This window comes from Pseudochelatococcus lubricantis, from assembly GCF_042432495.1.
In the GTDB taxonomy this organism is placed as follows: domain Bacteria; phylum Pseudomonadota; class Alphaproteobacteria; order Rhizobiales; family Beijerinckiaceae; genus Pseudochelatococcus; species Pseudochelatococcus lubricantis.
In genome coordinates, this window is sequence record NZ_JBHLXC010000001.1 from 575,331 (window position 1) to 682,488 (window position 107,158).

General features: G+C 66.6%; 99 protein-coding genes and 3 tRNA genes (1 of these 102 running past the window's edge). 65 read left to right on the forward strand and 37 right to left on the reverse strand.

Features of this window, described 5'->3' with window-relative positions:
- The 8 genes from ACFFJ7_RS02420 to acnA form a co-directional block, all read right to left on the reverse strand.
- Positions 1 to 238, reverse strand: the 5' portion of a protein-coding gene (locus ACFFJ7_RS02420) for a hypothetical protein (protein ID WP_377590649.1). Its footprint begins 92 nt before the window's first position; only the first 238 of its 330 coding nucleotides appear in the window; it begins with the start codon at positions 236 to 238; its stop codon lies off the left edge, out of view.
- 120 nt (positions 239 to 358) lie between these two features.
- Complete coding sequence (locus tag ACFFJ7_RS02425; RefSeq protein ID WP_377590650.1) at positions 359 to 1,381, reverse strand: zinc-binding dehydrogenase; 1,023 nt, start codon at positions 1,379 to 1,381, stop codon at positions 359 to 361.
- A gap of 37 nt (positions 1,382 to 1,418) precedes the next feature.
- On the reverse strand, positions 1,419 to 2,174 hold the full coding sequence (locus ACFFJ7_RS02430) for an SDR family oxidoreductase (RefSeq protein WP_377590651.1): 756 nt from the start codon (positions 2,172 to 2,174) through the stop codon (positions 1,419 to 1,421).
- Positions 2,171 to 3,481, reverse strand: coding sequence for a beta-ketoacyl-ACP synthase (locus ACFFJ7_RS02435; protein ID WP_166949650.1), 1,311 nt, complete (start codon positions 3,479 to 3,481; stop codon positions 2,171 to 2,173). The genes ACFFJ7_RS02430 and ACFFJ7_RS02435 overlap by 4 nt, the downstream gene beginning before the upstream one ends.
- A 2-nt stretch (positions 3,482 to 3,483) precedes the next feature.
- A complete protein-coding gene (locus tag ACFFJ7_RS02440) occupies positions 3,484 to 4,659 on the reverse strand; it encodes a beta-ketoacyl-ACP synthase (protein WP_377590652.1) in 1,176 nt (391 codons plus the stop codon).
- A gap of 15 nt (positions 4,660 to 4,674) precedes the next feature.
- Complete coding sequence (locus ACFFJ7_RS02445; protein WP_166949652.1) at positions 4,675 to 5,136, reverse strand: 3-hydroxyacyl-ACP dehydratase FabZ family protein; 462 nt, start codon at positions 5,134 to 5,136, stop codon at positions 4,675 to 4,677.
- Between the two features lie 249 nt (positions 5,137 to 5,385).
- A complete protein-coding gene (locus tag ACFFJ7_RS02450) occupies positions 5,386 to 5,664 on the reverse strand; it encodes an acyl carrier protein (protein ID WP_166949653.1) in 279 nt (92 codons plus the stop codon).
- A gap of 192 nt (positions 5,665 to 5,856) precedes the next feature.
- Complete coding sequence (gene acnA / locus ACFFJ7_RS02455; RefSeq protein WP_377590653.1) at positions 5,857 to 8,559, reverse strand: aconitate hydratase AcnA; 2,703 nt, start codon at positions 8,557 to 8,559, stop codon at positions 5,857 to 5,859.
- Between the two features lie 216 nt (positions 8,560 to 8,775).
- Here acnA and ccmA point away from each other — a divergent pair, with 216 nt between their 5' ends.
- From ccmA to ACFFJ7_RS02480, 5 genes are all read left to right on the forward strand, one after another.
- Positions 8,776 to 9,405: a heme ABC exporter ATP-binding protein CcmA gene (gene ccmA / locus ACFFJ7_RS02460; RefSeq protein WP_166949655.1), complete on the forward strand. Its 630-nt coding sequence runs from the start codon at positions 8,776 to 8,778 to the stop codon at positions 9,403 to 9,405.
- Positions 9,402 to 10,070 carry a heme exporter protein CcmB gene (ccmB, locus tag ACFFJ7_RS02465; RefSeq protein WP_166950232.1) on the forward strand — a complete coding sequence of 223 codons (669 nt, stop codon included), beginning with the start codon at positions 9,402 to 9,404 and terminating at the stop codon, positions 10,068 to 10,070. Before ccmA ends, ccmB begins: the two co-directional genes overlap by 4 nt.
- Before the next feature lie 227 nt (positions 10,071 to 10,297).
- Entirely contained in the window at positions 10,298 to 11,086 is a 789-nt protein-coding gene (locus tag ACFFJ7_RS02470; protein ID WP_166949656.1) for a heme ABC transporter permease, read from the forward strand.
- Complete coding sequence (gene ccmD / locus ACFFJ7_RS02475; protein ID WP_166949658.1) at positions 11,083 to 11,256, forward strand: heme exporter protein CcmD; 174 nt, start codon at positions 11,083 to 11,085, stop codon at positions 11,254 to 11,256. The genes ACFFJ7_RS02470 and ccmD overlap by 4 nt, the downstream gene beginning before the upstream one ends.
- Entirely contained in the window at positions 11,253 to 11,888 is a 636-nt protein-coding gene (locus ACFFJ7_RS02480) for a DsbE family thiol:disulfide interchange protein (protein ID WP_377590654.1), read from the forward strand. The genes ccmD and ACFFJ7_RS02480 overlap by 4 nt, the downstream gene beginning before the upstream one ends.
- A 9-nt stretch (positions 11,889 to 11,897) precedes the next feature.
- Here the strand turns inward: ACFFJ7_RS02480 and ACFFJ7_RS02485 are convergent, their stop codons facing one another.
- Positions 11,898 to 12,548 carry a septation protein A gene (locus tag ACFFJ7_RS02485; RefSeq protein ID WP_166949662.1) on the reverse strand — a complete coding sequence of 217 codons (651 nt, stop codon included), beginning with the start codon at positions 12,546 to 12,548 and terminating at the stop codon, positions 11,898 to 11,900.
- Positions 12,545 to 13,798: a signal recognition particle-docking protein FtsY gene (ftsY, locus tag ACFFJ7_RS02490; RefSeq protein ID WP_377590655.1), complete on the reverse strand. Its 1,254-nt coding sequence runs from the start codon at positions 13,796 to 13,798 to the stop codon at positions 12,545 to 12,547. The genes ACFFJ7_RS02485 and ftsY overlap by 4 nt, the downstream gene beginning before the upstream one ends.
- Before the next feature lie 110 nt (positions 13,799 to 13,908).
- Between ftsY and ACFFJ7_RS02495 the strand changes: the two genes are divergently transcribed.
- Positions 13,909 to 14,676 carry an RluA family pseudouridine synthase gene (locus ACFFJ7_RS02495; RefSeq protein WP_377590656.1) on the forward strand — a complete coding sequence of 256 codons (768 nt, stop codon included), beginning with the start codon at positions 13,909 to 13,911 and terminating at the stop codon, positions 14,674 to 14,676.
- Here the strand turns inward: ACFFJ7_RS02495 and mtaB are convergent.
- Together mtaB and dapF are read right to left on the reverse strand one after the other, a co-directional pair.
- Positions 14,605 to 15,837 carry a tRNA (N(6)-L-threonylcarbamoyladenosine(37)-C(2))-methylthiotransferase MtaB gene (mtaB, locus tag ACFFJ7_RS02500; protein WP_377590657.1) on the reverse strand — a complete coding sequence of 411 codons (1,233 nt, stop codon included), beginning with the start codon at positions 15,835 to 15,837 and terminating at the stop codon, positions 14,605 to 14,607. The two genes, ACFFJ7_RS02495 and mtaB, sit on opposite strands and share 72 nt — an antisense overlap.
- A complete protein-coding gene (dapF, locus tag ACFFJ7_RS02505) occupies positions 15,837 to 16,706 on the reverse strand; it encodes a diaminopimelate epimerase (protein ID WP_377590658.1) in 870 nt (289 codons plus the stop codon). The genes mtaB and dapF overlap by 1 nt, the downstream gene beginning before the upstream one ends.
- A 305-nt stretch (positions 16,707 to 17,011) precedes the next feature.
- On the opposite strand from dapF, the gene ACFFJ7_RS02510 reads away from it, so the two are divergent.
- From ACFFJ7_RS02510 to leuB, 12 genes are all read left to right on the forward strand, one after another.
- A complete protein-coding gene (locus tag ACFFJ7_RS02510; RefSeq protein ID WP_377590659.1) occupies positions 17,012 to 18,028 on the forward strand; it encodes a GyrI-like domain-containing protein in 1,017 nt (338 codons plus the stop codon).
- Positions 18,029 to 18,261: 233 nt separating this feature from the next.
- Positions 18,262 to 18,387, forward strand: coding sequence for a hypothetical protein (locus ACFFJ7_RS02515; protein ID WP_281351076.1), 126 nt, complete (start codon positions 18,262 to 18,264; stop codon positions 18,385 to 18,387).
- A 12-nt stretch (positions 18,388 to 18,399) separates the two neighbouring features.
- A complete protein-coding gene (gene ffh / locus ACFFJ7_RS02520) occupies positions 18,400 to 20,019 on the forward strand; it encodes a signal recognition particle protein (protein ID WP_377590660.1) in 1,620 nt (539 codons plus the stop codon).
- A gap of 43 nt (positions 20,020 to 20,062) precedes the next feature.
- Positions 20,063 to 20,443 (forward strand): 30S ribosomal protein S16, encoded by a 381-nt coding sequence (gene rpsP, locus ACFFJ7_RS02525; protein ID WP_377590661.1) that lies wholly within the window; start codon positions 20,063 to 20,065, stop codon positions 20,441 to 20,443.
- A 36-nt stretch (positions 20,444 to 20,479) separates the two neighbouring features.
- On the forward strand, positions 20,480 to 21,040 hold the full coding sequence (gene rimM / locus ACFFJ7_RS02530; RefSeq protein ID WP_166949676.1) for a ribosome maturation factor RimM: 561 nt from the start codon (positions 20,480 to 20,482) through the stop codon (positions 21,038 to 21,040).
- Positions 21,015 to 21,749 carry a tRNA (guanosine(37)-N1)-methyltransferase TrmD gene (trmD, locus tag ACFFJ7_RS02535; protein WP_377590662.1) on the forward strand — a complete coding sequence of 245 codons (735 nt, stop codon included), beginning with the start codon at positions 21,015 to 21,017 and terminating at the stop codon, positions 21,747 to 21,749. The genes rimM and trmD overlap by 26 nt, the downstream gene beginning before the upstream one ends.
- A 256-nt stretch (positions 21,750 to 22,005) precedes the next feature.
- On the forward strand, positions 22,006 to 22,419 hold the full coding sequence (gene rplS / locus ACFFJ7_RS02540; RefSeq protein ID WP_166949680.1) for a 50S ribosomal protein L19: 414 nt from the start codon (positions 22,006 to 22,008) through the stop codon (positions 22,417 to 22,419).
- Positions 22,420 to 22,868: 449 nt separating this feature from the next.
- The gene (gene leuC / locus ACFFJ7_RS02545; RefSeq protein WP_377590663.1) at positions 22,869 to 24,308 is read left to right on the forward strand and encodes a 3-isopropylmalate dehydratase large subunit; all 1,440 of its coding nucleotides are present in this window, start codon (positions 22,869 to 22,871) and stop codon (positions 24,306 to 24,308) included.
- A 3-nt stretch (positions 24,309 to 24,311) separates the two neighbouring features.
- Positions 24,312 to 24,434 (forward strand): hypothetical protein, encoded by a 123-nt coding sequence (locus tag ACFFJ7_RS02550; RefSeq protein WP_377590664.1) that lies wholly within the window; start codon positions 24,312 to 24,314, stop codon positions 24,432 to 24,434.
- A 29-nt stretch (positions 24,435 to 24,463) separates the two neighbouring features.
- On the forward strand, positions 24,464 to 24,868 hold the full coding sequence (locus ACFFJ7_RS02555) for a metallopeptidase family protein (RefSeq protein ID WP_208394127.1): 405 nt from the start codon (positions 24,464 to 24,466) through the stop codon (positions 24,866 to 24,868).
- A 32-nt stretch (positions 24,869 to 24,900) separates the two neighbouring features.
- The gene (gene leuD / locus ACFFJ7_RS02560; protein WP_377590665.1) at positions 24,901 to 25,506 is read left to right on the forward strand and encodes a 3-isopropylmalate dehydratase small subunit; all 606 of its coding nucleotides are present in this window, start codon (positions 24,901 to 24,903) and stop codon (positions 25,504 to 25,506) included.
- Positions 25,507 to 25,619: 113 nt separating this feature from the next.
- Positions 25,620 to 26,729 (forward strand): 3-isopropylmalate dehydrogenase, encoded by a 1,110-nt coding sequence (gene leuB, locus ACFFJ7_RS02565; protein WP_377590666.1) that lies wholly within the window; start codon positions 25,620 to 25,622, stop codon positions 26,727 to 26,729.
- Positions 26,730 to 26,747: 18 nt separating this feature from the next.
- On the opposite strand, the gene ACFFJ7_RS02570 is transcribed toward leuB, so the two are convergent.
- Entirely contained in the window at positions 26,748 to 27,599 is an 852-nt protein-coding gene (locus ACFFJ7_RS02570; protein WP_377590667.1) for a hypothetical protein, read from the reverse strand.
- Between the two features lie 240 nt (positions 27,600 to 27,839).
- Positions 27,840 to 29,228 carry an RsmB/NOP family class I SAM-dependent RNA methyltransferase gene (locus ACFFJ7_RS02575; RefSeq protein ID WP_377590668.1) on the reverse strand — a complete coding sequence of 463 codons (1,389 nt, stop codon included), beginning with the start codon at positions 29,226 to 29,228 and terminating at the stop codon, positions 27,840 to 27,842.
- Between the two features lie 73 nt (positions 29,229 to 29,301).
- On the opposite strand from ACFFJ7_RS02575, the gene ACFFJ7_RS02580 reads away from it, so the two are divergent.
- Together ACFFJ7_RS02580 and ACFFJ7_RS02585 are read left to right on the forward strand one after the other, a co-directional pair.
- On the forward strand, positions 29,302 to 29,538 hold the full coding sequence (locus tag ACFFJ7_RS02580) for a DUF1674 domain-containing protein (RefSeq protein WP_166949695.1): 237 nt from the start codon (positions 29,302 to 29,304) through the stop codon (positions 29,536 to 29,538).
- Positions 29,539 to 29,637: 99 nt separating this feature from the next.
- Positions 29,638 to 30,942, forward strand: a complete 1,305-nt coding sequence (locus tag ACFFJ7_RS02585) for a class I SAM-dependent methyltransferase (RefSeq protein ID WP_377590669.1) — start codon at positions 29,638 to 29,640, stop codon at positions 30,940 to 30,942.
- Between the two features lie 69 nt (positions 30,943 to 31,011).
- Here ACFFJ7_RS02585 and acs read toward each other — a convergent pair whose 3' ends face one another.
- From acs to tsaD, 4 genes are all read right to left on the reverse strand, one after another.
- Positions 31,012 to 32,955, reverse strand: coding sequence for an acetate--CoA ligase (gene acs, locus ACFFJ7_RS02590; RefSeq protein ID WP_377590670.1), 1,944 nt, complete (start codon positions 32,953 to 32,955; stop codon positions 31,012 to 31,014).
- Between the two features lie 213 nt (positions 32,956 to 33,168).
- Positions 33,169 to 33,594 (reverse strand): EVE domain-containing protein, encoded by a 426-nt coding sequence (locus ACFFJ7_RS02595; protein WP_166949703.1) that lies wholly within the window; start codon positions 33,592 to 33,594, stop codon positions 33,169 to 33,171.
- A 5-nt stretch (positions 33,595 to 33,599) separates the two neighbouring features.
- Positions 33,600 to 34,595, reverse strand: a complete 996-nt coding sequence (locus ACFFJ7_RS02600; RefSeq protein WP_377590671.1) for an NAD(P)H-dependent glycerol-3-phosphate dehydrogenase — start codon at positions 34,593 to 34,595, stop codon at positions 33,600 to 33,602.
- A complete protein-coding gene (tsaD, locus tag ACFFJ7_RS02605) occupies positions 34,592 to 35,731 on the reverse strand; it encodes a tRNA (adenosine(37)-N6)-threonylcarbamoyltransferase complex transferase subunit TsaD (RefSeq protein ID WP_377590672.1) in 1,140 nt (379 codons plus the stop codon). The genes ACFFJ7_RS02600 and tsaD overlap by 4 nt, the downstream gene beginning before the upstream one ends.
- A gap of 251 nt (positions 35,732 to 35,982) precedes the next feature.
- Here tsaD and hemC point away from each other — a divergent pair, with 251 nt between their 5' ends.
- From hemC to ACFFJ7_RS02645, 8 genes are all read left to right on the forward strand, one after another.
- Entirely contained in the window at positions 35,983 to 36,960 is a 978-nt protein-coding gene (hemC, locus tag ACFFJ7_RS02610) for a hydroxymethylbilane synthase (RefSeq protein WP_377590673.1), read from the forward strand.
- The gene (locus ACFFJ7_RS02615) at positions 36,954 to 37,718 is read left to right on the forward strand and encodes a uroporphyrinogen-III synthase (protein WP_377590674.1); all 765 of its coding nucleotides are present in this window, start codon (positions 36,954 to 36,956) and stop codon (positions 37,716 to 37,718) included. The genes hemC and ACFFJ7_RS02615 overlap by 7 nt, the downstream gene beginning before the upstream one ends.
- 145 nt (positions 37,719 to 37,863) lie before the next feature.
- Positions 37,864 to 39,534, forward strand: coding sequence for a COG4223 family protein (locus ACFFJ7_RS02620; protein ID WP_377590675.1), 1,671 nt, complete (start codon positions 37,864 to 37,866; stop codon positions 39,532 to 39,534).
- A 4-nt stretch (positions 39,535 to 39,538) separates the two neighbouring features.
- A complete protein-coding gene (locus ACFFJ7_RS02625) occupies positions 39,539 to 41,287 on the forward strand; it encodes a heme biosynthesis protein HemY (RefSeq protein ID WP_377590676.1) in 1,749 nt (582 codons plus the stop codon).
- Positions 41,288 to 41,414: 127 nt separating this feature from the next.
- Positions 41,415 to 42,818, forward strand: coding sequence for a threonine synthase (thrC, locus tag ACFFJ7_RS02630; protein ID WP_377590677.1), 1,404 nt, complete (start codon positions 41,415 to 41,417; stop codon positions 42,816 to 42,818).
- Positions 42,819 to 42,824: 6 nt separating this feature from the next.
- On the forward strand, positions 42,825 to 44,105 hold the full coding sequence (locus ACFFJ7_RS02635; RefSeq protein ID WP_377590678.1) for a M16 family metallopeptidase: 1,281 nt from the start codon (positions 42,825 to 42,827) through the stop codon (positions 44,103 to 44,105).
- Between the two features lie 71 nt (positions 44,106 to 44,176).
- Positions 44,177 to 44,797, forward strand: a complete 621-nt coding sequence (locus ACFFJ7_RS02640) for a GNAT family N-acetyltransferase (protein WP_246225097.1) — start codon at positions 44,177 to 44,179, stop codon at positions 44,795 to 44,797.
- Positions 44,798 to 44,983: 186 nt separating this feature from the next.
- Positions 44,984 to 47,833 carry an EAL domain-containing protein gene (locus ACFFJ7_RS02645; RefSeq protein ID WP_377590679.1) on the forward strand — a complete coding sequence of 950 codons (2,850 nt, stop codon included), beginning with the start codon at positions 44,984 to 44,986 and terminating at the stop codon, positions 47,831 to 47,833.
- 123 nt (positions 47,834 to 47,956) lie between these two features.
- On the opposite strand, the gene ACFFJ7_RS02650 is transcribed toward ACFFJ7_RS02645, so the two are convergent.
- Positions 47,957 to 48,565 carry a YqgE/AlgH family protein gene (locus ACFFJ7_RS02650; protein ID WP_377590680.1) on the reverse strand — a complete coding sequence of 203 codons (609 nt, stop codon included), beginning with the start codon at positions 48,563 to 48,565 and terminating at the stop codon, positions 47,957 to 47,959.
- A 131-nt stretch (positions 48,566 to 48,696) separates the two neighbouring features.
- Between ACFFJ7_RS02650 and ACFFJ7_RS02655 the strand changes: the two genes are divergently transcribed.
- The 3 genes from ACFFJ7_RS02655 to ACFFJ7_RS02665 all read left to right on the forward strand — a co-directional run bounded on the left by ACFFJ7_RS02655 (position 48,697) and on the right by ACFFJ7_RS02665 (position 50,518).
- The gene (locus ACFFJ7_RS02655) at positions 48,697 to 49,566 is read left to right on the forward strand and encodes a protein-disulfide reductase DsbD domain-containing protein (RefSeq protein ID WP_377590681.1); all 870 of its coding nucleotides are present in this window, start codon (positions 48,697 to 48,699) and stop codon (positions 49,564 to 49,566) included.
- Positions 49,566 to 50,150, forward strand: a complete 585-nt coding sequence (locus ACFFJ7_RS02660; RefSeq protein WP_166949735.1) for an IMPACT family protein — start codon at positions 49,566 to 49,568, stop codon at positions 50,148 to 50,150. The genes ACFFJ7_RS02655 and ACFFJ7_RS02660 overlap by 1 nt, the downstream gene beginning before the upstream one ends.
- Before the next feature lie 65 nt (positions 50,151 to 50,215).
- Complete coding sequence (locus tag ACFFJ7_RS02665) at positions 50,216 to 50,518, forward strand: hypothetical protein (RefSeq protein ID WP_166949737.1); 303 nt, start codon at positions 50,216 to 50,218, stop codon at positions 50,516 to 50,518.
- Here ACFFJ7_RS02665 and ACFFJ7_RS02670 read toward each other — a convergent pair.
- The 3 genes from ACFFJ7_RS02670 to ACFFJ7_RS02680 form a co-directional block, all read right to left on the reverse strand.
- Positions 50,515 to 51,414, reverse strand: coding sequence for a carbon-nitrogen hydrolase family protein (locus ACFFJ7_RS02670; protein WP_377590682.1), 900 nt, complete (start codon positions 51,412 to 51,414; stop codon positions 50,515 to 50,517). The genes ACFFJ7_RS02665 and ACFFJ7_RS02670 overlap by 4 nt on opposite strands.
- Positions 51,415 to 51,466: 52 nt before the next feature.
- Positions 51,467 to 51,748 (reverse strand): glutaredoxin 3, encoded by a 282-nt coding sequence (gene grxC, locus ACFFJ7_RS02675; RefSeq protein WP_166949739.1) that lies wholly within the window; start codon positions 51,746 to 51,748, stop codon positions 51,467 to 51,469.
- A 219-nt stretch (positions 51,749 to 51,967) separates the two neighbouring features.
- On the reverse strand, positions 51,968 to 52,801 hold the full coding sequence (locus ACFFJ7_RS02680; RefSeq protein ID WP_377590683.1) for a ComF family protein: 834 nt from the start codon (positions 52,799 to 52,801) through the stop codon (positions 51,968 to 51,970).
- Between the two features lie 225 nt (positions 52,802 to 53,026).
- Here ACFFJ7_RS02680 and ACFFJ7_RS02685 point away from each other — a divergent pair, with 225 nt between their 5' ends.
- Positions 53,027 to 53,905 (forward strand): methyltransferase domain-containing protein, encoded by an 879-nt coding sequence (locus tag ACFFJ7_RS02685; RefSeq protein ID WP_377590684.1) that lies wholly within the window; start codon positions 53,027 to 53,029, stop codon positions 53,903 to 53,905.
- Between the two features lie 354 nt (positions 53,906 to 54,259).
- On the opposite strand, the gene ACFFJ7_RS02690 is transcribed toward ACFFJ7_RS02685, so the two are convergent.
- Both ACFFJ7_RS02690 and ACFFJ7_RS02695 read right to left on the reverse strand, forming a co-directional pair.
- Positions 54,260 to 54,345: transfer RNA gene (locus ACFFJ7_RS02690), tRNA-Leu, on the reverse strand.
- Between the two features lie 158 nt (positions 54,346 to 54,503).
- Entirely contained in the window at positions 54,504 to 55,175 is a 672-nt protein-coding gene (locus ACFFJ7_RS02695; protein ID WP_166949745.1) for an alpha/beta hydrolase, read from the reverse strand.
- Between the two features lie 409 nt (positions 55,176 to 55,584).
- Between ACFFJ7_RS02695 and ACFFJ7_RS02700 the strand changes: the two genes are divergently transcribed.
- The 7 genes from ACFFJ7_RS02700 to ACFFJ7_RS02730 all read left to right on the forward strand — a co-directional run bounded on the left by ACFFJ7_RS02700 (position 55,585) and on the right by ACFFJ7_RS02730 (position 62,723).
- Positions 55,585 to 56,805, forward strand: a complete 1,221-nt coding sequence (locus tag ACFFJ7_RS02700; protein WP_377590685.1) for a cysteine desulfurase family protein — start codon at positions 55,585 to 55,587, stop codon at positions 56,803 to 56,805.
- A gap of 69 nt (positions 56,806 to 56,874) precedes the next feature.
- On the forward strand, positions 56,875 to 58,347 hold the full coding sequence (gene sufB / locus ACFFJ7_RS02705) for a Fe-S cluster assembly protein SufB (RefSeq protein ID WP_166949749.1): 1,473 nt from the start codon (positions 56,875 to 56,877) through the stop codon (positions 58,345 to 58,347).
- Between the two features lie 103 nt (positions 58,348 to 58,450).
- Positions 58,451 to 59,200 carry a Fe-S cluster assembly ATPase SufC gene (sufC, locus tag ACFFJ7_RS02710; RefSeq protein ID WP_166949751.1) on the forward strand — a complete coding sequence of 250 codons (750 nt, stop codon included), beginning with the start codon at positions 58,451 to 58,453 and terminating at the stop codon, positions 59,198 to 59,200.
- Between the two features lie 7 nt (positions 59,201 to 59,207).
- A complete protein-coding gene (gene sufD, locus ACFFJ7_RS02715; protein ID WP_377590686.1) occupies positions 59,208 to 60,518 on the forward strand; it encodes a Fe-S cluster assembly protein SufD in 1,311 nt (436 codons plus the stop codon).
- Between the two features lie 62 nt (positions 60,519 to 60,580).
- The gene (locus tag ACFFJ7_RS02720) at positions 60,581 to 61,822 is read left to right on the forward strand and encodes a cysteine desulfurase (protein ID WP_377590687.1); all 1,242 of its coding nucleotides are present in this window, start codon (positions 60,581 to 60,583) and stop codon (positions 61,820 to 61,822) included.
- 68 nt (positions 61,823 to 61,890) lie between these two features.
- Positions 61,891 to 62,211, forward strand: a complete 321-nt coding sequence (locus tag ACFFJ7_RS02725; RefSeq protein WP_246225151.1) for an SUF system Fe-S cluster assembly protein — start codon at positions 61,891 to 61,893, stop codon at positions 62,209 to 62,211.
- A gap of 83 nt (positions 62,212 to 62,294) precedes the next feature.
- Positions 62,295 to 62,723, forward strand: coding sequence for a HesB/IscA family protein (locus ACFFJ7_RS02730; protein WP_377590688.1), 429 nt, complete (start codon positions 62,295 to 62,297; stop codon positions 62,721 to 62,723).
- Positions 62,724 to 62,877: 154 nt separating this feature from the next.
- Here ACFFJ7_RS02730 and ACFFJ7_RS02735 read toward each other — a convergent pair whose 3' ends face one another.
- The 5 genes from ACFFJ7_RS02735 to ACFFJ7_RS02755 form a co-directional block, all read right to left on the reverse strand.
- Positions 62,878 to 63,705, reverse strand: coding sequence for a DUF1223 domain-containing protein (locus ACFFJ7_RS02735; protein WP_377590689.1), 828 nt, complete (start codon positions 63,703 to 63,705; stop codon positions 62,878 to 62,880).
- A gap of 107 nt (positions 63,706 to 63,812) precedes the next feature.
- Positions 63,813 to 64,781 (reverse strand): lipid A biosynthesis lauroyl acyltransferase, encoded by a 969-nt coding sequence (locus ACFFJ7_RS02740; protein ID WP_377590711.1) that lies wholly within the window; start codon positions 64,779 to 64,781, stop codon positions 63,813 to 63,815.
- 241 nt (positions 64,782 to 65,022) lie between these two features.
- Positions 65,023 to 65,703, reverse strand: a complete 681-nt coding sequence (locus ACFFJ7_RS02745; RefSeq protein WP_166949763.1) for a methionine ABC transporter permease — start codon at positions 65,701 to 65,703, stop codon at positions 65,023 to 65,025.
- Positions 65,678 to 66,802: a methionine ABC transporter ATP-binding protein gene (locus ACFFJ7_RS02750; RefSeq protein WP_166949765.1), complete on the reverse strand. Its 1,125-nt coding sequence runs from the start codon at positions 66,800 to 66,802 to the stop codon at positions 65,678 to 65,680. The genes ACFFJ7_RS02745 and ACFFJ7_RS02750 overlap by 26 nt, the downstream gene beginning before the upstream one ends.
- 111 nt (positions 66,803 to 66,913) lie before the next feature.
- Complete coding sequence (locus ACFFJ7_RS02755; protein WP_166949000.1) at positions 66,914 to 67,153, reverse strand: DUF6894 family protein; 240 nt, start codon at positions 67,151 to 67,153, stop codon at positions 66,914 to 66,916.
- A gap of 698 nt (positions 67,154 to 67,851) precedes the next feature.
- Here ACFFJ7_RS02755 and ACFFJ7_RS02760 point away from each other — a divergent pair.
- The 19 genes from ACFFJ7_RS02760 to gmk all read left to right on the forward strand — a co-directional run bounded on the left by ACFFJ7_RS02760 (position 67,852) and on the right by gmk (position 90,342).
- On the forward strand, positions 67,852 to 68,856 hold the full coding sequence (locus ACFFJ7_RS02760) for a sulfate ABC transporter substrate-binding protein (RefSeq protein ID WP_377590690.1): 1,005 nt from the start codon (positions 67,852 to 67,854) through the stop codon (positions 68,854 to 68,856).
- Positions 68,857 to 68,973: 117 nt separating this feature from the next.
- Positions 68,974 to 69,840, forward strand: a complete 867-nt coding sequence (gene cysT, locus ACFFJ7_RS02765) for a sulfate ABC transporter permease subunit CysT (RefSeq protein ID WP_166949769.1) — start codon at positions 68,974 to 68,976, stop codon at positions 69,838 to 69,840.
- Positions 69,833 to 70,741 carry a sulfate ABC transporter permease subunit CysW gene (gene cysW, locus ACFFJ7_RS02770; protein WP_377590691.1) on the forward strand — a complete coding sequence of 303 codons (909 nt, stop codon included), beginning with the start codon at positions 69,833 to 69,835 and terminating at the stop codon, positions 70,739 to 70,741. Before cysT ends, cysW begins: the two co-directional genes overlap by 8 nt.
- 31 nt (positions 70,742 to 70,772) lie before the next feature.
- A complete protein-coding gene (locus tag ACFFJ7_RS02775; RefSeq protein ID WP_377590712.1) occupies positions 70,773 to 71,804 on the forward strand; it encodes a sulfate/molybdate ABC transporter ATP-binding protein in 1,032 nt (343 codons plus the stop codon).
- 245 nt (positions 71,805 to 72,049) lie between these two features.
- A complete protein-coding gene (gene cysG / locus ACFFJ7_RS02780; RefSeq protein WP_166949773.1) occupies positions 72,050 to 73,483 on the forward strand; it encodes a siroheme synthase CysG in 1,434 nt (477 codons plus the stop codon).
- Positions 73,484 to 73,488: 5 nt separating this feature from the next.
- Complete coding sequence (locus ACFFJ7_RS02785; RefSeq protein WP_166949775.1) at positions 73,489 to 73,821, forward strand: DUF2849 domain-containing protein; 333 nt, start codon at positions 73,489 to 73,491, stop codon at positions 73,819 to 73,821.
- Between the two features lie 17 nt (positions 73,822 to 73,838).
- Positions 73,839 to 75,512, forward strand: a complete 1,674-nt coding sequence (locus tag ACFFJ7_RS02790; protein WP_377590692.1) for a nitrite/sulfite reductase — start codon at positions 73,839 to 73,841, stop codon at positions 75,510 to 75,512.
- Complete coding sequence (locus ACFFJ7_RS02795; RefSeq protein ID WP_377590693.1) at positions 75,487 to 76,248, forward strand: phosphoadenylyl-sulfate reductase; 762 nt, start codon at positions 75,487 to 75,489, stop codon at positions 76,246 to 76,248. Before ACFFJ7_RS02790 ends, ACFFJ7_RS02795 begins: the two co-directional genes overlap by 26 nt.
- Positions 76,248 to 76,769 carry a DUF934 domain-containing protein gene (locus ACFFJ7_RS02800; protein ID WP_377590694.1) on the forward strand — a complete coding sequence of 174 codons (522 nt, stop codon included), beginning with the start codon at positions 76,248 to 76,250 and terminating at the stop codon, positions 76,767 to 76,769. The genes ACFFJ7_RS02795 and ACFFJ7_RS02800 overlap by 1 nt, the downstream gene beginning before the upstream one ends.
- 49 nt (positions 76,770 to 76,818) lie before the next feature.
- Positions 76,819 to 77,790 (forward strand): sulfate adenylyltransferase subunit CysD, encoded by a 972-nt coding sequence (gene cysD / locus ACFFJ7_RS02805; protein WP_377590695.1) that lies wholly within the window; start codon positions 76,819 to 76,821, stop codon positions 77,788 to 77,790.
- An 18-nt stretch (positions 77,791 to 77,808) separates the two neighbouring features.
- Positions 77,809 to 79,728 carry a sulfate adenylyltransferase subunit CysN gene (gene cysN / locus ACFFJ7_RS02810; RefSeq protein WP_377590713.1) on the forward strand — a complete coding sequence of 640 codons (1,920 nt, stop codon included), beginning with the start codon at positions 77,809 to 77,811 and terminating at the stop codon, positions 79,726 to 79,728.
- A gap of 229 nt (positions 79,729 to 79,957) precedes the next feature.
- Positions 79,958 to 81,043 (forward strand): recombinase RecA, encoded by a 1,086-nt coding sequence (gene recA, locus ACFFJ7_RS02815; RefSeq protein WP_166949785.1) that lies wholly within the window; start codon positions 79,958 to 79,960, stop codon positions 81,041 to 81,043.
- Between the two features lie 250 nt (positions 81,044 to 81,293).
- Positions 81,294 to 83,945 (forward strand): alanine--tRNA ligase, encoded by a 2,652-nt coding sequence (gene alaS / locus ACFFJ7_RS02820; RefSeq protein WP_377590696.1) that lies wholly within the window; start codon positions 81,294 to 81,296, stop codon positions 83,943 to 83,945.
- Positions 83,946 to 84,092: 147 nt separating this feature from the next.
- Complete coding sequence (gene fabD / locus ACFFJ7_RS02825) at positions 84,093 to 85,046, forward strand: ACP S-malonyltransferase (RefSeq protein ID WP_377590697.1); 954 nt, start codon at positions 84,093 to 84,095, stop codon at positions 85,044 to 85,046.
- 113 nt (positions 85,047 to 85,159) lie between these two features.
- Positions 85,160 to 85,897, forward strand: coding sequence for a 3-oxoacyl-[acyl-carrier-protein] reductase (fabG, locus tag ACFFJ7_RS02830; protein ID WP_166949792.1), 738 nt, complete (start codon positions 85,160 to 85,162; stop codon positions 85,895 to 85,897).
- A gap of 527 nt (positions 85,898 to 86,424) precedes the next feature.
- Positions 86,425 to 86,664, forward strand: a complete 240-nt coding sequence (locus ACFFJ7_RS02835) for an acyl carrier protein (protein WP_166949794.1) — start codon at positions 86,425 to 86,427, stop codon at positions 86,662 to 86,664.
- Between the two features lie 82 nt (positions 86,665 to 86,746).
- Positions 86,747 to 88,012, forward strand: coding sequence for a beta-ketoacyl-ACP synthase II (fabF, locus tag ACFFJ7_RS02840; RefSeq protein WP_377590698.1), 1,266 nt, complete (start codon positions 86,747 to 86,749; stop codon positions 88,010 to 88,012).
- Positions 88,013 to 88,248: 236 nt separating this feature from the next.
- Complete coding sequence (mltG, locus tag ACFFJ7_RS02845) at positions 88,249 to 89,619, forward strand: endolytic transglycosylase MltG (protein ID WP_166949798.1); 1,371 nt, start codon at positions 88,249 to 88,251, stop codon at positions 89,617 to 89,619.
- 117 nt (positions 89,620 to 89,736) lie between these two features.
- A complete protein-coding gene (gmk, locus tag ACFFJ7_RS02850) occupies positions 89,737 to 90,342 on the forward strand; it encodes a guanylate kinase (protein WP_377590699.1) in 606 nt (201 codons plus the stop codon).
- Positions 90,343 to 90,350: 8 nt separating this feature from the next.
- On the opposite strand, the gene rsmA is transcribed toward gmk, so the two are convergent.
- The 4 genes from rsmA to lptF form a co-directional block, all read right to left on the reverse strand.
- Positions 90,351 to 91,211, reverse strand: coding sequence for a 16S rRNA (adenine(1518)-N(6)/adenine(1519)-N(6))-dimethyltransferase RsmA (gene rsmA, locus ACFFJ7_RS02855; RefSeq protein ID WP_377590700.1), 861 nt, complete (start codon positions 91,209 to 91,211; stop codon positions 90,351 to 90,353).
- A gap of 6 nt (positions 91,212 to 91,217) precedes the next feature.
- On the reverse strand, positions 91,218 to 93,722 hold the full coding sequence (locus ACFFJ7_RS02860; RefSeq protein WP_246225104.1) for an LPS-assembly protein LptD: 2,505 nt from the start codon (positions 93,720 to 93,722) through the stop codon (positions 91,218 to 91,220).
- A gap of 123 nt (positions 93,723 to 93,845) precedes the next feature.
- On the reverse strand, positions 93,846 to 94,931 hold the full coding sequence (gene lptG / locus ACFFJ7_RS02865; RefSeq protein ID WP_166949806.1) for an LPS export ABC transporter permease LptG: 1,086 nt from the start codon (positions 94,929 to 94,931) through the stop codon (positions 93,846 to 93,848).
- A gap of 2 nt (positions 94,932 to 94,933) precedes the next feature.
- Positions 94,934 to 96,088, reverse strand: a complete 1,155-nt coding sequence (lptF, locus tag ACFFJ7_RS02870) for an LPS export ABC transporter permease LptF (RefSeq protein WP_166949808.1) — start codon at positions 96,086 to 96,088, stop codon at positions 94,934 to 94,936.
- 276 nt (positions 96,089 to 96,364) lie between these two features.
- On the opposite strand from lptF, the gene ACFFJ7_RS02875 reads away from it, so the two are divergent.
- From ACFFJ7_RS02875 to ACFFJ7_RS02885, 3 genes are read left to right on the forward strand one after another with little or no spacing between them, the layout of a single operon-like run.
- Complete coding sequence (locus ACFFJ7_RS02875; RefSeq protein ID WP_166949811.1) at positions 96,365 to 97,867, forward strand: leucyl aminopeptidase; 1,503 nt, start codon at positions 96,365 to 96,367, stop codon at positions 97,865 to 97,867.
- On the forward strand, positions 97,864 to 98,316 hold the full coding sequence (locus tag ACFFJ7_RS02880; RefSeq protein ID WP_166949813.1) for a DNA polymerase III subunit chi: 453 nt from the start codon (positions 97,864 to 97,866) through the stop codon (positions 98,314 to 98,316). The genes ACFFJ7_RS02875 and ACFFJ7_RS02880 overlap by 4 nt, the downstream gene beginning before the upstream one ends.
- Before the next feature lie 19 nt (positions 98,317 to 98,335).
- Positions 98,336 to 99,862 (forward strand): S10 family peptidase, encoded by a 1,527-nt coding sequence (locus ACFFJ7_RS02885; protein WP_377590701.1) that lies wholly within the window; start codon positions 98,336 to 98,338, stop codon positions 99,860 to 99,862.
- 130 nt (positions 99,863 to 99,992) lie between these two features.
- Here the strand turns inward: ACFFJ7_RS02885 and ACFFJ7_RS02890 are convergent, their stop codons facing one another.
- Both ACFFJ7_RS02890 and tyrS read right to left on the reverse strand, forming a co-directional pair.
- The gene (locus ACFFJ7_RS02890) at positions 99,993 to 100,358 is read right to left on the reverse strand and encodes a PRC-barrel domain-containing protein (RefSeq protein ID WP_377590702.1); all 366 of its coding nucleotides are present in this window, start codon (positions 100,356 to 100,358) and stop codon (positions 99,993 to 99,995) included.
- Between the two features lie 65 nt (positions 100,359 to 100,423).
- On the reverse strand, positions 100,424 to 101,683 hold the full coding sequence (gene tyrS, locus ACFFJ7_RS02895) for a tyrosine--tRNA ligase (protein WP_166949819.1): 1,260 nt from the start codon (positions 101,681 to 101,683) through the stop codon (positions 100,424 to 100,426).
- Positions 101,684 to 101,861: 178 nt separating this feature from the next.
- On the opposite strand from tyrS, the gene ACFFJ7_RS02900 reads away from it, so the two are divergent.
- A complete protein-coding gene (locus ACFFJ7_RS02900; RefSeq protein WP_377590703.1) occupies positions 101,862 to 103,037 on the forward strand; it encodes an anhydro-N-acetylmuramic acid kinase in 1,176 nt (391 codons plus the stop codon).
- Between the two features lie 99 nt (positions 103,038 to 103,136).
- Here ACFFJ7_RS02900 and ACFFJ7_RS02905 read toward each other — a convergent pair whose 3' ends face one another.
- Both ACFFJ7_RS02905 and rlmB read right to left on the reverse strand, forming a co-directional pair.
- Positions 103,137 to 104,819 carry an MFS transporter gene (locus ACFFJ7_RS02905; protein WP_377590704.1) on the reverse strand — a complete coding sequence of 561 codons (1,683 nt, stop codon included), beginning with the start codon at positions 104,817 to 104,819 and terminating at the stop codon, positions 103,137 to 103,139.
- 291 nt (positions 104,820 to 105,110) lie between these two features.
- Complete coding sequence (rlmB, locus tag ACFFJ7_RS02910) at positions 105,111 to 105,950, reverse strand: 23S rRNA (guanosine(2251)-2'-O)-methyltransferase RlmB (RefSeq protein WP_246225108.1); 840 nt, start codon at positions 105,948 to 105,950, stop codon at positions 105,111 to 105,113.
- Positions 105,951 to 106,135: 185 nt separating this feature from the next.
- Between rlmB and ACFFJ7_RS02915 the strand changes: the two genes are divergently transcribed.
- The 3 genes from ACFFJ7_RS02915 to ACFFJ7_RS02925 all read left to right on the forward strand — a co-directional run.
- Positions 106,136 to 106,220, forward strand: a tRNA-Tyr gene (locus ACFFJ7_RS02915).
- A 19-nt stretch (positions 106,221 to 106,239) separates the two neighbouring features.
- A tRNA-Gly gene (locus tag ACFFJ7_RS02920) sits at positions 106,240 to 106,313 on the forward strand.
- Between the two features lie 177 nt (positions 106,314 to 106,490).
- Positions 106,491 to 107,158 (forward strand): GTP-binding protein (locus ACFFJ7_RS02925; protein WP_377590705.1); only part of this gene is annotated, 668 nt, incomplete at its 3' end.

Sequence of the window (107,158 nt, forward strand, 5' to 3'; positions counted from 1 at the left end):
CGCGCGGAGGCGTATCTCGCTCTTCAAGCTGCATCACCGCGATGCCCATCTGGATGCTGCCGAACGTAAGGCAGAGCAAGAAAGTCAGCGCCCCTGCGGCAACCATCCCGACCGGAGACGCCGCGACGAGGGTACGCAGACCGGCGACGTCGAGCCCGAACAACATTCCGGCAAACAGCGCGGCAATGCTGAAACCGATGAGGGCGTGGCGGGCTAGAAACCAGGTGAGCCGCGTCATGAACATCTCCCGAGACAATAATCAACATCCTATGTTGGCACGGGTTCATCAAAACGACAATTACTGAATCGGGAGTGCGGCGCCTGAGCGAAGCCCGCTCGAATACCGTGGCTGAGGATATCAGACGGTGACGATGAGCTTGCCGAACACCTTGCGGCTTTCCAGCCGGTCGAGGCCGTCCTGGAAATGATCGAGACTGTAGACCGTATCGATGACCGGGCGGATGCCCGCAGCCATCTTGTCGAGCGCCTCACCGATATTGCGGATGGTGCAGCCGAAGGAACCAAAGATACGGTACTGTTGCTGAAAAAGCTGCATCAGGTTCATGGTGGTGGAGACGCCCGACGTCGAACCGCACGTCACCAGCCGGCCGCCGCGCTTGAGGCTGAGCAGCGAGCCGTTCCACGTATCGGCGCCGACATGCTCGAAGACGACATCGACACCCTTGCGTCCCGTGAGCTTGCGCACCACACCCTCGAACCTGTCCGTGCGGTAGTTGATAACGTGGTCCGCGCCGAGGGCCTTCACCTTGGCGCCCTTTTCGTCGTCGCCCACGGTGGTGATCACGGTGCAGCCGATCGCCTTGGCCATCAGGACCGCAGCCGTGCCGATACCGGAGCCGCCGGCGTGCACCAGCACTGTCTCGCCCGCTTCCAGCTTCGCGTTGTCGAACAACATGTGCTGAACCGTGCCGAAAGCGATCGGCGCGCAGGCGGCTTCCTCGAAGGAGACGCCATCCGGAACCTTGACCAGAAGCCGCTCCGGCATGTTGACCAGTTCGCAGGTGAAGCCATCGACATGGAAACCCATGATGCCGGCGACACTCTCGCACAGGTTGTCGTGTCCCTCGCGGCAGGCCCGGCACTCGCCGCAGGTTTTCGCGCCATAGAGCGCCACGCGGTCACCCGCCGCGACCCGGCTCACACCCTCGCCGACAGCGACGATTTCACCGGACGCCTCCGCGCCGACGGTCAGCGGCAGTTTGCGCTTCGCGAAGGCCATCCCGCGAAAGCCCCATACGTCGATATGGTTGAGGCCAACGGCGCGAATGCGCACCTGCACCTCACCGGGACCGGGCGCGGGCGGCGCATCGACATCCACGAGGCGCAGGTCACGGTCACCGAAGAGTTGCAGGGCGCGCATGGCGATATTCCTTGTTGTGAAGCGGTGAGGACGGCGATCAGCGGTGGATGCCGATCTGGGCCGTCAGTCCGCCATCGATTGGCAGCACCGCACCCGTCATATAGGCGGCGGGCGGCGAAAGCAAAAAGGCGGCGAGCCCCGCGACTTCCTCGACACGCGCGAACCGGCCGGCGGGAATCTGCTTTTCCATGTTGGCGCGATGGGCGGCGTAGGGGGCCAGCATGTCGGTGTCGATAAAGCCCGGCGCGATGTAGTTGACGGTGACGCCGCGCCGCGCGGTTTCCACGGTGAGTGTGCGCAGATAGCTCAACAGCGCGCCCTTCGAGGCCGCATAGGCGGCGTTGCCGGGGTTGCCATGTAGCGCCGCGACCGAGCCGATGGCGACAATGCGCCCCTCGCGGGCGCGGATCATCGGGCGCACGAGCGCCTTGGCCAGCCGGGCGAACGACCAGAAGTTCACCTGCATCACGGCTTCGGCATTGTCCTGGGCCATGACGGCCGCAAGCGCGTCGTAGGACTGGCCGGCGTTATGGACGAAACCGTAGTAGGTGTCGTCCTCGATACCCGCGCAGAAGGCATCGAGCGCTGCACCGTCGGCGAGGTCGAGCGCGAAGGCGCGTACAGCCCGCCCTTCCGCCTTCAGGCGTGCGGCCAGCGCCACGCCGGCGTCGCCGGAGGAGCGATAAGTGAAGTCCACGTCATAGCCGGCACTTGCGAGGGCGGCGACGATGGCCGCGCCGAGCCCCTTCGCGCCGCCAGTGACGAGAACGCGCTTGTTGGCGGTCGTGCTCACGCGCCCGGCTCCGCTGTGATCACCAGACAGGTGTTCTGGCCGCCGAAGCCGAAGGAGTTGGACAACACTCTCGAAACCGTGGCGTCGCGCGCCGTGTTGGGCACGACGTCGAGCCCGATGGCGGGATCCGGCAACTCGTAGTTGATGGTGGGCGGCAGCCGCCCGTTGAGGATCGTGAGCAGCGAGAACACCGCTTCGACCGCGCCGGCGGCAGTCAGCGTATGCCCGATCATGGATTTGTTGGACGAAATGGGCAGGGAGCCGGAAGCTGCGTTCATGCGCTCGCCGAAAACCGCGAGGCAGGCGAGCGACTCCATCTTGTCGTTCTCCGGCGTGCTGGTGCCATGGGCGTTGATATAGTCGATGTCGTCGGGCGTGAGGCCCGCATCCGAGACGGCTTCGCGGATCGCGGCGATGGCAGGGCCGCCGTCAGGGCTGGTGCGCGTGCGGTGGAAGCCGTCTCCGCGTTCACCGCAGCCGGCGACAATGCCGAGAATGGTCGCGCCGCGCGCCCGCGCGGCGTCGTAATCCTCCAGAACGAAGGCGCCCGCACCCTCACCCATGACGAAACCGTCGCGGTTCTTCGAGAAGGGGCGGGACGCGCCGGCCGGATCGTCGTTGTGAGTGGACAGCGCCGAGAGAAGCGAGAAACGGATCAGCGCCTCCGCATGCACCGAGCCGTCGGTGCCGATGGCGAGCGCCGCCTGCGTCTCGCCCCGGCGAATGGCCTCGACGCCGAGCTGGATCGCCGTCGCGCCGGACGAGCACGCGGTTGAGAGCGAGATGGGCGAGCCGCGCGTGCCGAAACGCTCCGCGATGTGCTCGGCGACCGTGCCGAACAGGAACAGGTCGTGCCAGGCGGAAAACGCGCCGCTGCCGGCTGCGCGCAGCAGATCGGCATAGGTGATGTCGTCCGTCCTGCCGCTGGCGCGCGCGAGCGCGATACGCTGCGGCCATTCCATCTCGACCGGCGGCACGGCGATGAACAGCGCGCCGGGAAAGTCGCCGGGCGTGCCGATGCCGGACTGCGCAATGGCTTCGCCGGCCGCGAGCACCGCGAGCTTCTCCGACAGGAAGGGGGCGCTTGACACCGCGCCCTCCACGTAGTCGACCGTGGCCGCGATCGTGGTGCGCAGGTTGTCGGTGCTGAAGCGGGTGATGCGATGCACGCCCGAGCGCCCTTGCGTCAAGGCCGACCAGTTGTCGGCCTTGCCCTGGCCGAGGGATGTGACCACGCCCGCACCGGTGACGGCGACGAGCGGGCGGCCGAGTGCATCGCGCGTGGAAGAGGAGGGGACGGATGTCATGATCAGCCTCCGTTCGGGGCGGCTTCGACGAGGGCGAGGCCCTCGCCGCGCTTGTGGCCGACGCTGGTAACGACGGCCTGATGCAGCCGCCCGGCCTCGACGGCCGCAGTGGCGAGCGCCAGCCCGAGCGGGAACTGCGCCTCAAGCGTATGCCCGAACATGTCGCCGGTGGCGTGGACGGGAATGCCTGGCACCAGCTTCGTCAGAGAGCCGCGCTCTTCCTCGGTGACGCCGGCGACGCCGGTCGCGCCCGAGAGTACGGCGCCGCCGATGCCGCGAAATGCTTTTCCACTCTGTTCCCACAGCTTTTCCACGGAGACGCCCACAGAGCCGGGATGGCGGCGGGTATGGTCCGAGGAGACGCCGCGCAGCACGGCGAGCGCCTTCGCGCCGCGCGCCTCCGCATGGGCGCGTGCCTCGAACACGAGGAAGGCCGCGCCGCTGCCGAGAATGAAGCCGCCGCCTTCGCCGGGGCGGTCCCAGACGGAGGCGAAATGCTCTTTCCACAGATAGCCGCCGAGTTCGTATATCAGCAGCGCGTCGGGCCGCTCGGCGTTGTAGGAGCCGCCGACGAGAAAGATATCGCCCTGGCCGGCGGCGATGCGCGCATGGGCGATCCGCACCGCGTCCACGCCGGCCTGCTCCTCGCCCATGAAGGTGCGCGACGCGCCCGTGACGCCCTGCACGATGGCGATGTTGCCGGCGAGCAGGTTCGACAGTTGCGCGAGAAACAACGTTGGCCGCAGATCGCTCATGAGGCGTTCGTTGAGAAAGGCCTCGGCATTTTCCGTCTTGCCGATGCCGGACAGGATCTGCCCGTCCACCGCGTAATCGCGCTCGCCGCCGCCCGCGGCGACAATCATCTGCACCGTGCGCCGCAGTTCGGAATCGCGGGCGAGGCCCGCGTCCTCCAGCGCGAGGCCGGCTGCGTAGACGCCGAGCTTTTGCCAGTTCTCCATCTGCCGCTGGTCGGCCTTCTTGGGGATCTGTTTGCTCCAGTCCAGCGGCACGGCGGGGTGAACGGGGTAAGGCGCGAAAGTATCGGTGTCGACCTGCGCGGTGCTGTCGCCGTCGAGTGCAGCGAGGTGCGCGGAGCGCCCCTCACCGAGGCTCGACACGAGGCCGATCCCGGTGATCCAGACGTCGCGGTCGTTCCCGCTGGCAGGGCCATTGGCCATTCGGGCATTCTCCAATCAGGCAATTTCCTGGACGAGCCCGATTTCCGCCGCCTGCGCCCGCATCTGGGCGGAGAGGCCGTCGGGAAAGGGCATCAGCTTGAACATCAGCTCCGCGTTGCAGATAGCCTTGCCGTCGCTCGCGATCGTGGCGCGCGTCACCGCATAGCCGGAGCCCTGATGCGCGCGCGTGGCGACGATCTCCAGCGGCGCGCCGGGGCCGACGAACGACCGGAACTTCGCCTTCTCGACCCCCGCCAGAAATGGCATGTGCGTGAAGCGGATCAGGCCGAGAATGAGATAGCCGGAGGCCTGCGCCATCGTTTCCGTCAGCAGCACGCCGGGCATCAGCGGATGGCCGGGGAAATGCCCCTCGAAAACGGGACTGGCATCAGGCACCGTCGACCGCGCTTCGATGCGCTCCTCCGCGTCGCTGAAGGAGGCGATGCGATCGATCATCTGAAAATATTCGAGGCGCATTTATGAGTATTTACCGTACGGCCTGTCACGGGATGAACCGGAATTCCGGTTGCCGGTCGCTGCCAGAGGTCGGATTTCAAGCGGAAGCAACTTCACCGTGTCGGAAATTGCTTCCGATTGCGTTAATGACAAGTGTCGGAGAGCACATCGTGCGGGTGCATTGCGGAAACGACGACCGGACTGTCCCCGCCGATATCGTTGCGCGCGGGGAACCTGTCGTGCTGCACCGGTCGGTATTTCCGTTCACGCTCACCCCTTTGCGGCGACGAGTTCGTCGATGCGCGCGGCAAGGTTCTTCAGCACGAAATACTGCTCCGCCGGCACCTTGCCCTCGTTGACTTCCTGGGTCCACGTCTCAAGCGGCAGCTTGATGCCGAATGCCTTGTCGATGGCAAAGGCGATATCGAGGAACGCCAGGGAATCGACGCCGAGGTCATCGATCGCATGGCTGTCGGGCGTGATCTGCTCACGCGGAATGTCCGACGTTTCGGCGATGATGTCGGCGACGGTCTCGAAGGTGGATGCCATCGCGATACTCCTGATTCTGTTGCCTGCGCTGCAGCGTCACGGCAAATCAAAGGCTTGCGCGGAAAAGCTCCACGCAGAGCCGATATTGGATGATTCCATATACATGAGCACCGGCGCTTATCCAAGCGCCGGTGCCGGTGGTTGTTGCAATTGCGTGACATGTTTTGCCCCGTGGGCACAAACACGTCCGGCTCAGGCGGCGAGCTGGCGCAACACGTAGTGCAGGATGCCGCCGTTGCGGAAGTACTCCAGCTCGTCGAGCGTGTCGATGCGCGCGATAAGCGGGACGTTCTTCACCGTGCCGTCCGCGAAGGTGATCTCCACAGTGAGCTTCTGGCGCGGTTGGAGCGTGTCGCCGAGGCCGTGGATCGTCACCTTCTCGTCACCCTTGAGGCCAAGCGTCTCCCACGAGGTGCCTTCCTCGAACACGAGCGGGATGATGCCCATGCCGACGAGGTTGGAGCGGTGGATGCGCTCGAAGCTCTGCGCGATGACGGCGCGGATGCCGAGGAGCTTACTGCCCTTCGCCGCCCAGTCGCGCGACGAACCCGTGCCGTACTCGCGGCCCGCGAAGACGACGACCGGCACGCCCTCGGCCTTGTAGCGCTCGGCCGCGTCATAGATCGCCAGCCGGTCGCCGGACGGGAAGTGGACGGTGTAGCCGCCTTCGACGACGTTGCCGCTCTCATCCCGGACCATCTGGTTCTTCAGGCGGATGTTGGCGAAGGTACCGCGCATCATGACTTCATGGTTGCCGCGGCGCGTGCCGTACTGGTTGAAGTCCTGCGGGCGCACCTGATGGTCGCGCAGGTAGCGGCCGGCAGGGCTCGCCTCCTTGATCGAACCGGCGGGCGAGATGTGGTCCGTCGTGATCGAATCGAGGAACAGGCCGAGAATGCGGGCGCCGACGATATCCTCGACCGGCTCCGGCGTCTTGGTGATGCCTTCGAAGTAGGGCGGGTTCTGCACGTAGGTGGACGACGAATCCCAGTGGTAGGTGAGACCGCCGGACACCGTGATGCCCTTCCAGTTCGCGTCGCCCGTGAACACGTCCGCGTAACGGCGGCGGAACAGTTCCTGCGTGATGTTCCTGTCGATGAACTCCTGGATCTCCTGCGAGGAGGGCCAGATGTCCTTCAGGTACACCGGCTGGCCGTCCGACCCCGTGCCCAGCGGCTCGGTCGTCAGGTCGATCTGCAGCGAGCCCGCGAGCGCATAGGCCACGACGAGCGGCGGGGAAGCGAGGTAGTTGGCGCGCACGTCCGGGCTTATACGGCCCTCGAAGTTGCGGTTGCCCGACAGCACGGCGGTCGCGATGATGCCGTTGTCGTTGATCGTCTTCGAGATTTCCTCGGCCAGCGGGCCGGAGTTGCCGATGCAGGTCGTGCAGCCGTAGCCGACGATGTTGAAGCCGAGCGCGTCGAGGTCCTTCTGCAGGCCGGACTTCTCCAGATACTCGCCCGCGACCTGCGAGCCGGGCGCGACGGAGGTCTTCACCCACGGCTTCGACTTCAGGCCCTTCGCCACCGCGTTGCGGGCGAGCAGGCCGGCGCCGATCATCACGCTGGGGTTCGACGTGTTGGTGCAGGAGGTGATGGCAGCGATCACCACGTCGCCGTGGCCGAGGTCGAAGTTCTTGCCCTCCACCTTGTAGCGGCTGGCGATATCGGCGGCCTTCTTGAACTCCGTGTCCATCGCGTCGATGAAGCCCTGCCGGGTGCCGGAGAGCAGGATCCGGTCCTGCGGGCGCTTGGGGCCGGCCATCGAGGGAACGACGTCGCCGAGGTCGAGGAAGAGCGTGTCGGTGAACTCGGGATCGGGCGTGTCGGCCGTGCGGAAGGTGCCTTGCGCCTTCGCGTAGGCCTCCACCAGCGCCACGCGGTCGTCGGCGCGGCCGGTCTTGTGCAGGTAGCGGATGGTCGCGTCGTCGATGGGGAAGAAGCCGCAGGTCGCGCCGTACTCCGGCGCCATGTTGCCGATGGTGGCGCGGTCCTCGATGGTCATGGCGTCGAGGCCCGGACCGTAGAATTCCACGAATTTGCCGACCACGCCCTTCTTGCGCAGCATCTGCGTCACGGTCAGCACGAGGTCGGTGGCGGTCACGCCTTCCTTCAGCCGGCCGGTGAGCTTGAAGCCGATCACTTCCGGAATGAGCATGGAGAGCGGCTGGCCGAGCATGGCCGCCTCGGCCTCGATGCCGCCGACGCCCCAGCCGAGCACGGAGAGGCCGTTGACCATGGTGGTGTGCGAGTCGGTGCCGACGAGCGAATCGGGATAGGCGACGGTCTCGCCGTTTTCGGTGCGCGTCCACACGGTCTGCGACAGGTATTCGAGGTTCACCTGGTGGCAGATGCCGGTGCCCGGCGGCACCACGCGGAAGTTATCGAACGCATCCTGGCCCCAGCGCAGGAAGCGGTAACGCTCGCCGTTGCGCTCGTATTCCTTTTCCACGTTGTCGTGGTAGGCGCGCGGCGTGCCGAACTCGTCGACGATCACCGAGTGGTCGATGACAAGGTCGACGGGCACCAGCGGGTTGATCTTCTTCGGGTCGCCGCCGAGCTTGTTCATCGCATCGCGCATGGCGGCGAGGTCGACGACGCCGGGCACGCCCGTGAAGTCCTGCATCAGCACACGGGCGGGACGGAAGGCGATTTCCTTCTCCACCTTGCCCTTGTTGTTGAGCCAGTCGGCGATGGCGAGGATGTCGTCGCGCTTCACCGTGCGCTCGTCCTCGAAGCGCAGCAGGTTTTCGAGCAGGACGCGCGTCGAGAACGGCAGGCGGGACGCGCCCTCCAGGCCATTCTTTTCCGCTTCCGGAATCGAGAAGTATGTGTAGGACTTGTCGCCGACCTGAAGGGTGCGGCGGGAATTGAAGGTATCGTTGGAGGTCGTCATTGCGTGATCCTTGCGGGGACGTGAGACACGAATGCCAAGCCTGGAAGCGCCGAACGCGCGCGCCGCCCCGGGAGTGCCCAGGTCCCCGCGCGTCACGCGCGCGGCGCAGCCTGCGAGTTATATAGTCACTTTCGCGTCGGTGCGCTAGACCGTTGATAGTTGTTCTAAAGAGCTAGTCGCCTGAAAGCAATTGTTTAGAGAGGATTTAAACCGGCCTTGCGAATCGTCGTCGACAATCTCGCCTGCCGCCGCTCCGGGCGGCTGCTGTTTTCCGGTCTCTGCTTCACGCTCGCCGCGGGGCAGGCGCTCGTCATCACCGGCCGCAACGGTGCCGGCAAGTCGAGTCTGCTCGCCCTGCTGGGCGGCGCGCTCAAGCCCGCGGGGGGGACTTTGCAACTGATGGAAGCGGGCGAACGCACCCTGCCGGAAGTCATCAACGCGGTCGGCCACCGCGAGGGGCTCAAGGCGATGTTGACCGCCGAGGAAAATCTCGCCTTCGCCCGAGACGTGCTCGGCCATCCGGCGCTCACGCCCGTCGAGGCGCTGGAGAAGCTCGATGTCGCCCATCTGGCGCGGCTGCCGGTCGCCTACCTGTCCGCCGGCCAGCGGCGGCGGGTGGCGCTGGCGCGACTTTTTGTCACATCCCGTCCCGTCTGGCTGCTCGATGAGCCGACCTCGGCGCTCGACACGCCGTCGCAGGCGCTGGTCAATGGACTGATGCGCGAGCATCTGGCGAACGGGGGCCTGATCGTCGCCGCGACGCACCTGCCGCTGGCGCTCGACGGCGCGCTGACGCTACGCATCGAGCCGCCGCAGGAGGCCGAGGACGCCGAGGTGATGTGGTGATTCGCACGCTCGTCGCCATTGTCGGGCGCGACCTGCACATCGCCGCGCGTATCGGCGGGGCGGGCGGGCTGTCGCTGGTGTTCTTCCTGATGCTGGTGACGCTCATTCCCTTCGCCATCGGTCCTGACCTCAACCTGCTGTCGCGCATCGGCCCGGCCATCCTGTGGCTTGCTGCGGTGCTCTCCACGCTGATCGGCCTCGACCGGCTGTTCCAGGCCGATGAGGAGGACGGGTCGCTCGCTATCATGCTGGCGAGCGAGACGCCGCTCGAACTCGTGGTGATCGCCAAGGGCGCCGCGCACTGGCTCACGACGGGGTTGCCGCTGGCGCTCTGCGCGCCGCTGTTCGGGCTGCTGCTGGCGCTGACGCCGCAGGCCATGCTGGCGGTTTCCGCCACCCTGCTCGTCGGGACGCCGGCACTCACCTTCATTGGCATGGTCGGCGCGGCGCTGACCGCGCGCTTGCGGCGTGGCGGACTGATTCTCTCCATCCTCGTGATGCCGTTGATGGTGCCTACCCTCATCTTCGGCGTCTCCGCGGCGGGCGCCGCCACCGGCGGCACGGTGCCGTTCCTGACGCCCTTCCTCATCCTGTGCGCGATCAGCCTCGCGGCGCTCGTCGTCGGTGCCGTGGCGGCGGCGATGGCGCTGCGGGCGGAGGGGTAGACGCCGGCCGTGCCCCTGTTCACGGCCACGAACGGCTTCCGGGCGGCCACGTTGCGGCGCGTCATGCCTTCCTTGGGAAACCCGCGTATGATCGTCGGGCAAATTATCGCATTGCCGGGCGCTTCGGCTGTCTTTACATGGGCTGTAAACTGGGGCCTCCTCCAGAAACGCCGTGCCGCACAGCGTTGGGGAGGGCGATCGTCGAACCCTGATATCCGGAACCGGGGATGGCTGAAAACAACTCGATATTGACGGCGCTCGCCAATCCGACCCGCTTTCTGGCGCTCTCCGCGCGCGTGCTGCCGTGGATGGCCGGCCTGTCGGCGGTGCTCCTGGCGGTCGGGCTCTGGCTCGTGTTCTTTCAGGTGCCGGACGACTACCAGCAGGGCGCCACGGTGCGCATCATGTATATCCACGTTCCCGCCGCCTGGCTGTCGCTGTTTCTCTACGCCATGATGACGGGCTCGGCCATCGGCACGCTGGTATGGCGCCACCCGCTGGCGGACGTGGCGCAGAAGGCGGCCGCTCCCATCGGCGCGGCCTTCACGCTGCTGTGCCTCGTCACCGGCTCCATCTGGGGCAAGCCGATGTGGGGCACGTGGTGGGTGTGGGATGCGCGGCTGACGTCGGAACTCGTGCTGCTGCTGATCTATCTCGGCATCATCGGTCTGTGGCGGGCGATCGAGGAGCCGTCGGCGGCCGCGCGCGCCGTCGCCATCATGACGCTGGTCGGCTTCGTCAACATCCCGATCGTGAAGTTCTCCGTGGACTGGTGGAACACCCTGCACCAGCCTGCCTCCGTGTTCCGGCTGGGCGGGTCGACCATCGACGCCTCCATGCTGTGGCCGCTGCTGGTGATGGCGGCGGGCTTCACCCTGCTCGCGGTCTCGCTGCACCTGTCGGGCATGCGCACGGAGATCCTGCGCCGGCGCGTGCGCGCGCTGAGCCTGCTGGAGGCCCAGCAGCGGGAGCGCGCGCCCGTCGCGGCGGTCGTTGCGCCGGGGGTGGCCCGATGAGCGGCGGGCATATGGGTTATATCGTCGCGGCCTATGCGTTCGCCGCGATCACCGTGGGCGGGCTGATCCTGCGCGCGGTTCTCGATCACCGGGCGCAACAGCGCGCCCTTGCGGATTTCGAGGCGCGCGGTGTGCAGCGCCGGTCGCGGCGGAAGGCGGCGCAACCATGACCACGACGGCCGAACCGGACCTGCGGAAAGAACCTGCTTCGCCGACTGAACAGGAGGCGCCGGAGAAGCCGCGCCGGCGCCTTCTGGTGCTGCTGCCGCTCGTCGTTTTCGGCGCGCTCGCGACGCTGTTCCTGTCGCGGCTCATCGAAGGCGATCCGTCGCGTGTGCCGTCCGCCCTCATCGGGCGCACGGTGCCGGCGTTCGCGCTGCCGCCGCTGCCGGGACTCGTGCGCGACGGCGCGCCGGTGCCGGGGCTCGCGACGGCCGATCTGAAGGCCGGCAAGGTCACGCTCGTCAATGTCTGGGCGTCGTGGTGCGTGCCCTGCCGGCAGGAGCATCCGCTGCTCGTTCGGCTCGCGGCCGATCCGCGCGTGACCGTCGTCGGCATCAACTACAAGGACGCGCCGGAGAACGCGCGCCGCTTCCTCGGGGCGCTGGGCAACCCCTTCGCGGCCGTGGGCGCGGACGAGAACGGCCGCGTCGGCATCGACTGGGGCGTCTACGGCGTTCCGGAGACCTTCGTGGTGGCGGGCGACGGCACCATCCGCCACAAGCACATCGGCCCGCTGACGCCGGAAGCCCTCGCGACGACGCTGGAAAAGGCCATCGCCGAGGCGGCTTCCGCCCGGTAGCGGGACCGTTCAGCCCTCCTTCGGCTCCTCCTGCGGCGAGTGCTGCAGGATAAGCCGCGTCTGGGCGATCGCGAAGGCGAGCGTGATCGGCGTCATGCCGAACACCTTGAAACTCACCCAGAAATCCGTGCTTTGCGTGCGCCAGACGATCTCGTTGATCGCGGCGAGCACGAAGAAGAACGCGCCCCAGCGGAAGGTGAGCTTGCGCCAGCCCTCGTCGTCAAGCTGGAATACGCCGCCGAAGATGACGGGCAGCAGCGGCTTGTCGAACAGGAACAGGCCGCCGAGCAGGATGGAGCCGAACAGGCAGTTGACGATGGTGGGCTTGAGCTTGATGAATAGGTCGTCGTTGAGCCACAGCGTCATGGCGCCGAAACTCACCACCACGATGCCCGACACCAGCGGCATGATCGGCACGCGCCGTTCCAGCACGTAGTTGACGACGAGCGCAGCGACCGTCGCCAGCATGAAAACCGCCGTGGCAGCGAAGATGCCCGCGTGCTCGGCGCCCATGCCGGCGGGCAGCAGGGGGCCAACGAAGGGCGTGAAATAGCCGGGGCGCGCGTTCGCGGCGAAGAACAGCAGCAGCGGCCCCATCTCCAGCAGCAGCTTGGTGAGGGGCGGCAGGCCCTCTTTTCCGGTTTCGGCAGGTTGCGTCATGGTCTTTCGTGCTCGTCGAGCCCGGCGACGGCGCGGGCGAAATCCGTTGCGGCGAAGGGTTCGAGGTCGTCGACGCCTTCGCCTACGCCGATGAAATGCACCGGCAGCCCGAACTTGTCGGCGATGGCGACGAGGATGCCGCCGCGCGCCGTGCCGTCGAGCTTGGTCATGACGAGGCCGGTGACGCCCGCCATCTGGCCGAAGATATCTACCTGGCTGATGGCATTCTGCCCCGTCGTGGCGTCGAGCACCAGCAGAACCGCGTGGGGGGCGCTCTCGTCGCGCTTCCTGACGACGCGGATGATCTTTTCGAGTTCCGCCATCAGCCCCGCCTTGTTCTGCAGGCGGCCGGCGGTATCGATGAGAAGCACGTCGGTGGCGCTCTCCTGCGCTTCCTTCAGCGCGTCGAAGGCGAGGCCCGCCGCGTCGGCGCCCTGCTCGCGGCGGATAACGCGCGCGCCCGTGCGCTCGCCCCACACCGAGAGCTGTTCGATGGCGGCGGCGCGGAACGTGTCGCCGGCGGCGAGCATCACGGAGCGCCCCTCCGCCCGGAATTTTTGCGCGAGCTTGCCGATGGTGGTCGTCTTGCCCGACCCGTTGACGCCGACCATCAGGATCACGAACGGCTTTTTCGCGGTGTCGATCGCGAGGGGCCGGGCGACAGATTCGAGCACGGCCGCGATCTCGCGCGCGAGGATCGCCTTCACTTCCTCGGGCTCGATGGATTTGTCGTAGCGCCCCTTGCCCACCGCCTCGGTGACGCGCGTCGCCATGGCGACGCCGAGATCCGCCTGGATGAGGATGTCCTCCAGCTCCTCCAGCGTCGTGTCGTCGAGCTTGCGGCGCGTGAAGATGCCCGCGATGCCCGAGCCGATGGACGAGGACGTGCGTGACAGGCCGGCCTTGAGGCGCTGCCACCAGCCGCCTTTCGCCGGCGGCTCTTCCACCTCCGGCTCTTCCACCCCGGGCTCTGGCTTTTCCACCTCGGGCTCTGGCTCCTCCGGCTCCACCTCGGGTTCGGGCGCGCTGACGGGCGACGGTGCGGCGGGCTCCGTCGCGACAATCTCGGGCACGGCTGATTCGGGCAGCGGCGCTTCCTCCGCTGCCTGCGGTTCCGGGGCTTCCTGCGGCGGGACGGGGGCTTGCTCGTTCTCCGCGGGCTGCGGCGCGGGCGCGGCTTCCGGCTTCCTGCCGAAGAGGCGGGAGAACAGGCCGCGTTTCTTGCCGTCCTGCCTGTCGTCGTCGGTCATGTGCTTTTCCGTCGTTGCAGGTTCCAGATTGTTTGCGCACAGGCTTGCCATCGCGCGACATCCTCGATAGCCCGAACGGCATGAACGGGGAAGTCACAGAAGCCGAGATAATGCGCCGCGTGCTGTATCGCGATGCGCTCATGCTCGTCATCGACAAGCCGGCGGGCCTGCCGGTGCATCCGGGGCCGCGCAACAGCCTGTCGCGCAGCGGGCGCGCAGGCACGCAGACGCTGACGCAGTTTCTGCTCGCGTTGCGCTTCGGCCTGCCCCGCGTGCCGGAACTTGCCCACAGGCTCGATCGCGACACCTCCGGCTGCCTCGTCCTCGGCCGCCATCGCAAGGCGCTGGAGCGGCTGGGAAAATTGTTCAAGGGCAACCAGGCGCACAAGACCTACTGGGCCATCGTGGAAGGCGGGCCGGAGGCGGAGACGGGCGAGATCGAACTGCCGCTCGCCCCGCGCGATCCGGACAGGGGCTGGTGGATGAAGGTCGATCCGGCCGGCCAGCCGGCGCTCACCCGCTGGCGGGTGCTGGGGCGGGCCGGCGGCCGGACGTGGCTGGCGCTGGAGCCGGTGACGGGTCGCACGCACCAGCTGCGTGTGCACTGCTCCGCGAGCGGTTTTCCCATCCTCGGCGACGCCGTCTACGGCCACGCGCCGCGCTTCGGCGGTCCGGGCCTGCATCTGCATGCGCGCGCCATCACGCTGCCGCTCTATCCCAAGCGGGAGCCCGTTCATGTGGAGGCGCCCCTGCCGGCCCATATGGCGGAAACCTTCGCCGCTCTCGGCTTCGACGCGCCCGCGCCGTCAGGCAGCGACAAGCTGCCGCCCGTCGTGGGCGCGGATGATGACGGGCAGGAGCTGGCCGGGAACCGTTGAGCCGGGCAGCTTCACCGGCGTGAACGCCTCCGTGCGGCCGACGCTTCCGCGCTCCGTCAGCACGATGCGCTGCTGTCCGACCTCGCCGGCGAGGTGCATTTCCAGCAGGCGCGCGCCGAGCCCGCGCAGCCGCGCCGCGCGCTCCTTCACGATTTCGCGCGCCACCTGCGGCATGCGCGCCGCCGGCGTGCCGGGTCGGGGCGAGAACGGGAAGACGTGCAGGTGCGTCAGCCCGTAGGCGACGACGGCCTCGTATGAACGGGCGAACATCTCTTCCGTCTCGGTCGGGAAGCCGGCGATGATATCCGCGCCGAACACCATATCGGGGCGCAGGCGGCGCAACGTTTCCACGAATTTCAGCATGTCCGCGTGCGCGTGGCGGCGCTTCATGCGCTTGAGGACGAGATCGTCGCCCGACTGCAGGGAAAGATGCAGGTGCGGCATCATGCGCGCGTCGGTGGCGATCGCCTCCAGGAGATGGTCGTCCGCCTCCACCGAGTCGATGGAGGACAGTCGCAGCCGCGCGAGCCCGGGCACATGGCGCAGGATGTTCTTCACCAGCAGGCCGAGGGTCGGCTTGCCGGGCAGGTCCGCGCCATAGCTCGTGATGTCGACGCCGGTGATGACGGCCTCGCGGTAGCCGTTGTCCACCAGCCGTTTGAGGCTGTCGACCACTTCGCCCATCGGCACCGAGCGCGACGGCCCGCGCCCGTAGGGAATGACACAGAACGTGCAGCGGTGGTCGCAGCCGTTCTGCACCTGCACGAAGGCGCGCGTGTGGCCCTCGAAGGCGTCCGCCATCTGTGGCGCGGTCTCGCGCACGGCCATGATGTCGCTGACGGAAACACGTTCGGTCGCAGGCGTCGTCCATGTCTCGGGGCGCATCTTCTCCGCGTTGCCGACGACGCGCGCCACCTCCGGCATCGCGGCGAAGCGGCCGGGCTCGATCTGCGCCGCGCAGCCGGTGACGACAATCTCGGCGCCGGGACGTTCGCGCTTCAGGCGGCGGATGCTCTGGCGGGCGTGGCGAGTCGCTTCCGCCGTCACGGCGCAGGTGTTGACGATGACGATATCGCCGCCGGCGGCCTCCGCGTGGCGCCGCAACGCCTCGGATTCGGCGATGTTCAGCCGGCAGCCGAAAGTGACGATCTCGACGGCCATCAGGCGGCGGCGTCCTGGAACAGGGCCGGGGGCAGGCTATCCGCCCATTCGAGTTCGGTGGGGCCGGTCATCAGCACGTGGCCGTCGTCCCGCCATTCAATGGTGAGGGCGCCGCCGGGAAGCTGCACTTCCAGCCGCCGCCCGGCCAGCCCGCGCGCCATGGCGGCCACCGCCGCCGCGCAGGCGCCCGAACCGCAGGCGCGGGTCTCGCCCGCGCCCCGCTCCCACACGCGCAGCAGCAGATGCTCGCTGTCGAGCACCTGCGCCAGCGAGATGTTGGCGCGTTCGGGAAACAGCGGATCGTGCTCCAGCGACGGGCCGATCGCGGCCAGGTCGTAGGCTGCGGCGTCGCTGACGAAGAAGATGGCATGCGGATTGCCCATGCTCACGCCGAAGGGCTTCTCCAGCGCCGGCAGCCCCTCCGCCTCGCGGTGCAGGGGCAGCGCCGCCGTTTCCGTGACCGGATGGGCGAGGGGAATATCCTCCCAGGCGAAGCGCGGCGCGCCCATGTCGACGGTGAAGACGGTGTCGTCCTGCCGTGTGCAGGCGAGGACGCCGGCGGCGGTTTCGACGACAGCCTGCCTGCGATCGGTGCCACGCAGGATGGCCCACGCCACGCAGCGCGTGCCGTTGCCGCAGGCGCCGGCTTCCGAGCCGTCCGCATTGTAGATGCGCACGAAGGCGTCCGTGCCTTCGGAAACGGGATCGTGCAGCACCATGAGCTGCTCGAAGCGCGCCCGTTCAAACCGTCCGATGGCGCGCGCCTCCCGTTCCGTGACGATGTGCGAGCGGCCGCGCAGGTCCAGCACGATGATCTCGTTGCCGAGACCGTTCATCTTGAGAAAAGGCAGATTGGCGAGCGTATTCAAGTTTTGTGTCCGTCATGAATGGTAGCGCGGCAAGGCCACGACAGGCAGATATGGTGCAGGGGGCGAAAATAACCACTCCCGGCAGGTTCCACACTTGCCGGACGCTTCCGGGCCGATGGCCGCGCCGGCAGTATAGGGCCGAAGGGCGTCAGAAAGAAAACGCAATCGAACGGCCTGCCCTTTACCCGTAACATTCATATGATAAGCGAAGACTGCTAAGCGAAAGTTCATGGCGCGGCCCGGACAGCGGCCCGGCCGTTCTGGCGCGGTCCGGTCCTTGCGGCGCTGATCTCTGGAGCGATGTGATGATGGCGCGTGAGCGATTCGCGTTTCTGGCTTCCCTCGTGGTGGTGGCGGGCGGCGTGGCGGTGGCGCATGCGACGCCCGCCGAAACCGTCGAAACCGCCGGGCCGCCCCCGGCCGCCGTGGTTCGCGATACGCCTGCAGCACCGCCCATTCCCTATCCCGGCATCCCGGGCAGCATCCCCGGCAGCCTGGCGCCTTCGCCATACCAGGCGGGCGATACGCCGCGGGCGCCCGACGCCTCCCAGTCGACGCTCGCGCCCGCACCCGCCGACGCGGGCGGCGTGGACGAGGTCGACATCGCACCCCGCAAGACGCTGGTGCTGTCGTCGCAGGCTGAATGGGCGAAGGGATTCGAGAGCCTTTCGGCCGCCTTCAGGCTGCTCGACGAAATCGCCATCGCTGCCGGCTTCGACGTGAAGGGCAGACCGTTCGCCATCTTCACGCGGACGGACGACAACGGCTTCAGCTTCGATGCCATGCTGCCCGTGGAGCCCGACGGCGGCGATGCCGCGGCGCAGGAGGCGCTGCGGCAGGCGGCGGCGGAGCATGTCGACGGCAAGGGCGCGAAGGATGCCACCGCCGATGCGGTCAGGCTCGGCCTCAGTCCGTCCGGCAAGGCCTACCGGTTCGTGCACGCCTCGCCCTACGACGATATCGAGACCACCTACGAGGCTGTTACTGCCTGGCTCGACAGCCGCAACATCGTGGTGCGCGACGCCTTCATCGAGGAATACGTCACCGATCTGACGGACCCCACCGACGAGGCGCTGGAGGTCTATATATACGTGCAGCCTGTTGACGCGCCAGGCGGGAAAGCCCCCGCGCCGCAGCCCCAGGAAGGGGCGGGGACGCCAAAGGAACCCGAAACGCCGGCGACGCCCGCGCAGGAGCCGCCGGCGGCGCAAGAACCTGTACAAAAACCTGCGCAAGAGCCTGCTCGGCAAGAACCTGCTCGGAATGAGCCGCCGGCTGTCGTACCCGCGCCTGCTGCGCCCGCGCCGGGAAGCGGGGGCTGACGCTTCCGCTGCGTCCGCGTGCGTGTTGCTGTGCGAGAGGGCTTGACTCGTTCGTGTTTCCGATTGCATAAGGTCCGGATATATCCGCCCGAACCATTGTTCGTGAGCCGCCGACCGTGTCCGGCATGTCATGCCCGGCCGGAGGTCAACGTCCGACAGCGCGTTGCGCCCTCGGGCGCGTTCGGCTTTGCGCCCATGGGATTTTCCGGCGGATCGTTGACGGAGAGAGTGGCATGGTTGGCGAAGCGGCCCGCACGGCGGGCGTTCTGCCGGGTCTGGACATTGCGCATGCGCGCCCGCACATCCCCCTGCGGGGACGGATGGCGCGCGCCCGCGTGACGGCGGCCGCCAACGGATAACCGGAGACAGCCATGTTCGAGAGCCTTTCCGAGAAACTTTCCGGCATTTTCGATACGCTGACGCGCCGTGGCGCGCTGACCGAGGCGGACGTCAACGTGGCGCTGCGCGAGGTCCGCCGTGCGCTGCTGGAGGCCGACGTGGCGCTGGAGGTGGTGCGCAGCTTCACGGACAAGGTGAAGGCCGCCGCCGTCGGTGCCAACGTCGTCAAGTCCGTGACGCCGGGTCAGATGGTCGTCAAGATCGTGCACGACCAGCTCGTCGAGATGCTCGGCACGGAAGCGGTCCCGATCAGCCTCGACTCGCTGCCGCCCGTCGCCATCCTCATGGTCGGCCTGCAGGGCTCGGGCAAGACCACGACGACGGCCAAGATCGCACGCCGCCTCACCGACAAGGAAAAGCGCAAGGTCCTGCTGGCGTCGCTCGACACGCGCCGGCCGGCGGCCATGGAGCAGCTTGCGGTGCTGGCGAAGCAGGTCGGTGTCGATGCGCTGCCGATCGTCGCCGGCCAGTCGGCCGTGCAGATCGCGCGCCGGGCCATGGAGGCCGCGCGCCTCGGCGGCTACGACGTCGTCATGCTCGATACCGCCGGCCGCGTCACCATCGACGAGGCGCTGATGGCGGAGGTGGCGCAGGTGAAGGCTGCGACCGACCCGCACGAGGTGCTGCTCGTCGCCGACAGCCTCACCGGCCAGGACGCGGTCAACACCGCCCGCGCCTTCGATTCGCGCCTCGGCGTCACCGGCATCGTGCTCACCCGCATGGACGGTGACGGGCGCGGCGGCGCGGCGCTCTCCATGCGCGCCGTCACCGGCAAGCCGATCAAGCTCGTCGGCACCGGCGAGAAGATCGATGCGCTGGAGGATTTTCACCCCAGGCGTGTCGCGAACCGTATCCTGGGCATGGGCGACATCGTATCGCTCGTCGAGAAGGCGTCGGAAACTCTCGACGCCGAAAAGGCCCTGCGCATGGCCGAGAAGATGCGCAAGGGCTCCTTCGATCTCAATGACTTGCGCGACCAGATCAGCCAGATGGAGCGCATCGGCGGCATGAAGGGCGTGCTCGGCATGATGCCGGGCGTCGCCAAGATGAAGAACCAGCTCGATAACGCGAACCTCGACGACCGCGTGCTGAAGCGCCAGAAGGCCATCATCGATTCGATGACGCCGCAGGAACGGCGCGCGCCGGATGTCCTGAAGGCGAGCCGCAAGAAGCGCATCGCGGCCGGCTCCGGCACCCGGGTCGAGGACGTCAACAGGCTGCTCAAGATGCATCGCCAGATGGCCGATGTGATGAAGGCCATGGGCAAGGGCGGGCGCGGCGGCATCGCCGGGGCGCTCGGCAACCTCTTCGGCGTCGGTGGCGGCATGCCGAATATCGATCCCTCGAAGCTGACGCCGGAGGCGATCGAGGAAATGAAGAGGCAATTGCCGGCGGGGCTCGCTCCCGGCGGCTTGCCGGGCGGCGGCCTTCCTCCGGGCCTGCCCAATCCTGGTTTGCCGAAGCTGCCGTCCGGCGGCGGCGTTCCGAAACTTCCCGGCCTGGGCGGCGGCTCCGGCGGGGGGCTTGGCGGCGGCCTGCCGGGGCTCGGCAAACCCGGCGGATCGTTCAATCCGTTCGGCAGGAAAAAGTAAGTAAACCGGTACATTCTGATTTGTTGAAAAGGAAAGTGAAAAAATGGCTCTGAAGATTCGTCTCGCCCGCGGCGGCGCCAAGAAGCGCCCCTATTACCGTATCGTTGTCGCCGATGCGCGCTCGCCGCGCGATGGTCGCTTCATCGACCGCATCGGCTCCTACGATCCGCTGAAGGCGAAGGACGATCCGGCGCGCATCACGCTCGACGCCGAGAAGGCGAAGGAATGGATCGCCAAGGGTGCGCAGCCGACCGACCGCGTGCTGCGCTTCCTTGACGCCGCCGGCGTCGCCCCGCGCGCTGCCCGCAACAACCCCGCCAAGGGCCAGCCGGGCAAGAAGGCGCAGGAGCGCGCGGCCGAACGCGCTGCAGCCGCCGCCGCTGCTGCGGCCGCCGCTGCCGAAGCCGCCCCCGCCGATGCGTGATCCGGGCGGACGCGGACATGAGCGCGGATTGCGGACATGGCTGAGGCGAAACGCGAGCGCGTCCTCGTCGGCGAATTCGGCCGCGCCCACGGCGTTCGCGGCGAGGTGCGGCTGAAGTCCTTCACCGGCGATCCTGCGGCCATCGCGTCCTACAATCCGCTGCAGCGCGAGGATGGCAGCGCCGTCGTCCTCGCCGGGCTGCGCGCGGTGGCCGGGACGGCGGACATGTTCGTCACCCGCGTCGAGGGCGTCGCCACCCGCGAGGCGGCCGAGGCACTGACGCGCGAGCGCCTTTATGTGCCGCGCGAGCGGCTGCAGGCGGAGCTTGAGGACGACGAGTTCCTGCAGGTCGACATTATCGGCGCGCGGGTCGAGGATGCTTCGGGCACGGTCATCGGCCGGCTGATGGCGTTTCACGATTTCGGCGGCGGCGATGTCATCGAGATCGCGCCCCATTCTTCGCTCGGCCGCCGCGCGCCGGCGCTGCTGCCGTTCACGAAGGCCTTCGTGCCAGTGGTGGACGTCGCTGCCAAGCGGATCGTGGTGGCGGCAGAAGGCCTGTTCAGCGACGATGACGATGACGCACCTCGCGGATGAGGAACATGGCGGGCATGCCCAGGGTTGGCATGCGTCCGTGCTGACGCTGTTTCCGGAGATGTTTCCGGGGCCTCTCGGCTTCAGCCTGGCCGGCGAGGCGCTCAAGCGCGGCGACTGGTCGCTCGACGCCCACGACATCCGCGACCACGGCCTCGGCCGTCACCGCAGCGTCGACGACACGCCGGCGGGCGGCGGGCCGGGCATGGTGCTGCGCGCCGACGTGCTGGCGTCGGCGATCGATACCGTCTGCGCGGCCGACGCGCGGCCGCGCTTCCTGATGAGCCCGCGCGGGCGCCCGCTCGAACAGGCGCGTGTGCGCGCGCTTGCCGAAGGGCCGGGGGCGGTGATCGTCTGCGGGCGCTTCGAAGGGGTGGACGAGCGGGTGATCGCCGGGCGCGGCCTTGAGGAAGTGTCGATCGGCGATTACGTGCTCTCCGGCGGGGAACTCGCCGCCATGGTGATGATCGACGCCTGCGTGCGCCTGCTGCCGGGCGTCATGGGCCACGATTCCTCCGGCGCCGAGGAAAGCTTCGAGGCGGGGCTGCTCGAATACCCGCACTACACGCGCCCGCGCGCGTGGGAGGGGCGGGAGATTCCCGAGATCCTGCTGTCCGGCAACCACGGCGCCGTCGCCCGCTGGCGGCGCGAGGAGGCGGAACGGCTGACGCGCGCGCGACGGCCGGATCTGTGGGAGAAGAAATCCACCTAAAGCGTTTTCAAGCAAAGTGGATACCGGTTTGCGTGAAGAAAGCGCGTAATATCAAAAACTTATAGCATTTCGGCGTTTCAATGAAATGTCGAAATGCTATAGAGGCACGTGGACGCGCCGCGACGGCTCGACATCCGGGTGCGGCTCGTGTATACGCCACCATCCCCCGCGCCAGTTTGGCTGCAGGCGGGAATCAACTGAAAACAGCGCGCCGAAACGCTGGCACCGTATTGGTGCTTCGGCAGGAGTATTTGATATGAGCAACATCATCGAGCAGCTCGAAAAAGAGCAGATCGCGAAGCTTTCCGCCGTTCGCGAGACCCCCGCGTTTCAGCCCGGCGACACGGTCATCGTGAACGTCCGCGTCAAGGAAGGCGACCGCACCCGCGTTCAGGCCTACGAGGGCGTCGTGATTGCCCGCGGCGGTTCCGGCCTGCACGAGAGCTTCACCGTCCGCAAGATTTCCTATGGCGAAGGCGTGGAGCGCGTGTTCCCGCTGTTCTCGCCGATCATCGATTCCATCAAGGTCGTGCGCCGGGGCAAGGTGCGCCGCGCCAAGCTGTATTACCTGCGCGACCGTCGCGGCAAGTCCGCCCGTATCGCCGAGCGCGTGGATCGTAACCGCACCTCCGGCAAGCAGGCCGCCGCGGCCGCGCCTGCGGCGAAGTAAGGGCACCAGGCCGTTTCCGGCCCTGCCGATATCTGAGGGAAGGCGATCCGTGGCTCATGCCGGATCGCCTTTTTGTTATTTTGTGTCGTCCGGGCGCCCGCTGCAAAAAGAATTGTTCGCCACGGCCCGTTGTGTTAAGAACTATTCTTATGACGATGACGCCCGTGCCTTTGTCCGTGACGGCGCGCAGTTTTGCGCGAGGGGTCGCACGGCCCAAGTGGCCGACGACGCAGGAATTTGCGGCGTTGCACGATCATGCGCGTCTGCCGTGGCGTTTTTTCGGGCGCTTTTCCGCGTCCCTTGCCGCCGGCCTTGGCCGCTGACGCCGGAAGGACCGGCGTCAGTATCATCCGCGTAGAACCGATGCGCGGATTTTCCATTTCTTCCGTTCGTTTCTGAGGCAATGTGCAAGCTGCACGTTGCCCCGCCGATATTGAAGGTTCGGCATCATGAGTGGTATTCCGGCCGCTGGCCAACGTGACAACGCAAAACCGCGTACCCTGTATGACAAGATCTGGGACGACCATGTCGTCTCCCGGCAGGAGGACGGCACCTGCCTGCTCTACATCGACCGCCACCTCGTGCATGAGGTGACGAGCCCGCAGGCGTTCGAGGGCTTGCGGCTCGCCGGGCGCAAGGTGCGCGCCCCCGCGCGCACGCTCGCCGTCGTCGATCACAACGTGCCGACGACCGACCGCTCGAAGGGCATCGACGACCCGGAAAGCGCCCAGCAGGTCGAGACGCTGGCGGAAAACGCGCGTGACTTCGGGGTCGAGTATTTCAACGAACTGGACAAGCGCCAGGGCATCGTCCACGTCGTGGGGCCGGAGCAGGGTTTTACCTTGCCGGGCACGACCATCGTCTGTGGCGACAGCCACACCTCGACCCACGGCGCCTTTGGCGCGCTTGCGCACGGCATCGGCACCTCGGAGGTGGAGCACGTGCTCGCCACCCAGACGCTGATCCAGAAAAAGGCGCGCAACATGCGCATCACCGTCGACGGGCAGCTGCCGGAGGGGGTGAGCGCCAAGGACGTGGTGCTGGCGATCATCGGCGAGATCGGCACGGCGGGCGGCACCGGCCACGTGGTGGAGTTCGCGGGTGAGGCGATCCGTTCGCTCTCGGTCGAGGGCCGCATGACGGTCTGCAACATGACCATCGAGGGCGGCGCGCGCGCCGGCATGGTGGCGCCTGACGAGAAAATCTACGAGTACCTGAAGGACCGCCCCAAGGCGCCACGCGGCGCGGCGTGGGATGCCGCCGTGCGCTACTGGGAGAGCCTGCGCACGGACGAGGGCGCCATATTCGACCGCGAGGTGGTGCTGGACGGCGCCAACCTGCCGCCGATCGTGACCTGGGGCACGAGCCCGGAGGACGTCGTCTCGATTGCCGGCGTTGTGCCGAATCCGGATGACATTGCCGACGAAATGAAACGGCAGGCCAAGTGGCGGGCGCTCGACTACATCGGCCTGAGGCCCGGCACGAGAATCACGGATATCCCGGTCGACCGCGTGTTCATCGGCTCGTGCACGAACGGCCGCATCGAGGACATGCGGGCGGCGGCGCGCGTCGTCGCGGGCCACCGGGTGCGCGAAGGCGTCAAGGCCATGGTGGTGCCGGGCTCTGGCCTGGTGAAGCTTCAGGCGGAGGCGGAGGGCCTCGACCGCATCTTCATCGACGCCGGCATCGAATGGCGCGAGCCGGGCTGCTCGATGTGCCTTGCCATGAACGCCGACAAGCTGGAGCCCGGCGAGCGCTGCGCGTCCACCTCGAACCGCAATTTCGAGGGCCGGCAGGGTTTCAAGGGCCGCACGCATCTTGTCTCCCCGGCCATGGCGGCGGCGGCGGCGATCGCGGGACGCTTCGTCGACGTCCGCGAGTGGCGCTGAACCATGACGGACGAGACGCCGGACCGCATTGAAATCTGGGGCCGGCGTCTCGGTCGCGGCCTTGCGTATTTCGCCTTGGGCGTGCTGTTTCTGCTGTTCATTCTGAGTTTCGGAGGTGAACCGTGAGCAGACAGCCCGCTGAATGGCGCGACGCGATGGCGCCCGGCCTCGACGTCTTCGAGGAACTGGCGGAGGCGGCGTTCGCCGCGCTGCCGGAAGCGTTCCGCGAGCTCGCGCGCGACGTCGTCATCCGCATCGAGGATTTTCCCGACGACGACACGCTCGATGCGATGGAATGCGAGACGCCGTTCGATCTGCTCGGGCTGTTTCACGGCAACGGGCTGGCGCAGGGCGGCGGCATCCGCTGGACCGGGCAGATGCCCAACCTGGTGTTTCTGTATCGCCGGCCCATCCTCGACTACTGGGCCGACCACGAAGAAACGCTCGGCAGCCTGATAACCCATGTGCTGGTGCACGAGATCGGCCACCATTTCGGCCTTTCCGACGCGGACATGGAGGAAATCGAACGGCAGGCCGGGCAGGACGATGCAACGGGCTGAAACGTAACGTTATCGGCCGAGGGGTTTTCGCAATGGACAAGTTCACCCAGTTGACCAGCGTGGCGGCGCCGATGGAAATCGTCAACGTCGACACGGACATGATCATTCCCAAGCAGTATTTGAAGACCATCAAGCGCACCGGCCTCGCGCGCGGCCTGTTCGCGGAGATGCGGCTCAACGAGGACGGGACGGAGAATCCGGACTTCGTGCTCAACAAGCCCGCCTATCGCCAGGCGCAGATTCTGGTGGCGGGCGACAACTTCGGCTGCGGCTCCTCTCGCGAGCATGCGCCTTGGGCCCTGCTCGATTTCGGCATCCGCTGCGTCATCTCGACGTCGTTCGCGGACATTTTCTACAACAACTGCTTCAAGAACGGCATCCTGCCCATCCGTGTGACGCCGGAAGAACTCGAACTGCTGATGGACAACGCGCGGCGTGGCGGGAACGCACGCCTCGCCGTCGACCTGGAGGCGCAGACCATCACCGCGTCCGACGGCGAGGTGGTGTCCTTCGACATCGATCCGTTCAGGAAGCATTGCCTGCTGAATGGCCTCGACGACATCGGCCTGACGATGGAAAAGGCCGTCGAGATCGAACACTACGAGACGCAGAACGTCGACGCCCGGCCGTGGGTGTAACTGCTTGCGGATAGAAAAATCCGCCAGAGATAGTATTCAGGGAGAGCGTGATTCGGCGCTCGCGCCGCTTCATGCTTCTCCCGATAACGAAACGCGCGAAGAGGCGTCCGCCAATGACATCCCATCATCTGCTGCTCCTGCCGGGCGACGGCATCGGTCCCGAGGTCGCGGGCGAGGTCGAGAAGCTCGTGCAATGGTTCTCGAACAGGGGGCTTGCCCGGTTCGAGATCGAGAAGGATCTCGTCGGCGGCGCGGCCTATGACGCGCACGGCGTGGCGCTGGCGGACGATGCCCTGAACCGGGCGCTCGCTGCGGACGCCGTTCTCTTCGGCGCGGTCGGTGGGCCGAAGTGGAACGACGTGCCCTACAACCAGCGGCCGGAGGCCGGCCTGCTGCGGCTGCGCAAGGACCTCGGCCTCTTCGCCAACCTGCGCCCGGCAATCTGCTATCCGGCGCTGGCGGAGGCCTCCGCCCTGAAGCGCGAATATGTCGACGGCCTGAACCTCGTCATCGTGCGCGAGCTGACGGGCGGTGTCTATTTCGGCGAGCCGAAGGAGATCGTGACGCTGGAGAACGGCGAGAAACGCGCCGTCGATACGCAGATCTACACCACGCACGAAATCGAGCGCATCGCGCGCGTGGCCTTCGAGCTGGCGCGCCAGCGCCGGGGCAAGGTCGCGTCGTCCGAGAAGCGCAACGTCATGAAGACAGGCGTGCTGTGGCACCAGGTCGTCAACGAGGTGCACAAGGATTATCAGGATGTGGCGCTGGAGCACATCCTGGCGGATAACTGCGGCATGCAGCTCGTGCGCAACCCCAAGCAGTTCGATGTGATCGTGACCGACAATCTCTTCGGCGACCTGCTGTCGGACGTTGCGGCTATGCTGACCGGTTCGCTCGGCATGCTGCCGTCCGCGTCCCTGGGCGCGGAAGATCCGGCGACCGGCAAGCGGCGTGCGCTGTATGAGCCGGTGCATGGCTCGGCGCCGGACATCGCGGGGCAGGGGCTGGCGAACCCGCTCGCCATGATCGGCTCCTTCGCGATGGCGCTGCGTTATTCGTTCGATCTCGGGCAGGAAGCGGATCTGGTGGAAAAGGCCGTGGCCAACGTGCTGGCGGCGGGCATCCGCACCAAGGACATCGCCGCGCCGGGCGCCAACACGGTTTCCACGAGCGACATGGGCGACGCCGTGATTCGCGAGCTGGAGACGCTGATCCAGTAGTGCCGACCCGCCAGAAGGCTATGCGCCTTTCGGCGGGATAGGCTGCGGCACGCCGCCGCATTCGGGCCGCCGACGTTCGTTCGCCCGCGCGAAGAGGCGGGAGAGCGAGATGTCGTGCGCCGCCTCCGTCACCGAGAGATGATCGAGGAAGCAGGCGATCTCCAGTGGCGCGACGGGCGTCGCATCGCATACCCAGCCGGATATCTGCCAGGATGTCTGCTCGCTCTCGGCTGTCGTCATGAGCCTGAAGGCCTGGCAGGCGCGCTCGTCGCCGTCTAGGTTCAGGCGTGCGTCGGCGATTTCCGTGGGGCCGAATTTCGTGTCCTCGGCAACGGGCGGCCCCATGCCGGTGACGCCGACGCCGGCCTCCGCAGAGCGGCGGGCCAGATCGACGAAGAAGGTCGACGGGCGGGGCGCCTCCTTGCCCATGCGGTAGACGGACAGGCGCAGATGCAGCCCCTCGCCATGATAGTCGCCGAAGGCGAGCACGTCCTCGCGCCCGCCAAGGCCGTGCTCGCGGGCGGCGTAGCGCGCGGGAAGGTCGAGAAGTTCCTGCGTGCGCAACTGATAGAGCGGCTCGGGTGTCTCGGCATTTGTCCAGAGCGCGGGCTTGTCGTCCAGCGCATCGATGGCCGGCGTCGGGCGGGCCACATAGGCTTCGAGCGGGGCGGATGAGCCGCTGCCGGAAGTGTCGCCGGTCGGCACGACGCCGGGTATCGCCAACGCCACGATGCCGGCGAGCAGAAGCGCGCTGAGCGCGACCGATACCGGCGGCACGCGCCGGCGGCGCCGTCCGCGCGTCCGCGCGCGGGAGGCGGCCTCGCCGGGATGGCCGTCGTCGTGTCCTTCGCCTGATGCCGTAAACGTCATCGCGCTTTCCGTCTGTGATCCGCCGCGGCCCACGCAGGGGTGTCGCCGGGCGTGCCGAACCGGTCGCATCCTACACGCGGTCGGCGCGCATGGGCGGACGACGGCACGGATTCTTGCCCGCAGCGTAAATGGAAAGTTACCGGCAGAGCGTTATCCACAGGCTTTGAACAGGCGTGATTTAAAGCGCTTACCGATTAAATGGAATATCTGATCGGTAAGAAATCACTCAAAATCAATGCTCTAAGCCTTCCGGCGCACGAGACGGGCGGCGAAGAAGCCGTCGAGGCCGGCGAGCCGGGGTGTCTCGTCGGGGAGGTGATGGGGCAGGGTGCGCAGTTGCCCGTCCGCGTCGATAACATCCGCGATGCCGCCGATCTCTTCGGGCGAAACGGGCGAGCGGGCGAAATCGGCGTGGCGGGCGAGGAAGGCGGCGATCTGCGCCTCGCCCTCCTCGGGCTCCAGCGAGCAGGTGCTGTAGACGAGCCGTCCGCCCGGACGCACGAGCGCGGCCGCCCGGTCGAGCAACGCCGACTGGAGCGCGGCGAGGCTCGCGATCTCTTCCGGCTGTTTCGTCCAGGCGACATCGGGATGACGGCGGATGGTGCCGGTGGCCGAGCAGGGCGCGTCGAGCAGCACGGCATCGTAGGGCTCGTCGGTCAGGGTGCGGGCGTCTGCCGCTACCGTCCGCACGTCCAGCTTCAGGCGCGTCATGTTCTCTGCGAGACGCGCGAGGCGCTCGGGCGAACGATCGACGGCGGTGACGACGGCGCCCGCCGCGGCAAGCTGCGCTGTCTTGCCCCCGGGCGCGGCGCAAAGGTCGAGGACGCGCTCGCCCGGGGTTGCGGCGATGAGCCGCGCCGGCAGGCTTGCGGCGGCGTCCTGCACCCACCATTCGCCGTCCGCATAGCCGGGGAGGGCGGCGACATGCGCGCGCGCGTTGAGGCGGACGGAGCCGTTGGGCAGCAGCCGGCCGTCGAGCCGCTGCGCCCAGCCTGCCGCGTCGGCCTTCACCGTGATATCGATACCGGGCTCGTGGCGCAAGGCGCCGGCTATGGCGCGCGCCGTTGCCGCGCCATAGGTTCCGCGCCAGCGCTCCGTCAGCCAGTGCGGCACGTCGTCGCCGCCGGTTTCGGCCAGAATGGCCTCGCGCGATTCCGCCACGCGCCGCAGCACGGCATTGACGAGCTTCGCATAGGGAAAGGCGCGCCTGTCTGCCCGCGCGTGGTGGACGGCGAGGTCCACCGCCGCACGGTCGGGAATGTCGAGCAGCAGGATCTGCGCCGCGCCAACGATCAGGATTTCCGGCAGCAGGCCGGACTTGGCCGGAATGCCCTTCGGCATGCGCGCGTCGAGCGCGGCGTGGATGGTGCCGAGCCGCCGCAGCGCTGCCGTGACGATGGCGCGCACCAGCGCCCGGTCACGCTCGTCGAGCGCGATGCCGTCGCCGATTCCGAACTGCCGCTCCAGCGCCTCGTCGAGCGGCAGGTGCTCCTGCGTGACGTCGGCGAGCGCATAGGCGGCTACGCGCCGCGCCGCGAGGCCGCGCGGCACGGACGGGCCGGCTGAACGGCGGGGCTGTCCGGGGGAGGCGTTGCGGGGAGCGTCGTCTCCCGGCCTGTTGCGCTGCACGCTGCTGTTTCCCTAGTATATGGCGGGGCCGACCGGCGTCGCCCGTCCGTGAACGTTATGCCGAGGAGACGTGATGTCATCGCCACCCGAAAAGAACCTTGCCGACCGGCAACTCCCGCCCGTGCCGGTGACGCGCAAGACGCTGACGCCCGCCGCCGAGCGGGCGCTGGCTGAAGCCGCCGCCCGCCGCGCCGTCATCGACGGCAAGGCGAACACGCTTGCCGAACGGCGCGAGGTCAACGGCCGGGGCGGACTGGAACCGGTGCGCTATGACGATTGGGAAGTCAAGGGCATCGCCAGCGATTTCTGACACGCCGCACGGGAACGCCGCGCGGACGTGACAAACGCGCGCGCCGCGCCTATGAACCGGAACCGAGGCTATCGCAGAAGCTCGATCCGGGAGGCGCTGATGGGCGAGGCAGACAAACGGCTGACAGCAATCCGGCGCTTGCTCGCCCACGTGGCGGAAAAGGCGCCGGTCGACCTCGCCGTGCGGCTGTGGAACGGCGAGGTCGTGCCGCTCGGCGCTGGCGCGGCGGGTGACGTTGCCGTGGTCATCCGCTCGCCGGAGGCGATCAGCCGGCTGGTGCGCTCGCCCCGCCTGCCGACGCTTGTGGAACTGCTGGGCGCGGGCGACATCGACATCGAGGGCGGCACGCTGTTCGACCTCGCGGCGCGGCGCGGGACGGCGGGCAAGCGGCTGTGGAAACAGCTCGACAAGGGGCTCCTCGTGCGCTCCCTGCTGCCGTTCGTCTTCGGCGGCGGCAAGGCGGAAGGCGCCGGCAGCTTCGCCTATTCCGGCGAGCAGACGGCGAAGGACGCGCAGGGGCGCGACAACAAGGCGCTGGTGCAGTTTCACTATGACGTGTCGAATGCCTTCTACCAGCTCTTCCTCGATGCCGAGATGCAATATTCCTGCGCCTATTTCCCCACCTGGGAAACGGGAATCGAGGAGGCGCAGCAGGCCAAGCTGCACATGATCTGCCGCAAGCTGCGGCTGCAGCCCGGTGAGCGGTTCCTGGACATCGGCTGCGGCTGGGGCGGGCTCATCTGCCATGCCGCGCGGCACTATGGCGTGAAGGCCCACGGCGTCACTTTGTCGCAGGCGCAATTCGACCACGTGCGCGGGAAGATTGCGGATCTCGGCCTTCAGGACCGGGTGACGGTGGAGCTGAAGGACTATCGCGAACTCGACGGCGAATTCGACAAGATCGCCTCCATCGGCATGTTCGAGCATGTCGGGCTGGACAATCACGCGGCCTATTTCGGCAAGCTGCACAGCCTGCTGCGCCCGCGTGGCCTGCTGCTCAACCACGCCATCACCCGCCCGGCCAAGAAATCGCAACGCGCCTTCCGGCGCAAGCGGCCGGAATATGCGGCGATCATCGACTACATCTTTCCCGGGGCGGAACTCGATCACATCGGCGGCACCGTGAGCAGCATCGAGCGTCACGGCTTCGAGGTGCACGATGTCGAGGCATGGCGCGAGCACTATGCGCGCACCACGCGGCTGTGGTGTGAGCGGCTCGTGGCCAACCGCGACAAGGCCATCGCGGAGGTCGGCGAGGCGAAGACGCGGCTGTGGCTGCTCTATCTCGCCGGCGTCTCGCTCGGCTTCGAGCGCGGCACCATCGGTATCTTCCAGACGCTCGCCTCGAAGCGCGCCCGCGGCCTTTCCGGCCTGCCGCCGACGCGGGCCGATCTCTACGCATGAAAAAGCCCCGGCGTTACGCCGGGGCCAAGTTGAGTCGTCAGGCTCTCTGGATGTCAATCATGCTGAACGTCAATCATGGCGATTCTGGCGATTGTTGACCAGATCGTCGACCACGGTCGGATCCGCCAGCGTCGAGGTGTCGCCGAGGTTGCCGAACTCGTCCTCCGCGATCTTGCGCAGGATGCGGCGCATGATCTTGCCGGAGCGGGTCTTCGGCAGGCCGGGTGCGAACTGGATGAGGTCCGGCGAGGCGATGGGGCCGATCTCGCGGCGCACCCAGGCGACGAGTTCCTTGCGCAGTTCGTCGGACGGCTCCTCGCCTTCCATCAGCGTGACATAGGCGTAGATGCCCTGCCCCTTGATGTCGTGCGGATAGCCCACCACGGCCGCTTCCGACACCTTGGCATGGGCGACGAGGGCGGACTCGACTTCCGCCGTGCCCATGCGGTGGCCGGAGACGTTGATCACGTCGTCGACGCGGCCGGTGATCCAGTAATAGCCGTCGGCATCGCGCCGCGCGCCGTCGCCGGTGAAGTAACAGCCGGGATAGGTCGCGAAATAGGTTTCCTCGAAGCGCTTGTGATCGCCGTAGACGCTGCGCATCTGGCCCGGCCAGCTATCGGTGATGACGAGGTTGCCTTCCGCCGCGCCCTCCTGCGGCCTGCCCTCGTTGTCGACGATGCCGGGCTTGACGCCGAAGAAGGGCAGCGTCGCCGAGCCGGGCTTGAGGGCGGTGGCGCCGGGCAGCGGGGCGATCAGGATGCCGCCGGTCTCCGTCTGCCACCACGTATCGACCACCGGGCAGCGGCTGTCGCCGACGACGCGGTAATACCACTCCCACGCCTCCGGATTGATCGGCTCGCCCACGGAGCCGAGCAGCCGCAACGAGGCACGCGACGTCTTCTTCACCGGCTCGTCACCCGCCTGCATCAGCGAGCGGATGGCTGTCGGCGCGGTGTAGAAGATGTTGACGTTGTGCTTGTCCACGACCTGCCAGAAACGGGAGATGTCGGGATAGGTCGGCACGCCCTCGAAGATCAGCGTCGTGGCGCCGTTGGCGAGCGGGCCGTAGACGATGTAGCTGTGGCCCGTCACCCAGCCCACGTCCGCCGTGCACCAGTAGACGTCGCCCTCGTGATAGTCGAAGACGTACTGATGCGTGATCGCGGCATACACGAGATAGCCGCCCGTCGTGTGCAGCACGCCCTTCGGCTTGCCGGTGGAGCCGGACGTATACAGAATGAACAGCGGATCCTCCGCGTTCACCTCGACCGGCGGGCATTCGGACGTAACCTGCTCGATGGCCTCGTGATACCAGACGTCGCGGCCGGGTTCCATGGGAACGTCCGTATCCGTGCGGCGCACGACGACCACGTGCTCGACGCCGGAAACGCGCTTGAGGGCCGCATCGACATTCGCCTTGAGCGGCACCTTGCGCCCGCCGCGCAGGCCCTCGTTCGCGGTGATGACGAACTTCGAACCGCAGTCCTCGATACGGCTCGCGAGCGAATCGGGGGAAAAGCCGGCGAAGACGAGCGAGTGCACCGCGCCCAGCCGCGCGCAGGCCAGCATGGCGAAGGCGGCTTCGGGGATCATCGGCAGGTAGATGGTGACGCGGTCGCCCTTCTCGACGCCGCGGTTGCGCAGCACGTTGGCGAGTTCCGCCACGCGGTCGTGCAGTTCCTGATAGGTGATGTGGCGGGATTCGGACGGGTCGTCGCCTTCCCAGATGATCGCCGTCTGGTTGGCGCGGTGCGGCAGATGCCGGTCGATGCAGTTGTGGGCGACGTTCAGCGTGCCGTCCTCGAACCAGCGGATCGACACGTTGCCCGGCTCGAACGAGGTGTTCTTCACCCTGGTGTAGGGCGTGAACCAGTCGAGCCGCTTGCCGTGCTCGCCCCAGAAGGCATCCGGATCGTTGACTGACTGTGCGTACCATTCCTGGTACGTCTTCTGGTCGATGAAGGCCCGCTTCGCCCACTCGTCCGTGACGTTATGGATAATCTCTGTCATCGCTTCTCTCCCGCCTGTCCGCGTTCGGGGGCGATTCCATACCGCCCGCGCAGGTTATTCATCACGATCCTTTGTGGATCTGTGACACGAATTTAGGCGCAGGGACGGGGGGCCTGCAAGCCTTGGATCCATTCCACTTTCTGCTAATGCAGAATGCGACAGGCGTGTCATAAAAGGCAGATGATCGCGCGAAAGCTCACACGCCGCTAGACCTTATCCCTGGTCACTAACAGCCCCCAGTTCCAGCAGCACTGCCCACTCGGCATCCGTGACGGGCTGGACGGAGAGGCGCGAATTGTTGACCAGCACCATGTCCTTCAGGCGGGGCTCCTGCTTGATTTCCTGCAGCGTGACGGGGCGCTTGAGGGGCTTCACCGCCTTCAGGTCCACCATGCCGAAGCGTCCCGTCCCGTCGGTCGGGTCGGGGTAGTATTCGCGGCTGACCTCGACGATGCCAACGATCTCCTTGCCCTCGTTGGAATGGTAGAAGAAGCCCAGCTCGCCTTTCTTCATCGCCTGTAGGTGCTTGCGGGCCAGGAAATTTCGCACGCCGTTCCACGGTTCGCCGGCATCGGCTTTCGCCACCTGGTCGTCCCAGGACCAGACATTCGGTTCGGACTTGTAGAGCCAGTGCGCCATCGGATTCAGGTCTCCGGTTTGATGGGGCGGTTCATCAGCGCCTCGATGGCCTGATCGATGGTGAGGTCACCGGCGATCACGGCCTCCACGGCTTCGCACACCGGCATCTCGACGCCCACGCCGTGCGCCTTGGCGATGAGGGCGGAGGCGGTGAAAGCACCTTCCACCAGCTTGCCGCCGGCGGCCCCCGCGGGCGGCACGCCCTGGCCGAGCGCCTCGCCGAACGCGAAGTTGCGGGACTGGTTCGAGCCGCAGGTGAGCACGGTGTCGCCGAGCCCGGACAGGCCCATCAGCGTCTCGGGGCGGGCGCCGAAGGCACGGGCAAAACGCATGATTTCTGCGAAGCCGCGCGCGATCAGCGCCGCCCGTGCGCTTTCGCCGAGCCGCCGGCCGTGGACGATGCCGCAGGCGATGGCGAGCACGTTCTTCGCCGCGCCGCCGATCTCGACGCCGCGCACGTCCGATCCGTGGTAGATGCGCAGCGTCGCGCTCGACAGTTCCCCCGCCAGCGTGGCGGCGAGCCGCTGGTCGCCGCTCGCGAGGATGACGGCGGTCGGCAGCCCCCGCGCCACATCCGCCGCGAAGCTGGGGCCGGAGAGGATGGCGGGAACGGCGGCCGGCGCCTCCTCGGCCACGATCTCGCTCATGAAGCAGCCCGTGCCGTGCTCGATGCCCTTGGCGCAGACCAGCGCCGGCGTGCCGGGGCGGAACAGGCCCGCGACCGCCCGCAGCGCCTGCCGCAACTGCTGCGCGGGAACCGCCAGCAGCGCCGCGCCGGCGCCGGCGAGCGCGGAAACATCGGCGGTGATATCGACATGCGGCGACAGCGCGACGCCGGGCAGGAAGCGCTTGTTCTCCCGCGCCGCCGCCATTTCGCGGGCACGCTCGGCGTCCCGGTCGATCAGGACGACCGAAAGGCCCTTGTAGCCGAAGGAATTGGCCAGCGCCGTGCCCCATGCGCCGGCTCCCAGAATAACGATGCGGCGTCCGGGAGCGCTCATGCACTCGGCCCCGCTGCCGCGGCGTGGGGCTTTTCCGGGAGAGGCTTGTCGGCGGGCAGCGGCGTTTCGGCGTCGGCAGCCTCTGCCTCTGCCGGTACTTCTGCCTTGACGCTGTCGAGCGGCCAGCGGGCGCGGGCGGGGGCGGAAAGGTCGTCGGTGACGCCGAGCCGCAGGCGCTCCAGCCCAGCCCATGCGATCATGGCGCCGTTGTCCGTGCATAGCGCGGGCGGGGGCGTCACCAGCTTGAGGCCGCTCTCGGTGGCAAGCTGGTGCAACGCGGCGCGGATCGCGCCGTTGGCAGCCACGCCGCCGGCCACGACGAGCGCGTTGGGCCGCGCCGCGACCTCGCGGAAGGCGCGCAGGCCGGCGCGCGTGCGGTCGACGATGACATCCACGACCGCGGCCTGGAACGAGGCACACAGGTCGGCGATGTCCGTGGCGCTGAGCGGCGACACGCGCTCCCCCTCCACCCGCACGGCGGTCTTGAGGCCGGAGAGGGAGAAGTCCGGCGCCGCCCGTCCGTTCAGCGGGCGCGGCAGGGCGAAACGCTCCGGGTTGCCGCGCAGCGCCTGCTTTTCGACCTCCGGCCCGCCGGGGTAGGGCAGGCCGAGCATCTTGGCCGTCTTGTCGAAGGCTTCGCCGATGGCGTCGTCGATGGTGGTGCCGAGCCGCACGTAGTCGCCCACGCCGCGCACTGCGACGAGCTGCGTATGGCCGCCGGACACCAGCAGCAGCAGGTAGGGGAAGTTGACGCTGTCCGTGAGGCGCGGCGTCAGCGCGTGCGCCTCCAGATGATTGATGGCGATGAAGGGCTTGCCGGTGACGAGCGCCAGCGCCTTGGCCGTGGTGAGCCCGACGATCACGCCGCCGATGAGGCCGGGGCCGGCAGCGGCGGCGACGGCATCGAGTTCGTCGAAGGTGACGCCGGCCTCGTCGAGCGCGCGGGCGACCAGATGGTCGATGACCTCGACATGGGCGCGCGCCGCGATCTCCGGCACCACGCCGCCGTAAGCCGCGTGCTGGGCGATCTGGCTGAGCACCGCATTCGACAGGATGTGGGGGCGGCCGTTTTCATCCGTTTCCACCACGGCGGCGGCGGTCTCGTCGCAGGTGGATTCGATTCCCAGAACACGCATCGTCTTTGTCTTCACTCACCACGGTTTGCCATGCAGTCTGCCATGCCGCGCGATGAACTTTCCACGCGGATTTCGCCTTTGGTTTATCTCACCCTATAGTCGCCGGCAAACGGCGGCGGGGGCAGGGCAGCCATTCCAATGGGATCACACCGTTTTCCGCCGCGCGACACAACGCCGCCGCCGCTGGCGTTCCCGCTCCGGGGGGCGTAGACAGCAGCGTGGGCCCATTGCTGAACCGGGATCGATTCGCCGTGACACCGCACAATCTGCCTTCCCCGCTCGTGATCGGAACGCGCGGCAGCCCGCTGGCGCTGGCGCAGGCGCGCGAAGTGGCGCGCGCGCTGGGCAACGTGCTGGGCATCGGCGACCCGCTGGGAGAGAACGGGCCGGACGGCATCGTCATCGACGCGATCAGGACGACGGGCGACATCATCCAGGACCGCGCCCTGTCGGAAGCGGGCGGCAAGGGCCTGTTCACGAAAGAACTCGACGCGGCGCTGTTCGAGGGGCGCGCGCACGTCACGGTGCATTCCGCCAAGGATCTGCCGACCGATCTGCCCGACGGCCTCGTCATCGCCGGATGCCTGCCGCGCGAGGATGTGCGCGACGCCTTCATCAGCGTGAAGGCGGCTTCCCTCACCGCCTTGTCGCCGGGCGCGGTGGTCGGCACGGCCTCTCTGCGGCGGCAGGCCCAGGTGTTGCGGCTGCGGCCGGATGTGCGCGTGACCCTGCTGCGCGGCAATGTCGGCACGCGCTTGCAGCGCATCCATGAAGGCGCGGTCGACGCGACGCTTCTCGCCGTCGCGGGGCTCAACCGGCTCGGCCTCGCCGACAGGGCGACGGCGGTCATTCCTGTGGAAACCATGCTGCCCGCCATCGGGCAGGGCGCCATCGCCATAGTCGTACGCGAGCAGGACATCGCCATCCGCGAGGCCGTCACCCGCCTTGCCGACGCGCCGACGGGAATCGCGCTGGAAGCGGAGCGGGCCTTCCTGCGCGTGCTCGACGGCTCCTGCCGCACGCCCATCGCCGGCTACGCGCGCATCGTCGGCGGAGGCATTCATTTCAACGGGCTGCTGCTCTCGGAGGACGGGCGCGAGGTCGTGGCGGCGGAGCGCTCCGGCGCCGTGGCCGATGCCCGCGCGCTCGGAGAGGACGCGGGGCGGGAAGTGCTGGCGCGCGCCAGCCCGGCGCTGCTGCCGCATCGCAAGGGCGGGGGTACATGGTGACGGCGGAGGCGGCGGGCGCCTCCGGGCTTCGCGTGCTCGTCCTGCGTCCCAAGGCGGCCGGGTTGCGCACGGCGGCGCGGCTTGCGACACTCGGCCACGCGGCCGTGGCGGCGCCGGTGATGGCCATCGCGCGCACCCACGCGCCGCCGCCCGAGGGGCCGTTCGACGCGCTCGCCGTCACCAGCGCGGCGTCGCTGCCCACCATGTCGGAGTTGCCGGAGGCCATGAAGGCACTGCCCGTGCTCGCGGTGGGCGAGCAGACTGCCCTGCTGGCGCGCGCCGGCGGTTTCGGCAGGGTTCACGCGGCCGACGGCGAGCGCCATTCGCTGGCGCGGCTGGCGGGCCGGTTGTTCGCGACCGGGAGCGGAACGCGCGTGCTGCTGGCGCTGGGGCGCGATCACAAGGCGGATACGGAGGCTCTGCTGCGCGCGGCGGGCGTCGATCCGGTGGCGTGGATCGTCTATGCCGCGCAGGCGAAGGCGGAGCTGCCGGAAGCCGCGCGCGGCGCGCTCGTCGGCGGGCAGATCGACGCGGTTCTGCACTACTCGCGGCGCAGCGCCGCCATCGCCATCGATCTCGTCGACCGGGCCGGTCTCTGGCCGGCGTTCGCGCCGCTGCCCCATCTGGCGCTATCGGAAGACGTGGCCGCGCCCTTGCGTGAGCGGGGCGTGCCGCGCCTGCTGGTGGCGGGGCAGCCGCACGAGGAGGCGCTGCTCGCGCTTTTGTCTGGAATTGATCTCAAGCAAGGCTCGCCATGAGCCGAACGGCGATGCTAGAAGAGGCATCGCGGCAGTGATAAAAACGCGGATACGCGCCGCGATGGTTTCACCAATATGCCATCAGGTGTCGGATACATCTGTCTGATGGTAGTTGACCGGATAACACGCACGGAGGGACAGCCGCATGACCGACGAAACGCCCAGCGGCCGCAAGATGGGCCGCGCGAGGCCGCGCCGCGAACCGGCGACGATCGACCAGAAGCCGCTTTCCGTCACCGTCGAACCGGATGAGAATCCGATCCCGGAGGAAGACGCCGGGACGGATCGGCCCGCGTCGGAAGACGGGTCTCGCGCCGCCGGGCAAGACGGCGCGGTTGCGGAAGAGGCCGCACCCGCCGCGACCGGCCCTGAAGGGACGGCTGCGCCCGATGAGCCGCTTTCGCCGGCCGATACGGCCGCGCTGCCGGAAGCGACCGCCCCGCAGGAGGCACAGCCGCAGCCCGGCGAGGAGGCCGTCGTCGCCATGCCGCAACCGGAAATAGCGGTGCAGGAGCCGTCGGCGCGCGAGGAACACGCCGCCGCCCGCAACGAAGACGAGGACCCCGTGCACGCGGAACCGCAAATCGTGAAGGCCCGGGAGCCCTCGCGCGTCGGGGCGCTGATCGTGGCTGTTCTGGCCGGCGGCGTGGCGGGCGCGGCGGTCAGCGCCGCGTTGCCCTACATGCTCGCTCATACGGGCGGTGATCAGGCGGCGCGCTTCGCCGCCATCGAGCAGTCCGTCGCGCAGGCCGCGCCGCGGCCGGAGGTCGAGGCGGTCACGCGGGCCGTCGACACGCTGCGCCAGCGCGCGGCAGCCCTCGAAGAGAGAATCGGTGCGCTTGCCGCCGCTCCTGCCGGAACGCCAGCGGAAGGCGGGGCGCAGGAAGCGCAGGCCGCGGTTGCCGACCTGCAGGGCAAGGTCGGCAATCTGCAGGAACAGATCGCCGCATCGGGTGGACAGGTGACGGCTCTGTCGTCGCGGCTCGACGAACGGCTCGCGGCCGTCGCCGCCCAGATCGGCAACACTGAGCAGACGATCACGGCGCTCGATCCCGCGCGGGTCCGGACGGCGATCGACGAGCAGACATCGCTGACGCAGCGCCTGTCGGGCGTCGAGGCGACGGTGCGGGACAAGCTCGGACAGTTCGATCCCCTGCGTTTCGCGGCGCAGGCGGATACGCAGGCGGGCGAGATCGCAAGGCTCGCGACGCGCGTCACGGCCGCCGAAGGAGCGGTGGGCGAGGCCGAGCGCAGGGCGCTGGCCGCCGGTGCGGCAAACAGCGAGAGGCTCGCCGCCGTTGCGCGCCTCGCCGTCATCGAGCGGCTGCGCGAGGCCCTGAACGGGGGGCAGCCCTTCCCGGCGGAAATCGACACCCTGACCAGGCTCGGCGCCTCGGAGACGGCGCTCGCGCCCCTGCGGGCGGTTGCCAACGGCGTTGCGACGCCGTCCTCGCTCGTGGCGGCTTTCGCGCGGGCGGCTGCGGCCTTCGAGGTCGTGGATGTGCCGGCGGACGCCGGCATCGTCGACAGGCTGGCGGCAAGCGCTTCGCGGATCGTGCGCATCCGTCCGGTCGATGGCGCCGCCGATCCCTCGGATATCGCCGGCCAGGTCGAGGCTTTCCTGCGCCGCGACGACGCGGGCGCGGCGTTCGCCGCCTGGCAGCGCCTGCCCGACCGCGCGCGGGAGCAGACGAAGGCAGTCGGCGACACGTTGCAGGCCCGGGTGAACGCGCAGACGGCGCTCGCCGCGCTGGCGCGCACGCAGGTCGAGGCGCTGGACGCCGCTCTGGCCGCCGGCGCGGCAAGGGGAGAATGAGCCCATGGTCCGTCTCGTCGGCTTTATTCTCATCGTTGCTCTGATCGCGCTGGGCATCGGCTGGCTTGCCGACCGCCCGGGCGATGTCGCCGTCGTCTGGCAGGGTTATCGCATCGAAACCTCCGTGGTCGTGGCGCTTGCAGCCGTCGCGGCGACGACGCTGGCGCTGGCGCTGATCTGGGCAGTGCTGCGCTATGTATTCGGCCTGCCGTCCGCTATTTCATTCTCGTCGCGTGCGCGCCGCCGGACAAAGGGCGTCACGTCGGTCTCGCGCGGCCTCATCGCGGTGGGCACGGGCGACGCCGTTTCCGCCCGCCGCCACGCCGCGGAGGCCGAGCGCCTGCTGGGGCGCGAGCCGCTGACGCTGCTGCTGAAGGCGCAGGCGGCACAGATGGCGGGCGACAGGGCTGGCGCCGAAACGGCGTTCCACCTGATGCTCGACACGCCGGACACGCGGGTGCTGGGCCTGCGCGGCCTCTTCGTCGAGGCGCGGCGCAAGGGCGACGCGGTCGCGGCGCGTGCCTACGCGCAGAAGGCGAGCGAGCTGGCGCCGAAGGTGGCATGGGCGAGCGAGGCCGTGCTCGAATACCAGTCGGCGGACCGGGACTGGCGCGGCGCGTTGGCGACGCTCGACCGCCAGACGCGGCAGAAGGCCATTAGCCGCGATGCCGCGAGGCGCCTGCGCGCCGTGCTGTTGACGGCCGACGCGCTCGCCCGGCAGGAGCGGGAACCCGGCGAAGCGCTCGTCGAGGTGAAGGAGGCGGTGAAGCTCGCGCCCGGTCTCGTGCCGGCTGCCGTGCTCGCCGGCCGCCTGCTGTCGCGCGAGGGGAGCCTGCGCAAGGCCGCCAGGATTCTGGAAACGGCGTGGAAGCTCGCGCCCCATCCCGACATCGCTGCCGCCTATGTGGATCTGCGTCCCGGCGATTCGGCGCGCGACCGCCACGAACGCGCGGAGGCGCTGGCGCGCCTCGTTCCCCACCATCCGGAATCGCGCCTCATCCGCGCTGCAACGGCGCTGGAGACGCAGGATTTCGCCCGTGCCCGCATGGCGCTCACGCCGCTGCTGGAGGAGTATCCCACCGTGCGCACCTGCCTGCTGATGGCGGATATCGCCGAGGCGGAGCATGGCGCCGGGGGCGAGTGGCGCGAGTGGATCGGCCGCGCCTCGCGTGCGCGCCGGGACCCCGCCTGGATTGCCGATGGCGTCGTATCGGAAACGTGGCAGCCCGTGTCGCCGGTCACGGGGCGGCTGGACGCCTTTGTCTGGAGCGCGCCGGTCGAGCAGATCGGCGAGGCCACGGCGGAAGAGCGCGCACCGGCCGAAGCCGCGCCCGTGAGCCCGGCCTCGCTTGCGATGGCCGGGGCGGCGGCGCCCGCCGTCGCCGACAGCGTCCTGCCGTCCACGCCGGAGGTTGCTCCGCCGGTCGAGATCGTTGCGGCTCCCGTCGTTCCCGCGCCGGCTGAAATTCCGCTTGAGGAAGCACCCGCCGGAACCTATCCGGAAACGCTGGCAGAGCCCATCGCTCCCGCCGCCGAAACGCCCGTGGTGCCGGAGACGCCCGCGGCGCCGGAGCCGGAGGAGCCGCGCGACGGCACGCCTGCGCCCGCGGGGCAGGATGAAGCGCCGCCGGAACAGGCGAAGAAGGGCGTCGTCTTCCCGCTCGACCACGCGCCGGACGATCCCGGCCCGGATGCGCCGGAGGAGATCGTGCAGGAGCCGGTGCGCGTCAATCTGGCCGGGCGCGCGCCCTGACGTGCGTCCCGATCCGTCAAGACAGCTGTTGTCACCGTTGGCGTGCCGGCGTAGATGGAGCGGATATCAAGGGGAGTGCGCGCCCGCGCGGCGCTTCCCGCCGTAACGGATGACGAGGAGTATCCCCTTGCTGCATATTTCGACACGCGGAGAGGCGCCGGAAGTCAGCTTTACCGAGGCCATGCTCACCGGGCTGGCGCGGGACGGCGGCCTCTACGTGCCGCGCGACCTGCCGGCGTTCGACGCCTCGACCATCGCCGGATGGGCGGGACAGACGTATGAGGACATTGCGCTTCATGTCGTCGGCGCGCTGACGGGCGGCGAGATACCGGACGACATCCTCGGCCCGATGATCCGCGATGCCTACGCGACGTTCCGCCATGACGCGGTTTGCCCGCTGGTGCAGCTCGACGACAATCTCTTCCTGCTGGAGCTTTTTCACGGCCCGACGCTCGCCTTCAAGGACGTCGCCATGCAGCTGCTCGGGCGGCTGATGGACCACGCGCTCAAGCAGCGGGGCAGGCGCGCCACCATCGTGGGCGCGACCTCCGGCGACACGGGCAGCGCCGCGATCGAGGCATTCCGGGGGCTGGAGCAGGTTGACATCTTCATCCTCTACCCGCTCAACCGGGTGTCGGAGGTGCAGCGTCGGCAGATGACCACGATCGACGCGCCCAACGTGCACCCCATCGCGCTGGAAGGCACGTTCGACGATTGCCAGAACATGCTGAAGGCGCTGTTCAACGACCACGCGCTGCGTGACGAACTGGCGCTGTCCGGTGTCAACTCGATCAACTGGGCGCGGATCGTCGCCCAGACGGTGTATTATTTCACGGCGGGCATCTCGCTCGGCAGTCCGCACCGGCCGGTGTCCTTCGCCGTGCCAACGGGCAACTTCGGCGACGTGCTGGCGGGCGATGTCGCCAGGCACATGGGGCTGCCGATCAGCCGCCTGCATGTCGCCACCAACATCAACGACATCCTGACGCGCACGCTCGCGACCGGCCGCTACGAGCTGCGCCCGGTGACGCCGACATCCGCGCCTTCCATGGACATCCAGATCTCCTCGAACTTCGAGCGCCTGCTGTTCGACGTCTACGGGCGCGATGCTTCCGCCGTGCGCCGGCTGATGGACCACCTGCGCCAGTCGCACGCCTTCACCATCGAGGACGAGCCGCTCGCGCGCATCCGTGCCGGGTTCGACGCTTCCGCCGTCTCCCAGTCCGAGACGGAGGCGGAGATCGCGGCGACGTGGCGCGCCACGGGCTATGTGCTCGATCCCCACAGCGCGATTGCCGTACATGCGGCGCGCAGCGCCCTGAAGCGCGATCCGGCTGTGCCGGTGGTGGCGCTCGCCACCGCCCATCCCGCCAAGTTCCCGCAGGTGGTGGAGCGGGCGACCGGCATTCACCCGGCGCTGCCCGCGCATCTCGCCCACCTGTTCGACCGCGAGGAGCGGACGGTCATCCTGCCCAACCAGCAGGCGACGGTGGAAGCCTATATTCGCAAGCATGCACGGGCGGGCCGGTAGCGGACGATGCAGACGTTGGAAGGACGGGTCCGGGTTTCGACTCTGGAGAACGGGCTGCGGGTCGTGACCGAAACCATGCCCCATGTGGCGACGGCCGCGCTCGGCGTATGGGTGGGCGCAGGCGCGCGCCATGAGTTCGAGCGCGAGCACGGGCTTTCGCACCTGCTCGAACACATGGCCTTCAAGGGCACGGGTGCGCGCGACGCGCGTGCCATTGCCGAGGCGATCGAGGCGGTGGGCGGCGATTTCAACGCGGAAACGGGCGTGGAACACACCTCCTATACCGTGCGCCTGATGGGGCGGGACGTGCCGCTCGGCATCGAGATCCTCGCCGACATCCTCGTCGATTCCCGTTTCGACGAGGCCGAACTCGCGCGGGAGAAGAACGTCATCCTGCAGGAGATCGGCTCCGTCGAGGACACGCCGGACGATCTCGCCACCGATCTGTTCATGGAAGCCGCCTTCCGCGGGCAGGCGCTGGGGCGCAGCATCCTCGGCACGCCGCAGTCGGTGCAGGCGTTCGCGCGCGACGACATCGTCGCCTATCTGGCGCGCAACTACCGGGCGCCGCGCATGGTGCTGTCCGCGGTCGGGGCGGTGAACCACGACGCGGTTGTCGCGCAGGTCCGCCGGCTGCTCTCGGGGCTGCCGGGCGAGACGCCGCCGGCACCCGCACCCGCGCGTTACAGCGGTGGCGAAATCCTGCTGGAGCGCGATCTGGAGCAGACGCAGCTCCTCGCCGGTTTCCGTGGCCTGCCGTATGGAACGGACGCGGTTTATGCCATGCAGGCCTTCGCCCACCTGCTCGGCGGCGGCATGTCGTCGCGGCTGTTTCAGGAGGTGCGCGAAAAGCGCGGGCTCGCCTATTCGGTCGATGCGTTCCACTGGGCGTTCGCCGACACGGGGCTGTTCGGCATGTCGGCGGGCACGGCGCCCGAGGATGCCGGCGAACTCGTGCCCGTGCTGCTCGACGTGCTGCACGAGACCGCGCGGGGTGTGACGCAGGCGGAACTCGACCGCGCCCGGGCGCAGCTCAAGGTGGCGCACCTGTCGGCGCTCGAGTCGCCGATGGCCCGGGCCGACCAGCTCGCGCGGCAGCTTCTCGCGCTGGGGCGGGTCTTGCCGCACGATGAAGTTATTGTAAAACTTGATTCTATTATGCTTGACGACGTCCGATTCGTGGCGAATGGCCTGATGGCGTCCGCGCCGACGTTCGTCATCGTCGGTCCGGCGCCGGCGTTGCCGGATGCAGTCGGCGGGGTGTTGCGCGCGATGCGGGAAGCGTAGAAATCCTGCCGGTCGTGCAGGTCGCCGCGGGCAGGGGGATCGGCGGACGATGGGGAGCGCCGCTTCGGGACATGACAGAGGCTGTAATCCATATGACGCAGTTCCGCTTCTCGCCGCCGGGCAGTCAGTCGCCCTACATCCGGGGCGGCGGAATCTATCTGCGGCTGCCGCAGATGAGGGACTTCGACGCCTGGGCCGCGGTGCGCGATGAAAGCCGGCGGTTTCTGGAGCGGTGGGAGCCGCTTTGGCCGGCGGACGACCTGACGCGCGCGGCCTTTCGCCGGCGTATTAATTGGTATGAGGAGGATGTGGCCCGCGATGCATCCTATCCGTTCTTTCTGTTCCGCGAAGGCGACGACGCATTGATGGGCGGGCTCACGCTAGGGCCGGTGCGCCGGGGCGTGGTGCAGGCGTGCACCCTCGGATACTGGATGGGCGAGCGATTCGCGCGCCAGGGGTATATGAGCAAGGCTGTTGCGGCGGCTGCCTATTTCGTTTTCAACACCCTCGGCCTGCGGCGGATCGAGGCGTCGTGCCTGCCGATCAACGAGCCGTCCATCGGGCTTCTCGAAAAAGTCGGATTCGTGCGTGAGGGATATGCACGCCAGTATCTGTGCATTGCGGGTGTCTGGGAGGACCACTTCCTCTATGCCCTGTTGAAGGACGACTTTTTAAGGCGATACTCGACGTAAACCCGTGCGGAAAGTCCCTTCGCGGGATTTGCATGTGCGTGGCGATTTCGTATATCCGGGAAGCGCCGCTCCCCGGCCGGAAAAAGAAGGCTGGCGCATCCCGCGCCATCGGCCCGCAGGTGTGGGTCGTGCATCAACGAGAACGAGACCTGTGCGTTGCGTGTGATCCGCGTCCTGCTCCTGTCAATGATGGTCTTTCTGATGGCCGGCGCGGTGCAGCGGGCCTCGGCGGTGGAAGCCGTGCGGGTGGCGCCCGACGCGCTCGCCATCGACCTGACCTCGGTGGTTGAACACTACCGGGCGGAGAGCGATCTCATCCAGATATCCACCGCGCCCGGGCCGGACGGCATCGTGCGCCGCATCGCCGTGCGGGCGCGGGAAGGCGGAACGCGGCCGGACTGGATCGTGTTCGCCCTCACCAACGACACCGACGAGCAGCTCGATCGGCTGCTGGTCGCGCCGCACTACCGGCTGGTCGGCTCCGGCGTCATCTGGCCGGACCTCGGCGCCTCGCGCATCGCCGCGATCACGGCGAGCCAGGGCATCCGGCCCGAACGCGAGGACGCGGCCGACGCCGACATCTTCAACGTCACGCTCGATCCGGGCTCGACGGTCACCTTCATCGCCGAGTTGCGCACACCCGGCCTGCCGCAGCTCTATCTCTGGGAGCCGGAGGCCTACAAGGCCAAGGTGAATGGGCTGACGCTCTACAAGGGCATCATCATCGGCATCGCCGGCCTGCTCGCCCTGTTCCTCACGGTGGTGTTCGTGGTCAAGGGCGCGGTGATCTTCCCCGCCGCGGCCGCGCTCGCCTGGGCGGTGCTGGCCTACGCCTGCATCGATTTCGGTTTCTTCCAGCAATTGTTCCCCATTGCCGCCTCAACCAACCGCATCTACCGCGCCGCGGCGGAGGCGGTGCTGGCGGCGACGCTGCTGGTGTTCCTGTTCGCCTATCTCAATCTCTCGCGCTGGCATGTCCGCTACAGCCATTTCACCGTGGCGTGGCTGCTGTTCCTCGGTGCGCTCGTGGGGCTTGCGGCGTTCGACGCGCCGGTGGCCTCCGGCGTGGCGCGCATCTCGATTGCCGCGATCGCCGGCGTCGGTTTCATTCTGGTGGTCCACCTCGCAAGTCACGGCTACGACCGTGCCGTGATGCTGATCCCGACATGGTTCCTGCTGCTCGTGTGGGTGACGGCGGCAGGCTTCACCATCAACGGGGAACTGACGCGCGACATCGTGCCCTTCGCCCTGATCGGTGGGCTGGTGCTGATCGTGCTGCTGATCGGGTTCACGGTCGTGCAGCATGCGTTCGCAGGCGGGGCGCTGGCGCAGGGCCTCGTCTCCGACACGGAGCGCAAGGCACTGGCGCTGGCGGGGTCCGGCGACGTCGTGTTCGACTGGGACGTGAGCGCCGACCGCATCTTCGTTAGCGAGGAGGTCGAAAGCCTGCTGCTGCTGAAGCGTGGCGCGCTCGAAGGCTCCATCGCCAACTGGCTCGACGTGATCCATCCCTTCGACCGCGATCGCTACCGCGCGGTGCTCGACCGGGTGCTGGAGCAGCGGCGCGGGCGCGTGGCGCTCGACTTCCGGCTGCGGGCGGCCGACGGCCAGTACTTCTGGTTCAATCTGCGCGCGCGCCCGGTTGTCGGCGCGGACGGTGAGGTCATCAGGGTCGTGGGCATCCTCAGCGACGTCACCGACGCGCGCAACACGGAAGAGCGTCTGCTCTACGATGCGGTGCACGACACGCTGACCGGCCTGCCGAACCGGCAACTGTTCCAGGACCGTCTGGAGACGATGCTCGTGTTTGCCGCGCAGAATCCCATCATGCGGCCGACGGTGGTCTCGGTCGACATCGATGGCTTCAAGGAGGTGAACGACACGGTGGGGCCGTCCGTGGGCGACTCCATCATGCTCACGTTGTCGCGCCGGCTGGGGCGGCTGCTGCGCCCCCAGGACACCATTGCCCGCCTCGGCGGCGACGAATGGGGGCTGATCCTGCTTTCGGAGACGGCGCCCGACCGCATCATTGCCTTCGCGGACATGATCCGGCGCACGATTTCGACGCCGGTGAGCTTCGCCGACCGCGAAATCTTCCTCAAGGCCTCCGTCGGTATCGCGCTCTATGACGCGCAATCGTCCTCCGGGCAGGCGGACATGCAGAAGAATGCGGAAATCGCCATGCTGCACGCCAAGCAGCAGGGCGGTGACCGTATCGAGGTGTTCCGGCCGGGCATGAGCGCCCAGCGCACGGCGCGGCTGGTGCTGGGGGGCGATCTGCGCCGGGCCGTCGATCGCGGCGAGATCAGGGTCATTTTCCAGCCGGTGGTGAGCCTTGACGACCGTACCATCGCCGGTTTCGACGTGCGCCTGCGCTGGGATCACCCGCGCCTCGGGCGGCTGGAGCCGGGTGACTTCCTGCCCATCGCCGAGGAAATCGGCATCGTGGCCGAACTCGGCCAGTATGCGCTGGAGCGCACGGCGCGCGAACTTGCGGCATGGCAATCGGCCCTGGAGGTCGAGCCGCCGATCTTCGCCACGCTGACGCTGTTCAGCCCGCGCCTGCTACGCCACGAACTGATCGCCGACGTCAAGCGGGTGCTCTCGGCGACATCCGTGCGCCCGCAATCGCTGAAGCTCGGCTTCCGCGAGAGCATGCTGACGGACAACCCCGAATTTGCCGCGCAGATGCTGATCCGCCTGCGCCAGCTCGGCGCCGGGCTGGTGCTTGACGGCTTCGGCACGGGCTATTTCTCGCTGTCGCAGTTGCGCTACCTGCCGTTCGACACCATCCGCGTCGACCGCGTCTTCGTGCGGGAGCCGGGGGAGGGCGCGCGGCCGGGCGCCTTGCGCTCCGTCATCACGCTGGCGCAGGATCTCGACATGGACGTCATCGCCGACGGGGTCGAAAACCAGGCTAACGCCACCTTCCTCAGCGGCATGGGATGCCGTTACGGACAAGGCTTCGCGTTCGGCGAGGCGATGACCTCGCACGACGCGCGCCGTTTCCTCGGCGCGACGTCCGCCGCCGCGTAGGGTGTGTCGATTTTTGGGTGATGCTGGCCCGCAAATCGCGGATTTCTGCGCGGCCGGACGCAAATTTAAACACACCCCGATCCGGCGGTGCGATTTGGATTGAAGCGCGATGCTCCGACGGCCTCAGGCGTGGCCGGCCTGTCCCGACAGGGTGGCAATGTCGACACCGATGGTGCGCAGCGCCGTGTCGTATTTATGTTCCACGGCGGTGTCGAATAGCAACGTGGCGTCGGCCGGGCAGTGCAGCCAGCCGTTGGCCTGAATCTCGCTTTCGAGCTGGCCGGGAGACCAGCCCGCATAGCCCAGTGCCAGCAGCGCGTTCTTCGGTCCGCCGCCGGCGGCGATGGCGCGCAGGATGTCGACAGTCGCCGTGAGGCAGACGCCGTTGTGCATCGCCAACGTGGAATTGTCGATCACGAAATCGGCTGTGTGCAGCACGAAGCCGCGCCCTGCCTCCACCGGCCCGCCGCGCAGCACCTCGATGTTCTCCGCCCGCGACGGCAGCCGGATCGCCTCGTCCTCACCCACGATGTCGAGTTGCACGAGCAGATCGGCGAAACGCAGGTCAACGGCCGGCTTGTTGATGACGAGGCCCATTGCGCCTTCCTCGGAATGCGCGCAAAGATAGATAACCGTGCGTGCGAAGCGTTCGTCCATCATCCCGGGCATCGCGACGAGGAATTGTCCGTCGAGATAGTGATGGGCGGTTGTCTGGTCGCGATCATGACGCATGGCACTCTCCTACTGTTTGATATGCTATGCGAGAAACGGCACCAAGGGAATCCGTTTTTTCCGCCGGTCCTGCCTGCGGAAGGCGGCTTTCCCTCATTCGCACAGCCATGTGGTTTATTGATGGAAGGACCATGATAGCCCTGCTCATGACCGCTTTGCCCTATGCCCGCCGCCGGATCCGCCCCGGTCGCGCTGCCTTGCTCGCGGCGCTGGTCTGCTGCCTCGCCGGAACCGGAAATGCGCATGCCGCGCCGTCCGCGAAACCATTTTCACCTTCGGGAAAGGAGCCGCCCGCGCACGCGCGGCTGCTCGACGCCGGGCGCGACGAGGCGACCGGTCAGTACCGCGCAGTCGTGGAGATCGTCCTCGCGCCGGGCTACAAGACCTACTGGCGGGAGCCGGGGGACTCCGGCGTGCCGACCACATTCGACTGGGAAGGCTCGCGGAACGTGGCGGCTGCGCAGGCGTTTTTCCCGGCGCCAACACGCTTTTTCGACGGCATCGGCTACGCTGTCGGCTACCTCGAAACCGTGCGCTTCCCGGTGCTGGTCGATCCGGCGGCGACAGGCCCGGCGGCGTTGCAACTCGAACTGTCGTTCGGCGTGTGCCGCGAGATATGCATTCCGGAACAGGCTTCGCTGCGGCTGGACCTCAGCGGGGTTCCCGCTGTCGCGGGCCTGTGGGAAGAGGCGCACGCGCGCGTTCCGGTTAGCACGCCCGTCGGGCAGACGGCGGCTGACCTCGTCGTGCGCGGGGTGAGGCTCGATGCCTCGTCGCTCACCGTCGAGGTGGCGGGCGCGGTCACCGATGTGTTCGCGGAGGCCCCTGCGCCGTGGCGCTTCGGCCAGCCGGCACGGAAGGAGGGCGCGGACGGCGCCGTGTTCGTTCTCCCGGTCGAGAAAGCGGACGGCAGCTCGGTCACGGTCCCGCTGACGTTGACGGTGACGGGAGAGAGGGCGGCGATCGAGGTGCCCGTGGCGGCAGGCGTCGCGGGGCGCTGATGTTCGTGTTGACCGGGTGCGAGACGTTCTCGCAGGAGATCAAGCGCAGCCGTTTTCACGCTGTCGCCGGCCCGGTGGTGGATGAGGCGGCGGCGAAGGAGTTCATCGCCGCCCATGGCGAGGCAGCTGCGAACCATAACTGTTGGGCCTGGCGGATCGGCGCCGCATACCGCTTCGGTGACGACGGCGAGCCGGCGGGAACGGCGGGCAAACCCATTCTGCAGGCCATCGACGGGCAGAAGCTCGACAACGCTGTCGTTGTCGTCACGCGCTGGTTCGGCGGCATATTGCTCGGCAGCGGCGGCCTGATCCGTGCGTATGGCGGCACGGCGGCGGCATGTCTGAGGGCGGCGGAGAAGCGCGCGGTCGTCGCCACGCTGACGGCGCGCATCGATTGCCCGTTCGCGGATCACGCCCGCGTGCGGGCGCGGCTCGCCGCCATGCCGGATGCGGAGGTAACGGCGGAAACTTTCCATGCGACGGGGGCGGAGATGGCCGTGCGCGTGCCCGAGGCGCGCGCGGCCGAGGTGGCGCGACTGGTGACGGACATCACCAGCGGAAGGGCGCGGGTGGACGTCATCTGAGGGCTGCGTGCCGGGCCGGCATCGCGGCTCCTTCCGTCGGCGCCCGGTTACCGGGGCCGCACCTGATGCAGCATGAAGAAGACGCTCAACACGGTGAAAATGCCAACAGCAGTGACCACGGTCTGCATGATAGGAACCCGTTTCGCATTCAGGGAAGATTTGGCGCCCCGAATATCTCCGGCGCGTCGAAAATGCCTGTCGCGCCGAAGTTCATCGGCGTGCACGGGTTCCATTCTGCCGCCGATTGTGGAGAAAATCGGCGGCGAATGCGGCAGCAATCCTGTCTTTTTGCGGATGGTAAATCAACGGTTGCTGCAATGCAGCACGAACGGCGTACGGAGCGGAACGAAACGGAATACAGCCGTTAAGCATCCTTTCCGCGCGGCTGCAGCGGCACCACGTTATCCCCTTCCGTACCCGGCAGCGAGAACAGGCGCGTGTGCCGCAGGGAGGGAATCTGGCTGCGTGCCTGCGTGACGAGCGCGGGGTCGATGGTGGCGAGGATGACGCCCGGCTCCGCATCCGCTTCCGCCAGCACGCGCCCCCAGGGGTCGACGATGATGGAATGCCCCCACGTCTGGCGGCCATCCTCGTGCAGCCCGCCCTGGGCCGCCGAGATGACGAAACTGCCGTTCTCGATCGCGCGGGCGCGCTGCAGCACCTGCCAGTGGGCCTCGCCGGTCTGGCGGGTGAAGCAGGCGGGGACAGTGAGGATTTCCGCGCCGACTTCCGCCAGCGCACGGTAGAGATAGGGAAAACGCAGGTCGTAGCAGATCGACAATCCCAGCGTGTAGGTGACGTCGCCGACAACGAGCGGCACCGTCACCGCCTGATGGCCGCCGGTGTAGGTGGCGGACTCCCGCCAGCTCTCGCCGCTGGGCAGGTCGACGTCGAAGAGGTGGATCTTGTCGTAGGTCGCGGCGATCTCCCCCTGTGCATCGATGACGATGGCGCGGTTGGCGATACGGTCGTTCTCCTGAAGCGGCAGCGAACCCAGATGGATCGTGATCCGCTTCTCGCGCGCCAGCTCGCGGGCGGCGGCGATCAGCGGATCGTGAACCTGGTCGGAGACCTTTGCGAACAGTTCCTTGCGGTCGCGCACCACAAGCGAGGTCATCTCCGGGGTCTGGACATAGACGGCGCCCGCCGCGGCGGCCTGACGAATCCCGGCGAGCGCGGCCTCGCGGTTGACAGCCGGATCCGTTGTCGAGCGCATCTGGACGCAGGCGGCGACGAAGGAAGGGCGGGGAGAGGAGGCGGGCATCGGGATACTCCTTCAGAACCTGTTGCGACGCAACCGCGTCACGGCAGGGGTGTCACGGCAGGGGTGTCACGGCCTGTGGGTCGCTCAGTAGCTTGTCGAGGGTGCCTTCCGCATCGAGGGCGTGGAGATCGTCACTGCCGCCGATGTGGCGGTCGTCGATGAAGATCTGCGGCACCGTGGTGCGCCCGTGCGCGCGCCCGATCATGACCGCTCGCTCGGCTGGCTCCTTCTCGATATCGATCTCGTGAAACGGCACGCCCTTTTTCTTCAGCAGCGCCTTCGCCCGCTGGCAGTAGGGGCACCACGATTTCGTGTAGATCGTTACGTCCGGCATGTTCCGTACCATTATTGAACTGATTGCTGTCCACGCATTTTGAACATGTCCTGTCAAAAAGCGCAAATGCCTTCCGATGCAGGCCGATAGCTCATTACATCGTTTCATAGAGGCGATGTATTGAGCTAACCCTTTGATATTGAGTGAATTCTCATCGTCCAAATGAGTCCATATGATCGAAACGCGCTCCAGCAGGTAGGTGACGAGGGCGGGCACGGGTCATCCCGCCGCGACCACCCGCGCGAAGACGAGGACATCGACGTCACGCGCGCCGGCGCGCAGCAGCGCGCGGGCACAGGCGTTGGCCGTTGCGCCCGTGGTGAGCACGTCGTCGACGAGCACGATGCGGCGCCCCTCGACCGTGGCGCGCCGCTGCGCCGCGACGTGGAAAGCGCCTTGCAGGTTGGCGGCGCGCTGCGCGCGCGACAGGCCGACCTGCGTGTGCGTGGCCTTGCGCCGCTCCAGCACGGAGAGCGCGCACGGCAGGCCGATGAGAGCCGAAAGGCGCGTGCCGAGCAGCGCTGCCTGGTTGAAGCGGCGCGACAGCAGGCGCCGGGCGTGCAGCGGCACCGGCACGACCAGATCGGCGTCGGGGAAGAGATCGCGCCCGGCGCGGACCATCATGCGGGCCATCAGCCGCGCGAGTTCCATGCGGTCGCCGTACTTGAGGCGGTGGACGAGCCGCCGCGCCGCCGCTTCATACCGCACGGCCGCCCGCGCCCGCTGGAACACCGGCGGATCGGCCAGGGCCGCAGCGGACAGTATCGGCGCGCCGAGATCGACCTCGAAAGGCAAGCCGAGCCGCTCGCAGAAGGGCCTGTCGATCAGGGCGAGGCCGCTCCAGCACTGCGCGCAAAGGGCATCGTGCTGCGCGGTCGCCCTCATGCATGCGGGGCAGGAGGGCGGATAGAGAAAGTCGAGCAGCAAGCGCCAGCCATCGGCCGCGCGGCGCCGCACGCGGCCGGGAACGAAGAGGCCGCGCGCGGCAGCCGGATCTGCATCCGGCGCCGAAGGCGGCAATGGCGAAAGGGAGTCCAGGGACGCGGCCTCCATTACAAGCCCGGCACAAACACCGACAGACCGGAGCGGCGGACATTGAAATCCGATCGCGCTACTGCTCGGTAGTCTCCGGTCATCACATCAGGTTTATCCCGAAAGAGCATGCACATTCCAGGTTGAAGCTATATGCGGCGAGGCTTGTGCGAGGCTGTGCAGCGGGCAGCCGGCGCGCGCGAAAACGCGCTTCCCTTTTCGGGCCGATGCGGTAAAAACCGCTGCATGAGCCATGCACCCCGGATATTCGATCGCGCCTTGCAGCGCCGCCGCCTGACGCGCGCGCTGGAGGGTGGCTTCGGGGATTTCCTGCTTTCCCGTGTCGTCGACGACCTCATGGACAGGCTGTCGACGGTCAGCCGCCGCTTCGAGCGCGCGCTCGATCTCGGTACGCCGATCGACGCGGCGGCGGTTGTGCTGACGCGGTCCGGCGCGGTCGGGCAGGTCGTGCGCGTGGCGACCGTGGCCGGCGCTGCCCGGCCCGGCGATATCGTTGCGGATGAGGAGGCGCTGCCTCTGGCGCCGGAGCGGTTCGATCTCGCCATTTCGGCGCTGTCGCTGCATCACGTCAACGATCTGCCGGGCGCGCTGGTGCAGGTTCGCCGCGCCCTGCGGCCGGACGGGCTGTTCCTGGCGGCGTTTCTGGGCGGCGAGACGCTGACGGAACTGCGCCAGTCGTTAACGCTCGCGGAAGCGGAGCTGGAAGGCGGTGCAAGCCCGCGCGTCGCGCCCTTCGCCGATCTGCGTGACCTCGGCGGCCTGCTGCAGCGGGCGGGGTTCGCCTTGCCCGTGGCCGATGTCGACCGGGTGACGGTGCGCTACCGCGACCCGGTCGCGCTGATGCGCGACCTGCGCGGCATGGGCCTGACCAACACGCTCGCCGAGCGCAGTCGCAAGCCGCTGCGCCGAGCGACGCTGGTGCGGGCGTGCGAGATGTATATGGAGCGTTTCGCCGCGGCCGACGGCCGGTTGCCGGCGACTTTCGACATCCTGTGGCTGTCGGGCTGGGCGCCGGACGAAAGCCAGCAAAAGCCGCTGCGCCCAGGCACCGCCCGCGTCAGTCTTGCGGATGTCCTGCCGGACAGGTCACGGCGCTCCACATAAGGAAGCGCAGACCGGGAACCGAACTGAGCGGATCAATTCCCGATCTGGAGCAAAATGCATTCAAGCTGAAGCGGAATTTTGCCTTATCTGCTTCGTCAGTCACCAGAATTCTCCAGGAAACGGTGCCCGTTTCCTGGTTTGGTGACCTGACGCGACCGGTGTCCGCAGTCACAGATAGCCGAAGATCAACAGCAGAAGGATGATCGGGATTGGAATACCGATGATCCATAACAGCGCGCCTCGAAGCATCTTGCCCTCCTGTCCTGTCGTTGCTTGTCTATGCAATGGCAACGCCGCGATGTCAGGAAGGTTCCGTGCGTAATTCCTGCGGCGCTTTCGCGTCGCGGGCTGAGATGGTGGCCGCTGCGGGACTCGAACCCGCACGGGCGAAGCCCGAGGCATTTTAAGTGCCTTCCGTCTACCAGTTTCGGCAAGCGGCCACTTGAACCGGCATCTCGTCCGTTTCGTCACTCCCGCCGGCTTTTGCCGCATCGTGGCGAATCTGGCGATGCCTGTTCGTCATGTTGGCGGAAGATAGCGTGCGGGAGGCCGGACGTCCAAACCCCTTGTGGACAGGACGCCGGCGGCTCGCCGCGGTTCAGGCGGAGGACGCCTCGTCGGCGGCCGGCTTCGGGCCCAGGCGCTTGTCGAGATAGCCTTCGACGGTGGCGATCAGCGGGTCGATCTGGCCCTCGAAGAAGTGGTTGGCGCCCGGGATGATGGCGTGCTCGATGACGATGCCCTTCTGCGTCTTCACCTTCTCGATCACGCCGATGACTTCGCGCAGCGGCGCAACCCTGTCCTGCTCGCCGTGCACGAAGAGACCGGACGACGGGCAGGGCGCCAGGAACGAGAAATCGTAGCGGTTCGCCATCGCCGCGATCGACAGGAAGCCCTCGATTTCCGGGCGGCGCATCAGCAACTGCATGCCGATCCATGCGCCGAACGACACGCCCGCGATCCAGCAGTTGCGCGCTTCGGGGTTGACGGATTGTACCCAGTCGAGCGCCGCCGCCGCGTCCGACAGTTCCCCGGCGCCATGGTCGAACGCGCCCTGGCTGCGCCCCACGCCGCGAAAATTGAACCGGAGCGCCGAGAAACCACGATTCACGAACGTGTAGTACAGGTTGTACACGATCTGGTTGTTCATGGTGCCGCCGAACTGCGGATGCGGGTGCAGGATGAGCGCGATCGGCGCGCCCTTTTCCCTGGCGGGGTGATAACGTCCTTCTATGCGGCCGGCGGGGCCGGAAAAGATAATCTCAGGCATTGAGCACCATGTACGATGTCGCGACAGTACGCACGACAGGAAAAGCAGCCAGGCGAACCGTAACCGCTCTGGCAATGATGACGCATATATAGTTATATGCAATCATGGCATGAAGACCGGCCCGGCTCCAACTTCACGGGTCTTGTCTATTTGAGACGTTTTGTCATATGGTCCAGGACCATTCCATCATTCGCTCCGATACCAGAGAGGGCGACCCGCCGCGTTGCGGAAGCGTCCATGATCACAACGGCCTCCGGCATCAGGACAGGATGTCCTGATCATGGTGCCTCTCTATCACGGCACGGGGGGGTAAAAGCAAGCTTCTTGCGCTATATCGACGGCGGAGCGGCGCTGCCCGCGGCGGATGGGGGGAAATCGTGCGGGTATCGACGGAAACAGGTGAGGAGGCATGACGCGCGAGCGGGTCTATCTGGATTTCAACGCCACGGCGCCGGTGCGTCCCGAGGTGCTGGAAGCCGTGGTGCGCGCGCTCGGTGCCGCCGGCAACGCATCGTCCGTGCATGCCGAGGGACGGGCGGCTCACAAGCGGATCGAGGATGCGCGCGCGGCGGTCGCGGCGCTTGCCGGCGCGCGCGCCGAGGATGTCATCTTCACCGGCTGCGGGTCCGAGGCCAACACGATGGCGCTGACACCCCAGCTGCGCGTCTCGGGAAGCTGCGCAGCGGGCGCCTGCGCGGTCGGCGTGGCCCGCCCGGTGACGCGGCTCTTCGTCGGCGCGACCGAGCATCCGAGCGTGCTTTCCGGCGGGCGGTTCGCGCCGGAGGACGTCGAGGCCATCCCCGCCGACAGCAACGGCCTGCTGCGGCAGGACTGGCTTGCCGAGCGGCTGTCGCGTTTCTCCATCAAGGAGCCCGGGGCGGCGTTCCTCGTCAGCGTGCAGGCGGCCAACAGCGAAACCGGCGTCCTTCAGCCGCTCTCGGAGATCGCCGCGCTCGTCCACGGCGCGGGCGGCATCGTCCATACGGATGCGGTGCAGGCGGCGGGCAGGATGGCGCTCGACATCGGAGCGCTCGGCGTCGACATGCTGACGCTTTCCGCACACAAGCTCGGCGGGCCGCAGGGCGTGGGGGCGCTGGTGCTCGCGCCCGGCGCCATCGAACTCGGCACGCCGCTGGTGCGCGGTGGCGGGCAGGAGAGGGGGCGGCGCGCGGGCACGGAGAACGCCGCCGGCATTGCGGGCTTCGGCGTCGCCGCGGAACTTGCATTGCGCGAGATCAGCGCGTATCCAGCGCGCTTGAAAATACTGCGCGACGGATTCGAGCTGCGCCTCGGGGAAGTGCTTCCACAGGCGGTGATATTCGGGCGGGAGGCGGCGCGCATCGCCAACACGAGCGCTTTCGCCGTCCCGGGCCTCCGGGCGGAGACGCTGTTGATGGCGCTCGATCTCGCCGGCATGGCGGTATCGAGCGGCTCGGCTTGCTCATCCGGCAAGGTGCGCCGCTCCCACGTGCTGGCGGAAATGGGCGTTGCGCCCGAACTGGCGGAAGGCGCGCTCAGGGTCAGCTTCGGCTGGGCATCCCGCGCTGAAGACGTGGATTCGTTCGTTGCGGCTTTGGAAAAAGTCGTCGGTATGCTTATATCCCGTCAGAGAGGCCGTCACGCGGCCTGAGTGACGGGCGACATACCAGGCAGTCCTTGCCAACCCGCGGCCCTTGAACCCGCGACAGGAGGTTATGCCATGCCTGCAGTGCAGGAAACCGTCGAGCGTGTCCGTACGCTCGACGTGGATCAGTACAAGTACGGGTTCGAGACGGATCTCGAAGTCGACAAGGCCCCCAGGGGGCTGAACGAGGATATCGTCCGCCTCATCTCGGCCAAGAAGGGCGAGCCCGAATGGATGACGCAATGGCGCCTTGAGGCCTTCCGGCGTTGGCAGACCATGCGCGAGCCCGGGTGGGCGCGGGTGAACTACCCGCCGATCGATTATCAGGACCTCTACTACTACGCCGCTCCGAAGATGAACCCGGCGCCGAAGTCGCTGGACGAGGTCGATCCCGAGATCCTCAAGACCTATGAGAAGCTCGGCATCCCGCTGCGTGAGCAGGAGATTCTCGCCGGCGTCGAGCCCGCGCGCCGTGTGGCGGTCGACGCGGTATTCGACTCCGTGTCGGTGGTTACCACCTTCAAGGAGGAACTGCGCAAGGCTGGCGTCATCTTCTGCTCGATTTCGGAGGCTATCCGCGAGCATCCGGAACTCGTGCGGAAGTACCTCGGTTCCGTGGTGCCGGTGTCGGACAACTTCTTCGCCACGCTGAACTCGGCGGTGTTCACCGACGGCTCGTTCGTCTACGTGCCGGAAGGCGTGCGCTGCCCGATGGAGCTTTCCACCTATTTCCGCATCAACGAGCGCAACACCGGCCAGTTCGAGCGCACGTTGATCATCGCCGACAAGGGCGCTTACGTCAGCTATCTCGAAGGTTGCACCGCGCCCGCGCGCGACGAGAACCAGCTCCATGCGGCAGTCGTGGAGCTTGTCGCGCTCGATGACGCCGAGATCAAGTATTCCACCGTGCAGAACTGGTATCCGGGTGATGCCGAGGGCAAGGGCGGCGTCTACAACTTCGTCACCAAGCGCGGTGACTGCCGTGGCCGGGATTCCCGCATTTCGTGGACGCAGGTCGAGACCGGATCGGCGATCACGTGGAAATATCCGTCCTGCATCCTGCGCGGCGACAATTCGCGCGGCGAGTTCTATTCGATCGCTATCTCGAACGGCTTCCAGCAGGTCGACTCCGGCACCAAGATGATCCATCTCGGGCGCAACACGACGAGCCGCATCATCTCGAAGGGGATCGCGGCGGGGCGGTCGGAGAACACCTATCGCGGCCTCGTGTCCGCGCATCGCAAGGCATCGGGCGCGCGCAACTTCACCAACTGCGATTCGCTGCTGATCGGCGACAGGTGCGGCGCGCATACAGTGCCCTACATCGAATCGAAGAACGCCAGCGCCATCTTCGAGCACGAGGCGACGACGTCGAAAATCTCCGACGACCAGATGTTCTACTGCCTGCAGCGGGGTCTCGACGCGGAGGAGGCGATTGCGCTCATCGTCAACGGCTTCGTCAAGGACGTGTTGCAGCAGCTGCCGATGGAGTTCGCCGTCGAGGCGCAGAAACTGATCTCGATCAGCCTCGAAGGCTCGGTTGGATAAGCGGAAGGGAGATGCCGTCGCCGGTGTGGCCGGTCGCTGCCAGGGCAATCCTGGGCACCCAGCTCCGCAGGCGTCAGCATGAGAGAGTTTCAAGGGAACGAAAATGATCGAAATCAAGAATCTCGTGGTTGAAATCGAGGGCAACCGCATCCTCAACGGCCTTGACCTGACGGTGAGGGACGGCGAGGTCGCCGCGATCATGGGGCCGAACGGGTCGGGCAAGTCGACGCTGAGCTATGTCATCGCCGGCAAGGAGGAGTACGAGGTCCTTGAGGGCGAGATCCTGCTCGACGGCGAGAACATCCTCGAACTCGAACCTTACGAGCGCGCGGCGAGGGGCGTGTTCCTCGCCTTCCAGTATCCGCTGGAAATTCCCGGCGTCGCGACCATGTCGTTCCTGAAGGCGATCCTGAATGCGCAGCTCAAGGCACGCGGCGAGGCGGAACTCACCACGCCGGATTTCATGCGCCGGGTGAAGGCAGCGGCGGAACGCCTCCAGATCAACCAGGACATGCTGAAGCGCGCGCTGAATGTCGGCTTTTCCGGCGGCGAGAAGAAGCGCATGGAGATCCTGCAGATGGCTCTGCTCCAGCCTTCCTTCTGCATTCTCGACGAGACGGACTCCGGCCTCGACATCGACGCGCTGCGCATCGTCGCCGAGGGCGTCAACGCACTGCGCGACGGCAAGCGATCGTTCCTCGTCATCACCCATTACCAGCGCCTGCTGAACCACATCGTGCCCGATACCGTGCATGTGATGTCGAAGGGGCGCATCGTGCGCACGGGTGACCGGGAACTGGCGCTGGAGCTTGAGGCCAGCGGCTACGCCGACTACGTGACCGAGGCCGCGTGAGACAGCCATGACTGACATCACGCCCATCCGCACGCAGGCCGAGACCCAGCTTCTGGACTATCTGCGGCACCCGCGCTCCGCTCTTCCGGTCGGTGACGGGAGCGTCATCCGCCGTGCCGACGCGATCGCGCGTCTTGAGCGCGAGGGCCTGCCCAACCGCCGCGTGGAGGAGTGGAAGTACACCGACCTGCGCGCCCTGCTGCGCGAAGCCGCGCCGCCGGCCGAATGCCCTTCCGCCGCGGATATCGCCGAGGCGCGGGCGCAAGCGCGTGTGTTCGCCGAAGTCGCGGCCGTGCGTCTCGATTTCGTGAACGGCCATCTCGCGGCGCAGGACGCGCCGCCCGCGGGCGTGACGGTGATCGGGCTCGCGCAGGCGCTGGCGGAGGAACATCCGGTGCTGTCGAACCTCAACCGCGTCGACGTGGCGGCGGGGAACGCATCCTACGAACTCAACCGGGCTTTCCTGTCCGACGGCGTCGTCGTGCATGTCGCGGCCGAGCAGGCGGTGGCGCAGCCCCTGCATCTGCGCTTCGTCAACCGCGGCGGCGCGCCGTTCTCGACCGCGCCGCGCGTTCTCGTGGTGCTGGACAAGCGGACCTCGCTGACCGTGCTGGAATCGCATGAGGGCGACGTCGCGGCCCAGCCCAACAGCGTGGTCGAGTTCGTGCTCGCCGATGACGCGCAGCTCGAACATGCCCGCGTCAACACCGAGGCAGCGGGGACCATCGCCCTTTCCACTATCACGGCGGTGGTCGGCACGCGCGCGGCGTTCCGCTCGGTCAATCTGCATGCTGGCACCTCGGTGTCGCGCCACCAGCTCTTCGTTGCCTACGAGGGCGAGGATGCCCGGGTGACGCTGGGCGGCGTGACCGTCCTGTCGGGCACCCAGCATGCCGATACGACGCTCGTCGTCGACCACGCCGTGCCGGGCGGCGAGAGCCGGGAGCTGTTCAAGACCGTCATCGACGGCGAGGCGAAGGGCGTGTTTCAGGGCAAGATCGTCGTGCGGCCGGACGCGCAGAAGACTGACGGGCGGATGATGTCGGCGGCGCTGCTGCTCTCGCCCGACGCGACGATGAACAACAAGCCGGAACTCGAAATCTGGGCCGACGACGTGCAATGCGCGCATGGCGCGACCTGCGGCGAACTCGATGACGAACTGCTGTTCTACCTGACGGCGCGCGGCTTGCCGCGCGAGGAGGCGGAAGCCCTGCTGCTGCAGGCCTTTATCGGCGAGGCTCTCGAACTCGTGACCGACGAGGCCATACGCGAAGCGATGACCGGTCTTGCGATAGACAGGCTTGCCAAGCTTGCATAAATGTATGTCCATGAACGGAGTGTGCGCCGCACCATCGGACAGCGGCGCGGAACGAGGGACAGATGACCAGCGCGGTGACGAGCGGCAGTTATGATGTGGAGGCGGTGCGCCGGGACTTTCCGATTCTCGCGCGGGAGGTCTACGGCAAGCCGCTCGTCTATCTGGACAGCGCCGCATCCGCGCAGAAACCGCGCTCCGTCATCGATGCCATGAGCCGCGTTTATGAGCATGAGTACGCCAACGTGCACCGGGGGCTGCACTTCCTCGCCAACGCTGCGACCGAGGCGTTCGAGGCCGCGCGCGAGACCGTGCGCGGCTTCCTCAACGCGGGCAGCACGGACGAGATCGTGTTCACCCGCTCCGCGACGGAGGCGATCAATCTCGTCGCCGACACGTTCGGGCGCGCGCATGTCGGCGAGGGCGACGAGATCGTCGTTTCCATCCTGGAGCACCATTCCAACATCGTGCCGTGGCATTTCCTGCGCGAGCGCAAGGGCGCCGTGCTGAAATGGGCGCCGGTGGACGACGACGGCAATTTCCTGCTCGATGAGTTCGAGGCGCTGCTGACGCCGCGTACGAAGATCGTGGCCGTGTCGCACATGTCGAACGTGCTCGGCACCATCCTGCCGATCCGGGACATCGTGCGCATCGCCCATTCCCGCGGCATCCCGGTGCTGGTCGACGGCAGCCAGGGCGCGGTGCACCTGCCGGTCGATGTGCGCGAACTCGATGCCGATTTTTATGTCTTCACCGGCCACAAGGTCTACGGCCCCACGGGCATCGGCGTGCTCTACGGCAAGACGCAATGGCTGGAGAGCCTGCCGCCGTTCAACGGCGGCGGCGAGATGATCGAGAGCGTTACGCTCGATACCGTTACTTACAACACGCCGCCGCATCGTTTCGAGGCCGGCACGCCGCCCATCGTGGAAGCGGTCGGGCTTGCGGAGGCGATCCACTATATCGATCGCCTCGGCCGCAACACCATTCTCAACCACGAGGAGCAGTTGCGCGACTACGCGATGCAGCAGGTGGGCGGGATCAATTCCATCCGCATCATCGGGCGAGCGCGTGACAAGGGCGCGATCCTGTCCTTCGAGATGCGGGGCGCGCATCCGCACGATGTCGCGACCGTCATCGACCGCGCGGGCGTGGCCGTGCGCGCCGGCACCCACTGCGCCCAGCCGCTGCTGGCCCGCTTCGGCACGACGGCAACATGCCGCGCCTCCTTCGCCCTGTACAACACGCGCGAAGAGGTGGACATTCTGGTCGAGGCGCTGAAAAAGGCGGAACAGCTTTTCGCCTGACCATTCGGGAGAGTTTCGTGAGCGACAAGGACAACAGCACCGCCCCCGGCACGCCCGCACCCCCGGCCCTGCCTGAAGGCGAGATCGAGCGGCTGACCGAGGATATCATCGCGGCGCTGAAAACGGTTTTCGACCCCGAGATTCCGGTAGACATTTATGAACTCGGCCTGATCTACAGGGTCGATATCAGCGACGACCGTCATATCGAGATCGACATGACGCTCACCGCCCCCGGTTGCCCGGTTGCCGGCGACATGCCGGGCTGGGTCGAGAACGCCGTCGGCTCCATCCACGGCGTGCAGGGCGTAACCGTCAACATGGTGTTCGATCCGCCGTGGGATCAGAGCCGCATGTCCGACGAGGCCCGCGTCGCGCTCGACATGTGGTGACGCTCTCGACGGCGCGGACAATCGATCCTATTTATGAAGATGAAGCGTCTTTATGCAGGGCCTTGAACCCTGAACGAAGGATCATGGCAATGATATCGTCCACCGGCCCCGCGTCGGCTCCCCTCAGGAAGCGCCCCCGATTTCAGGTGCTCACGCTCACCGAAGCGGCGGCGGAGCGGCTGCGGGAAATCATCGACAATGCGGACAGGCCCATCGCCGCTGTGCGCCTCGGCGTGAAGAAGGGCGGCTGCGCGGGCATGGAATACACCATGGAATACGCCGAGGGCATCGCGCCCGGCGAGGACGTGGTGGAAGACAAGGGCGTGAAGCTCGTCGTCGACCCGAAGGCGGTGCTGTTCCTGCTCGGGACGGAAATGGACTTCAGGATCGATAAGCTGTCGTCCGGCTTCGTCTTCAACAACCCGAACCAGACGTCCGCCTGCGGCTGCGGGGAGTCGGTGGAGATCAAGCCCGCCTCTCCCGAGGCGCTGGCGCAGGCCGGGCTGGCGTGAATGGCGAGCCTCGCGGGGTCGGCTGGCCGGTGATTTTACCCGCTGCTGCGTTGCCGATCCTCGCCGATGTAACCAGCATCGACGGCGTTCGGCGTGTTGCAGGATGACCAAAATCCCTCGGCCATCCTCAACGCGGAGGTTTTGTGAGGGGTTCTTATTGCGGCATGAGGAAAGTGGCCGCGCCGAGCATCCGCCCGGGGGCGGAGGGATCACCGCTTTGCACGAGAATCGCGAAGCCGTCCGTCTTGTCGGGCAGCGCCTCGCCGTGCGTGAGGTCGAACGTCATCGGCGTTCCGGGCCGCGATTCGGCGGGCATGGCGCCCAGCGGAATGAGGTCGCGCGCCACGTTGATATATTCCAGCTTGCGGCCGGTGTTCTCGCCACCCTCGACGCTCACCGTCCGCTCCCGGTAGAATGGCGCGAGCACCACTGTGGCGCGCTCGCGCGGGAAATCCTCTCCGGGCAGGATGGTGATGTGGAAGCCGCGGTCATCCCGGACGATGGCGACCCCCACCGGCAACCGGCGCTGTGACTCCACCGCGAGCGTGGCAAGCGTCTTCTTCAGCGCCTTCTCATCGGAGCCGACCATATGCGCCACGCCGTTGACGACGGCCTGCGGCGTGTAGATCCCGCGCGCACCCCTCAGCTTGGCATAGATGCGCTGGCGCCAGGTGAACTTCTCGTTGGCGAGCGTGTCGCGCCAGCCCAGATAGTCCCAGCAGGTGACGGGGAGTGTGAGCACGACGATGCTGCTGTCGCGCGCGTAGTCGCACATCAGCCGGTCGGCGGGGGGGCACGAGGCGCAGCCTTGGCTTGTGAACAGCTCCACCACGGCGCGCGTGTGGCCGGGCGGTGCGGTTTGCTGGGCGGAGGCGGGATGCGGCAGAAGCAGCCCGACGCCCAGCAGGCCGCCGATAAGCATGCCGGCGGAGAACCGCAGAGGTTCTGAGAGGCGCGTGCGGCGGGAAAGCGGTGAGGCCATTTCTTTCCTGAGGCTTGCAGGGGGCTTGTTCTTGCAGGGGCTCTTCCCGACAGGGATTCGTTCCTGGCGGCCAGTGAACAGCAACACGACGCGGAAGGAAAGTAACGTTAGGGTGACGGCTGCGGCGCCGGTGCGGCGGCCACCGCCGCCGTGGCCGGCGTGCGCCAACGGCGATGCATCCACAGCCATTGTTCGGGATACTCGCGCACCCAGCCTTCCACCACCGCCGTCATCGCCGCCATGGCGCCGGCGGGGTCGACATGCCCCTCCGCATCGCGGGGCAGGTCGAGCGGCGGCGTCAGTTCGAGGCGGAAACGATGGCCGGGCAGGCGAATCACCCGCACGCCATGCACCGGACAGTCGAACCGGCGCGCGAATTTCCCCAGGATCGGATTGGTGAGGGCGGGGCGGCCGAAAAATGGCACCGCGATGCCGCGCGTGAAGTGCTGGTCGATCAGCATGCCGAGATGGCCGCCCTTCTCCAGCACGTTCGACATCACGAAGGCCGCCCCCTGCCGCGCGGCCTCCAGATTGCCCATGGTGCGGGAGCGCACCTCATGCACCGCCCGCGCCACGGCCGGATCGTTGGGGGCGCGGAAGATCGCGGTGGTGTCGAGGCCGTAGCGGCTGGCGCAGATCGCAGGCAGTTCCCAGTTGCCCAGATGCGCCGAGAAGACGATGCCCGGCTTGCCGTCGTCGCGCAGCGCGATGAAATGCTCGATGCCGACGACTTCGGTGCGCGCATCCGGTTTGGGGGCGAAGTAGTCGTAGTCGAACAGCGTGTCGAGATGCGCGTATTCGGCGCCCGTGCGGCCCAGGTTTTCCCACGCGCCGAGCGCGATTTCCCGCACCCGCGCCTCATCCGCATCGGGAAAGGCGGCGCGGATGTTGGCGAGTGCAACCCTGTGCACCGACAGCAGCGGGCCGACCGCACGCGCCACCGTGCCGCCCAGGTCGCTGGCGCGGTCTGGCCCCAGCAGGCGCAGCAGGCCGAACACCCCCCGAACGGCCCCCACCATCGCGATTTCCGCGAGGGAGGAGCGCAGTTTCCTGACGGCCGCAGAGACCGTTTCCACCACACGCAACGCCAAAGCTTACACCACCTCCGGGGTTGGCGCCGGCACCACGCACGGCCCACCGGACTGCCGCTTGTCAGAGCGTCCGTCCGTCAAACGAAATCGGCCGTTCGTCAAGAGTTCACCTCGACGAAAGAATCGCGGAGCGTTGTCCGATCCCGATGGACCGGATATCGTTCCGGGCATGCCGGCGCAAGTTCAAACAGGCGCGGGACCGGGCAGGCATTGGCGCGTCGTGGAGTCAGGCCCGCCTGATCCGGCGGTTGACGCGGCGGGCGAGGTAGTCGCCGGCGCTTTGCACCGCCTGCACCATCACGATCAGCACCACGACGACCATGAACATGACTTCCGGCATGAAGCGCTGGTAGCCGTAGCGGATGCCGAGATCGCCGAGCCCGCCGCCGCCGACCACGCCCACGATGGCCGAATAGCCGATCAGGCTGACGACGGCGAGCGTGAGGCCGAGCACGATGCCGGGCAATGCCTCCGGCACCAGCACCTTGCGCACGATCTGCAGCGGGCTTGCACCCATGGCGCGCGCGGCCTCGATCAGCCCCTGGTCGACCTCGCGCACGGCACTCTCCACGAGACGGGCGACGAAGGGAAAGGCGGCGACTGTGAGCGGCACCACGGCGGCGGTGGTGCCGATCGACGTGCCGGCGACCAGCCGGGTGAACGGGATGATCGACACCGCGAGGATGATGAACGGCGTCGAGCGCAGCGCGTTCGCCACCGCGCCGACGACGCCGTTGGCGAGGGGCGCCGCGAACAGCTCGCCGCGCTGGCTCGTGGCGAGGAAGATGCCGAGCGGCATGCCGATCAGCGAGGCCGCCAGCGACGACAGCGCCACCATGTAGAGCGTGTCCCACGTCGCGCCGCCCACAAGGCGCAGGATGTCAAGCGAAAGCGCTGGCAGGGACATAGCCGAGAACCTCCGTATCGAGATCGCGCGCGGCGAGGAAGGAGACGAACCTCTCCGACAGGTCCCGGCCGCCCGGCACGCCGACGATGAGCACGCCGAACGGCTTGCCGCCAATGGCGTCGATGGTGCCTCCGAGGATGTTCACATCGATGTCCAGCTCCCGCGAGACCTGCGCCAGCACGGGATGGGTGGCGAAGCGCCCGCGGAAGATGATGCGAATCACGGTCTCCATGCCCGGCGCGTCCTCGTGCGCCAGACGGTCGGCCACAAAGGACGGCGGTGCCCGTCCCGTTTCGGCGGCGAGGAACGAGCGCGTGGTCGGATGCTGCGGCCGGGTGAAAACGTCGAAGACATCGCCCTGCTCGACGACGCGGCCGCCATCGAGCACAGCCATTTGCTGCGCGATGGCCCGAATCACGGCCATCTCGTGGGTGATCAGCAGGATGGTGACGCCGAGTTCCCGGTTGATGGCCGACAGCAGAGACAGAATGGAATGCGTCGTCTCCGGGTCCAGCGCGGACGTCGCCTCGTCCGACAGCAGCACCTTCGGATTGGTCGCGAGCGCGCGGGCGATGCCGACGCGCTGCTTCTGCCCGCCCGAGAGTTCGGCTGGATAACGGCTGCGCTTGTCGTCGAGGCCGACGAGCGACATCAGACGCTCCACCCGCTCGCGAATGACGGGCGCGGCCGCGCCCTCGACTTCGAGCGGCAGGGCGATGTTGTCAAAAACCGTACGCGACGACAGCAGGTTGAAGTGCTGAAAAATCATGCCGATGTTGCGGCGCACCGCGCGCAGCTTATTTTCCGGCAACCGCGACACGTCAACACCGTCGACGATCACCTGTCCGCTCGTCGGCTTCTCCAGCCCGTTCACCAGACGAATCAGGGTCGATTTGCCCGCGCCGCTGCGGCCGATCACGCCAAGGACGGAACCGGCCGGCACGTCGAGATCGATGTCCGACAGTGCCTCGACCGGTTGGCCGTCCTTGCGCGCCGGAAACTGCTTGCCCACGCCCGCGAGGCGGATGATCGCGGAGCGGCCGGCAACCGCGCCGCCGGCCGGCGGCTGCGGCGGATGGCCAGGGGAAGGGATGTTCATCATCCCCTTCTCCTGACGGAAGCGGAGGCATCTTGCAAGAGGCGGGTTGCGTGCGGCAAGCGGGCCTCCGGATGGCCGCTTCAGGACCGGCCGACAGGGCCGGACCGGCGATCACGCCGGGATGTAGTCGCTCTCGCTGCCCGCGCGGTGGTTGCCGCGGGGGCCGGCATCGGCCCGGCGCCTGGCGATGAGCTTGCGCGCAGCGCGCTCGGCAGCCTGCGGATCAGCGAAGATGCGCCCGTCGAGATCGTTGAATGCGTTTTCAGACGCATGAAAGCGGTAGCCGTTGGCATCGCGGGCTATGATCCCCGCGGGCTTGCCGGAGATTTCGATCAGGTAATTGTCAAACATGTCAGCTCCCACCGGTTCGAACCGGCTTCACCATGCAAATTCAGGACCAGATGAAATGCGGCGCAATCAATGCGGACAGACCGGACATTGCTGCATAGACGCAAGACATACGATCGTGACGGCTGCATGAACCGGAGCGGGAGGCACGAGACGCGCCTCTGGTTTTCCGGAGATTTCGTTCCCGAAGGTTGTTGTTGTCGAAGAAAGTGCCATGGTGCCTCTCCTGATTGTTGGCGTGCAGGCCTTCCTCAGCCATCCATCGACGATTGCCGGAAAACCCGTGCGCGCAATGACCCCACGAACTTACTCGTGGCGCTTTAGCGTTTGGTCTCGCGGCGCAAGCTGCGCTTTCAAATCACCGCGGCTCGCGGGCAGCGCCGTGTCGACGCGCTTCGCGAACACCCTCTATATCGCGCACCAATCCGCTCTTGTCAATAAAATATAAAATCAATAGAATTAATAAAATAACTTTCCGACAGACGAATAATTCGCTTGTGCAGCAATATCTTGAGGGATTCCAATGTGCGTTTCGCGGTCGCGGAATGACCATTAATTTACACTCTATATCTGTAAATTTATAAAAACTACAAAAAAACTATTGAAATAATTCCAGCCGGTGGTGACAATGGGTCATCATCAGACGGAGAGGGCCAATGGTTTCCAGACTGACAGTTTTTTCGAGGCGTGGCGTCCTGGCAATGGCGTCGGCCGCGGCGGTGGTGCTGGCCGGGCTGGCGGGCGCCGCCCCCGCGCGGGCCCAGACGACCCTGCTCAACGTTTCCTATGATCCCACCCGCGAGCTTTATCGCCAGATCAACGAAGTGTTCCAGGCGAAATGGAAGAAGGATACCGGCGAGGATGTCGTGGTGCGCACGTCGCACGGCGGCTCCGGCGGACAGGCCAACAAGGTCATCGAGGGGCTTGAGGCGGACGTCGTGACGCTCGGCATCGCTTCCGACATCGACCTGATCGCCCGTGAAACCGGCCTCATTCCCAAGGACTGGCGCGAGAAGCTGCCGAACCACGGCCTGCCCTATACCTCCACCGTCGTCTTCGTGGTGCGCAAGGGCAACCCGAAGAACATCAGGAACTGGGACGATCTGGTTCGCGACGATGTGAAGATCATCACCCCGAATCCGAAGACGTCGGCCGGCGGACGCTGGAATTTCCTCAGTGCCTGGGGCTTCGTGCTCGATCATGGCGGCGACGATGCGAAGGCGCGGGAATTCGTGACGAAATTCTACAAGAACGTCCCGGTGCTCGATCCCGGCGCGCGCGGTTCCACCATCAGTTTCGCGCAGCGCGACCTCGGCGATGTGCTGCCGGCGTGGGAGAACGAGGCTCACCTGATCCTCAGCGAATTCGGCGCCGAAAAGTTCGACATCGTCGTGCCGCCGTTCTCCATCTCCGCGGAGCCGCCGGTCGCGCTCGTGGTCGGCAACGTCGACAAGAAGGGCACGCGCAAGGCGGCGGAAGCCTATCTCGACTTCCTCTACTCGCCCGAGGCACAGACGATCATCGCCAAGAACTGGTACCGTCCCTCCCGTCCGGAGACTGTCGCGGCGGGCGGCGTGCCGGAATTCCAGAAGCTGAAGCTCTTCCGGGCGGAGGACAAGTTCGGCGACTGGGCGACCATCCAGAAGCGTTTCTTCGGCGAAAGCTCGGTCTTCGACGAAATCAGCAAGGCAATCGCGCAGAAGTAAGCACGGCAATGAAGGGCCGCGCGGCGGAACGATGGAGGCGCCGCAGGCGTTGACAAGGTCGTCGTTCCGCCGTGCGGCAGCCGATACGGTTCCATACAGTTGAAAGTACGTTGCATCATGGCAGCAGTCGCGACCGCGAGAGAGGGGTGGCTTCCCCGCTTCCGGCAAAAGAGCGTGATACCGGGCTTCGGCCTCGCCTTCGGCTACACGCTCGTCTATCTGGGCATCATCGTCCTCATCCCGCTGGGCGGGCTGATCCTGCGCGCGTCCGGCATCGGACTTTCGGGCCTGTGGAATGTCGCCACCGATCCGCGCGTGGCCGGCGCGCTCAAGCTCAGCTTCGGCACCGCGCTGCTCGCCGCCGTCTTCGCGGCCGTGTTCGGCCTGCTGATTGCGTGGGTGCTGACGCGCTACCGGTTTCCCGGCCGGCGCCTGATCGACGCGGCCGTCGACCTGCCCTTCGCGCTGCCGACGGCGGTCGCCGGCATCGCGCTTTCGGCGCTTTATGCTCAGAATGGTCTCATCGGCAGCATCTTCGCGCCATACGGCATCAAGATCGCCTATACGCCCGTCGGCATCTTCATCGCGCTTGTCTTCGTGAGCGTTCCCTTCACGGTGCGGACGGTGCAGCCGCTGATCGCGGAGATCGACCGCGAACAGGAGGAAGCGTCGGCAACGCTCGGCGCCAGCCGCGCCCAGACCATCTGGCGCGTGCTGCTGCCGCCGCTCATCCCGGCGATCCTCACCGGCCTCGCGCTCGCCTTCGCGCGGGCGGTCGGCGAATACGGGTCCGTGATCTTCATCGCCGGCAACCTGCCTTATATTTCCGAAATCGCGCCCTTGCTGATCGTCATCAAGCTGGAGGAGTTCGACTACACCGGCGCGACCGCGATCGCGACCCTGATGCTGGCGATCTCCTTCTCGATCCTGCTGCTGATCAATCTCATCCAGGCGTGGAGCCGCAAGAGGTTCGGCTATGTCTGAGCATTCATCCGCTCCCGCGTCCATCCCTGCGGACGTCGCTGGTGCCGCCGGCCGGGCGCCGCACCATGCCGTGACCACGGAAAGCCGGCTCGTGCAGGGCGTTGCGCTGGGCATCGCCTTCGTCTTCCTGGCTCTGTTCCTGCTGCTGCCGCTCATCACGGTGTTTCTGGAGGCATTCAAGCGGGGCTTCGACACGTATCTGGCCGCCTTCTCGGAGCCGGATGCGCAGTCCGCCATCCGCCTGACGCTGACGGTCGCCGCCATCGCGGTGCCGCTCAACCTCGTCTTCGGCGTCGCCGCGTCGTGGGCGATCGCGAAGTTCTCGTTTCCCGGCAAGAGCTTCCTGATCACGCTGATCGACCTGCCGTTCTCGGTCTCGCCCGTGGTCTCGGGCCTCGTGTTCGTGCTGCTGTTCGGCGCGCAGGGCTATTTCGGGCCGTTCCTGCAGGCGCACAACATCAGCATCATCTTCGCGCTGCCTGGCATCGTCATCGCGACGGTGTTCGTGACGTTCCCCTTCGTGGCGCGCGAACTCATTCCGCTGATGCAGGAGCAGGGCAATACGGACGAGGAAGCCGCCCTGTCGCTCGGCGCCTCCGGGTTCACGACGTTCCGCACTGTAACACTGCCGAACATCCGCTGGGGCCTGCTCTACGGCGTCCTTCTCTGCAACGCGCGGGCAATGGGCGAGTTCGGCGCAGTCGCCGTCGTTTCCGGCCACATCCGCGGCCTGACCAACACCATGCCGCTCCACATCGAGATTCTGTACAATGAATACAATATCGCAGCAGCCTTTGCCGTCGCCTCGCTCCTTGCCCTCCTCGCCCTCATCACCCTTGCCGCAAAGTCCATCCTTGAGTGGCGTTTTGCAGACTCCCTCGCCGGGCGTGGCGGGCACTAGGTCCGCCGCCGTGCAGGCGGGCACCGTCGGTATCCGCGTCAGCGGCATCGGGAAGGAGTTTCGCGGATCGAAGGCGCTCGACGGCGTCGATCTCGCGATCCACCCCGGCGAACTCATCGCCCTGCTGGGGCCTTCCGGTTCCGGCAAGACCACGCTGCTGCGCATCATCGCCGGACTCGAATTCGCCACCACGGGCAGCGTGTTCTTCGGCACGGAGGACGCGACGCACCTGACGGTGCAGCAGCGGCGGGTGGGCTTCGTCTTCCAGCACTACGCGCTGTTCAAGCACCTGACGGTGGCGGACAACATCGCTTATGGCCTCAGCGTGCGGCCGCGCAAGGAGCGGCCGCCGCAGGCGGCAATCCAGCGCAAGGTGCAGGAACTGCTCGAACTCGTGCAGCTCGACGGTCTCGACAGGCGCTATCCGGCGCAGCTTTCCGGCGGCCAGCGTCAGCGCGTGGCGTTGGCTCGCGCGCTCGCCGTGGAACCGCGCGTGCTGCTGCTCGACGAGCCGTTCGGCGCGCTCGACGCCAAGGTCCGCAAGGACTTGCGCCGCTGGCTGCGCGACATCCACGACCGCACCGGCCACACCACGATCTTCGTGACCCACGACCAGGACGAGGCGCTGGAACTCGCCGACCGGGTGGCGATCCTCGCCAATGGCCGGCTCGAACAGGTCGGCACGCCGGACGAAATCTATGAAAAGCCGGCTTCTCCCTTCGTGCTTTCGTTCCTCGGCGACACGGTGGCGCTGCCGGTGGAGGTGAAAGGCGGCAAGGTGCTGCTCGCCGGCGATCCGCTCGATGTCGATCCCGAAGGGGCGGCGGAGGGGCGCGCAACCATCTACCTGCGTCCCAACGAAGTGACGCTGGCGCCCTACGGCACGGGCATTCCCGGCATCATCGCCTCGCAGCGCCGCACGGTGAACGGTCGCCGGGTGGAGGTGCGCGTCGCGTTCTCGGATGTGCTGATCGAGGTCGAGGTGCCGGCGGAACAGACGTGGTCGGTGAATGACCGGGTCGGCCTGCATTTGCGGAAGGCGCGGCTGTTCCCGGCGGATTGACCGCCGGGCGCCTTGCGGTGTTCAAAAACACCACTGATTTTATATACTTATGCGGCGCTCCTTAAAATACATATAAAATATGTATTTTCAAAACTATACCGCGTGTGATAGCGTGATTTATCGTTTTTGGCGGGTTTTGCGGCGCATGGGGCGAGCGCCCGCCATCACGTTCTGCCGGCGTTCGCGGGCCTCTGTCCGGAAATAGCCATGGCGAGAATGTGTCAGTAGAGGATGGCAGTCAATCCGTGGCCCGTCTGCGTTTCTTTCCGGTTTCCTATGATGTGGCCGGCCGTGCTGTAATTCTCGTGGGCGGCGGCGAGGAAGCGCTCGTCAAGCTGCGGCTGCTGCTGCGCACCGAGGGCAGGCCCGTCGTGTTCGCCGCGCATGCGTCGCCCGAGCTGATGGCGCTTGCCGGCCAGCACGGTGTGACGGTGCACCCGCGCGAGCCGGGCATCGGGGATCTGTCTGGCGCGGCATTGCTGTTCATCGCCACGGGGGATGAGGCGCGCGACAGGGCGCTCGCGGCGCTTGGCCGTCAGGCCGGCGTGCCGGTCAATGTCGTCGATCGGCTGGAGCTGTGCGATTTCGCCGTGCCCGCCATCGTCGACCGTGCGCCGGTCTCGGTGGCGATCGCGACGGACGGCCTCGCGCCCGTCCTCGCGCAGCGTGTGCGCGCGGCGGTTGAAGCCTTGCTCGCGCCCGAGTTCGGGCGGCTCGGCGAATTGGCGCGCAGCGTGCGCGACAGTGTGGGAGAGGCGCTGGCCGGCAATGCCCGCCGCCGCCGTTTCTGGACGTCGCTATTCGACGGGCGCGGGGCGGAACTGGCCCTTGCCGGCGATCTGGAAGGCGCGCGCCGCGCCGCGCTGTCGGAGCTCGCGCAGGCCGAGGGGCAGGACGGCGAAGGCGTCGTCTGGCTGATCGGCGCGGGGCCGGGCGCAGAGGATCTGCTGACCCTGCGCGCCCAGCGGCTCCTGCAGCGCGCGGACGTGATCGTCCATGACCAGCTGGTGCCGGATGCCGTGGTCGAGATGGGCCGGCGCGATGCCGCGCGCATCGGCGTCGGCAAGGCCAAGGGCAAGCATTCCGTGACGCAGGGCGCCATCAACGACCTGCTGGTGAAGCTCGCCCGCGAGGGCAAGCACGTGGCGCGACTGAAGGCGGGCGATCCGCTGGTGTTCGGCCGCGCGGGGGAGGAGATCGCCGCGCTGCGGCAGGCAGGCATCCGCTACACCGTCGTCCCCGGCGTTACGGCCGCCCTCGCGGCGGCGGCGGATTATGCCGTGCCGCTCACCCTGCGCGGCGTGTCGTCCTCGCTGGTGTTCGCCTCCGGGCATGGCGCGAACGGCACCGAGCCGAAGGGCTGGCCGGAAGTGGCACGGGCGGGCGGCACGATCGGCGTCTACATGGGCCGCACGGCGGCTGTCGAGACATACGAGCGGTTGGTCGGCAACGGCGTTGCGCCGTCCACGCCCGTGGCCGCGATCGAGAATGCGGGCCGGGCGGACAGCCGCGCCTTCTTCGGCCGGCTGGCGGATCTGCCGGGGCTGGCGGAGCGGGTGGATGTCGCCGGGCCGGTCCTGATCCTTGTCGGCGATGCGGTGGCGGCCGGCGACTTCGGCGCGGCCGGGCCGATCGCACAGCGGACCGAGGCGTCCGCGTCCCTTCTGGCTGCGGAGTAAAAAACATGAAACGCGATGCAAAGGCGGCGATTCCGCAGGTACTGACCGCCAATGACCTCCATTCGGGGCTGGTGGTGTTCCGCACGACCGGGGGCGCGTGGTCGACGCATATCAGCGATGCCGAGGTCGTCGACGCACCGGAGGCGGCCGAGGCGCTGGCTGCGGCGGGCGCCGGGGACGAGCGGAACAACCGCGTCGTCGGCCCTTATCTCGTCAACGTGAAAGTGGAGGGCGACGTCATTGTCCCCACCGTGCTGCGCGAGGCGATCCGTGCCGCGGGCGGGCCCACGGCGGGCACCTCCGTCATTCTGGCGCATTCGGCGCCCGCATCCGCCTGAGCCGCGGGGAGACTGCCATGTATCGTTACGATGAGTTCGACCGCCGTTTCGTCACCGACCGCGTGGCGGAGTTCCGCGATCAGGTGCGCCGCAGGCTCGCCGGCGAACTGACCGAGGACGAGTTCCGGCCCCTGCGCCTGATGAACGGCGTCTATCTGCAGCTGCACGCCTACATGCTGCGCGTGGCCATTCCCTACGGCACGCTGAGCGGCGCCAAGCTGCGCGGGCTCGCCCACGTGGCGCGCCGTTATGACAAGGGCTACGGCCATTTCACCACGCGGCAGAACATCCAGTTCAACTGGATCAGGCTGGAGGACGTCCCTGACATCCTCGCCGATCTGGCCAAGGTGGAGCTGCACGCGATCCAGACGTCCGGCAACTGCATTCGCAACGTCTCGGCCGATCATTTCGCCGGCGCGGCGCGGGACGAGGTCGCCGATCCGCGCGTCTATGCGGAGATCCTGCGCCAGTGGTCGTCGCTGCATCCCGAGTTCACCTACCTGCCGCGCAAGTTCAAGATCGCCGTCAACGGCGCCGCCCATGACCGCGCCGCGATCCAGGTGCACGACATCGGCCTCCAGATCGTCGAGAGCGAGGCCGGCGAGCGCGGCTTCACCGTCTATGTCGGCGGCGGGCTGGGGCGCACACCGATGATCGGCAAGAAGGTGCGTGATTTCCTGCCCGAGGGCGAGCTTCTGAGCTATGCGGAAGCGGTGCTGCGCGTCTACAACCAGTTCGGTCGCCGCGACAACAAGTACAAGGCGCGCGTCAAGATCCTGATGCACGAGGCCGGGCTTGAGGAAGTGAGCCGCCAGATCGAGAGCGAGTACGAGGACATCCGCCAGCGCGGCAAGCTGACTTTGCCGCATGAAGAAATTGCGGCCATTGCCGACTATTTCGCGCCGCCTGCATTCGAGGCGCTGCCGGAGCGTTCCGACAAGCTGGAGCGCGCGAAGGTCGTCGACGCGCAGCTGGCCGCCTTCGTGGAGCGTAACGTCGCCAAACACCGTGCGCCCGGATATGGCGTCCTGACCGTATCGCTGAAGGCGACGGGGGCGGTGCCGGGCGATGTCACGGCCGAGCAGATGGAGGCCATCGCCGACATCGCCGAGCGCTATTCTTTCGATGAATTGCGCGTGAGCCACGAGCAGAACCTCGTTCTGCCCCACGTGCGGCTCGACGCGGTGCCCGAGGTCTTCGCCGCCCTGCAGAAGGCGGGGGTGGCGACCGGCAACGCTGGCCTCATCACCGATATTATCTGCTGCCCCGGCCTCGACTATTGCTCGCTCGCCAATGCGAGGTCCATTCCGCTGGCGCAGCGAATCAGCGAACGCTTCGAGGATATTGCCCGGCAGCACGAGATCGGCGATCTCAAGATCAAGATTTCCGGCTGCATCAATGCCTGCGGGCATCATCACGTCGCGCACATCGGCATTCTGGGCGTCGACCGCAAGGGCGAGGAATTCTACCAGATCACGCTGGGCGGCTCGGGCGACGAGACGGCCTCCATCGGCGACATCGTGGGGCGCGGTTTCTCGGCGGACGACATCGTCGACGCGGTCGAGACCGTGGTGAACACCTATATCGCCCGGCGCAGCGGGCCGGACGAGCCGTTCCTCGCGTTCTTCCGCCGGGTAGGCGAAGCGCCGTTCAAGGAGGCCCTTTATGGTGCAACCTCTGCCGCAGCCTGACGGAACACTGGATGGTGCCTCCGCCGTGGAGGCCGCGCGCGCCGCGGCGCTGAACGAAGCCTACGGCACGCTGCCAGCCGAAGAGGTGTTGCGGCTCTCGCTGACCGCGCTCTTTCCGGGAAAGATCGCACTCGTGTCGAGTTTCGGCGCGGAATCGGCGGTGCTGCTGCATATGGCCGCGACGATCGACCGGGCCGTGCCGGTGGTGTTTATCGATACCGGCCGGCTGTTTCCGGAAACGCTGGCGTATAGGGATACGCTCATCGCGCGCCTGGGCCTGACAGAGGTGCGCAGCGTCGGTCCCGACCCCGAAACGATGGAGGCCGCCGATCCCTACGGCGCGCTCTTCAGCATCGATCCCGACCGCTGCTGCCAGTTGCGCAAGGTGGAGCCGCTCGCCGAGGCGCTGGCGCCTTTCGCCGCCTGGATTACCGGGCGCAAGCGCTATCAGGCGGCGACCCGCACCACGCTGCGGGTTTTCGAGGCTGACGCAACGCATATCAAGGTTTCGCCGCTCGCCACTTGGGGGGCGGGGGAGCTCGTCGCCTATCTGCGCGAGCACGACCTGCCGCGCCATCCGCTTGTGGCGAAGGGCTATCCATCCATTGGCTGCGCGCCCTGTACATCGCCGGTCGCCGAAGGCGAGGACGCGCGGGCCGGGCGCTGGCGGGGGCAGGCGAAGACCGAATGCGGCATTCATGTCTCGAATGCCGGCGTAACGAGAAGGAGTGCCTGATGGCCCTGTTCAGGAACGGCGCTTTCGTCGATGACGAATGGCAGTTCATCGGCGATGATGCGCCGGTCCCGCCCCACGGTTCCATCGTTCTGGGCAAGGAGCGCTATCTGGCGCAGCGCGCGGCCCTCATTGATCGCGAGGACCCGATCGGACTTGCGCTGCAGTCGGGAGAGACGCTCGACGGGCTGGAGCAGGACGTGCGCCGCTTCGCCGTGATCGTTCTGGAGATCCCGAAATACAACGACGGCCGCGCCTACTCGGCGGCCCGCATCCTGCGCGACCGCCTCGGTTATCGCGGCGAGCTGCGCGCGCGGGGCGACGTGCTGCGCGATCAGGTGAATGCCCTGCATCGATGCGGTTTCGACGCGCTCGATGTGAACCACGCGGGCACCATCGAGGCGCTGCGCACCGGCGCGGTCGTGTTCGTGCGCGAGCATTACCAGCCTGCATCTCTCGAAGGCGCGGAGGACGCACCGGGCGGCCTGCGCCGGCGGCTGCGCATTTCTCACGGCGACGCCTGATTCAGGCGAACCGTTCTCAATTTCATCCGTGCAGGTACCAGGTTCTTCCATGTTATCCACAGAGCCCCACAGCGGGGAAATTCCATCGGCAGCGCCAGCATCGGCAAAGGCGGGGAGCGGCCGCCTGTCGCCGCATCTCGCCTGGCTTGAGGCGCAATCGATCCACATCATCCGTGAGGTGGCGGCCGAGTTTCGCAAACCGGTGATGCTCTATTCCATCGGGAAGGACTCGGCCGTGATGCTGCATCTGGCGCGCAAGGCGTTCTTTCCGTCGAAACCGCCGTTCCCGCTGCTGCATGTCGACACGACGTGGAAATTTCGCGAGATGATTGCGTTTCGCGACGCGATGGCCGCGCACTACGACTGGGAACTGCTCGTCCACGTCAACGAGGAGGGCCTGCGCCGCGGCGTCAGTCCCTTCGCTTCCGGATCGGCCGTCCACACGCAGGTGATGAAGACGGAGGCGCTGAAACAGGCGCTCGACGCGGGCGGCTTTGATGCCGCCTTCGGCGGGGCACGGCGCGACGAAGAAAAGAGCCGCGCCAAGGAGCGTGTCTTCTCGCACCGCACCGCGAGCCATGCATGGGACCCGCGCAACCAGCGCCCGGAGCTGTGGCATCTCTATAACACCCAGATCGCCAAGGGCGAATCGATGCGCGTGTTCCCGCTGTCCAATTGGACGGAGCGCGACGTCTGGCACTATATCGCCGCCGAGAACATCCCGGTGGTGCCACTCTATTTCGCCGCGGAACGGCCGGTCGTCGAGCGCGACGGCGCCCTGATCATGGTCGACGACGAGCGCTTCCCTCTCCGGCCCGGCGAGCGGCCACAGCTGCGCACGGTTCGCTTCCGTACGCTGGGTTGCTACCCATTGACGGGCGCCATCCCCTCGCAGGCGCAAACGCTGGAGGACGTCATCGCCGAACTCGACTCGTCCTCGGTTTCCGAACGGCAAGGGCGCGTGATCGATCATGACGGCGGCGCCTCTATGGAGCGCAAGAAACGTGAGGGATACTTCTGAATGAGCGCCGTTCCCGCCATGCCACAGGCCGAATCTTCCACCGCCGGTCATCCGTCGTCCGGCGACGGGGCGCGCGGCCTGCTGCGCTTTCTCACCTGCGGTTCCGTCGATGACGGAAAATCCACGCTGATTGGCCGCCTGCTGTATGAAACGAGCGCGGTGTACGACGATCAGCTCACCGCGCTGGCGGATGATTCGCGGCGCGTCGGCACCACGGGCGGGGATATCGACTTCGCGCTGTTGGTCGACGGGCTTGAGGCCGAGCGCGAACAGGGCATCACCATCGACGTCGCCTATCGCTATTTCTCGACAGCGCGCCGGTCGTTCATCGTCGCCGACACGCCCGGTCACGAACAGTACACGCGCAACATGGCGACAGGCGCCTCTAACGCCGATCTCGCGATCCTGCTGATCGACGCCCGCAAGGGCCTGCTGACCCAGACGCGCCGGCATAGCGTCATCGTCTCCCTGCTCGGCATCCGCCACGTGGTGCTCGCCATCAACAAGATCGACCTCGTCGGCTTCGACGAGAAGCGGTTCAACGACATCGTCGCCGATTATCGTGTGTTTGCCGAAAAGCTCGGCTTTCTCGGAATCGAGGCTATTCCGCTGTCGGCGCGGTTCGGCGACAACATTTCTACGCCCAGCATTTCCACGCCGTGGTACAAGGGGCCGACGCTCCTCGGCCACCTCGAAACCATCGACGTCCGGGAAGCCGGGGACGATGGCCCGTTCCGTTTTCCTGTGCAATGGGTCAACCGGCCCAATCTCGATTTTCGCGGATTCTCCGGCACGGTGGCTGGCGGGCGCGTCAGGGTGGGTGACGCGGTCGTGGCCGCCGGCTCCGGCAAGACAAGCCAGGTCGCGCGCATCGTGACCTTCGACGGCGACCGCCCGGAGGCACGGTCGGGTGACGCCATCACGCTGGTGCTCGAGGACGAGATCGACGCGCCGCGCGGGGAGGTCTTCGCCGCTACGAAACATCGTCCGATCGTCGCTACGCGCCTCGCCGCACGCCTCGTATGGATGGCGGATGAGATGCTGGTGCCAGGGCGCTCCTACAATCTCAAGATCGGCACGCGCGTGGTACCGGCGACGGTGCGCGCCATCCGCCATTATCTCGATGTCGAGACCCTGGCGGAGGTGCCGGTCGTGTCGCTTGGCCTCAACGCCATCGGCCTCGTCGAGATCGAGACGCTTGTGCCCGTTGCCTTCGACCCCTACGCGGAAAATCACCAGACGGGCGCTTTCATTCTCATCGACCGTTTCAACAACGCGACAGTCGCCGCGGGAATGGTCGCGCAACCGCTCGGCGCGACGAACGTGTACCGTCACGGGTTCGACGTGGACCGCGCCGCGCGCGCCGCCATCAAGCACCAGCGCCCGCTGGTGCTGTGGTTCACGGGATTGCCGGGCTCCGGCAAATCGACCATCGCCAATCTCGTGGAGGCGAAGCTCAACGCGCTTGGCCGCCATACCATGACGCTCGATGGCGACAGCCTGCGGCAGGGACTGAATGCCGATCTCGGTTTCGACCCACCCTCGCGCACGGAGAACATTCGCCGCGTCGGCGAGGTCGCTCGGCTGATGACGGAAGCGGGCCTCGTGGTGCTGTGCGCCTTCGTTTCGCCCTTCCGCGCCGACCGTGACAGGCTGCGCGAGCGCTTTGCGCCCGACGAATTCGTCGAAATCTTTGTCGACGCGCCGCCTGACCTGTGTGCCGAGCGTGACCCGAAGGGCCTTTATGCACAGGCAAAAGAGGGCAAGATAGCTGCCTTTACCGGCATCGGCCAGGAATACGAGCCACCACTGAAGCCCGACCTTCACCTGGACGCCTCGCTGCCCGATCCCGAAGCGCTGGCGAACCAGGTCGTGGAAAAGGTCGAGACGCTGCTTCTGGGGGCTGAGTTGTCAGCCGAGACGTCCGCCGGACTGTAACGGCCGTCGAGGGGCGTCAAGCCGATATCTGCAACAATTTTTGTGGCCGGCGCATGCGGCATGCGCCGGCCGACCATTCCGTATGAGCATTCTTCCCGCATGGCATCCCTTATCCGCGTTTCATTGCGGATAAGTTGGAACATAAAAAGAACTTGTGCGCAAGAACAAAATATGTACCATATCCGGTGCGCGTTGAAATTCGCGGTGGGGTGCCATAAGGAATAGCGTCATGTCAAAAGCCGATTTGCGACTCGTGGAAGGTAGCTCGATGGACAAGACAAAGGCGCTCGACGCCGCGCTGGCGCAGATTGAACGGGCGTTCGGCAAGGGCTCGATCATGCGGCTCGGCAAGGCGCAGGACCGGGTCGAGATCGAGACCGTGTCGACGGGCTCGCTTGGCCTCGATATCGCGCTCGGCGTCGGCGGCCTGCCGCGCGGCCGCATCATCGAGATTTTCGGCCCTGAGTCATCGGGCAAGACGACGTTGGCGCTTCATACCGTCGCGGAGGCTCAGAAACGCGGTGGCACCTGCGCGTTCATCGATGCCGAACATGCGCTCGATCCGATCTACGCGCGCAAGCTCGGCGTCAGCCTTGACGATCTTCTGATATCTCAGCCCGATACCGGCGAGCAGGCGCTCGAAATCTGCGATACGCTGGTGCGCTCGGGCGCGATCGAGGTGCTCGTCGTCGATTCGGTGGCGGCGCTGACGCCGCGCGCGGAGATTGAAGGCGAGATGGGCGACATGCAGCCGGGCCTCCAGGCGCGTCTGATGAGCCAGGCGCTGCGCAAGCTCACCGCATCCATTTCGCGCTCCAACACGATGGTAATCTTCATCAACCAGATCCGCATGAAGATAGGCGTCATGTACGGTTCTCCCGAGACGACGACCGGCGGCAATGCCCTGAAGTTCTATGCCTCGGTGCGTCTCGATATCCGGCGCATCGGCTCCATCAAGGACCGCGAGGAGGTCGTCGGCAACGCGACGCGCGTCAAGGTCGTCAAGAACAAGGTGGCGCCGCCCTTCAAGCAGGTCGAGTTCGACATCATGTATGGTGAAGGGGTGTCCAAGCTTGGCGAACTGCTCGATCTCGGCGTGAAGGGCGGCATCGTCGACAAGTCGGGCGCGTGGTTTTCCTACGACAGTCAGCGACTGGGGCAGGGGCGCGAGAACGCGAAACAGTTTCTCAAGAGCAATCCTGAAGTCGCAGACAGGATCGAGGCGGCCATCCGCCAGAACTCGACAGTGCTGGCGGATCGTATTCTCGAAAACGTCGATCCGTCGACTGAGGATGCCGATGAGGGTGCCGGCTGATATAGCGGCCGGAAGATGCCGCATCCGTTTCTAAAAAATGCCGCGCATGCGCTTTTCCGGATTTCCAAACGTATGAAATCCCGATAGTCAAGGCTTTTGCGGGACGCCATCCTGCCTGTCGAACCGGGTTGCGGGCCTTGCCGCCAGCGTCTATGCCGGTTGGACGGCGGGCGATGGCGATGCCGGGAGTTCGGAATGGCGACGGATCGCTTGTGCAGCACGTCCGTCCCAGGGGTCAGGCAGGGCGTAAATGAGCGGTGTAAACGAGATTCGGTCCACTTTTCTTGATTATTTCGCGGCCAACAGCCACGAGGCCGTGCCGTCGAGTCCTCTTGTGCCGCGCAACGATCCGACCCTGCTGTTCACCAACGCAGGCATGGTTCCGTTCAAGAACGTCTTCACGGGGGCGGAGAAGCGACCCTACTCGCGGGCCGTCAGCGCGCAGAAGTGCGTGCGCGCGGGCGGCAAGCACAATGATCTCGACAATGTCGGCTATACTGCCCGCCATCATACCTTTTTCGAGATGCTCGGGAATTTTTCGTTTGGCGACTACTTCAAGGAGACCGCCATCGAACTTGCCTGGAAGCTCGTGACGCGCGAATTCGGCTTGCCCGAAAAAAAGCTGCTGGTTACCGTCTTCGCGGAGGACGACGAGGCCGCTGATCTGTGGAAGAGGATTGCCGGCCTGCCGGATGACAGGATCATCCGCATCGCGACCTCGGACAATTTCTGGTCGATGGGGGATACCGGCCCTTGCGGTCCCTGTTCCGAGATTTTCTACGATCACGGCGAGCATATTCCAGGCGGCCCGCCTGGCAGCCCCGATGAGGATGGCGACCGGTTCATCGAGATCTGGAATCTCGTGTTTATGCAGTACGATCAGGTCAGTCCCGGCCAGAGACTGCTGTTGCCGCGTCCGTCCATCGATACGGGAATGGGCCTTGAGCGTATTTCCGCGGTGCTCCAGGGCACGCACGACAACTACGCCACTGATCTGATGCGCGCGCTGATCGAGGCGGTGGCCAATGCCACCGGCGTCGATCCCGATGGTCCTCAGGCTGTCAGCCATCGCGTAATCGCCGATCACCTGCGGGCTTCGGCTTTTCTGGTGGCGGACGGCGTGTTGCCCTCGAACGAGGGACGCGGCTATGTCGTGCGCCGCATCATGCGTCGTGCCATGCGCCATGCGGAACTCCTCGGTGCGCGGGAGCCGCTGATGTGGCGGCTCGTGCCGGCGCTGGTGCGCCAGATGGGGCAGGCGTATCCCGAACTCGTACGCGCCGAGTCGTTGATCGTCGAGACGCTGCATCTGGAAGAGAAGCGTTTTCGCAAGACGCTGGAGCGCGGTCTGGCAATGCTGGATTCGGCGACAGAGTCTCTTTCGGCGGGAGACCGGTTGCCGGGAGAAGTGGCGTTCACCCTTTACGATACCTACGGTTTTCCGCTCGACCTGACGCAGGACGCATTGCGCCCCCGCGGCGTTTCTGTCGATAACGAGGGCTTCGAGGCCGCGATGGCGCGTCAGCGTGAACTCGCCCGTGCGGCTTGGGCGGGATCGGGCGAGGCGGCGACGGAGACGTTGTGGTTTTCCCTCAGGGATCGTGTCGGCTCGACGGAATTTCTCGGCTATGATGTTGATTCGGCTGAGGGAATCATCACAGCTCTGGTCAAGGACGGCGTCGAGGTCACCTCTCTGGGTGCCGGGGAGGAAGGGCTCCTCCTTGTCAACCAGACACCGTTCTACGCTGAATCGGGCGGGCAAGTCGGAGATACCGGTAGCCTCTCGGGGGCAAATGTCAGCGCCGATATCCTCGGCACGTCGAAGAAACTTGGCGATGTCTTCGTGCACAGGGTGAGCGTCAAGGAAGGTGAACTGGCGCCTGGCGTCGCGGTGGAACTCATCGTGGACAGCGCTCGCCGCCGTGCTATTCGCGCCAATCATTCGGCGACGCACTTGCTGCACGAGGCGCTGCGTGAGATCTTGGGGGATCACGTGGCTCAAAAGGGATCGCTGGTGGCGCCGGATCGCCTGCGCTTCGATTTCAGCCATCCCGGCCCGATCAGTGCCGACGAGCTTCGGCAGATCGAGGATCTTGCCAACACAGTAGTTCTGCGCAACGAACCCGTGGAGACGCGCCTGATGGCGGTTGACGAGGCGATCGAAAGCGGAGCGCGGGCGCTGTTCGGCGAAAAGTACGGCGACGAGGTTCGCGTCGTCTCCATGGGCACGCGCCCGGAGGCCGGCGGGAGAGTTTTCTCCATTGAGCTGTGCGGTGGCACGCATGTGACGCGGACGGGCGATATCGGTCTGGTGCGTATTGTATCGGAAAGTGCTGTCGCTTCGGGCGTCCGCCGGATCGAAGCGATGACAGCCGAGGGCGCGCGTCGGCAACTCGTGGCTGAAAGTGAGTTGCTGCATGGCCTTGCCGATTTGTTGCGTACGCCCATGAATGAGGCTGGCGCCCGTCTTGAGGCGCTTGTCGAGGAACGGCGCAAGCTTGAGCGGGAGCTGGCGGAGGCGCGCCGGAAGCTGGCATTGGGCGGCGATAATGCGGCGGAGGCACCTGTGCAGGAAATCGGCGGCACGCGGCTTCTGGCCCGCGTGGTGTCGGGCATCGAGACGAAGGACCTCAAGAGCCTTGCCGATGACGCCAGAAAGCGTGTTGGTTCGGGGGTTGTCGCCATCGTCGGCATCGCCGATGACGGCAAGGCAGGCATCGTGGTCGGCGTTACGCCTGATGTCAGCGATCGCTTCGACGCGGTCGCGCTGGTGAGAATCGGTGCGGAGCAACTCGGTGGCAAGGGTGGCGGTGGACGCCGTGATCTTGCACAGGCCGGCGGCCCGGACGGCGATCATGCTCAGGCCGCGCTCGATGCGATCGCGGCGGTGATCGCCGGTTGATCCGGTTGTGCGGCCGAACGGGGTAGAAGAGGAGTCGGGAACGGCTCTGCGCACCCGGTTTGCAGAAAGCCTTTCCGAATTGGAATTCCGAGGCGCTCGGGGTCCGACGTGATTGGTGAAGATTCGGAGTTGGGGGCGGTGGCAGGCATGGCGATAGCATTGACATTTCCGGGGCAGGGTAGCCAGACGCCGGGTATGGGCAAGTCTTTGGCAGAGAATTTTGCTGTCGCGCGTCGGGTGTTCGAGGAGGTGGACGACGCACTCGGGCAGCATCTGAGCCAGGTGATCTGGGAGGGGCCGGCCGATGAATTGTCGCTCACGGTTAACACCCAACCGGCCCTGATGGCGGTCAGCCTTGCAGTGGTGCGGGTACTGGAAAGCGAAAGCGATCTCGACGTCGCCGAGGACGTTGCCTTCGTCGCCGGTCATTCCCTCGGCGAGTATTCGGCGCTCGCGGCCGCCGGCGCCCTGACGCTTGCCGATACCGCGCGCCTGCTGCGTGTCCGTGGCGAAGCGATGCAACAGGCGGTTCCCGTGGGCGAAGGCGCCATGGCGGCGCTGCTCGGGCTGGAGTTCAAGGAGGCTTCGGCCATCGCACAAGAGGCTGCGCAGCAGGATGTATGCGCGGCCGCCAATGATAACGGTCCGGGACAGGTCGTGGTCTCCGGCCACGTCGCCGCCGTCAACCGCGCCATCGCGATCGCGCAGGCGCGGGGCGCCAAGCGGGCGATCCTGCTGCCCGTGTCGGCACCTTTCCATTGCCCGTTGATGCAGCCAGCGGCGGAGCGCATGCGCGCCGCACTCGCGTCCGTCAGCATGACGGATCCGCTAGTGCCCGTATTCGCCAATGTGCTCGCCGCGCCCATTTCCAGTCCGGCCGATATCCGCGATGCGCTTGTCGCGCAGGTGACGGGCACAGTTCGCTGGCGCGAGAGTGTGACCGCCATGGCGCAGGAAGGGGTGGACGCATTCATCGAACTTGGCGCCGGCAAGGTGTTGACCGGCCTCGCCAAGCGGATCGCGCCAACCGCGCGAGGGCTTGCCGTCGGCGCGCCGGACGATATCGCCGGTTTTCTGTCGATCCTCGCGTTGGCGCGTTAGAACTGCTGGCAAGAGACGGGGCTGCGTTGTTGTTCTAACGAGTTGTTTATGCGTCAGATTTCGTTGGAAATTGGTAGCCGCTTCCCGAAATGACGCTCCAAGGGAGAAGAACCGTGTTCGACCTGACAGGCAAGAAGGCTCTCGTCACCGGGGCCACCGGGGGGCTCGGCAGCGCGATCGCGCGGGCGTTGCATGCACGTGGCGCGGCCGTTGCATTGTCGGGCACGCGCCGCGAGGTTCTTGAGGCACTTGCGCAAGAGCTTGGAGAACGCGTCGTGGTGACACCCGCCAATCTCGCGGATGCCGCCGAGGTCGAGGCCCTCGTGCCTGCGGCGGAGGAAGCGCTCGGTGGACTCGATGTTGTTGTCAATAATGCAGGTGTCACACGCGACAATCTCTTCATACGCATGAAGGACGAGGAATGGGATACCGTCATCGCGGTCAATCTCACCGCGGCCTTCCGGCTGTCGCGCGCTGCGGTCAAGGGCATGATGCGCCGGCGCTATGGCCGGATCATCGGAATAGGGTCTGTCGTGGGAATTACCGGCAACCCGGGCCAAGGCAATTATGCCGCCTCGAAGGCGGGACTTGTCGGCATGACGAAGTCGCTCGCCGCTGAGGTCGCGAGCCGCAATATCACGGTCAACGCGGTGGCGCCGGGCTTTATCGAATCGCCCATGACCGACGCGCTCAACGACAAGCAGAGGGAATCGATTCTGTCGCGGGTACCGGCCGGGCGACTCGGCCTCGGTAAGGATGTCGCCGCGGCTGTCGTCTATCTTGCGTCCGACGAGGCAGGCTACGTGACGGGGCAGACCCTTCATGTCAACGGCGGAATGGCAATGATCTGAGATGGTTATTGGTCGGTACCCGTATCTCTGGCGGCCCGTTTCTCCTCTCGCCAACAGGTAGGGAGTATGATAACAACCATCATTGCGTTTACGTGACTGATTGTGCACGATGACGCATGCGGGGCGACCGCGCAGGGGGTGTTTTATGAATATGTCCCGGCAGTGCCTGTGGTTGACAGGCGATTGCGCGGGCCGGAAGGTTTCTGGATGTCGCGGTGGTAGATGTCCGGCAGAGGATGCGCGCGGGTGGGGCTCCTGACGCTATATCCAGCCAGACATGTTGTGCGATGACAGTTTTTTCCGGTCGGTGAGGGACTTCTGTTCATTGTGTTCATGTCTGCGAGGGAGATTGCATGGCGTTCCGTTTATCGGCGCCGCGCGTGGGTTCGGCGAGGCCCGCATCGGGTGTGGTTATGCCCGGAAATCCCGCGGAACGGGTTGTTTGTGTCGCCGCGCTCGTGTAGCCAGAGTTGCCGTCGAGATGCGGCGTCTGGAATATCGTCAGTTAATATAACGAGGACTGAAATATGAGTGATATCGCTGATCGCGTGAAGAAGATTGTCGTGGAACACCTGGGCGTCGACGCCGACAAGGTGACGGAGTCTGCGAATTTCATCGACGATCTGGGCGCTGACAGCCTTGACACTGTTGAACTCGTGATGGCTTTCGAGGAAGGGTTTGGCGTCGAGATTCCCGATGACGCCGCCGAGACGATCGTCACTGTCGGTGACGCCATCAAGTTCCTTGAGAAGAACGTTTCTGCCTGATGGTTTTGGTCGTGGCGCTTGCTGAGGAAGCGTGCGGTCTGACCGTCTTCGGTCCGGACGCCCGCGCAGGTGGTGGACGGACATGAGGCGCGTGGTTGTCACCGGTCTGGGTGTCGTTTCTCCGCTTGGATGTGGCGTTGACGTTACCTGGCAGAGAATTCTCGCAGGATTGAGCGGTGCGCGTCCGGTTGAGGCATTCGAGACGGCGGATCTGCCGTGCCGGATTGCCTGTACTATACCACTTGGGGATGGGGCCGACGGAACCTTCAATCCTGACGATTGGATGGAGCCGAAGGAGCAACGCAAGGTTGATCCGTTCATCGTCTACGCGATGGCAGCGGCCCGGCAGGCGCTCGATGACGCGGACTGGCGTCCGACAAGCTACGAAGACCAGATCGCCAGCGGCGTGCTGATCGGCTCGGGTATCGGCGGCGTCGGTGGCATCTATGATGCGTCGATCACGCTTCACGAACGCGGTCCCAGGCGTGTGTCGCCGTTTTTCATTCCCGGGCGGTTGATCAATCTGGCGTCGGGCTATGTCTCGATCGCCAATGGCCTCAAGGGACCGAACCATTCGGTTGTCACGGCCTGTTCTACCGGCGCGCACGCTATCGGCGACGCGGCGCGGTTGATTGCGCTGGGCGATGCCGAGGTAATGATTGCGGGTGGGACGGAATCGCCTGTCAACCGACTGGCGCTTGCGGGGTTTTCCGCCTGCCGTGCTCTGTCTACGTCCTTCAACGCTACGCCGGAGCGTGCTTCGCGACCTTATGATCGGGACCGAGACGGTTTCGTCATGGGTGAGGGCGCCGGTGTGGTCGTGCTGGAGGAGCGCAATCACGCGATTGCGCGAGGCGCGCGAATCTACGCGGAAGTGGTGGGCTACGGGCTGTCCGGCGACGCATACCATATCACGTCTCCAGCGGAAGACGGCGATGGCGCGTTCCGTTGCATGCAGGCGGCGCTCAAGCGCGCCGGGCTGTCGCCCGCCGATATCGACTACATCAATGCCCATGGCACTTCGACGCCGGTCGGTGACGAGATCGAACTGCGGGCCGTGGAACGCCTTCTTGGTGACAATGCCCGAGGGACGTTGATGTCGTCGACCAAATCGTCGATCGGCCATCTGCTCGGCGCTGCCGGGGCAGTCGAGGCGATATTCGGCGTACTCGCCATTCGCGACCAGATTGCCCCGGCGACACTGAACCTCGACAATCCATCCGTTGAAACGGACATCGATCTCGTGCCACATGAACCGCGCAAGGCGGTCATCGGCGCAGTTCTGTCCAACTCCTTCGGGTTCGGTGGAACGAATGCGTCGCTGATCCTCCGCCATCCCGATGCGTGATGGTGGTAGATGGGGCGACCGATAGAGAGACAGTGGCGCAACAGCGGCTCTATCTTCCTGTTTTTTCGGAATTTTATCCGAGGAACGGGAACGGCTTTCCAGGGGTGTGCGTTGAAAGAGGCCTGCTTTTGCCACAATCGTGGCTATAGTCTTGCTTCCGCGCGTCACGAGGGCAGGGCGTGTCGAACCGGCATGCGTGCCTTTCCACCGCTGCTTGAGAGAGGCTGAACTTCCGTATGGTCGACGACAGGCAACAGGTCCCGCAATGGACAGGGAGAGGTGACGCATCCTATGGGCGGGTTGCGCCTCGATCGCCCGGCGAAGCCATCAAGCCGACGTTCGCGCCACCGCCCCCACCGAGATCGCGCCGGCCGCGGCAACAGAAGGGCGGCTTCCTCTCGGCGCTGAGCGCTTTCCTGACACTTCTTCTCATCGGTGCCGTCGCCGTCGGCTCGGCGATCTACTTCGGACGCAATGAGTTTTACGGTCGCGGGCCGCTGCAGGAAACGCGCATCGTTTCCGTGAAGGGCGGCAACCAGGTCGTGGCCGAGACGCTTCAGCGCGAGGGCGTGATCGATCATTCCCTGATCTTCGTCATCGGCCTGCATGTTCTGGGCGCGAACGACGCGATCAAGGCGGGCGAATATGCCTTCAAGGCGGGCGCCAGCATGAAGGATGTGATGGATACGCTCGTCGTCGGAAAGAGCGTCCAATATCCCATTACCGTTCCCGAAGGTCTTACGAGCGATCAGGTCGTCGCGCGGCTGCTCGCCAACGATCTGCTGACGGGCGAGATCAAGCCGTCGCCCGTGGAGGGAACGCTGCTGCCGGAAACCTATATGGCGCCGCGTGGTACCGCCCGGCAGTCGATCGTCGACCGAATGGTGGCCGAGCACCGCAAGGCCGTTGCGCAGGCCTGGGAGGGGAGGGCGCCGGACCTGCCTCTCAAGTCACCCGATGAACTCGTCGTGCTTGCGTCGATCATCGAGAAGGAAACGGCCGTCGACGAGGAGCGGGCGCGGGTGGCGGCGGTGTTCGTCAACAGGTTGCGCAAGGGCATGAAGCTGCAGTCGGACCCGACCATCGTGTACGGCATCGTCGGCGGCAAGGGCACGCTGGGGCGCGGCATTCGCAAGAGCGAGATCGCCGAGGAAACGCCCTACAACACCTATGTCATCAGCGGCCTGCCGACCGGTCCGATCGCCAATCCCGGCCGCGCGTCGCTGCTGGCCGCAGCCAATCCGGCGAAGGCGGAGGATCTCTACTTCGTAGCGGACGGCACGGGCGGTCACCAGTTTGCGAAGACGCTCGACGAGCATAACCGCAATGTGGCTGCATGGCGCAAGATTGAAGCGAGCCGCGCGGTGCAGCCGGGTGGCGATACCGGCGTCGACCGTGTCCTGCCGGAGGGTGAAGATCAGGAGACGCGGCTTCCGGCAGCGGGTGCAAGTAATACTACCGCCGACGCCCGCCCGGGCGGAGGGGCCAGCGATGGTATCGTCAAGGTGTTCGACGCCTCGGAAGGCACCAAGCTCGACCCCCTGAAGAACAAGAGCTACGATCTGACCTCGCCCAAGACGGTGCCGCAATTGCCGGCTATCCGCTGAGCCGGTATAGCATGCTCCTACGGTTGAACGATTTCCGGATGCCGACTCAGGCACCCGCCAAGAGAGTGTACAAGTCGCAGAATGACTGTCGATAATTCCATTCACCGCCGGGGCCTGATGCTTATTCTGTCCTCGCCCTCAGGGGCCGGGAAAACGACCCTGACGCGCGACCTGCTGCAGCTCGGTCATCTCTCCCTGTCGATCTCGGTCACGACCCGTCCGCGCCGCGCGTCGGAAATCGAAGGCGTGCATTACCATTTCATCGAGAAAGACGAGTTCCTCTTCCAGCGCGATCGCGGTGATCTGCTGGAATGGGCGGAGGTGCACGGCAATCTCTATGGCACGCCGCGCAGGCCGGTCGAGGAGACGCTGGCCGGCGGCCGTGACATGGTATTCGACGTCGACTGGCAGGGCACTTTGCAGATTCTGGAAAAGATGCGTGACGACGCGGTGACGGTGTTCATCCTGCCGCCGTCGCTCCGGGAGTTGCGCACGCGGCTTGAGCGGCGGGCTGAAGATTCGACGGAGGTGATCAACCAGCGCCTCGTCAACGCACGTGAAGAGATCGGCCACTGGAACGCCTATGATTACGTGATCGTCAATGACGATCTCGACCATGCCTTCCGCGCGCTGCAGTCGATACTGGCGGCCGAGCGGCTGAAGCGACTGCGCCGCATCGGCCTGGCCGGTTTTGTCAACGACCTGCTGGCGCAGGAAGGCTGAAACCCTCTCTATCGCAGCGCGTCGTAGATGTTGGCAAGGCGAACGAAGGCCGTGACCGGCAGTTCTTCCGCACGGGCCGTGGGCGTTATTCCGGCCCGTTCGAGCAGGATGCCGGCGTCGAAACCGTCAGGGAAGGGCAGGCTCCGGAGGCTCTGGCGCAGCATCTTCCGGCGCTGGCCGAACGCAGCCCGGGTCATCGCCTCCAAGGTCCTGACGCTGGCCGCTTCGGGCGAGGCAATCGGCGCAAGGTGCACCACGGACGATGTGATCTTCGGCGGCGGCACGAAGGCGGACGGTGGCACGTCGAACAGGATGTGGGCGTGCGTGCGCCAGCCGCACAGCACACCGAGACGGCCGTAGTCACCAGGTATCTCGGGCGTTGCCACGATGCGCTCGGCGACCTCGCGCTGAAACATCAGCGTCAGCGATTGCCACCATGGCGGCCAGCGCTCCGCCGTCAGCCAGCCGGTGAGCAGCGGGGTTGCGACGTTGTAAGGCAGGTTGGAAACGATCCGCGCCGGGCCCTCGTCGAGGTAGGGCGAGATATCCACCTCCAGCGCATCGCCCTCAATCACCGTCAACCGTCCGGGATAATGCTCCGCGATCTGCGCGAGGATGGGTAGGCAACGGGTGTCGCGCTCGATGGCGACGACGCGGCGCGCGCCGCTGGCGAGCAAGGCGCGCGTGAGACCACCGGGACCGGGGCCGACCTCGACCACCGTCACGCCTTCCAGCGGCCCGGAGGCGCGGGCGATGCGGCTGGTGAGATTGAGATCGAACAGGAAATTCTGTCCTAGCGATTTCTTCGCCAGCAGGCCATGCTCGCGCACGATGTCGCGCAGCGGCGGAAGATCGTCGATCTGGGCCATCGGTGCTTACTGGGCGACGCCGTCCGAGGAGGAGTTGCTGCTGACGTCCTGCGAGAAGCTGATCTCGCCGAGCGTGCGCAACTCAAGCCGCACCATGACGGCGGAATCGGAGCGCTTCGTGCCCGATGACCTGTCCTTCAGGCTGGAGGTATAGGTCACGTCGAGCACCACGCATTCGTCCTGATAGGTGACGCCGAGCGACATGTTGGCGGCTGTCCAGGCCTTGGACGTCTTGAGCTTGTCCGTCAACCCCGCGAGATACCTGTAACGGTTCTGCTTGTCGCGATCGAGGTCGAACAGGACGGAGCCCTTCACGGACCAGTTGTCAGTCAGCTTCATCGAGGCGTTGGGGCCAAGGCCGGTCCGCCGGTAGGCATAGCCAAGATCGGGCTGCGCCTCATAACGGGCGAAGACGAGACCGGCGTTCAGCCGGCCGAATGAGGCGTTCGCCTGCGCATCCAGCCGGTTGACCGAAAAGTCCGCTTCGTCGAAGCGCGCATGGCCGAGGAAGGACAGGCCCTGCCGCGGGGCGATGTAAAGGCCGGCGACATAGTCCGAGCGCGAGTCCTCAAGCCCCGAATCGCTCCCCGCGTGAGCGATGTCGTACTGGCGGTAGGAGTTACGCCCGCCCAGATGGAAGGACTGGCCGAAAAGCGCTTGCCCGTAGGCGCCGGCATCGGTCTGGACGGAATACTTCAGACCGACATTTGCACGCACGCCGCCCTCGGCGCGGTCGTAGCCGCCGAACTTGTTCCACGAAAACAGGTTGGTGTCGTCGAACACCACGCTTTGCGAATCCTCGTTCGGCAACTGGCCGATGCGGGTTTCGTTCGGCCGCGCGACGATCTGGGCGATGGGCTCCAGCGTGTGCGTGCCCCAGCTTTCGGTGGTTGCCACGAAGGGGAAGCGGTATTCCAGACCCACCGTCGGCGTGACGCGCGAGGTGATGGTGTCGTTGCCGTTTGTGTTGAGGAAGTTGCCGATCTCACCGTTCTGGAAGCGCGTCGCGTTCAGGCTGCGGGCGAAGCCGTCGACGCGCAACCCGGCGAAGGGCTGCCATACCTGCCCGAGCGGGTCGATGAAATCACGCCGCCAGTTCAGGCTCGTCGATATGCGCGTGTAGCGGCCGCCGATGCCGCGCACGAGGCAATGGTCGCGGTCGAACACCGCGCACGTCTGGTAGGGCATGCCCTGCGGGAAATAGCTGCCGACCTCGCCAGGAACGGCGTGGTACTGCGCGGCCTCGCGCGACAGGTTGGTGAGGTTGAAGTCGAGTTCGAACTCGCCACCGATTCGGCCAGGCCCCTTGAAGCGGCGGTTATAGTCGAGCGTCGGCGCGACGACGGGCTGCTGCTTCTGCCAGTCGTCCTGCGACAGCGTCTTGAAGTAGTAGCCGCGCAGATCGAAAAAGGCGTCGTCGCTGCGTCCTTGCAGGAAGGCGGTCGACGTCGATTCCTTGAAGAAGGTGTTGGTCAGGCTTTCGCTGCGGATGTTGTAGTTGTCGAGGAACCACTTGTCCGTCAGCAGCGCGATGTCCCAGCCCCAGTGCCAGTAGCGGTTGATGTCGAAGCGGCCGCTTGTCTCGATGGAGCCGCGGAAATCGCGGTCCCGTGGGCCGTAGGGCGATTCGAGAAAGACGCTGTCGTCCTGCTGGAAGATGCCCGTCGCGCGGATGTTATAGGAGCCGGACAGGAAACGCTGGCGCCACTCCGCCTGGCCGAGCACGCCCTGCTTGGTCAGGAACTTGGGTGTGAGGGTGAGGTCGTAGTCCGGCGCGATCGCCCAGAAGAACGGCGTCGCGATGCCGAAGCCCGTTGCCGAGGAGTAGGAGTAGCGCGGCGCCAGAAACCCGGTCTTGCGGCGCACCGTGGGATCGGGCGTCGAGAAATAGGGGATGTAGGCGAGCGGGATGCCGTAGAACTCGAGGCGTGCATCCTCGTAGTAGATCATCTGCTCGCTGTTGTCGTGGATGATGCGCGCCGCCTTCACCTGCCACAGGGGAGGGCGCGACGGGTCCTTCTTGCAGGCCTCGCAGGCCGTGTAGGTACCCTTGCTGAACGTCGTCGTCTCGCCGTCGCTGCGCTCGGCGCGTGGTGCGGAGAAGCGCGTGTTATCCGAGGTCTCGACATGCAGCGAATCGATGAAGCCCGCGCGGAAATCGTCGGTCAGTTCGAACCGGTCGCCGCTCGCGACCGTACCGTCGGTCTCGCGCAGTTGCGCGTTGCCCTGGGCCAGCACACGGCTGGTGTTGCGATCGTAGGTGACGCGGTCCGCCTGCAGGCTGCGGCCCTGATAGTAGAGGCTGACGTTGCCGACGGCGGAAACGGTGTTGCGGTCGTTGTCGTAGACGATCTCGTTGGCGTCGACGACAAGGCGGTCGTTGTCCGAACGCGCGTTCGCGGCCGCGAAGCGTTCGTTCAGGGTTTGCTGGGCGTGCGCCACCGACACGGGCAGAACGGTTGCGCCGAGGGCGGAGACGATCGCGATGCGGACGACTTTACCGAGGCTCAAACGCGCACTCCTGCAACTGGGACACACAAATACACGAACGCTGCGACCGCATCCTGCCACATCTTCATGACGCAAGCCGGACTCCGGTAGCGCCCGATGATGTTTTTTCGACGGCCGCCGCTCTCAGCCGTCTTCCTGATACAGTAGCGCGAGGACGCCCAGCAAGCTGCCGACGACCCCGGAAAACCATGCCGCTATGGTTGGCGAGAGGATCCCCGCGCCACCCAAATCCTGCATGATCTCCGTCACCACATAAAGCACGAAGCCTGCCGCGACGCCACCCAGAACGAGTTTCGCCACACCACCAAATCGAAAGAACCTTAAAGAAACGGAAGCGGCGACCAGAACCATCGCGACGAGCAGCAGCGGCCGCGCCAGCAGCACCTCGTATTGCAGGCGATAGGGCCGGGCATCGAGGCCGGCCTGCTCCGTCCGCTCGATGAGGCCCGGCAGGTCCCAGAAGGACACGGAACTGGCGTTGGTGAAGGACTGGCGGACCTGCGCCGGTGCCAGCGTCGTGGCGAGGAGATAGGTGTCGTAGGCCTGCGGCTCCTCGTCCAGCGTCATGACGCGGGCTTTCTCAAGCTCCCAGTGGCCGTCGTAGAGCTTGGCGCTCGCGGCCTCGATCCGCTCCTGAAAGCCGCCGTTCCCGTCGAACAGGAACACGGTCACGTTCATGAGAGTGGCGGTTTCGTCGATGGCCGAACTAGCCCGCAGAATCGCCTGCCCGTCGACGCTTTTCTGGCGAATCCAGATGTTTTCGCGGCCGGGCGCCGCCCCCTGCGAGAAGACGGTTGCCTCAAGCGTCGCGGCGCGCTGGCGCAGGCTGGCGGACAGCGGGTTGTACAACGTCACGGACACGACACCGAGTAGCAGGGCGACGATGACGGGCGGCTGCAGGAAGCCCCAGGCCGAGACGCCGACCGAGCGGGCGATGACGAGTTCGAGCCGCCGGCTCAGGTTGAGCAGGGTCGCGATGCTGCCGAAGAGCACGGCGAAGGGCAGCACCTCTTCCGTGACGGAGGGCGTGCGCAGGAACGACAGCCACGCCATGACATGCGCGGAGGCGCCCGGCGCCTCGCCGGCGCGGCGCATCAGCTCGACGAAATCGAGCGTATAGACGAGCACGAACACGGTGCCGAACACGGTGCCGATGGTGAGAAGGAAGCGCCGGCCGAAATAGCGCCCGAGCGTGGGACCGATCAACATGATTATGCGCCTCCCGCCGCCGCTGCCGGCGTCGCTGCCCGGCGCCCGCGCAGAAACGCGCCCATGAGGCCGCGCACGCGCGCGCCTTCGAAGATGATGAGCAGCGCGATGAGGCTCGAAACGAGCGGCGCGCCGTAGATGCCCGCCACGGCCAGCGGCTCACGCACCACGGCGCTGGAAGCGAAGAAGCCGAGAATGCGCACGAGCCCGACCGCCACCACCGCCGCCGCGATGGCCACGCCGCGCCCCTGCCGGGTGGTGCGTGCCTCGCCGAGCGCCGCGAAGGCGATCAGCAGGAAGGAGATGCAATAGAGCGGCGCGGAAAAGCGGTCGTGCAGCTCCGCGCGGAAGCGCCCTGTCTGGTACTTGTAAACGGGGTCCTCGGGGTCGGGCGACAGCAGATAGGCGGTGGAGCGCTCGCGCGGGCGGTAGACCGTCTCTGCCTCGCTCGCGGCGAACACCGACAGGTTGAGCGCGTAGCGCTGGAAGGTGACGATGGCGGCGTCGCGGCTGCCCTTTTCCTGCTGCTGCACGGAACCGTTTTCAAGCACGAGGAAGCTGTCGTTGCCGACGGTCACCGTCTGGCCGCGCTCGGCGATGTAGACCGCGATCTTCTCGGGGTTGCGCTCGTCCTGCATGAAGATGCCGAGCAGCGAGTCACCCGCCTTCTCACGGTAGTGGAAGGTGATGCCGGAATCGAGCGTCGTGAACTGCCCTTCCTTGACGATATTAGAGACGAAGTCCGCGCGAATCTGGGTGATGAGGTCGCGCAGGGTGTTGAAACTCTGCGGCATCAGATAGAGCGTCATCGCGGCGACGATCATGAAGATCGCGGTTCCGAGCGCGGCGAAGGGGCGCAGCAGACGCGCCGGCGCGACGCCGGCCGCGCTCATCACGATCAGTTCCGAATCGCCGTTGAGCTTGTTCAGCGCGTAGATCGTGGCGATGAACAGCGCGACGGGCGCGATGATGACCACGAGAGCCGGCAGCGACAACAGCGTCACCACCATGAAGATGCCGAGCGTCTGGCCCTGGCCGGTGACGAGATCGAGCTGGCGCAGGATCTGCGTGATCCAGATGACGAGCGTCAGCGCCAGAAAGCAGGCGACGAACGCCACCGTCACGTTGCGCAGAATGTAGCGTTCGATCAAAGTCATCATATTACCGTTGAACCGCGCGCGGAGGCGGCCTGAAAAGACGGGACACCGTTCCGGACGCACGACGAGCTTCGCGGACACCTCCGAACTAATGCCTCCGGGCCCGTTCGGCAAGGTTGCACGCTGACGCGGCCATGACCCGGCGGAGCAGACGCCCGCGCCGCCGGCCGGGGAGGGCGACAATTCAGGGCATTTCCGGACGCGGATGGTGACGGCTGCCTCCGAAAATGCTCTGATCGCGATACAATCAGATCGTGACGCTTCTGCGAGGATTTTATGACCGGCCGTATCAAGGTTGAATTCAAGTCTCTGGAACGCCCTGAAGGGGGCGAGGTGGTGGTGTTCGCCGACGACGCGCTGTCCGTATCGGCCGCGGCCGCCGCGTGGCTCGGGGAAGCGGGGCTGGCGCTGGTGCAGCGCGCGGCACAGATCGAGAAATTCAAGGGCGCCGCGCGGTCCACGCTTGTGCTGGCCGCGCCGCAGGGTATCGCGGCCGACCGGCTCGTCGTCGTGGGCCTTGGCGCCGCGAAGGATATCCCCGCGACCGACTGGGCGCGCCTCGGCGGTGCGGTGCTCGGCAAGATCGCAGGTGCGCAGGCGCACATCCTGTTCGACCTGCCGGGCGACTTTTCGCCCTCGCCGGAGGCCGCCGGCGACTTTTCGCTCGGCCTGCGGCTGCGTGCCTACCGCTTCGACCGCTACAAGACGAAGAAGAAGGAGGAAGACGAGCAGGAGGCGTCGCCTGCCGAGGTCGTGGTGCACCTCGCGGGGCCGGACGCCGCGCGGGCGGCCCGCAAGGCGGCGAAGGCCGTCGCCGAGGGCGTCTGCCTCGCGCGCGATCTCGTGAACGAGCCGGCCAACGTGCTCTATCCGGAAGAGTTCGCGCGCCGCGCGGGCGAACTGGCGAAGCTCGATGTCGCAGTCGAGGTTCTCGGCGAGAAGGAACTGAAGGCGCTCGGCTTCGGCGCACTGGTCGCCGTGGGACAGGGCTCGCGCGCCGAAAGTCAGGTGGTGGTGCTGCGCTGGAATGGCGCCGGCGCGGATGAGAAGCCCGTCGCCTTCGTCGGCAAGGGCGTGACCTTCGACACCGGCGGCATCTCCATCAAGCCTGCCGCCAACATGGAGGACATGAAGGGCGACATGGCAGGCGCGGCGGCCGTGATCGGCCTCATCCATGCGCTCGCCACCCGTAAGGCGAAGGTGAACGCCGTCGGCGTCGTCGGCCTCGTCGAGAACATGCCGGACGGCAAGGCGCAGCGGCCTGGCGACATCGTCACCTCGCTGTCGGGCCAGACCATCGAGGTCATCAACACGGACGCCGAGGGGCGCCTCGTGCTCGCCGACGTGCTCTGGTACACGCAGGCGCGCTTCCAGCCGCAGTTCATCGTCAATCTCGCCACGCTCACGGGCGCCATCATCGTCGCGCTCGGGCAGGAGAACGCGGGCCTGTTCTCGAACAGCGACGAGCTGGCCGCGCGCCTCGGCGAGGCGGGCAAGGCGACGGGCGAGACTGTGTGGCGGCTGCCGCTGCAGCCCGAATACGACAAGCTGATCGATTCGAAGGTAGCGGACGTGAAAAACACCGGCGGGCGCAATGCCGGCTCCATCACGGCGGCTCAGTTTCTGAAGCGATTCGTCAACGACGCACCGTGGGCGCATCTCGACATCGCCGGCACCGGCATGGCCGCGAAGCAGACCGACACCAACCGGTCCTGGGGATCGGGCTGGGGTGTGCGGCTGCTCGACCGGCTGGTGCGGGACCATTACGAGGCCCGATGACCGACATCCTGTTCTATCATCTGCAACGCCAGCCGCTCGAAGCGGTGCTGCCGACGCTCGTCGAAAAGAGCCTCGCGCGCGGCTGGCGGGTGGCCATCGAGGTGCCGGATGCCGAACGGCTCACGGCGCTCGACGACCATCTGTGGATCTGGCGCGACGACAGCTTCCTGCCGCACGGCACCGACCAGGCCGCCGATTGCGCGGACGAGCCGGTGCTGCTGACGCGCCAGCACGCCAACCTGAACCGCGCCGACGTGCGCTTCCTAGTCGATGGCGCGGGGATCGCCGACGACGCCGGGAGCTATGCGCGCATCGTGCTGATGTTCGACGGCAATGACGATGCGGCGCTTGCCCGCGCACGGGACGAGTGGCGCAAGGTGCGCGCCATGGGCTTTGCCGCGACCTACTGGCAGCAGGACGAGGCCGGCCGATGGATCAGGAAGGGTTAGGATCAGGAAAGGGATGCCGATGACGTTGCGCCTTCTGTCCGTTGCCGCTCTGGCCGCGCTGGTGATGGCCGCGCCTGCTTCCGCGCCGATGGCGCAGCAGCCCCGGCAGCAGGAGCAGAGACGCCCGCCCGGCGACGATGCGCTGCGCTTGCCCGCGCGCGTCACCGTCAGCCAATCGGCGGCGATCGGCGGGGAGCGGCGCGACTATCAGGTGACGGCGGGCAGCATCGTGCTGCGCAACGAGGCGGGCGAGCCGCAGGCGGAAGTCGGCTTCGTCGCCTACACCATCGAAGGGCAGCCGGCGCAGGAACGCCCGGTGACGTTCGCCTTCAACGGCGGGCCGGGCGCGGCCTCGGCCTATCTGAACTTCGGCGCGCTGGGGCCGAAGCGGCTGTCGTTCGGCAACACGGGGGAGGGGCCCTCCGCGCCGCCGGTGCTGGTCGACAACCCCCAGACATGGCTCGATTTCACCGATCTGGTGTTCATCGACCCGGTTGGCACCGGCTACAGCCGCTTCGTCAACGACAGCGCGGAACTGAAGCGGTCGCTGTGGTCGGTCGACGGCGATATCAGCGCGCTCGCCAACGTCGTCCGCCGCTATCTGACCGAACACGACCGGATGACGTCGCCGAAGTTTCTGGTGGGCGAGAGCTACGGCGGTTTCCGCGTGCCCAAGCTCGCCCGCCGCCTGCAGACGCACGAGGGAGTCGGCATCTCCGGCATCGTGATGATCTCGCCCGTGCTCGACTTCCAGACGCAGGGAGGCGGCGATGGCGCCCCGCTCGCCTTTGCCGCCCGGCTGCCGTCGCTGGCCGCGCTGCACCGCGAGCTGAAGGGCGAGCCCTTCACGCGCGAGGCGCTGGCGGCGGTGGAGGGCTATGCGCGCGGCGACTATGTGGTCGATCTGCTGCGCGGCCCGCGCGATGCCGCGGCGGTGGCGCGAATCGTGGATCGGGTGACGCAGTTCACCGGGCTCGACCGCAGCTTTGTGGAGCGCCGCGCCGGGCGGCTCGACATCGTCGACATCGTGCGCGAACTCGGCCGCGGCAGCGAATCCGTGGCGAGCCTCTACGACGGGCTGGTCCTCGGCCTCGATCCCGTGCCCTACGATCCGTCCTCGGATCTGGAGGATCCGATTCTCGATGCCGGCATCGCGTCCCTCACCAGCGCGGCCGTGGATTTCCTGAACCGCACCGTGGGCTGGCGCGTGGACACGCCCTACCGGCTGCTGAGCCGCGAGGTGTCAGCGAACTGGAACTGGGGCGCCACGCGCAGCCGCCAGCCGGAGGCGGTCGACGACCTGCGCAGCGCTCTCGCGCTCGATCCCCATCTCGGCGCGCTCGTGGTGCATGGCGCGACCGATCTGGTCACGCCCTATTTCGACAGCCAGCTCGCGCTCGACCGCCTGGCGGCGCTCGGCGCGCGGGACGCTGCCAAAGGCCGCGTGGCGCTGGAGGTTTTGAAGGGCGGGCACATGTTCTACGCCCACGACGAATCGCGGGCGGCGCTCCGTGAGGCCGCCCGCAGGCTCTACGCACCGAACTGACGGGCGTTATATCAACGCTCCCGGCGCTCGACCGCTCGCGCGTGGGTTCTGCTCAAGCGTCGTATGGGCTTAAGCGCTCCTCGACAGGTCATGCCCATCGAGGGCAAGTCATGCCCATCGAGGGATGGTGTTACATCCAGTACGGCCCGATGCCGTAATAGTCGTGCACGCGCTTCTCGTAGTTGCGGTCGCCCCATTGGGGTGCCTCGTTCTCACCGAAGCGCGGACCGCCTTCCAGCTGCTCGCGCGTCAGATGCACGACGTATCCGCCCTGCTGCGGATCGTAGGTCAGCGCGGACCAGGGCAGGGGATGGTAGTCCGAGCCGAGCCCCAGAAAGCCGCCGAACGACATCACCGCATAGGCGACGCGGCCGGTCTTCTTGTCGATCATGATGTCGTGGATGGCGCCGAGGTTCTCGCCCTCGGCGTTGTAAACGGACGTGCCAGATACCTTGTCCGCGCCGATCAGCGTGCCGGTTTCATCGAGATGAGCCATTATTCCCTCCTGTTGTCATGGATGTTCATGTAACGGGGAAGGAGCTGATCGGGTTCCGAATTATTTTACGCTATCTTCAGAAGAATATGCTTCTTCTTGCCAAGAGAAAGCTTGATCGCACCATCGGCAGCGAGGTCCGACAACGTCAGCTTTGCCTTTTCGTCCGTGACGGTGACATCGTTCACCTTGAGGCCACCGCCCTTGATCTGCCGCCGCGCCTCGCTGGTGGAAGCGACGAGGCCGGCATGTTCCGGGCCGAAGGCGGAAAGCACGCCGAGGCCTTCCTCCAGCAGCCCGCGCGCGATGGCGTGGCTCGGCAGGTCCTGTGCCAGCGCGCCTTCCTCGAACGTCTTGCGCGCGGTCTCGGCCGCGGCCTCCGCTGCCTCGCGCCCATGCACCATGGCCGTGACCTCGGTGGCGAGGATCTTCTTGGCCTCGTTACGCTCGGCGCCTTCCAGCGCTTCGAGGCGCGCGACCTCGCCGAGCGGCAGGTCCGTGAAGATGCGCAGGAAGCGGCCGACGTCGGCGTCTTCCGTGTTGCGCCAGTATTGCCACATCTCGTAGGCCGACAGCATGTCCTCGTTGAGCCACACCGCGCCGCCCAGCGACTTGCCCATCTTGGCGCCGGAGGCGGTGGTCAGCAGCGGCGAGGTGAGGGCGTAGAGCTGCATGTTGTCGATGCGCCGGCCGAGTTCCATGCCGTTGATGATGTTGCCCCACTGGTCGGAGCCGCCCATCTGCAGGCGGCAGCCGTAGCGTCGCGACAGCTCCAGGAAGTCGTAGGCCTGCAGGATCATGTAGTTGAATTCGAGGAACGACAGCGACTGGTCGCGGTCGAGGCGCGACTTCACCGATTCGAAGGTCAGCATGCGGTTGACGGAGAAGTGCCGGCCGATATCCCGCAGGAACGGAATGTACTTCAGCTCGTCCAGCCATTCCGCGTTGTCGGCCATGACGGCGTCGGTGGCGCCGTCGCCGAAGGTCAGGAAGCGCGAGAAGACCTTCTTGATGCTGGCCTTGTTGGCCTCAATCCGCGCGTCGTCCAGCAGCGGGCGCGCCTCGTCGCGGAAGGAGGGGTCGCCAATGCGCGTGGTGCCGCCGCCCATCAGGACGATCGGCTTGTGGCCCGTCTGCTGGAGGCGGCGCAGCATCATGATGTTGGTCATGTGGCCGACGTGCAGGCTCGGCGCCGTCAGGTCGTAGCCCACGTAAGCCGTGATCTTCCCCGCGAGCGCCAGGGCATCGAGACCTTCGGCGTCGGAAATCTGGTGGATGAGACCGCGCTCGTCGAGCGCACGGAGGAAGTCGGAACGGAAGGCTGTCATCGATCTTTCGGCTTTGCGGTGGAAAATCAGCGCTGGCGCGGCTTTGGCGCACACAGCCTGAGCGCATGCACCGGTCTATATCAGGTCGGGCGTGGTTTGGGAATCGCGCTATCGGGGCGGGCGTGCGCCGAAATGCTGGCCTGTGGCGGTAGAGATGTTTTAATGGAAAGGTGCCGTGATGGGGCGGCGCCAGCTGGAGATCGTCATGTCGGAAGGGATATTGCGGGTTATCGGCCTGATGAGCGGAACGTCGATGGACGGCATCGACGTGGCGCTCGTCGAGACGGATGGCGAGATCATCCATCGTCTGGGGCCGGCCGGCTTCCATCCCTATGACACGGCCGACCGCGCGTTGCTGCGCAGGGCGATAGCAACCGCCACGACCCTGACCGACCGGGACGCCCGCCCGGACGAGTTGGCCGACGCCGAGGATATGGTGACGCATCGCCATATCAGGGCCATCGACAGCTTCCTCTCGTCCTGCCAGTTCAACCCCGGAGAGGTCGATCTGATCGGCTTCCACGGCCAGACGGTGCTGCATCGCCCGGAAGCCGGGCTGACGGTGCAGATCGGCGACGGGCAGAAACTCGCGACGCATGTCGGCGTGCCGGTGGTTTACGATTTCCGCGCCGCCGATGTCGCCGTGGGCGGGCAGGGCGCGCCGCTGGTGCCGCTCTTCCACCGGGCGCTGGTGCGGGCCGCGGACCTCGACGGACCGGTGGCGGTGCTCAACCTTGGCGGCGTCGCCAACGTCACCTATGTCGAATCGGCGGACGACAACGTGCTGATCGCCTGCGACACCGGCCCCGCCAACGCGCTGATTGACGACTTCATGCTGAAGCGCACCGGCATCCCCATCGATCGCGGCGGTGTCCACGCCAGTCAGGGAAAGGTGAACGAGTCCGTCGTCAGCGGGCTGATGCACAACGCATTCTTCCTCCTGCCGCCGCCGAAGTCGCTGGATCGCAATGCCTTTGACTTGCCCGATCTCTCAGCGCTCTCCGTGGAGGATGGCGCCGCGACGCTGACGGAATTCTCGGCGCGCGCGGTGGCGCACATCGTCCCGCTGTTGCCGCACGCGCCACGCCTGTGGATTGTCTGCGGCGGCGGTGCCCACAATGCGGAACTCGTGCGCCGCATCGGTGCCAATACCGGCGCGAAGGTCATCGTCGCGGACGATCTCGGCTGGTCGGGAGATGCGATGGAGGCGCAGGCCTTCGCCTATCTGGCGGTGCGCAGCCTGCGCGGGCTGCCGCTGACGCTGCCCGGCACCACGGGCGTCGCGGCGCCTACGACGGGCGGCGTGCTGGCGGAGCCTGCCGCGGAGGCGGAGCTGGCGGCAGTCGTGCCATAGGATCGGCGCTCCCGATTTGCGGATAATGAAAAGCGCCGGGAAGTGCCCCGGCGCCCTTGTCGTCAGCCTTGTTTCGGTGCGGCCGTATCAGTTTACCGGTTACGTATCGAAGGTGTTGATGTCGCGCTTGTAGGTCTCCGGCACGAACAGCAGGCCGATGACCAGCGTCATCAGAGCAATGGCGATGGGATACCACAGGCCGTAGTAGATGTTGCCGGTCGCTGCGACCATCGCGAAGATCGTGGGCGGCAGAAAGCCCCCGAACCAGCCATTGCCGATGTGATAGGGCAGCGACATGCCCGAATAGCGGATGCGGGTGGGGAACAGCTCCACGAGCTGGGCGGCGATCGGGCCGTAGACCATGGTCACCAGCAGCACGAGCACGAACAGGATCGCAACCGTAAGGCCGTAGTGCATCTTGGCGGGATCGGCCTTGGCCGGATAGCCCGCGGCGCGGATGGCGGCGGTGAGGTCCGCCTGGAACTGCGCCGTGCGGGCCGTCCGTTCCTCGGCGGAAAGCGCCCGGGCGTCGAACGATTCGAACGTGCGCTCGCCGATGCGGATGGCGGCGATTGTGCCGGCAGGCGCCGCGATGTTCTCATAGTTCACCGAATTGCGGGCGAGGAAGCTCTTGGCGATGTCGCAAGAGGATGTGAACTGCGCCGTGCCGACAGGGTTGAACTGGAACGAGCACTCTGACGCATCGGCGACGACCGTTACCGGCGAAGTGGCCTGCGCCGCGGCGAGATCCGGATTCGCGGCGCGGGTGAGCGCATTGAACAGCGGGAAGTAGAGCAAGGCCGCCAGCAGGCAGCCGCCGAGGATGATAGGCTTGCGGCCGACCTTGTCCGACAGCCAGCCGAAGACGAGGAAGAACGGCGTGGCGAACGCCAGTGCGATGGCGATCTGGATGTTGGCCGTGGCCGAATCGACTTTCAGCGTCTGCGTCAGGAAGAACAGCGCGTAGAATTGGCCAGTGTACCAGACCACGGCCTGCCCGGCGGTGCTGCCGAAGAGGGCGTAAAGGCCGATCTTGGCATTTTTCCACGTGCCGAAGGCTTCGGAAAGCGGCGCCTTCGAGCCCGTGCCCTCGCTCTTCATCTTCTTGAAGGAGGGTGATTCTTCGAGCTGCGTGCGAATCCATACCGAGATCGCGAGCAGGACGATGGAAATGAGGAACGGCACGCGCCAGCCCCAGGCCGCGAACGCCTCCTCGCCGAGCCAGGTGCGCACGCCGAGAATCACCAGCAGCGACAGGAACAGGCCCAGTGTGGCCGTCGTCTGGATGAAGCTGGTGTAGAAGCCGCGCCGCCCGGTCGGGGCGTGCTCGGCCACATAGGTCGCCGCGCCGCCATACTCGCCGCCGAGCGCAAGGCCCTGCAGCAGCCGCAGGCCGATCAGGACGACGGGGGCCGCGATGCCGATCGAGGCATAGTTGGGCAGCAGGCCGACGATGAATGTCGACAGGCCCATGATGACGATGGTGATGAGGAATGTGTATTTGCGGCCGACGAGATCGCCGAGACGGCCGAAGAAAAGCGAGCCGAACGGGCGCACGGCAAAGCCCGCCGCGAAGGCGAGCAAGGCGAAGATGAAGCCGGCGGTCGGGTTTACGCCCGAGAAGAATTGGGCCGCGATGATCGCCGACAGTGAGCCGTAAAGATAGAAATCGTACCATTCGAAAACGGTGCCGAGCGACGAGGCGACGATTACCTTGCGCTCTTCCCGCGTCATGGGGGCAGCACGGGGCTTTACCCCACCAGTCGTGCTGGCGAAGCTCATGGAAGTAGTCCTTCTTTGCGTTTCCTGAACGACGACCGGAAGGCCTCCGCGCTCCCGGCCAGATCGCCGGCCGCCGTCTTGCGCGGCTTGCCGGAAATCTCCCTGAACCGCCCCCGAGTTGTACGAGCCGCGCCGTTCCGGCCAGCGGGATCGGGCTGGCCGGGTGATGCCGCTTCGTCAATGCGGACAATTCATCGCCAACAATAGTTACAACAGAAACTGTTGTCCCTAAGCAATAAGTCGTCCGACAAAAGTCTTAGGTGCACTGCGACATATTGTCTCGCCGCCGCGTCAGGCCGTGGGCGCGCCGAGTCGCGACGTCACGGCGTAAAGGGCGATGGCGGCGGCGTTGGAGACGTTGAGGCTCTTGATCTTCCCCGGCACGTCGAGCCGCGCGAGCACGTTGCAGCGTTCGCGCGTCAGTTGCCGCAGGCCCTTGCCCTCCGCGCCGAGCACCAACGCCAGCGGCCGCCGCACGGGGATGTCGGCGAGTGGCTCGGCGCCTTCCGAATCCAGCCCGATGCACAGGAAGCCGCGCTCCGAGAGCGTCTGCAGAGCGCCCGCCAGATTGCGCACGGTTACGAACGGCACGTGTTCCAGCCCGCCGGAAGCCGACTTCGCCAGCACGCCCGTCGCGGCAGGGCTGTGGCGGGCCGTGGTGAGGATGGCGTCCACGCCGAAGGCGCAGGCCGTGCGCACGATGGCACCGACATTATGCGGATCGGTGATCTGGTCGAGCACGAGAATGAACGAGTCGCGCGCGAGATCCTCCACGGTCAGCGCTGGCAGCGATTCGGCGTGCAGCAGCAGCCCCTGGTGCACCGCGTCGGCGCCCACGCGCCGGTCGATTTCGTCCGGCCTGACGAGGGTGGGGGCAATAGGAAGGTTGTGGAAAACCTCGGAGAGGCGCCGCGCGGCATTTTCCGTCGCGAGCAGGGTGCGAAAGGCGCGTCGGGGATTCGCGAGCGCCTCCGAAACCGCGTGCCAGCCATAGAGAAGCGCACCGTCCTCAGCGTCGTTTTCAAGCGGGCGAAGGGATTTGCGGGAAAAGGACGCGCGGCGCGGCCGCCCGTCGGCGCGCACGCCATGCGGCGGCCCTTTGCGTTGTTTTCCGGAGCTTTTTTCGGTCATTCGCGCTGCCTCGTGCTGGAAAGGCATAGGTTGCATGTGTCGCGAAGCTTTGCCAGTTCGCATTAGGTGTTGACATGGGGGAGCGCATCGCCCTAAGAACCGCCCGCTGCTTCCGCCGAAGGGGAGGCCGCTCCGGCAGATTGTCCGGGACGGCTTTCCAGAGCGGCGGTCTGGCGGGATGGGCCGGAGGGGTGCCCGAGTGGTTAAAGGGGACGGACTGTAAATCCGTTGGCTACGCCTACGTTGGTTCGAATCCAACCCCCTCCACCATCCATCCTGACTGTATCGTGCGGGTGTAGCTCAATGGTAGAGCAACAGCCTTCCAAGCTGATGACGAGGGTTCGATTCCCTTCACCCGCTCCATACGGCTGTACGGACCGTTTCGCAGGTATGGCGGAACGGATGCTAGGCTTGGGTTGAGGTGTTTGGGAATCGGTGCTGCCCCGGCCATACGTGCAACGGACGGCGGAGCACCGCGGGGACTGTCTGCTTTTGTGATGGGCAGAAGTCGTTTCAGGATGGGACGAGAGAGCGACGTCGATGGCGAAGGAAAAGTTTGAGCGGACGAAGCCGCATTGTAACATCGGTACGATCGGCCACGTTGACCACGGCAAGACGTCGCTGACAGCAGCGATCACGAAGGTTCTTGCGGAAGTTGGCGGCGCTTCGTTCACGGCGTACGACCAGATCGACAAGGCGCCTGAAGAGAAGGCGCGTGGTATCACGATCTCGACGTCGCACGTTGAATACGAGACGGCGAACCGTCACTACGCGCACGTTGACTGCCCCGGCCACGCTGACTACGTGAAGAACATGATCACGGGCGCGGCGCAGATGGATGGCGCGATCCTCGTGGTGTCTTCGGCTGACGGCCCGATGCCTCAGACGCGCGAACACATCCTGCTTGCGCGTCAGGTTGGTGTTCCGGCGCTTGTTGTGTTCATGAACAAGGCTGACCAGGTCGACGATCCTGAACTGCTTGAGCTCGTTGAGCTGGAGATCCGCGAACTTCTGTCGAAGTACGAGTTCCCCGGCGACGACATCCCTGTGGTCAAGGGCTCTGCGCTTGCTGCGCTTGAGGACACGAACCGTGAAATCGGGCACGACGCGATCGTCAAGCTGATGGAAGCTGTCGATGCGTATATCCCGCAGCCTGAGCGTCCTGTTGACCAGCCGTTCCTGATGCCTGTTGAGGACGTCTTCTCGAT

Bases quoted from the DNA above. Each gene is read 5' to 3' on its own strand.
- ACFFJ7_RS02425 (WP_377590650.1), bottom strand. From the start codon at position 1,381: ATGCGCGCCCTGCAACTCTTCGGTGACCGTGACCTGCGCCTCGTGGAT.
- ACFFJ7_RS02435 (WP_166949650.1), bottom strand. From the start codon at position 3,481: ATGACATCCGTCCCCTCCTCTTCCACGCGCGATGCACTCGGCCGCCCG.
- ACFFJ7_RS02440 (WP_377590652.1), bottom strand. From the start codon at position 4,659: ATGGCCAATGGCCCTGCCAGCGGGAACGACCGCGACGTCTGGATCACC.
- ACFFJ7_RS02445 (WP_166949652.1), bottom strand. From the start codon at position 5,136: ATGCGCCTCGAATATTTTCAGATGATCGATCGCATCGCCTCCTTCAGC.
- ACFFJ7_RS02450 (WP_166949653.1), bottom strand. From the start codon at position 5,664: ATGGCATCCACCTTCGAGACCGTCGCCGACATCATCGCCGAAACGTCG.
- acnA (WP_377590653.1), bottom strand. From the start codon at position 8,559: ATGACGACCTCCAACGATACCTTCAATTCCCGCCGCACCCTTCAGGTC.
- ACFFJ7_RS02470 (WP_166949656.1), top strand. From the start codon at position 10,298: ATGGCTGAAAACAACTCGATATTGACGGCGCTCGCCAATCCGACCCGC.
- ccmD (WP_166949658.1), top strand. From the start codon at position 11,083: ATGAGCGGCGGGCATATGGGTTATATCGTCGCGGCCTATGCGTTCGCC.
- ACFFJ7_RS02480 (WP_377590654.1), top strand. From the start codon at position 11,253: ATGACCACGACGGCCGAACCGGACCTGCGGAAAGAACCTGCTTCGCCG.
- ACFFJ7_RS02485 (WP_166949662.1), bottom strand. From the start codon at position 12,548: ATGACGCAACCTGCCGAAACCGGAAAAGAGGGCCTGCCGCCCCTCACC.
- ftsY (WP_377590655.1), bottom strand. From the start codon at position 13,798: ATGACCGACGACGACAGGCAGGACGGCAAGAAACGCGGCCTGTTCTCC.
- ACFFJ7_RS02495 (WP_377590656.1), top strand. From the start codon at position 13,909: ATGCGCCGCGTGCTGTATCGCGATGCGCTCATGCTCGTCATCGACAAG.
- mtaB (WP_377590657.1), bottom strand. From the start codon at position 15,837: ATGGCCGTCGAGATCGTCACTTTCGGCTGCCGGCTGAACATCGCCGAA.
- ACFFJ7_RS02510 (WP_377590659.1), top strand. From the start codon at position 17,012: ATGATGGCGCGTGAGCGATTCGCGTTTCTGGCTTCCCTCGTGGTGGTG.
- ACFFJ7_RS02515 (WP_281351076.1), top strand. From the start codon at position 18,262: ATGGTTGGCGAAGCGGCCCGCACGGCGGGCGTTCTGCCGGGTCTGGAC.
- ffh (WP_377590660.1), top strand. From the start codon at position 18,400: ATGTTCGAGAGCCTTTCCGAGAAACTTTCCGGCATTTTCGATACGCTG.
- rpsP (WP_377590661.1), top strand. From the start codon at position 20,063: ATGGCTCTGAAGATTCGTCTCGCCCGCGGCGGCGCCAAGAAGCGCCCC.
- rimM (WP_166949676.1), top strand. From the start codon at position 20,480: ATGGCTGAGGCGAAACGCGAGCGCGTCCTCGTCGGCGAATTCGGCCGC.
- trmD (WP_377590662.1), top strand. From the start codon at position 21,015: ATGACGATGACGCACCTCGCGGATGAGGAACATGGCGGGCATGCCCAG.
- rplS (WP_166949680.1), top strand. From the start codon at position 22,006: ATGAGCAACATCATCGAGCAGCTCGAAAAAGAGCAGATCGCGAAGCTT.
- leuC (WP_377590663.1), top strand. From the start codon at position 22,869: ATGAGTGGTATTCCGGCCGCTGGCCAACGTGACAACGCAAAACCGCGT.
- ACFFJ7_RS02550 (WP_377590664.1), top strand. From the start codon at position 24,312: ATGACGGACGAGACGCCGGACCGCATTGAAATCTGGGGCCGGCGTCTC.
- ACFFJ7_RS02555 (WP_208394127.1), top strand. From the start codon at position 24,464: ATGGCGCCCGGCCTCGACGTCTTCGAGGAACTGGCGGAGGCGGCGTTC.
- leuD (WP_377590665.1), top strand. From the start codon at position 24,901: ATGGACAAGTTCACCCAGTTGACCAGCGTGGCGGCGCCGATGGAAATC.
- leuB (WP_377590666.1), top strand. From the start codon at position 25,620: ATGACATCCCATCATCTGCTGCTCCTGCCGGGCGACGGCATCGGTCCC.
- ACFFJ7_RS02570 (WP_377590667.1), bottom strand. From the start codon at position 27,599: ATGACGTTTACGGCATCAGGCGAAGGACACGACGACGGCCATCCCGGC.
- ACFFJ7_RS02580 (WP_166949695.1), top strand. From the start codon at position 29,302: ATGTCATCGCCACCCGAAAAGAACCTTGCCGACCGGCAACTCCCGCCC.
- ACFFJ7_RS02585 (WP_377590669.1), top strand. From the start codon at position 29,638: ATGGGCGAGGCAGACAAACGGCTGACAGCAATCCGGCGCTTGCTCGCC.
- acs (WP_377590670.1), bottom strand. From the start codon at position 32,955: ATGACAGAGATTATCCATAACGTCACGGACGAGTGGGCGAAGCGGGCC.
- ACFFJ7_RS02595 (WP_166949703.1), bottom strand. From the start codon at position 33,594: ATGGCGCACTGGCTCTACAAGTCCGAACCGAATGTCTGGTCCTGGGAC.
- ACFFJ7_RS02600 (WP_377590671.1), bottom strand. From the start codon at position 34,595: ATGAGCGCTCCCGGACGCCGCATCGTTATTCTGGGAGCCGGCGCATGG.
- tsaD (WP_377590672.1), bottom strand. From the start codon at position 35,731: ATGCGTGTTCTGGGAATCGAATCCACCTGCGACGAGACCGCCGCCGCC.
- ACFFJ7_RS02615 (WP_377590674.1), top strand. From the start codon at position 36,954: ATGGTGACGGCGGAGGCGGCGGGCGCCTCCGGGCTTCGCGTGCTCGTC.
- ACFFJ7_RS02620 (WP_377590675.1), top strand. From the start codon at position 37,864: ATGACCGACGAAACGCCCAGCGGCCGCAAGATGGGCCGCGCGAGGCCG.
- ACFFJ7_RS02625 (WP_377590676.1), top strand. From the start codon at position 39,539: ATGGTCCGTCTCGTCGGCTTTATTCTCATCGTTGCTCTGATCGCGCTG.
- ACFFJ7_RS02635 (WP_377590678.1), top strand. From the start codon at position 42,825: ATGCAGACGTTGGAAGGACGGGTCCGGGTTTCGACTCTGGAGAACGGG.
- ACFFJ7_RS02640 (WP_246225097.1), top strand. From the start codon at position 44,177: ATGACAGAGGCTGTAATCCATATGACGCAGTTCCGCTTCTCGCCGCCG.
- ACFFJ7_RS02645 (WP_377590679.1), top strand. From the start codon at position 44,984: ATGATGGTCTTTCTGATGGCCGGCGCGGTGCAGCGGGCCTCGGCGGTG.
- ACFFJ7_RS02650 (WP_377590680.1), bottom strand. From the start codon at position 48,565: ATGCGTCATGATCGCGACCAGACAACCGCCCATCACTATCTCGACGGA.
- ACFFJ7_RS02655 (WP_377590681.1), top strand. From the start codon at position 48,697: ATGATAGCCCTGCTCATGACCGCTTTGCCCTATGCCCGCCGCCGGATC.
- ACFFJ7_RS02660 (WP_166949735.1), top strand. From the start codon at position 49,566: ATGTTCGTGTTGACCGGGTGCGAGACGTTCTCGCAGGAGATCAAGCGC.
- ACFFJ7_RS02665 (WP_166949737.1), top strand. From the start codon at position 50,216: ATGCAGCATGAAGAAGACGCTCAACACGGTGAAAATGCCAACAGCAGT.
- ACFFJ7_RS02670 (WP_377590682.1), bottom strand. From the start codon at position 51,414: ATGCCCGCCTCCTCTCCCCGCCCTTCCTTCGTCGCCGCCTGCGTCCAG.
- grxC (WP_166949739.1), bottom strand. From the start codon at position 51,748: ATGCCGGACGTAACGATCTACACGAAATCGTGGTGCCCCTACTGCCAG.
- ACFFJ7_RS02680 (WP_377590683.1), bottom strand. From the start codon at position 52,801: ATGGAGGCCGCGTCCCTGGACTCCCTTTCGCCATTGCCGCCTTCGGCG.
- ACFFJ7_RS02685 (WP_377590684.1), top strand. From the start codon at position 53,027: ATGAGCCATGCACCCCGGATATTCGATCGCGCCTTGCAGCGCCGCCGC.
- ACFFJ7_RS02695 (WP_166949745.1), bottom strand. From the start codon at position 55,175: ATGCCTGAGATTATCTTTTCCGGCCCCGCCGGCCGCATAGAAGGACGT.
- ACFFJ7_RS02700 (WP_377590685.1), top strand. From the start codon at position 55,585: ATGACGCGCGAGCGGGTCTATCTGGATTTCAACGCCACGGCGCCGGTG.
- sufB (WP_166949749.1), top strand. From the start codon at position 56,875: ATGCCTGCAGTGCAGGAAACCGTCGAGCGTGTCCGTACGCTCGACGTG.
- sufC (WP_166949751.1), top strand. From the start codon at position 58,451: ATGATCGAAATCAAGAATCTCGTGGTTGAAATCGAGGGCAACCGCATC.
- sufD (WP_377590686.1), top strand. From the start codon at position 59,208: ATGACTGACATCACGCCCATCCGCACGCAGGCCGAGACCCAGCTTCTG.
- ACFFJ7_RS02720 (WP_377590687.1), top strand. From the start codon at position 60,581: ATGACCAGCGCGGTGACGAGCGGCAGTTATGATGTGGAGGCGGTGCGC.
- ACFFJ7_RS02730 (WP_377590688.1), top strand. From the start codon at position 62,295: ATGGCAATGATATCGTCCACCGGCCCCGCGTCGGCTCCCCTCAGGAAG.
- ACFFJ7_RS02735 (WP_377590689.1), bottom strand. From the start codon at position 63,705: ATGGCCTCACCGCTTTCCCGCCGCACGCGCCTCTCAGAACCTCTGCGG.
- ACFFJ7_RS02745 (WP_166949763.1), bottom strand. From the start codon at position 65,703: ATGTCCCTGCCAGCGCTTTCGCTTGACATCCTGCGCCTTGTGGGCGGC.
- ACFFJ7_RS02750 (WP_166949765.1), bottom strand. From the start codon at position 66,802: ATGAACATCCCTTCCCCTGGCCATCCGCCGCAGCCGCCGGCCGGCGGC.
- ACFFJ7_RS02755 (WP_166949000.1), bottom strand. From the start codon at position 67,153: ATGTTTGACAATTACCTGATCGAAATCTCCGGCAAGCCCGCGGGGATC.
- ACFFJ7_RS02760 (WP_377590690.1), top strand. From the start codon at position 67,852: ATGGCGTCGGCCGCGGCGGTGGTGCTGGCCGGGCTGGCGGGCGCCGCC.
- cysT (WP_166949769.1), top strand. From the start codon at position 68,974: ATGGCAGCAGTCGCGACCGCGAGAGAGGGGTGGCTTCCCCGCTTCCGG.
- cysW (WP_377590691.1), top strand. From the start codon at position 69,833: ATGTCTGAGCATTCATCCGCTCCCGCGTCCATCCCTGCGGACGTCGCT.
- ACFFJ7_RS02785 (WP_166949775.1), top strand. From the start codon at position 73,489: ATGAAACGCGATGCAAAGGCGGCGATTCCGCAGGTACTGACCGCCAAT.
- ACFFJ7_RS02790 (WP_377590692.1), top strand. From the start codon at position 73,839: ATGTATCGTTACGATGAGTTCGACCGCCGTTTCGTCACCGACCGCGTG.
- ACFFJ7_RS02795 (WP_377590693.1), top strand. From the start codon at position 75,487: ATGGTGCAACCTCTGCCGCAGCCTGACGGAACACTGGATGGTGCCTCC.
- ACFFJ7_RS02800 (WP_377590694.1), top strand. From the start codon at position 76,248: ATGGCCCTGTTCAGGAACGGCGCTTTCGTCGATGACGAATGGCAGTTC.
- cysD (WP_377590695.1), top strand. From the start codon at position 76,819: ATGTTATCCACAGAGCCCCACAGCGGGGAAATTCCATCGGCAGCGCCA.
- cysN (WP_377590713.1), top strand. From the start codon at position 77,809: ATGCCACAGGCCGAATCTTCCACCGCCGGTCATCCGTCGTCCGGCGAC.
- recA (WP_166949785.1), top strand. From the start codon at position 79,958: ATGTCAAAAGCCGATTTGCGACTCGTGGAAGGTAGCTCGATGGACAAG.
- alaS (WP_377590696.1), top strand. From the start codon at position 81,294: ATGAGCGGTGTAAACGAGATTCGGTCCACTTTTCTTGATTATTTCGCG.
- fabD (WP_377590697.1), top strand. From the start codon at position 84,093: ATGGCGATAGCATTGACATTTCCGGGGCAGGGTAGCCAGACGCCGGGT.
- ACFFJ7_RS02835 (WP_166949794.1), top strand. From the start codon at position 86,425: ATGAGTGATATCGCTGATCGCGTGAAGAAGATTGTCGTGGAACACCTG.
- fabF (WP_377590698.1), top strand. From the start codon at position 86,747: ATGAGGCGCGTGGTTGTCACCGGTCTGGGTGTCGTTTCTCCGCTTGGA.
- mltG (WP_166949798.1), top strand. From the start codon at position 88,249: ATGGTCGACGACAGGCAACAGGTCCCGCAATGGACAGGGAGAGGTGAC.
- gmk (WP_377590699.1), top strand. From the start codon at position 89,737: ATGCTTATTCTGTCCTCGCCCTCAGGGGCCGGGAAAACGACCCTGACG.
- rsmA (WP_377590700.1), bottom strand. From the start codon at position 91,211: ATGGCCCAGATCGACGATCTTCCGCCGCTGCGCGACATCGTGCGCGAG.
- lptG (WP_166949806.1), bottom strand. From the start codon at position 94,931: ATGTTGATCGGTCCCACGCTCGGGCGCTATTTCGGCCGGCGCTTCCTT.
- lptF (WP_166949808.1), bottom strand. From the start codon at position 96,088: ATGACTTTGATCGAACGCTACATTCTGCGCAACGTGACGGTGGCGTTC.
- ACFFJ7_RS02875 (WP_166949811.1), top strand. From the start codon at position 96,365: ATGACCGGCCGTATCAAGGTTGAATTCAAGTCTCTGGAACGCCCTGAA.
- ACFFJ7_RS02880 (WP_166949813.1), top strand. From the start codon at position 97,864: ATGACCGACATCCTGTTCTATCATCTGCAACGCCAGCCGCTCGAAGCG.
- ACFFJ7_RS02885 (WP_377590701.1), top strand. From the start codon at position 98,336: ATGACGTTGCGCCTTCTGTCCGTTGCCGCTCTGGCCGCGCTGGTGATG.
- ACFFJ7_RS02890 (WP_377590702.1), bottom strand. From the start codon at position 100,358: ATGGCTCATCTCGATGAAACCGGCACGCTGATCGGCGCGGACAAGGTA.
- tyrS (WP_166949819.1), bottom strand. From the start codon at position 101,683: ATGACAGCCTTCCGTTCCGACTTCCTCCGTGCGCTCGACGAGCGCGGT.
- ACFFJ7_RS02900 (WP_377590703.1), top strand. From the start codon at position 101,862: ATGGGGCGGCGCCAGCTGGAGATCGTCATGTCGGAAGGGATATTGCGG.
- ACFFJ7_RS02905 (WP_377590704.1), bottom strand. From the start codon at position 104,819: ATGAGCTTCGCCAGCACGACTGGTGGGGTAAAGCCCCGTGCTGCCCCC.
- rlmB (WP_246225108.1), bottom strand. From the start codon at position 105,950: ATGACCGAAAAAAGCTCCGGAAAACAACGCAAAGGGCCGCCGCATGGC.